At 60.7% G+C, this 112,805-nt stretch carries 108 protein-coding genes, 1 tRNA gene and 1 other RNA gene (2 of these 110 cut by a window edge); 38 read left to right on the forward strand and 72 right to left on the reverse strand.

The window, feature by feature from the left end:
- The 6 genes from KX928_RS16210 to ccoN all read right to left on the reverse strand — a co-directional run.
- Positions 1 to 338, reverse strand: the 5' portion of a protein-coding gene (locus KX928_RS16210) for a FixH family protein (RefSeq protein WP_219504720.1). 133 nt of this gene lie to the left of the window's left edge; 338 of the gene's 471 nt are visible here — the first part of the coding sequence; it begins with the start codon at positions 336 to 338; its stop codon lies beyond the left edge, outside the window.
- Entirely contained in the window at positions 335 to 1,768 is a 1,434-nt protein-coding gene (ccoG, locus tag KX928_RS16215; RefSeq protein WP_219504721.1) for a cytochrome c oxidase accessory protein CcoG, read from the reverse strand. Before ccoG ends, KX928_RS16210 begins: the two co-directional genes overlap by 4 nt.
- A gap of 82 nt (positions 1,769 to 1,850) precedes the next feature.
- The gene (gene ccoP, locus KX928_RS16220; RefSeq protein WP_219504723.1) at positions 1,851 to 2,714 is read right to left on the reverse strand and encodes a cytochrome-c oxidase, cbb3-type subunit III; all 864 of its coding nucleotides are present in this window, start codon (positions 2,712 to 2,714) and stop codon (positions 1,851 to 1,853) included.
- Positions 2,711 to 2,896 (reverse strand): cbb3-type cytochrome c oxidase subunit 3, encoded by a 186-nt coding sequence (locus tag KX928_RS16225; protein ID WP_219504725.1) that lies wholly within the window; start codon positions 2,894 to 2,896, stop codon positions 2,711 to 2,713. Before KX928_RS16225 ends, ccoP begins: the two co-directional genes overlap by 4 nt.
- 11 nt (positions 2,897 to 2,907) lie before the next feature.
- Positions 2,908 to 3,633, reverse strand: coding sequence for a cytochrome-c oxidase, cbb3-type subunit II (ccoO, locus tag KX928_RS16230; protein ID WP_219504727.1), 726 nt, complete (start codon positions 3,631 to 3,633; stop codon positions 2,908 to 2,910).
- A gap of 11 nt (positions 3,634 to 3,644) precedes the next feature.
- On the reverse strand, positions 3,645 to 5,258 hold the full coding sequence (ccoN, locus tag KX928_RS16235) for a cytochrome-c oxidase, cbb3-type subunit I (protein ID WP_219504728.1): 1,614 nt from the start codon (positions 5,256 to 5,258) through the stop codon (positions 3,645 to 3,647).
- A gap of 196 nt (positions 5,259 to 5,454) precedes the next feature.
- On the opposite strand from ccoN, the gene KX928_RS16240 reads away from it, so the two are divergent.
- Positions 5,455 to 6,291: a universal stress protein gene (locus tag KX928_RS16240; RefSeq protein WP_219504730.1), complete on the forward strand. Its 837-nt coding sequence runs from the start codon at positions 5,455 to 5,457 to the stop codon at positions 6,289 to 6,291.
- A gap of 39 nt (positions 6,292 to 6,330) precedes the next feature.
- On the opposite strand, the gene fnrL is transcribed toward KX928_RS16240, so the two are convergent.
- The gene (fnrL, locus tag KX928_RS16245; protein ID WP_219504732.1) at positions 6,331 to 7,074 is read right to left on the reverse strand and encodes a transcriptional regulator FnrL; all 744 of its coding nucleotides are present in this window, start codon (positions 7,072 to 7,074) and stop codon (positions 6,331 to 6,333) included.
- A gap of 65 nt (positions 7,075 to 7,139) precedes the next feature.
- Here fnrL and hemN point away from each other — a divergent pair, with 65 nt between their 5' ends.
- Positions 7,140 to 8,495: an oxygen-independent coproporphyrinogen III oxidase gene (gene hemN, locus KX928_RS16250; RefSeq protein ID WP_219504734.1), complete on the forward strand. Its 1,356-nt coding sequence runs from the start codon at positions 7,140 to 7,142 to the stop codon at positions 8,493 to 8,495.
- Positions 8,496 to 8,504: 9 nt separating this feature from the next.
- Here the strand turns inward: hemN and KX928_RS16255 are convergent, their stop codons facing one another.
- From KX928_RS16255 to KX928_RS16275, 5 genes are all read right to left on the reverse strand, one after another.
- A complete protein-coding gene (locus KX928_RS16255; protein WP_219504736.1) occupies positions 8,505 to 10,085 on the reverse strand; it encodes an ABC transporter ATP-binding protein in 1,581 nt (526 codons plus the stop codon).
- Positions 10,082 to 11,188: an ABC transporter permease gene (locus KX928_RS16260; protein ID WP_219504738.1), complete on the reverse strand. Its 1,107-nt coding sequence runs from the start codon at positions 11,186 to 11,188 to the stop codon at positions 10,082 to 10,084. Before KX928_RS16260 ends, KX928_RS16255 begins: the two co-directional genes overlap by 4 nt.
- Positions 11,188 to 12,276: a microcin C ABC transporter permease YejB gene (locus tag KX928_RS16265; protein WP_219504740.1), complete on the reverse strand. Its 1,089-nt coding sequence runs from the start codon at positions 12,274 to 12,276 to the stop codon at positions 11,188 to 11,190. Before KX928_RS16265 ends, KX928_RS16260 begins: the two co-directional genes overlap by 1 nt.
- A gap of 9 nt (positions 12,277 to 12,285) precedes the next feature.
- The gene (locus KX928_RS16270; RefSeq protein WP_373274804.1) at positions 12,286 to 14,217 is read right to left on the reverse strand and encodes an extracellular solute-binding protein; all 1,932 of its coding nucleotides are present in this window, start codon (positions 14,215 to 14,217) and stop codon (positions 12,286 to 12,288) included.
- Positions 14,218 to 14,403: 186 nt separating this feature from the next.
- Positions 14,404 to 14,907, reverse strand: a complete 504-nt coding sequence (locus KX928_RS16275) for a c-type cytochrome (RefSeq protein WP_219504742.1) — start codon at positions 14,905 to 14,907, stop codon at positions 14,404 to 14,406.
- Between the two features lie 118 nt (positions 14,908 to 15,025).
- Here KX928_RS16275 and KX928_RS16280 point away from each other — a divergent pair, with 118 nt between their 5' ends.
- The gene (locus tag KX928_RS16280) at positions 15,026 to 15,871 is read left to right on the forward strand and encodes a prephenate dehydratase (protein ID WP_219504744.1); all 846 of its coding nucleotides are present in this window, start codon (positions 15,026 to 15,028) and stop codon (positions 15,869 to 15,871) included.
- 15 nt (positions 15,872 to 15,886) lie between these two features.
- Here the strand turns inward: KX928_RS16280 and KX928_RS16285 are convergent, their stop codons facing one another.
- The 3 genes from KX928_RS16285 to nudC all read right to left on the reverse strand — a co-directional run bounded on the left by KX928_RS16285 (position 15,887) and on the right by nudC (position 18,312).
- Positions 15,887 to 16,756, reverse strand: coding sequence for a hypothetical protein (locus KX928_RS16285; RefSeq protein WP_219504745.1), 870 nt, complete (start codon positions 16,754 to 16,756; stop codon positions 15,887 to 15,889).
- Between the two features lie 76 nt (positions 16,757 to 16,832).
- Positions 16,833 to 17,306, reverse strand: a complete 474-nt coding sequence (locus tag KX928_RS16290) for an SRPBCC family protein (RefSeq protein WP_219504747.1) — start codon at positions 17,304 to 17,306, stop codon at positions 16,833 to 16,835.
- A gap of 37 nt (positions 17,307 to 17,343) precedes the next feature.
- On the reverse strand, positions 17,344 to 18,312 hold the full coding sequence (gene nudC, locus KX928_RS16295; RefSeq protein WP_219504749.1) for an NAD(+) diphosphatase: 969 nt from the start codon (positions 18,310 to 18,312) through the stop codon (positions 17,344 to 17,346).
- A gap of 220 nt (positions 18,313 to 18,532) precedes the next feature.
- Here nudC and KX928_RS16300 point away from each other — a divergent pair, with 220 nt between their 5' ends.
- Both KX928_RS16300 and ffs read left to right on the forward strand, forming a co-directional pair.
- Complete coding sequence (locus KX928_RS16300) at positions 18,533 to 20,347, forward strand: 5'-nucleotidase C-terminal domain-containing protein (protein ID WP_257883850.1); 1,815 nt, start codon at positions 18,533 to 18,535, stop codon at positions 20,345 to 20,347.
- A gap of 43 nt (positions 20,348 to 20,390) precedes the next feature.
- Positions 20,391 to 20,489, forward strand: an RNA gene (ffs, locus tag KX928_RS16305) — signal recognition particle sRNA small type.
- Positions 20,490 to 20,519: 30 nt separating this feature from the next.
- On the opposite strand, the gene ypfJ is transcribed toward ffs, so the two are convergent.
- Positions 20,520 to 21,356, reverse strand: coding sequence for a KPN_02809 family neutral zinc metallopeptidase (ypfJ, locus tag KX928_RS16310; RefSeq protein ID WP_219504752.1), 837 nt, complete (start codon positions 21,354 to 21,356; stop codon positions 20,520 to 20,522).
- An 80-nt stretch (positions 21,357 to 21,436) separates the two neighbouring features.
- On the opposite strand from ypfJ, the gene KX928_RS16315 reads away from it, so the two are divergent.
- From KX928_RS16315 to recR, 4 genes are all read left to right on the forward strand, one after another.
- Positions 21,437 to 21,781 (forward strand): YidH family protein, encoded by a 345-nt coding sequence (locus KX928_RS16315; RefSeq protein WP_257883851.1) that lies wholly within the window; start codon positions 21,437 to 21,439, stop codon positions 21,779 to 21,781.
- 68 nt (positions 21,782 to 21,849) lie between these two features.
- The gene (locus tag KX928_RS16320) at positions 21,850 to 23,613 is read left to right on the forward strand and encodes a DNA polymerase III subunit gamma/tau (RefSeq protein WP_219504756.1); all 1,764 of its coding nucleotides are present in this window, start codon (positions 21,850 to 21,852) and stop codon (positions 23,611 to 23,613) included.
- Between the two features lie 144 nt (positions 23,614 to 23,757).
- Positions 23,758 to 24,102 carry a YbaB/EbfC family nucleoid-associated protein gene (locus KX928_RS16325; protein WP_219504758.1) on the forward strand — a complete coding sequence of 115 codons (345 nt, stop codon included), beginning with the start codon at positions 23,758 to 23,760 and terminating at the stop codon, positions 24,100 to 24,102.
- A gap of 82 nt (positions 24,103 to 24,184) precedes the next feature.
- A complete protein-coding gene (gene recR, locus KX928_RS16330; RefSeq protein ID WP_219504760.1) occupies positions 24,185 to 24,778 on the forward strand; it encodes a recombination mediator RecR in 594 nt (197 codons plus the stop codon).
- Between the two features lie 6 nt (positions 24,779 to 24,784).
- Here the strand turns inward: recR and KX928_RS16335 are convergent, their stop codons facing one another.
- The 4 genes from KX928_RS16335 to KX928_RS16350 form a co-directional block, all read right to left on the reverse strand.
- Entirely contained in the window at positions 24,785 to 25,126 is a 342-nt protein-coding gene (locus KX928_RS16335) for a RidA family protein (protein WP_219504762.1), read from the reverse strand.
- A gap of 161 nt (positions 25,127 to 25,287) precedes the next feature.
- Positions 25,288 to 26,466 (reverse strand): type III PLP-dependent enzyme, encoded by a 1,179-nt coding sequence (locus tag KX928_RS16340; protein ID WP_219504764.1) that lies wholly within the window; start codon positions 26,464 to 26,466, stop codon positions 25,288 to 25,290.
- 250 nt (positions 26,467 to 26,716) lie between these two features.
- On the reverse strand, positions 26,717 to 27,820 hold the full coding sequence (locus KX928_RS16345) for an endonuclease/exonuclease/phosphatase family protein (protein WP_219504766.1): 1,104 nt from the start codon (positions 27,818 to 27,820) through the stop codon (positions 26,717 to 26,719).
- 125 nt (positions 27,821 to 27,945) lie between these two features.
- Complete coding sequence (locus KX928_RS16350) at positions 27,946 to 28,719, reverse strand: DUF1013 domain-containing protein (protein WP_219504768.1); 774 nt, start codon at positions 28,717 to 28,719, stop codon at positions 27,946 to 27,948.
- A 138-nt stretch (positions 28,720 to 28,857) separates the two neighbouring features.
- Between KX928_RS16350 and KX928_RS16355 the strand changes: the two genes are divergently transcribed.
- Positions 28,858 to 29,487: a ribonuclease T2 family protein gene (locus KX928_RS16355; protein ID WP_219504770.1), complete on the forward strand. Its 630-nt coding sequence runs from the start codon at positions 28,858 to 28,860 to the stop codon at positions 29,485 to 29,487.
- A gap of 6 nt (positions 29,488 to 29,493) precedes the next feature.
- On the opposite strand, the gene KX928_RS16360 is transcribed toward KX928_RS16355, so the two are convergent.
- The 3 genes from KX928_RS16360 to KX928_RS16370 form a co-directional block, all read right to left on the reverse strand.
- Entirely contained in the window at positions 29,494 to 30,468 is a 975-nt protein-coding gene (locus KX928_RS16360; protein WP_219504772.1) for a quinone oxidoreductase family protein, read from the reverse strand.
- A gap of 67 nt (positions 30,469 to 30,535) precedes the next feature.
- Positions 30,536 to 31,519: an NAD(P)H-quinone oxidoreductase gene (locus tag KX928_RS16365; protein ID WP_219504774.1), complete on the reverse strand. Its 984-nt coding sequence runs from the start codon at positions 31,517 to 31,519 to the stop codon at positions 30,536 to 30,538.
- A gap of 75 nt (positions 31,520 to 31,594) precedes the next feature.
- Positions 31,595 to 32,293 (reverse strand): COQ9 family protein, encoded by a 699-nt coding sequence (locus KX928_RS16370; protein ID WP_219504776.1) that lies wholly within the window; start codon positions 32,291 to 32,293, stop codon positions 31,595 to 31,597.
- 113 nt (positions 32,294 to 32,406) lie between these two features.
- Between KX928_RS16370 and rpsU the strand changes: the two genes are divergently transcribed.
- Complete coding sequence (gene rpsU / locus KX928_RS16375) at positions 32,407 to 32,613, forward strand: 30S ribosomal protein S21 (RefSeq protein WP_008207378.1); 207 nt, start codon at positions 32,407 to 32,409, stop codon at positions 32,611 to 32,613.
- Between the two features lie 198 nt (positions 32,614 to 32,811).
- On the forward strand, positions 32,812 to 34,788 hold the full coding sequence (locus tag KX928_RS16380) for a putative bifunctional diguanylate cyclase/phosphodiesterase (protein ID WP_219504777.1): 1,977 nt from the start codon (positions 32,812 to 32,814) through the stop codon (positions 34,786 to 34,788).
- Positions 34,789 to 34,887: 99 nt separating this feature from the next.
- Here the strand turns inward: KX928_RS16380 and KX928_RS16385 are convergent, their stop codons facing one another.
- Positions 34,888 to 35,346, reverse strand: a complete 459-nt coding sequence (locus KX928_RS16385) for an Lrp/AsnC family transcriptional regulator (protein ID WP_219504779.1) — start codon at positions 35,344 to 35,346, stop codon at positions 34,888 to 34,890.
- Between the two features lie 140 nt (positions 35,347 to 35,486).
- Between KX928_RS16385 and ald the strand changes: the two genes are divergently transcribed.
- Complete coding sequence (gene ald / locus KX928_RS16390) at positions 35,487 to 36,605, forward strand: alanine dehydrogenase (protein WP_219504781.1); 1,119 nt, start codon at positions 35,487 to 35,489, stop codon at positions 36,603 to 36,605.
- On the opposite strand, the gene KX928_RS16395 is transcribed toward ald, so the two are convergent.
- Positions 36,595 to 37,491 (reverse strand): LysR family transcriptional regulator, encoded by an 897-nt coding sequence (locus KX928_RS16395; protein ID WP_219504783.1) that lies wholly within the window; start codon positions 37,489 to 37,491, stop codon positions 36,595 to 36,597. The two genes, ald and KX928_RS16395, sit on opposite strands and share 11 nt — an antisense overlap.
- Positions 37,492 to 37,590: 99 nt before the next feature.
- Between KX928_RS16395 and KX928_RS16400 the strand changes: the two genes are divergently transcribed.
- A complete protein-coding gene (locus tag KX928_RS16400; RefSeq protein ID WP_219504800.1) occupies positions 37,591 to 37,872 on the forward strand; it encodes a DUF1330 domain-containing protein in 282 nt (93 codons plus the stop codon).
- Between the two features lie 58 nt (positions 37,873 to 37,930).
- Here the strand turns inward: KX928_RS16400 and mscL are convergent, their stop codons facing one another.
- Positions 37,931 to 38,356: a large conductance mechanosensitive channel protein MscL gene (mscL, locus tag KX928_RS16405; protein ID WP_219504802.1), complete on the reverse strand. Its 426-nt coding sequence runs from the start codon at positions 38,354 to 38,356 to the stop codon at positions 37,931 to 37,933.
- 149 nt (positions 38,357 to 38,505) lie between these two features.
- On the opposite strand from mscL, the gene KX928_RS16410 reads away from it, so the two are divergent.
- Both KX928_RS16410 and KX928_RS16415 read left to right on the forward strand, forming a co-directional pair.
- Entirely contained in the window at positions 38,506 to 39,210 is a 705-nt protein-coding gene (locus KX928_RS16410; protein WP_219504805.1) for a glutathione S-transferase family protein, read from the forward strand.
- Positions 39,211 to 39,406: 196 nt separating this feature from the next.
- Positions 39,407 to 39,865: a YtoQ family protein gene (locus KX928_RS16415; protein ID WP_219504806.1), complete on the forward strand. Its 459-nt coding sequence runs from the start codon at positions 39,407 to 39,409 to the stop codon at positions 39,863 to 39,865.
- A gap of 242 nt (positions 39,866 to 40,107) precedes the next feature.
- On the opposite strand, the gene pheT is transcribed toward KX928_RS16415, so the two are convergent.
- The 12 genes from pheT to pyk form a co-directional block, all read right to left on the reverse strand.
- Positions 40,108 to 42,507 carry a phenylalanine--tRNA ligase subunit beta gene (pheT, locus tag KX928_RS16420; RefSeq protein ID WP_219504808.1) on the reverse strand — a complete coding sequence of 800 codons (2,400 nt, stop codon included), beginning with the start codon at positions 42,505 to 42,507 and terminating at the stop codon, positions 40,108 to 40,110.
- Between the two features lie 75 nt (positions 42,508 to 42,582).
- Positions 42,583 to 43,335 (reverse strand): CE1 family esterase, encoded by a 753-nt coding sequence (locus KX928_RS16425; RefSeq protein WP_257883852.1) that lies wholly within the window; start codon positions 43,333 to 43,335, stop codon positions 42,583 to 42,585.
- A 122-nt stretch (positions 43,336 to 43,457) separates the two neighbouring features.
- Positions 43,458 to 44,531 (reverse strand): phenylalanine--tRNA ligase subunit alpha, encoded by a 1,074-nt coding sequence (gene pheS, locus KX928_RS16430; RefSeq protein WP_219504811.1) that lies wholly within the window; start codon positions 44,529 to 44,531, stop codon positions 43,458 to 43,460.
- 141 nt (positions 44,532 to 44,672) lie between these two features.
- Positions 44,673 to 49,154, reverse strand: a complete 4,482-nt coding sequence (locus KX928_RS16435; RefSeq protein ID WP_219504813.1) for a chemotaxis protein CheB — start codon at positions 49,152 to 49,154, stop codon at positions 44,673 to 44,675.
- Positions 49,155 to 49,499: 345 nt separating this feature from the next.
- Entirely contained in the window at positions 49,500 to 50,237 is a 738-nt protein-coding gene (locus tag KX928_RS16440; protein ID WP_219504815.1) for an amino acid ABC transporter ATP-binding protein, read from the reverse strand.
- Positions 50,224 to 51,033 carry an amino acid ABC transporter permease gene (locus KX928_RS16445; protein ID WP_219504817.1) on the reverse strand — a complete coding sequence of 270 codons (810 nt, stop codon included), beginning with the start codon at positions 51,031 to 51,033 and terminating at the stop codon, positions 50,224 to 50,226. The genes KX928_RS16440 and KX928_RS16445 overlap by 14 nt, the downstream gene beginning before the upstream one ends.
- Before the next feature lie 7 nt (positions 51,034 to 51,040).
- Complete coding sequence (locus KX928_RS16450; RefSeq protein WP_219504819.1) at positions 51,041 to 51,850, reverse strand: ABC transporter substrate-binding protein; 810 nt, start codon at positions 51,848 to 51,850, stop codon at positions 51,041 to 51,043.
- Positions 51,851 to 51,942: 92 nt separating this feature from the next.
- Entirely contained in the window at positions 51,943 to 52,842 is a 900-nt protein-coding gene (locus tag KX928_RS16455) for a lysophospholipid acyltransferase family protein (protein WP_219504821.1), read from the reverse strand.
- Positions 52,843 to 53,200: 358 nt separating this feature from the next.
- The gene (gene rplT / locus KX928_RS16460; protein ID WP_219504822.1) at positions 53,201 to 53,566 is read right to left on the reverse strand and encodes a 50S ribosomal protein L20; all 366 of its coding nucleotides are present in this window, start codon (positions 53,564 to 53,566) and stop codon (positions 53,201 to 53,203) included.
- An 18-nt stretch (positions 53,567 to 53,584) separates the two neighbouring features.
- A complete protein-coding gene (rpmI, locus tag KX928_RS16465; protein WP_219504824.1) occupies positions 53,585 to 53,785 on the reverse strand; it encodes a 50S ribosomal protein L35 in 201 nt (66 codons plus the stop codon).
- 129 nt (positions 53,786 to 53,914) lie between these two features.
- The gene (locus KX928_RS16470) at positions 53,915 to 54,139 is read right to left on the reverse strand and encodes a hypothetical protein (protein ID WP_219504826.1); all 225 of its coding nucleotides are present in this window, start codon (positions 54,137 to 54,139) and stop codon (positions 53,915 to 53,917) included.
- 33 nt (positions 54,140 to 54,172) lie between these two features.
- Positions 54,173 to 55,621, reverse strand: a complete 1,449-nt coding sequence (pyk, locus tag KX928_RS16475; RefSeq protein ID WP_219504828.1) for a pyruvate kinase — start codon at positions 55,619 to 55,621, stop codon at positions 54,173 to 54,175.
- A 209-nt stretch (positions 55,622 to 55,830) separates the two neighbouring features.
- On the opposite strand from pyk, the gene KX928_RS16480 reads away from it, so the two are divergent.
- Complete coding sequence (locus KX928_RS16480; RefSeq protein WP_219504830.1) at positions 55,831 to 56,142, forward strand: DUF1244 domain-containing protein; 312 nt, start codon at positions 55,831 to 55,833, stop codon at positions 56,140 to 56,142.
- A 51-nt stretch (positions 56,143 to 56,193) separates the two neighbouring features.
- Here KX928_RS16480 and KX928_RS16485 read toward each other — a convergent pair whose 3' ends face one another.
- From KX928_RS16485 to dgcN, 6 genes are all read right to left on the reverse strand, one after another.
- A complete protein-coding gene (locus KX928_RS16485; RefSeq protein ID WP_308342363.1) occupies positions 56,194 to 56,955 on the reverse strand; it encodes an isocitrate lyase/PEP mutase family protein in 762 nt (253 codons plus the stop codon).
- The gene (locus KX928_RS16490) at positions 56,952 to 58,025 is read right to left on the reverse strand and encodes a bifunctional transcriptional activator/DNA repair enzyme AdaA (protein WP_219505095.1); all 1,074 of its coding nucleotides are present in this window, start codon (positions 58,023 to 58,025) and stop codon (positions 56,952 to 56,954) included. The genes KX928_RS16485 and KX928_RS16490 overlap by 4 nt, the downstream gene beginning before the upstream one ends.
- A 559-nt stretch (positions 58,026 to 58,584) precedes the next feature.
- Complete coding sequence (locus KX928_RS16495; RefSeq protein WP_308342364.1) at positions 58,585 to 59,049, reverse strand: MaoC family dehydratase; 465 nt, start codon at positions 59,047 to 59,049, stop codon at positions 58,585 to 58,587.
- Positions 59,050 to 59,058: 9 nt separating this feature from the next.
- Positions 59,059 to 59,919, reverse strand: a complete 861-nt coding sequence (locus KX928_RS16500) for a D-amino-acid transaminase (RefSeq protein ID WP_219504832.1) — start codon at positions 59,917 to 59,919, stop codon at positions 59,059 to 59,061.
- 4 nt (positions 59,920 to 59,923) lie between these two features.
- Complete coding sequence (dgcA, locus tag KX928_RS16505; protein WP_219504834.1) at positions 59,924 to 60,889, reverse strand: N-acetyl-D-Glu racemase DgcA; 966 nt, start codon at positions 60,887 to 60,889, stop codon at positions 59,924 to 59,926.
- A gap of 65 nt (positions 60,890 to 60,954) precedes the next feature.
- Complete coding sequence (dgcN, locus tag KX928_RS16510) at positions 60,955 to 61,956, reverse strand: N-acetyltransferase DgcN (RefSeq protein WP_219504836.1); 1,002 nt, start codon at positions 61,954 to 61,956, stop codon at positions 60,955 to 60,957.
- 255 nt (positions 61,957 to 62,211) lie between these two features.
- Between dgcN and KX928_RS16515 the strand changes: the two genes are divergently transcribed.
- Entirely contained in the window at positions 62,212 to 63,168 is a 957-nt protein-coding gene (locus KX928_RS16515) for an L-malyl-CoA/beta-methylmalyl-CoA lyase (RefSeq protein WP_219504838.1), read from the forward strand.
- Between the two features lie 69 nt (positions 63,169 to 63,237).
- Positions 63,238 to 63,708: a DUF302 domain-containing protein gene (locus tag KX928_RS16520; RefSeq protein ID WP_219504840.1), complete on the forward strand. Its 471-nt coding sequence runs from the start codon at positions 63,238 to 63,240 to the stop codon at positions 63,706 to 63,708.
- Positions 63,709 to 63,714: 6 nt separating this feature from the next.
- Here KX928_RS16520 and KX928_RS16525 read toward each other — a convergent pair whose 3' ends face one another.
- Positions 63,715 to 64,167, reverse strand: a complete 453-nt coding sequence (locus KX928_RS16525) for an Lrp/AsnC family transcriptional regulator (RefSeq protein ID WP_219504842.1) — start codon at positions 64,165 to 64,167, stop codon at positions 63,715 to 63,717.
- Between the two features lie 72 nt (positions 64,168 to 64,239).
- Between KX928_RS16525 and KX928_RS16530 the strand changes: the two genes are divergently transcribed.
- Complete coding sequence (locus KX928_RS16530) at positions 64,240 to 64,836, forward strand: LysE family translocator (RefSeq protein WP_219504844.1); 597 nt, start codon at positions 64,240 to 64,242, stop codon at positions 64,834 to 64,836.
- Between the two features lie 63 nt (positions 64,837 to 64,899).
- Entirely contained in the window at positions 64,900 to 65,862 is a 963-nt protein-coding gene (locus tag KX928_RS16535; RefSeq protein ID WP_219504846.1) for an acetyl-CoA carboxylase carboxyltransferase subunit alpha, read from the forward strand.
- Here the strand turns inward: KX928_RS16535 and KX928_RS16540 are convergent.
- The 3 genes from KX928_RS16540 to KX928_RS16550 form a co-directional block, all read right to left on the reverse strand.
- Positions 65,859 to 66,302 carry a GNAT family N-acetyltransferase gene (locus KX928_RS16540; protein WP_219504849.1) on the reverse strand — a complete coding sequence of 148 codons (444 nt, stop codon included), beginning with the start codon at positions 66,300 to 66,302 and terminating at the stop codon, positions 65,859 to 65,861. The genes KX928_RS16535 and KX928_RS16540 overlap by 4 nt on opposite strands.
- 189 nt (positions 66,303 to 66,491) lie before the next feature.
- The gene (locus KX928_RS16545; protein ID WP_257883853.1) at positions 66,492 to 67,142 is read right to left on the reverse strand and encodes a GntR family transcriptional regulator; all 651 of its coding nucleotides are present in this window, start codon (positions 67,140 to 67,142) and stop codon (positions 66,492 to 66,494) included.
- Positions 67,143 to 67,190: 48 nt separating this feature from the next.
- The gene (locus tag KX928_RS16550) at positions 67,191 to 67,883 is read right to left on the reverse strand and encodes a M48 family metallopeptidase (protein ID WP_219504850.1); all 693 of its coding nucleotides are present in this window, start codon (positions 67,881 to 67,883) and stop codon (positions 67,191 to 67,193) included.
- 112 nt (positions 67,884 to 67,995) lie between these two features.
- On the opposite strand from KX928_RS16550, the gene KX928_RS16555 reads away from it, so the two are divergent.
- Positions 67,996 to 68,328, forward strand: coding sequence for a TIGR02300 family protein (locus KX928_RS16555; protein ID WP_219504853.1), 333 nt, complete (start codon positions 67,996 to 67,998; stop codon positions 68,326 to 68,328).
- Between the two features lie 120 nt (positions 68,329 to 68,448).
- A tRNA-Ala gene (locus KX928_RS16560) sits at positions 68,449 to 68,524 on the forward strand.
- Between the two features lie 351 nt (positions 68,525 to 68,875).
- Here KX928_RS16560 and KX928_RS16565 read toward each other — a convergent pair.
- The 5 genes from KX928_RS16565 to ugpB all read right to left on the reverse strand — a co-directional run bounded on the left by KX928_RS16565 (position 68,876) and on the right by ugpB (position 76,090).
- Positions 68,876 to 71,824, reverse strand: coding sequence for a sensor domain-containing protein (locus KX928_RS16565; RefSeq protein WP_219504855.1), 2,949 nt, complete (start codon positions 71,822 to 71,824; stop codon positions 68,876 to 68,878).
- A 148-nt stretch (positions 71,825 to 71,972) separates the two neighbouring features.
- Positions 71,973 to 72,995, reverse strand: coding sequence for a sn-glycerol-3-phosphate ABC transporter ATP-binding protein UgpC (gene ugpC / locus KX928_RS16570; RefSeq protein ID WP_219504857.1), 1,023 nt, complete (start codon positions 72,993 to 72,995; stop codon positions 71,973 to 71,975).
- 3 nt (positions 72,996 to 72,998) lie between these two features.
- Positions 72,999 to 73,835 (reverse strand): sn-glycerol-3-phosphate ABC transporter permease UgpE, encoded by an 837-nt coding sequence (ugpE, locus tag KX928_RS16575; protein WP_219505101.1) that lies wholly within the window; start codon positions 73,833 to 73,835, stop codon positions 72,999 to 73,001.
- 17 nt (positions 73,836 to 73,852) lie between these two features.
- Entirely contained in the window at positions 73,853 to 74,734 is an 882-nt protein-coding gene (gene ugpA / locus KX928_RS16580) for a sn-glycerol-3-phosphate ABC transporter permease UgpA (RefSeq protein ID WP_219504859.1), read from the reverse strand.
- Positions 74,735 to 74,779: 45 nt separating this feature from the next.
- A complete protein-coding gene (gene ugpB / locus KX928_RS16585) occupies positions 74,780 to 76,090 on the reverse strand; it encodes a sn-glycerol-3-phosphate ABC transporter substrate-binding protein UgpB (protein ID WP_219504861.1) in 1,311 nt (436 codons plus the stop codon).
- A gap of 283 nt (positions 76,091 to 76,373) precedes the next feature.
- On the opposite strand from ugpB, the gene KX928_RS16590 reads away from it, so the two are divergent.
- The gene (locus tag KX928_RS16590; RefSeq protein ID WP_219504863.1) at positions 76,374 to 78,476 is read left to right on the forward strand and encodes a DEAD/DEAH box helicase; all 2,103 of its coding nucleotides are present in this window, start codon (positions 76,374 to 76,376) and stop codon (positions 78,474 to 78,476) included.
- On the opposite strand, the gene KX928_RS16595 is transcribed toward KX928_RS16590, so the two are convergent.
- From KX928_RS16595 to KX928_RS16615, 5 genes are all read right to left on the reverse strand, one after another.
- Positions 78,473 to 79,111, reverse strand: a complete 639-nt coding sequence (locus tag KX928_RS16595; RefSeq protein WP_219504865.1) for a hypothetical protein — start codon at positions 79,109 to 79,111, stop codon at positions 78,473 to 78,475. The genes KX928_RS16590 and KX928_RS16595 overlap by 4 nt on opposite strands.
- 188 nt (positions 79,112 to 79,299) lie before the next feature.
- A complete protein-coding gene (locus KX928_RS16600) occupies positions 79,300 to 80,352 on the reverse strand; it encodes a fatty acid desaturase (RefSeq protein ID WP_219504867.1) in 1,053 nt (350 codons plus the stop codon).
- Between the two features lie 203 nt (positions 80,353 to 80,555).
- Positions 80,556 to 81,824: an ABC transporter permease gene (locus KX928_RS16605; RefSeq protein WP_219504869.1), complete on the reverse strand. Its 1,269-nt coding sequence runs from the start codon at positions 81,822 to 81,824 to the stop codon at positions 80,556 to 80,558.
- Positions 81,821 to 82,627 carry a taurine ABC transporter ATP-binding protein gene (locus KX928_RS16610; protein ID WP_219504871.1) on the reverse strand — a complete coding sequence of 269 codons (807 nt, stop codon included), beginning with the start codon at positions 82,625 to 82,627 and terminating at the stop codon, positions 81,821 to 81,823. The genes KX928_RS16605 and KX928_RS16610 overlap by 4 nt, the downstream gene beginning before the upstream one ends.
- A gap of 114 nt (positions 82,628 to 82,741) precedes the next feature.
- The gene (locus tag KX928_RS16615; protein ID WP_219504872.1) at positions 82,742 to 83,743 is read right to left on the reverse strand and encodes a taurine ABC transporter substrate-binding protein; all 1,002 of its coding nucleotides are present in this window, start codon (positions 83,741 to 83,743) and stop codon (positions 82,742 to 82,744) included.
- 902 nt (positions 83,744 to 84,645) lie between these two features.
- Between KX928_RS16615 and KX928_RS16620 the strand changes: the two genes are divergently transcribed.
- A complete protein-coding gene (locus KX928_RS16620) occupies positions 84,646 to 86,040 on the forward strand; it encodes an aminotransferase family protein (RefSeq protein WP_219504874.1) in 1,395 nt (464 codons plus the stop codon).
- 74 nt (positions 86,041 to 86,114) lie between these two features.
- Here the strand turns inward: KX928_RS16620 and KX928_RS16625 are convergent, their stop codons facing one another.
- From KX928_RS16625 to KX928_RS16635, 3 genes are all read right to left on the reverse strand, one after another.
- Complete coding sequence (locus KX928_RS16625; protein WP_219504876.1) at positions 86,115 to 86,435, reverse strand: DUF3775 domain-containing protein; 321 nt, start codon at positions 86,433 to 86,435, stop codon at positions 86,115 to 86,117.
- Between the two features lie 134 nt (positions 86,436 to 86,569).
- A complete protein-coding gene (locus tag KX928_RS16630) occupies positions 86,570 to 87,145 on the reverse strand; it encodes a chemotaxis protein CheB (RefSeq protein ID WP_219504878.1) in 576 nt (191 codons plus the stop codon).
- Between the two features lie 128 nt (positions 87,146 to 87,273).
- Entirely contained in the window at positions 87,274 to 87,642 is a 369-nt protein-coding gene (locus KX928_RS16635) for a BrnA antitoxin family protein (protein ID WP_219504880.1), read from the reverse strand.
- A 282-nt stretch (positions 87,643 to 87,924) separates the two neighbouring features.
- Here KX928_RS16635 and pdxR point away from each other — a divergent pair, with 282 nt between their 5' ends.
- From pdxR to KX928_RS16665, 6 genes are all read left to right on the forward strand, one after another.
- Positions 87,925 to 89,421 (forward strand): MocR-like pyridoxine biosynthesis transcription factor PdxR, encoded by a 1,497-nt coding sequence (pdxR, locus tag KX928_RS16640; protein ID WP_219504882.1) that lies wholly within the window; start codon positions 87,925 to 87,927, stop codon positions 89,419 to 89,421.
- 70 nt (positions 89,422 to 89,491) lie between these two features.
- Positions 89,492 to 91,270, forward strand: a complete 1,779-nt coding sequence (gene xsc / locus KX928_RS16645) for a sulfoacetaldehyde acetyltransferase (protein ID WP_219504884.1) — start codon at positions 89,492 to 89,494, stop codon at positions 91,268 to 91,270.
- Positions 91,271 to 91,314: 44 nt separating this feature from the next.
- Entirely contained in the window at positions 91,315 to 92,313 is a 999-nt protein-coding gene (gene pta / locus KX928_RS16650) for a phosphate acetyltransferase (protein ID WP_219504885.1), read from the forward strand.
- Positions 92,314 to 92,329: 16 nt separating this feature from the next.
- Positions 92,330 to 95,143, forward strand: coding sequence for a molybdopterin oxidoreductase family protein (locus KX928_RS16655; RefSeq protein ID WP_219504887.1), 2,814 nt, complete (start codon positions 92,330 to 92,332; stop codon positions 95,141 to 95,143).
- Complete coding sequence (locus KX928_RS16660) at positions 95,140 to 95,886, forward strand: 4Fe-4S dicluster domain-containing protein (protein ID WP_219504889.1); 747 nt, start codon at positions 95,140 to 95,142, stop codon at positions 95,884 to 95,886. Before KX928_RS16655 ends, KX928_RS16660 begins: the two co-directional genes overlap by 4 nt.
- Entirely contained in the window at positions 95,886 to 96,758 is an 873-nt protein-coding gene (locus KX928_RS16665) for a dimethyl sulfoxide reductase anchor subunit family protein (RefSeq protein ID WP_219504891.1), read from the forward strand. Before KX928_RS16660 ends, KX928_RS16665 begins: the two co-directional genes overlap by 1 nt.
- Here KX928_RS16665 and KX928_RS16670 read toward each other — a convergent pair.
- Complete coding sequence (locus KX928_RS16670) at positions 96,755 to 97,918, reverse strand: M20 aminoacylase family protein (RefSeq protein ID WP_219504892.1); 1,164 nt, start codon at positions 97,916 to 97,918, stop codon at positions 96,755 to 96,757. The two genes, KX928_RS16665 and KX928_RS16670, sit on opposite strands and share 4 nt — an antisense overlap.
- Before the next feature lie 104 nt (positions 97,919 to 98,022).
- A complete protein-coding gene (dapA, locus tag KX928_RS16675) occupies positions 98,023 to 98,898 on the reverse strand; it encodes a 4-hydroxy-tetrahydrodipicolinate synthase (protein ID WP_219504894.1) in 876 nt (291 codons plus the stop codon).
- Between the two features lie 83 nt (positions 98,899 to 98,981).
- Here dapA and KX928_RS16680 point away from each other — a divergent pair, with 83 nt between their 5' ends.
- Positions 98,982 to 101,000: a lytic transglycosylase domain-containing protein gene (locus KX928_RS16680; protein WP_219504896.1), complete on the forward strand. Its 2,019-nt coding sequence runs from the start codon at positions 98,982 to 98,984 to the stop codon at positions 100,998 to 101,000.
- Here KX928_RS16680 and KX928_RS16685 read toward each other — a convergent pair.
- The gene (locus KX928_RS16685; protein WP_219504898.1) at positions 100,965 to 101,834 is read right to left on the reverse strand and encodes a DMT family transporter; all 870 of its coding nucleotides are present in this window, start codon (positions 101,832 to 101,834) and stop codon (positions 100,965 to 100,967) included. The two genes, KX928_RS16680 and KX928_RS16685, sit on opposite strands and share 36 nt — an antisense overlap.
- Positions 101,831 to 102,496: a tRNA (5-methylaminomethyl-2-thiouridine)(34)-methyltransferase MnmC2 gene (mnmC2, locus tag KX928_RS16690; protein WP_219504901.1), complete on the reverse strand. Its 666-nt coding sequence runs from the start codon at positions 102,494 to 102,496 to the stop codon at positions 101,831 to 101,833. Before mnmC2 ends, KX928_RS16685 begins: the two co-directional genes overlap by 4 nt.
- 76 nt (positions 102,497 to 102,572) lie before the next feature.
- Between mnmC2 and KX928_RS16695 the strand changes: the two genes are divergently transcribed.
- On the forward strand, positions 102,573 to 103,604 hold the full coding sequence (locus KX928_RS16695) for an NAD(P)/FAD-dependent oxidoreductase (protein ID WP_219504904.1): 1,032 nt from the start codon (positions 102,573 to 102,575) through the stop codon (positions 103,602 to 103,604).
- On the opposite strand, the gene KX928_RS16700 is transcribed toward KX928_RS16695, so the two are convergent.
- Complete coding sequence (locus tag KX928_RS16700; protein ID WP_257883854.1) at positions 103,601 to 104,395, reverse strand: HTD2 family dehydratase; 795 nt, start codon at positions 104,393 to 104,395, stop codon at positions 103,601 to 103,603. The genes KX928_RS16695 and KX928_RS16700 overlap by 4 nt on opposite strands.
- Positions 104,396 to 104,435: 40 nt before the next feature.
- Here KX928_RS16700 and KX928_RS16705 point away from each other — a divergent pair, with 40 nt between their 5' ends.
- Complete coding sequence (locus KX928_RS16705; RefSeq protein WP_219504913.1) at positions 104,436 to 104,852, forward strand: VOC family protein; 417 nt, start codon at positions 104,436 to 104,438, stop codon at positions 104,850 to 104,852.
- On the opposite strand, the gene KX928_RS16710 is transcribed toward KX928_RS16705, so the two are convergent.
- From KX928_RS16710 to KX928_RS16725, 4 genes are all read right to left on the reverse strand, one after another.
- Entirely contained in the window at positions 104,846 to 105,391 is a 546-nt protein-coding gene (locus tag KX928_RS16710; RefSeq protein WP_219504915.1) for an NADPH-dependent FMN reductase, read from the reverse strand. The two genes, KX928_RS16705 and KX928_RS16710, sit on opposite strands and share 7 nt — an antisense overlap.
- A gap of 113 nt (positions 105,392 to 105,504) precedes the next feature.
- Complete coding sequence (locus KX928_RS16715; protein WP_219504917.1) at positions 105,505 to 106,170, reverse strand: YiaD family glycine zipper/OmpA-like lipoprotein; 666 nt, start codon at positions 106,168 to 106,170, stop codon at positions 105,505 to 105,507.
- 135 nt (positions 106,171 to 106,305) lie between these two features.
- Entirely contained in the window at positions 106,306 to 107,172 is an 867-nt protein-coding gene (locus KX928_RS16720) for a bifunctional helix-turn-helix domain-containing protein/methylated-DNA--[protein]-cysteine S-methyltransferase (protein WP_219504918.1), read from the reverse strand.
- A 50-nt stretch (positions 107,173 to 107,222) separates the two neighbouring features.
- Positions 107,223 to 108,308, reverse strand: a complete 1,086-nt coding sequence (locus KX928_RS16725) for a Hint domain-containing protein (protein ID WP_219504920.1) — start codon at positions 108,306 to 108,308, stop codon at positions 107,223 to 107,225.
- 147 nt (positions 108,309 to 108,455) lie between these two features.
- On the opposite strand from KX928_RS16725, the gene nth reads away from it, so the two are divergent.
- From nth to KX928_RS16740, 3 genes are read left to right on the forward strand one after another with little or no spacing between them, the layout of a single operon-like run.
- Positions 108,456 to 109,100 carry an endonuclease III gene (nth, locus tag KX928_RS16730; protein ID WP_219504922.1) on the forward strand — a complete coding sequence of 215 codons (645 nt, stop codon included), beginning with the start codon at positions 108,456 to 108,458 and terminating at the stop codon, positions 109,098 to 109,100.
- The gene (locus KX928_RS16735) at positions 109,097 to 110,083 is read left to right on the forward strand and encodes an adenosine kinase (protein WP_219504925.1); all 987 of its coding nucleotides are present in this window, start codon (positions 109,097 to 109,099) and stop codon (positions 110,081 to 110,083) included. The genes nth and KX928_RS16735 overlap by 4 nt, the downstream gene beginning before the upstream one ends.
- A 2-nt stretch (positions 110,084 to 110,085) precedes the next feature.
- Positions 110,086 to 110,682, forward strand: coding sequence for a GNAT family N-acetyltransferase (locus KX928_RS16740; protein ID WP_219504926.1), 597 nt, complete (start codon positions 110,086 to 110,088; stop codon positions 110,680 to 110,682).
- Here KX928_RS16740 and KX928_RS16745 read toward each other — a convergent pair.
- Both KX928_RS16745 and KX928_RS16750 read right to left on the reverse strand, forming a co-directional pair.
- Positions 110,679 to 111,161, reverse strand: coding sequence for an RNA pyrophosphohydrolase (locus KX928_RS16745; protein WP_219504927.1), 483 nt, complete (start codon positions 111,159 to 111,161; stop codon positions 110,679 to 110,681). The genes KX928_RS16740 and KX928_RS16745 overlap by 4 nt on opposite strands.
- Entirely contained in the window at positions 111,158 to 111,616 is a 459-nt protein-coding gene (locus tag KX928_RS16750; protein WP_219504929.1) for a GNAT family N-acetyltransferase, read from the reverse strand. Before KX928_RS16750 ends, KX928_RS16745 begins: the two co-directional genes overlap by 4 nt.
- Positions 111,617 to 111,724: 108 nt before the next feature.
- Between KX928_RS16750 and KX928_RS16755 the strand changes: the two genes are divergently transcribed.
- Positions 111,725 to 112,805 carry the 5' portion of an NADPH-dependent 2,4-dienoyl-CoA reductase gene (locus KX928_RS16755; RefSeq protein ID WP_219504931.1) on the forward strand. Its footprint extends 947 nt past the window's final position, so 1,081 of the gene's 2,028 nt are visible here — the first part of the coding sequence; it begins with the start codon at positions 111,725 to 111,727; its stop codon lies beyond the right edge, outside the window.

A 112,805-nucleotide genomic window follows, 5' to 3' on the forward strand; every position in this document is an offset into this window, starting at 1 on the left:
AATACAAACTCCGGGCTCTGGTCATCGCGAACATGTGTTGCGCGCCCCAACGTCGCCTCCAGCGAGGCGACATCGACCGGGTCGCCGTTTTTATCCGTGATCGACAGGATTACCTCGCCACCGCGCGCCTGCGCGGAAACCGACCAGCCTAAACCGGTCTGGGCTTCGCGATCCCGGTCGAAGTGCTGGCTGGCGACATAGGAGTTCTTCACCTCCAGCCCGGGGAACGTTTTCACGGCGCTGTAGGCCAGCAGCAGATTGACCCCGATGATGACCGTGAAGGCCGAGACAAACATGATGGCGACATGCCGACCTGTAAGTTGTCGTGCTGGGGTCATTGGGCATCTCCTTTTCCGGTAAAGCTGCTGTCACGGTAGGCGCGATCCCCGGTCGTCAGGTCCTCGACCCAGAAACGAACCTGCGTGCGCGCCGCATCGGCAGGGTCCGAGCCCGGAGGAGCAATGACATAGACCCGTTGCAGGTGTGACGTATCGGCCTCCACAGGCACCGAAGCGTAGGGTGTGCCCTCCAGCTGGATGCGCAGCGCCGGATCACCCTTGGCAAAAATCCGGAACAGGCGTTCGTCGTTATTCTTGTTGCGCAGGCGAATATCATAGGTATTGCGGATCGACCCGTCCGAGAGGGTTACGAAGGTCGGATTGCGAACCGGTGCCACCGTCATTTCGATGTCCGCCCGGATGAACAAGGCGACGATCAGCGCGACCCCAACCCCGCCCCACAGGGCGGTATAGAGCAAGGTGCGCGGGCGAAACACATGCCGCCATGTCGGGCGGGGCGGATTGCCGTCGCGCTCCAGCGATTCATCCGAAAGCGCGATGTAGTCAATCAGCCCACGCGGTTTGCCGATCCGCTCCATCACATCGTCACAGGCATCAATGCACAGCGCACAGGTAATGCATTCCATCTGCTGACCGTCGCGGATGTCGATGCCCATCGGGCATACGTTGACGCAGGCCATGCAGTCGATGCAGTCGCCCATCGGTTGGGTTTTGGCCTCCTGGCTGTGTTTGCGCGGCTCGCCGCGCCAGTCTCGATACGCCACAGTCAGGGTGTCTTCGTCCATCATGGCGGCCTGGATGCGCGGCCACGGGCAGGCGTAAATGCAGATCTGCTCGCGCATGAAGCCGCCGAAAACGAATGTCGTCGCGGTCAGGATAGCGACCGTGATATAGGCCACCGCATGCGCCTGACCTGTAAAGAGATCGACCATCAGTGTCGGGGCATCCGCAAAGTAGAACACCCAGGCACCGCCGGTGGCCACGGCAATAAGCAACCACAATACCCATTTCGTCAGCCGCAAACGCAGCTTGCGCGCGTCCATTTTCTGCTGACGGTGCAACCGCAGACGGGCGTTGCGATCACCTTCCACCCAGCGTTCAACCAGAATGAACAGGTCCGTCCAGACGGTTTGAGGACAGGCATACCCACACCAGACACGGCCAAGCGCAGAGGTAAACAGGAAAAGACCCAGACCCGCCATGATCAGCAGACCGGCCACGAAATAGAACTCGTGGCTCCAGATCTCGATCCAGAAGAAGTAGAAGCGCCGGTTGGCCAGGTCGAGCAACACAGCCTGGTCCGGCAGGTTCGGCCCCCTGTCCCATCTGATCCATGGGATCAGGTAGTAAATACCCAGTGTGACCGCGAGGATCACCCATTTCAGGTTGCGAAACGGGCCGGTGACGCGGCGCGGGAAAATTGGTTCGCGGGCAGCGTAGAGGCTGGGTGGCGGAGCTTGATCGGTCACGGCGGTCCTTGCGGTTTGGGTCTGGTGCTGTCGTGTCCATTCCGACGACAGCACCCTACCACACATGATGGAGCCAGCGGAGTTACTCGCCTCCGCCCAACTGGTGCACATAGAGCGCTACTGCCCTGATCTGTGCCTCCGACAATCGCTGTGTCCAAGGTGGCATAACGCCAAAGCGACTATAGGTCACAGTTTCGGTCAGCGCTTCGACGTCACCGCCATAAAGCCAGATCGCATCCGCAAGGTTCGGGGCACCCTGCTCGCGATCACCCATGCCGTTTTCACCGTGGCACGCAGAACAATTATCGGCGAAAACCTCCGCACCCGGTCCGGCCAGCGCGGGGTCGGCCTCGCTTCCGGACAGTTCGAGAACGTAGTTCACAACCTGCTCAATTTCCTCGTTTTCCAAAATCTCGCCAAAGGCGGGCATTTCGGAATAGCGCGCGTCATCGTCTTCTTCATTGCGGATACCGTGGGAAATCGTGGCATGTATTGCTTCGATATCCCCACCCCAGAGCCAGTCGTCATCCAGCAGGTTCGGATAGCCGGGAAAACCAGCCGCACCAGACCCGTGGCACTGCGCGCACCATGTGCGGAAAACCGCCGCCCCGGCTGAGACCGCGTAGCCGTTCAACTCGGCATTGGCGGAAATCTCGGTCAGTTCGGCAGAGGCCAGCTGCGCGTTGATGCCCGCGTTGGCCTCCTCGGCAGCGGCGATCTCCTCGGCAACCTCGGCACGGGTGGAGTAGCCCAGCAAGCCCGCCGTCGCGGAGGACACAAGCGGCCATGCAGGGTAGGCGATAGTGTAGGCGACCCCCCAGACGATGGTCGCGTAGAATGTCCACAACCACCAGCGTGGCATCGGGTTGTCAAATTCTTCGATCCCGTCCCAGCTGTGGCCGGTGGTGTTTGGATCGCCCTCTTGCTTCGGGGGTATCTTGCTCATTTCGGTGCCTCCTGATCTGGGGCTGGTCTGTCTTCGTGTCGGAAAGGAATATTGGCCGTATCGCTATGGATCTTGCGGCTGCCGGGGCGAAAGACCCAGATCATCATGCCGATAAAGATGAGGAACAGCACCAACAGCATCCAGCTATCCGCGAATTCGCGCAGGAGAGAATATGTTTCCATCGTCGCCTCCTCTAACGGTTTGCATCTGGGGTGAAGGTCGAGAAATCAACCAATGTGCCCAGCATTTGCAGGTAGGCGATCAGCGCATCCGCCTCTGATGTGCCGGGCTGACCGTCAAAGTTGCGCACCTGCGCCCCGGGATAACGCTCAAGCATGTCGTCGTAATCGCTGTCGGGATCGGCCTGCGCCCGGAAATCCGCAGAGGCCGCCTGGATCATCTCGTCGGTGTAGGGAACACCAACCAGCGCGTGCGTTTTCAGCAGGTCGGCCACATGGTCGCTGTCCACAAGCTTGCGCTCCAGAAACCCGTATTTCGGCATGATCGATTCCGGCACAACCGACTGTGGATCGCGCAAATGGTCGAGGTGCCAGTCATCGGAATACCGCCCGCCGACCCGCGCCAGATCCGGCCCGGTCCGCTTGGACCCCCATTGGAACGGGTGATCATACATGGATTCCGCGGCCAGAGAGTAGTGACCGTAGCGTTCCACCTCGTCACGCATCGGGCGGATCATCTGGCTGTGGCACACGTAACAGCCTTCGCGGATGTAGATGTCCCTACCCGTGAGCTCCAGGGGTGAGTATGGGCGCATGCCTTCCACCTTCTCGATCGTGTTCTCGAGATAGAAGAGCGGCACGATCTGCACCAGCCCGCCAATCGAGACAACCAGAAAGCTGAGGATCAACAGCAGAGAGGCATTGGTTTCGATGAACTTGTGTTTCTTGAGGATCGACATCGCGGGCCCCCTTATTCAGCGGGGACGGCTGTGCCGAGGGACGCCTTGGCAGGCGCCGCACGGACAGTCATCCACAGGTTGTAGCACATGATGGCGGCACCAGCGAGGAACATGACCCCGCCCAGACCCCGGACCACATACATCGGGAACTTCGCGCTGACGGTGTCGGCAAAGCTGTTCACGAGGAAACCATTGGCGTCGACTTCACGCCACATCAGGCCCTCCATGATACCAGTCACCCACATCGAGGCGGCGTAAAGCACGATACCAATGGTGGCGAGCCAGAAGTGCCAGCTGACGAGGCTCAGGCTGTAGAGCCGCTCGCGTTTCCACAGCACCGGCACGAGGTAGTAGAGCGCGCCGAAGGTCACCAGACCGTTCCAGCCAAGAGCACCGGAGTGCACGTGCCCGATTGTCCAGTCAGTATAATGCGACAGGGAGTTGACCGCGCGGATGGACATCATCGGCCCCTCGAAGGTGGACATGCCGTAGAATGCCAGCGACGTGACCATCATCCGCAACACCGGGTCGGTGCGCAGCTTGTCCCAGGCGCCTTGCAGCGTCATCAGGCCGTTGATCATACCGCCCCAGCTGGGCATCCACAGGATGATCGAGAAGACCATGCCGAGCGTCGATGCCCAGTCGGGGAGAGCGGTGTAATGCAGGTGGTGCGGACCGGCCCAGATATAGAGGAAGATCAGGGCCCAGAAGTGAATGATGCTGAGCTTGTAGCTGAACACGGGGCGTTCGGCCTGCTTCGGCACGAAGTAATACATCATGCCCAGAAAACCCGCTGTCAGGAAGAAGCCCACGGCATTGTGGCCATACCACCATTGTACCATCGCATCCTGCACGCCGGAAAAGACCTGAACCGATTTGCTGCCCCAGATGGACACCGGTATCGAGATGTTATTGACGATATGCAGCATCGCCACGGTCACGATGAAGGCAAGGTAGAACCAGTTGGCCACGTAGATATGCGGCTCTTTACGCTTCACGATCGTGCCCAGGAAGACGGCCAGGTAAGCGACCCAGACAATGGTCAGCCAGATGTCGACATACCATTCGGGCTCCGCGTATTCCTTGGACTGGGTGCCGCCCAGCAAATAGCCGGTCGCGGCAAGCACGATAAAGAGCTGATAGCCCCAGAACACGAACCACCCAAGATTGCCCCCCCAGAGCCGTGCCGCTGATGTACGCTGCACGACATAGAAGGAGGTAGCGATCAAGGCATTGCCACCGAAGGCAAAAATCACCGCTGACGTATGCAGCGGCCGCAACCTGCCGAAGTTGGCGTAGCCCTCGGCCCATTCGAAGTTAAGAACGGGAAAGGCCAGCTGGAACGCGATGACCACGCCCACGAGAAAACCGACAACGCCCCAGAACGCAGTGGCGATGACGCCCGCGCGCACGACGCTGTCAAAATACTCGTTGCTCGGTGTCGGCACAGTTGGCTCATCTATTGCGCGCAGGGTTGTCAGAAACAACCCCGCCGCCACGATCATGAAGATGACCATATGGACCTGGTACGCAACGTCGCGCGCATAGCTTGCGGCGATCATTGCCATCAATGTCGCAAGCGCCAGGACCACCAGCTTTACGTAATTTAGTGTTCCGGTATTCATCACTCCGGTTTCCCTTCCGGTTGTCCGCACGCGAGGCGCACGGATGTTCGTGGTATTGCCGGGTTTTGCCCTGCAACACAGCACCGCGCTTTGATCTGCATCAAGCAACGCGGGCAATTTGGCTGACACCGATCAAAGCCGGTGCACGCAGGGCGAGTATGATACCGAACAGACTGATTTGGAAAGGATTAGGATCATGCCCTACAAAACGATTTTCACCGCCATGACCTCCTTCGCCTCCAATAAAGCCGCTCTCGAACAGGCGGCCTCTCTCGCTGAAGTGCACGACGCGCATCTTGAAGTGATGTGTCTGGGTATCGACCGGTCCCGGAGCAACTATTACGAAGTGGGTGCCAATGCGGTCATCATGCAGGCCGCCATCGAAGAAGCGTACACCAAGGCCGAGGTCGTCAAAGACGATGTTTCGTCATGGCTGGAGAGTTCAAAACTGCGCTGGAACGCCTCGAATGCCGTGGCAACACTTGCAGACGTGGGGCGCCCGCTGGCCCGGGGTGCACGATTCGCCGACCTATGCGTTGTTGCGCTGCCCTACCGCGATGAAAGCTGCGCAGAAGACACCATGATTCTGGAAACTATGCTGTTTGATGCGGCCTGCCCGACGGTGGTTGTGCCGGATGCGGCCGTGCAGGCACGGCCCGAAAGCGTGGTGATCGGCTGGAACGAAAGCGCCGAAGCCCTGCGGGCCGTGCGCGCGGCGATGCCCATTCTCGCTGCCGCGACAGAGGTGCATATCGCCATCATCGATCCACCCGAGCATGCAGCAGATCGTTCCGACCCCGGAGGGGCGCTTGCGGTCATGCTGTCCCGTCACGGGGTGCATTGTGACATTCAGGTCATGTCCCGTGGCGGAGCAAAGATCAGCGAAAGGCTGCAGCGCCACGTCACCGAAACCAATTCGCAGATGCTGGTAATGGGGGGATATGGTCATTCCCGGTTCCGCGAGGCGGTCCTGGGTGGTGCCACCCGGGAAATGCTGGAACATTCAAAAGTTCCGGTGTTCATGGCCCACTGAAGGGCCGTGGCGGGCGATGGCGGATCAGGGGACTTCCCGTTAAGTCAGGAAGCCGCCATCGCTATCGTCACCTGCTTCGAACAGCAGTTTGTCCATGTCCGGCACGCTAATGCGCCGTTTCCCCGACAGGGCAATCACGCCATCGCGCTTGAGCGCTGACATCTGGCGACTGACCGTTTCCAGCGTCAGGCCCAGATAGTCGGCCATTGCCTCGCGTGTCAGCGGCAGTTCGAAGGTCAGCGCTTTTCCGGGGTTGGATGTGCTAAAGGCAGCGTCCCGACGCGCGATGATAGAGAGCAGGCTGGCAATTTTCTCGCGTGCCGTTTTGCGCCCCAGTACCAGCATCCATTCCCGCGCCGCATCGAGTTCGTCCAATGTCATTTCCAACAGCCGCTGCGCCACGTGCGGCGTGGTGTCCATCATCTGCTCAAAGGGCTTTCGCCGAAAACAGCACATCATCAGGTCCGACGTCGCGGTAACCGTGTAGGTGGCAACGCTGCGGCCCGGGCGACCCACGAAGTCGGACGGCAGCAACAGTCCGACCATCTGGGTACGGCCGTCTTCCATGGTCTGCGTAAGTGACGCAACACCGGACACGACAGAGGCCACAAAGTCCATGTGATCTCCTGCCCACAACACGGGCTGACCGGCACTGAAGCTCCTGTAATACTTGATGTCCTCCAGCAACGCCAATTCGTCACTGTCGCACTTGGCGCAAACCGCACGATGCCGGATCGGGCAGTCCGAACAGTTTTTGAAGGCTGGCGATGCCATGTGCTGCATAGATGCGGTCCTCTTTTTTGATCTGTGTCAAAGCGGTCTGTCTGCCCGCTCTTTATGCCAACACTATGCCTATAACATCCAGATTAGCAAAGCTGGGGCTATTTGACGCGATGGTCCCGCGATATACAAGCTACCCGACCGCCCCTCAGTTCAGTGCTGACGTCGGTTCCGGACAGATGCAGGAATGGATCGGCGCCGTTCCACCGGGCAGCCAGGTATCGCTTTATCTGCATATCCCGTTTTGCAGACGCCTGTGCTGGTTTTGCGCTTGTCGCACACAAGGCACTAAAACCCTCTCACCGGTCCGCGGTTATCTGGACAGGCTTAAAACCGAAGTCGCGATGCTCGGCCGCGCCCTGCCATCCGATGTCACACTGAGCCGGATACACTGGGGCGGCGGGACACCCACGCTTCTGTCTCCTGAAATGATGGCGGAGCTGGCGGAGGCTGTGCGCGTTGTCGCGCCCCTGGCAGACGGTGCCGAGTTTTCGGTTGAGATCGATCCCAATGAGATTGACGCGGCCCGCCTCGACGCGCTCGCCGCGGCAGGGATGACCCGCGCCTCAATTGGCGTGCAGGATTTCGACCCCGAGGTGCAAACCACGATCGGCCGGATTCAGAGTTTCGAAGTCACCCGGGACGCCGTTGAAATGCTGAGACAGGTCGGGGTTACCTCCCTGAACGCGGATATCCTGTTTGGCCTGCCCCATCAGGACGAGACGCGTATTTCAGATTCCGTCCAGAAGCTGCTGACGCTGAACCCTGACCGTGTGGCGCTTTACGGCTATGCGCATGTGCCCTGGATGGCGCGCCGGCAATCCCTGATACCCAGCGATGCGCTGCCCGCGCCGGAAAAGCGTTTGCGGCTGTTCGAAACCGCCCGCCAGCTGTTTGAGTGGGATGGATACCGGCAAATCGGAATCGACCACTTTGCAACGCCCGAAGACCGTCTGGCCATCGCCGCCGAGACCGGCAGGTTACGGCGCAATTTCCAGGGCTATACGGATGACCCTGCGGAGGTGCTGATTGGTTTGGGAGCCTCCGCGATCTCGCGGTTTCCGCAGGGGTACACCCAGAACGCGCCCGCGACCTCCGCCTATGCGAAGGCTATCGGAGAGGGCAGGTTTGCCACGGCCCGCGGGCATGTATTTGCCGGTCAGGACATTCTGCGGGCCCGGATCATCGAAGCCATCATGTGCGATTTCGAAGTGCGCGCGACCGATCTTGCCGATCGGTTCCCGGGCTGCGAACATCAGGTGGCGCAGATGATGGAAACCGCGGCCGACCGTTTTGGCGACATTGTCCAGCTTACAGATGCGGGTCTGCGCATCCGTCCCGAAGGCCATACCCTCGCCCGGATCATCGCGCGCCATTTCGACGCCTACGATATGTCAGGCGCCGGGCATGCGTCGGCAATCTAACCCGTGGGGTCAGGTTGCGGCCTGCAGCAGCGTGCGTGTGTAGTCGTGTGATGGGGCGTCAAAGATCGTGTCAACGTCGCCCAGTTCAACAACGTCTCCGCGTTTCATGACGATCACCTGGTGCGACATCGCCCGCACCACGTTCAGATCGTGACTGATGAAGATATAGGCCAGCCCGTATTTTTCCTGAAGATTTCGCAACAGGTCCACGATCTGAACCTGCACCGTCATGTCCAGCGCCGAGGTCGGTTCATCCAGCACCAGCAGCCTTGGTCGCAACACCATGGCGCGCGCGATGGCGATCCGCTGGCGTTGGCCGCCGGAGAATTCGTGCGGATAACGGTCCATTGTCGCCGGATCAAGGCCGACCTCGACCATCACCTCCCGCACCAGATCGCGCGGATCCCGGTCTGCATCAACCTTGTGAATGCCCAAACCCTCGGAGATGATCTGGGCACAGGTCATGCGCGGGCTGAGGCTGCCAAACGGATCCTGAAACACGATCTGCATGTCTTTGCGCAAACCGCGCAGCTGTCGCGTTGACCATTTGCGGACGTCCTGCCCCATGAACACGATCTGACCTTCCGAAGAGATCAGCCGCATCAGCGCCAGCGCCAGGGTCGTTTTGCCGGAACCGCTTTCCCCCACGATGCCGATCGTTTCACCGGCCCGCACCGAGAAGCTGGCATCGTTCACAGCCTTCACATGCCCCACCGTGCGACGCAGCAAACCGGCCTGGATCGGGAACCAGATCTTGAGGTTATCCGCTTGTGCGATCACCTCGGCCTTATCCGGTACCGGTGCCGGCGCGCCAGACGGTTCCGCACTCAAGAGCTTGACGGTATAGGGGTGTTTCGGGGCGTCGAAGATTTGCCGCGTCGGCCCGGTTTCGACAATTATCCCATGCTGCATCACGCAGACCCGATCCGCGATGCGGCGGACGATCCCAAGATCGTGCGTGATGAACAACAAACCCATGCCCATACGGTCCTTGAGTTCTTTCAGCAGGTCGAGAATTTGCGCCTGAATGGTCACGTCGAGCGCGGTTGTCGGCTCGTCCGCGATCAGCACGTCGGGTTTGTTGGCCAGCGCCATGGCGATCATGACGCGCTGCCGCTGCCCCCCCGACAACTGATGCGGATAGCTGGAAATGCGGCTTTCCGCGTCCTGAATGCCTACGTGTTCCAGCAGTTCCAGAATACGCGCCCGGGCTTCTGCACCGGCAAGGCCCTGGTGCAGGGCGAGACTTTCACCCAGTTGCTTTTCAATGGTGTGAAGCGGATTGAGCGAGGTCATCGGCTCCTGGAAAATGAAGCTGATGTCATTGCCGCGCACCTTGCGCAGCAGCGCCTCGCTGGCACCGATCATTTGCTGTCCGTCGTAGGTCACGGATCCGGACACCTCCGCGCTGTCGCCCAGCAACGACACAGTGGACAAGGCCGAGACAGATTTGCCGGAGCCGGATTCGCCCACCAGTGCCACCGTCTCGCCGCGTTCGACCGCAAAACTGACCCCCTTGACAGCTTCCGTTACCGCACCGTCTTGGCGGAAACTGACACGCAGGTCCTTGACGTCCAAAAGTGCAGTCATGTGAAAGTCTTCCGCGGGTCGAAGGCGTCGCGGATACCTTCGAAGATGAAGACAAGCAGCGACAGCATGATGGCAAAGGTGAAAAAAGCGGTGAAGGCGAGCCAAGGCGCTTGCAGATTCTGCTTGGCCTGCAGGGTCAGCTCCCCGAGCGAGGGGGCGGATGAGGGAAGACCAAACCCAAGGAAGTCCAGAATCGCCAGCGTGGAAATCGTACCGGTGATGATAAACGGCAACATCGTCAGCATGGCCACCATCGCGTTCGGCAACATATGGCGGAACATGATCGTGACGTTGCTGACCCCGAGCGCGCGTGCGGCGCGTACATATTCCAGGTTTCGGGCCCGCAGGAACTCCGCACGGACCACACCGACAAGCGACGTCCAGCTAAAGAGTACCAGCAAGAAGACCAGCAGCCAGAAACTGCGCCCCAGAATGGCGAACATGATAATGATTACATAAAGCGACGGCGTTGATGCCCAGATCTCGATCACCCGCTGGAAGATCAGGTCGGTCTTGCCACCGAAAAAGCCCTGCACGGCCCCGGCGATGATGCCGATGAGGCTGGAGGCGCCGGTGACCAGTAACGTGAAGAAAATCGACAGTCGAAACCCATGGATCACGCGTGCCAGCACGTCGCGTTTGGTGCCATCGGTGCCCAGCAGGTTCTCGCCGTTGGGCGGCAGCGGCGCCGCGCCCGGGCGATCCACCGCGGTGTCGAAGGAATAGGGGATCAGCGGCCAGATCGCCCAGCCTTTTTCAATCGACTCCCCTTCGACAATACCGTCTTCTGCATCTTCGATATAACCTTCAGGATCGTCGAAACACAAATCAAGCCCACCCGTGGCGATCAGGCATTTGACCTCCGGGTCGCGATAGACAGCTTCTGTCTGGAAATCGCCGCCGAATTCCGTCTCCGGATAGAAATTCCAGATCGGCGTGTAATAGCTGCCGCGGTATTGCACCAGAATGGGTTTGTCGTAAGCAATGAACTCGGCAATCAGCGACAGGCCGAAGAGCACCGCGAAAATCCACAGCGACCAATAGGCCCGCTTGTTACGCTTGAAGTTTCGCCAGCGCCTCTGGTTGAGCGGGGAGAGTGCCATCAGCCTTCCCTCCGTTCAAAGTCGATGCGCGGGTCAACGAACACATACATCAGGTCCGAGATGATACCGACCACCAGCCCGATCAGGCCGAAGATGAACAGCGTGCCAAAGACGATCGGATAATCCCTTGCGACGGCGGCCTCAAAGCCCAGACGCCCGAGACCGTCGAGGCTGAAAATCGTCTCGATAATCAGGGAGCCGCCGAAGAACACGCCGATGAAAACCGCCGGGAATCCGGCGATCACGATCAGCATCGCATTCCGGAACACGTGGCCGTAAAGCACCCGGCGTTCCGACAGACCCTTGGCACGGGCGGTGATCACATATTGCTTTTTGATTTCGTCGAGAAAGCTGTTTTTGGTCAGCAGGGTCAGCGTCGCGAAGGCCGAGATCGTTGAGGCCAGCACCGGCAGGGCGATGTGCCAGAAATAGTCGGCCACCTTTCCCAATGGGCTCAGTTGATCGAAGTTGTCCGATGTCAGGCCGCGCAGCGGGAAAATCTGCCAGTACGACCCGCCGGCAAACAGCACCAGCAACAGAATCGCAAAGAGAAAGCCGGGGATGGCGTAGGCCGCAATGATGGCCCCCGAGGTCCATGTATCGAAGCTGGTGCCATCCTTCACCGCCTTGCGAATGCCCAGCGGGATCGACACCAGATAGGCGATCAGCGTGGACCAGAGGCCCAGCGTGATCGACACGGGGAGTTTTTCTTTGATCAGTTCAATGACGGAGATCGAGCGGAAATAGCTCTCGCCGAAATCAAACCGCATGTAGTTCCAGATCATGGTCAGGAAGCGTTCCACCGGCGGTTTGTCAAAACCGAATTCCCGTTCCAGCTCCGCGATGAATTCGGGTGGCAGTCCACGTGCGCCCACGTATTGGCTATCGTTGGTGGGCAGTTCCGCATTACCCGCATCATTGCCCGCGCCTGCGAAGCCGCCAAAGACATCACCCTCCCCCTGGGCGCGCGCGATGGCCTGCTCAACCGGGCCGCCGGGCACGAATTGCACCAGTGCAAAGTTGATCAGCATGATCCCCAGAAGCGTCGGGATGATCAGCAATAGCCTTCTGACAATATAGGCGCCCATAGTCGGCTGCTACCTCAGTGCACCGGCAGCGCGCAAGGCGTCCGCCTTGTCCTGATTGTACCACCAGAAATCCAGCTGACCCAACGCGAACGGCGGGATTTCCTCGGGGTGTTCATACTGATCGTAATAGGCCACCCAGAAGCTGTCGTTATACCACGTCGGCACCATAAAGAATTCATACCGCAGCGCGCGGTCCAGCGCCATCAGGGTCACATCCGTGTCTTCCTTGGTCTCCATGCGCTGGGATGCCTCGATGATTTCATCAACCAAGGGGCTGGCCAGACCGGCGGGGTTGAAAACGGAATAGGCGGCGGCTTCAGAGCCGAAGAACTGCTGCAAACCACCCCCGGTGCTGAGGAAGGGGATGTATTGATCGTAGACCAGATCATAATCCCGGTCGCGCTCGCGGTTGGTGTATTGCGCGGCATCCACCGCCTCCAGCACGGTTTCGATGCCCATCGCCTCGACATTGGACAGGAAGTTTTCGACCACGGCGCGTAGGGTCGAAGAGCCTGCGGAGTTGAGCAGGAAGGTAACCTTCAAAGGTGCGCCCGCGGCATTCCTGCGCTTGCCATCGGCACCCACGGACCATCCGGCGTCATCCAGAAGCTTCATCGCGCGGCGCAGGTTGCGGCGATCCAGCAGCCTGTTCGCGCCCGACGTATGCGGCATACGCGCCTCGGAGGTCAGCATGTCCTCTGGCACCAGATCACCCAGAGACTGCAGGAATGCAAGCTCCTCGCCCTCCGGCGCACCAACCGCCATCAGATCCGTATCCTGGTTGAAAGACGCGCGCGGTTTGAAGAGCCCGAACTGCAGGGACTCGTTTGTCCATTCGAAATTGAACCCAAGCGCAATCGCCTCGCGGACGCGCCGGTCCTGCAAAACCTCCCGCCCAAGATTGAAAACGAAACCGGTTGGCGTCGGCGGGGAGCCATCGGGCAATTCCTTCTTGACGATCTGGCCATCGTTCACCTTGGGAAAGTCATAAGCCGTGGCCCATTGCCGCGAATTGCCCTCGGTGCGGAAGGTATACTCACCGGCTTTGAACGCCTCGAAGGCCGCGTTCTCGTCGCCAAAATATTCCACGCGAATCGTGTCAAAGTTGTTCCGGCCCACATTGAAGGGCAGATCATTACCCCAGTAATCGGGATTCCTCTTGTAGATGATCCGGCGATTCACATCGATTGTATCGACCATATACGGACCCGAGCCGGGCGAGATATCGAGACGGCTTTCGTCAAGCCGCGCACCGGTTTTCTCGTACCATGCCTTGGACCAGATCGACATGCCGCCGACCACCTCGACGAGGCTGCGGCGTGAAATGCCGGGGGTGAAGGAATACTTGATCGTGTGGTCGTCAATGACCTCGATGTCGGTGATGCGTTTGCTGACTGCATCCGCATAGGATTTCAGCCCCTGCTCCAGAATGAGTTGCTGGCTGAACGCGACATCATGGGCGGTAAGGGGGGTGCCATCGGAAAAGCGCGCCTCGGGCCGCATATAGAAAATAACCCAGTTCTTCCCTTCATCGTATTCCAGCCGCTCGGCCACAAGGCCGTAATATTCGGCGAAGACATCTGCGGGCGCGGTCGTGCCGCCTGTTCCCTCCCCCAGCAGGCTTTCGTACATGATGGTGCTAAGCGCACCGCCACGGCCCTTGCGCGTATAGGGGTTCATCGAGTCGAAAGTGCCGAGGGCGGAAAAGGAGATTTCACCCCCCTTGGGCGCGTCCGGATTCACATAATTGAAATGCGTGTAGTCTTCCGGATAGGAGAGATTGCCGTAGAACGAGTATCCATGGCTCACAATCGTCTTTTCTTCTGCCCGTGCTGTGTCGGACCAGATCATTGCCAGCAAAAGCATCAGAAGACACAAACTCAGCTTGAGCGCATGGATGACGGGGTTTCGCATCGTCGTGGTCGCCTGTCGGGCTGTCATCTGGCATATCCTCCGGTCCTGCGCCGTATGCTCGGGCGTCTTGGTCGTTAACCATGTAAGCTAACGGGACGCAGCGCCAAGTTACAAGTTGCGAAAATGTGATCCGAGGTGCAATTTGCGCCTGCAGATACAAAAAAGCCGCTCGCATCCCAGCAAGCGGCTTTTTTGGTTAATGTCGGGTTAAGATCAGTTGGTGAGGCTGTCGAGATAGGCGATCACGTTGGCGCGGTCCTCGACCTTCTTCAGACCGGAGAAGCTCATCGACGTGCCCGCGGCATATGACGACGGCTTTTCGAGGAACCCGCTCAGGTTTTCAGGTGTCCAGTCGCCTTCCATCGACGCCAGCGTATCCGAGTAGTTGAACCCGGAGACGGACCCCTTGTCGCGGCCGACAATGCCGTAGAGATGCGGCCCGGTGCCGTTCTCGCCGTCAACCAGCTTGTGGCAGGCCGAACACTTGCGGAACACATTGGCCCCTTTTTCCACATCGGCGGAGGCCAGAACGGTTGCGAAATCGACTTCTTCCACCTCGGCGACTTCTTCGCCGCCTTCCACTTCGATCACGTAGGCCGCTTCACCATGGCTTTCCATGTGGTACAGCTCTTCAGCTGCCCACTTACCCAGAAGGAACACCAGCAGGGCGCCGCAGATACCGCCGGCCGCTTTCGTAAAGGTCATTGTGTCGAACATGCTTGTCAGTCCATTGCTATGGGTTTGGGGCTATCTATTGCTTCACCTTGGCTGTGGCAAGGTGTACTTACCGCGACCAATCGACCCCTACTAGTAGAAAAAACCCAAGGACCGCTTAATGACAACCTTATCCTCTGCCAGTATCGCGTTTCAGGGCGAACTTGGCGCCTACAGCCATGAAGCCTGTCGCGTGGCGCGCCCGGATATGACGCCGGTCCCCTGCGCGACCTTCGAGGACGCGATCGAGGCGGTGCGGTCCAGTCGTGCGGAACTGGCGATGCTGCCGGTGGAGAATTCGACCTACGGGCGGGTCGCGGACATTCATTCGCTGCTGCCGAAATCGGGCCTGCACATCATCGAGGAAGCATTTGTGCGGGTGCACATCAACCTGCTGGCGCTGCCGGGCACCCAGCTGAAGGAAGTCAAATCCGCAATGAGCCATACGGTTCTGCTGGGGCAGTGCAAGGATTTTCTGGCACAGCACGGCATCTCGCGGGTTACCGGCGCAGATACGGCCGGTTCGGCCAAGGACGTCGCTGCGGGCGGGGATCCGACGATGGCGGCGTTGGCCAGTGAACTGGCGGGCGAGATTTACGGGTTGGATCTGCTGGCAAGACACATCGAGGATGAGGGCAATAACACGACCCGGTTCCTGCTGATGTCACCTGATGCCGACCGGTCGCGGCGCGGCGACCATGGCATGATCACCAGCTTCGTCTTCGAAGTCCGCAATATCCCCGCAGCCCTGTACAAGGCCATGGGCGGATTCGCCACGAACGGGATCAACATGACGAAACTGGAAAGCTACATGGTCGGAGGATCGTTTACCGCAACGCAATTTTATGCGGATATCGAAGGCCATCCGGAAGACCCGGGCGTCAGGCGCGCATTGGAGGAGCTTGATTACTTTACCAACATGGTCGAAATTCTGGGCGTGTATCCGGCTGATCCGGGCCGCCACTGATCCGGCCCCCGGTCTTCAGCTCAACGCGTGGACCTCGCGTCGCAACTTGCCCAGCAGTGTCAGGTCTCTCGTGCCGTTCAGCACCGCACGGGCCGAAGCGCTGACCTGTGCCCCGAGATTGTCAAACCACATCAGCAAGGCTTCTCCAACCGCGAGCTTTTCGTTGATTTCCCTGATGTCCACACGGGTGCCCTGCGTGCCGAGGTCAGTAAGCGAGATCACGCAGGAACCCCGGTTGAACATTCTGTTGCGGTCGCTTGTTTCGGTGTGGAACCGGTATGCATAGCGCTTGTTCGGAATCCGTTCCGTCACATCGATTTGCAGTTCCAGAACCGCGCTGCCTCCCAATCCGAGCTTTTGGATGTACCGTCCCGGGATCTCCGGGACCGGGTGGTATGCTCTTAACGTTTTCGAATAATATGCTCCGGGATCATGCTCGTTCGGCACCAGTTGCGCCCATGTTTCGGCAGGAGTGAGCTTGGTGTCGAAGCGCGAATGCAAACGCACTGACAAGCCCAGCCCGGATTTCTGCCACCAGGTGCCGTAAACAACCTGATGCATGATTGCAAACATGATAAAAAATGCGCAGGAGGCCAGCCATTCCGGCAGGTGGTCGGCGTTATGCGCCAAACCGCTGTGTTGAAACACGGCCGAGGCAAAGAAAACCAAGCCACCAAGCTCCATGACGATGCGGAAACTGGGAAAAGCGGCAACACCGACAAACCCGAGCACCGCGATGATCATCATGAAAACAAGCGTGGTCACCAGGTTGATCAGCAAGGAGGCGTCGTTTGGCGGGCCGGAGAACATCAGGAAAGCGGCCAGACCGTAGAATAGTGCGCCGATCATGACACGGCGATAATGCAATTGGAGCAAGGTTTTCATGCACACCTGAAAGCATCCGAAAATGGTGACCGCACGACGTTAGTCGGGCGAATTCATGTCCGCCGGCAATGACGCCTCAGGTCTGCGCGCTCGCCTGATACCGTTCTTCCATTTCTTTGACGTATTCACCGATCCGCGCTTTGTATTGCTTGGTGAGAACGGATTTAGTGAGCTTGAGCGATTGCAGCATCAAACGGGCGGGCAGCGTTTGCGGGCGTAATTCGACACTGATCATTATGCGGGTACGGCTGCGCGACAAGGCCATCAGTTCAAACCGCGTCTCGCCTTTTACTCCTTGCGACAACACGTCCAGAACCATTTCGTTCGGAGGTTCGTAAGATGCCATTGTCAGATCAACCTCGCGGGCCCGGCCGCGCATGTTGAATCGCGTCGCCCAGGTCATCCCCACACCCGGGGCTTTCAGGACATCTGTGCGCTGGACTTCCGCACCGCGGCGCATCGCCGCGCGTTCATAGTACTCAAAGGACGACAACATATCGAATACCGAGGAGATCGGCGCTTCAATGTCCTCATTCGTCGAGAATTTCATTCAGCAGCTCACGTTAACCTTTATGAACACTGTCGGGTCAATCCAGCCGGTCCGCAAGCCAATTCTCCAGCAAAAAATGTGCAATTGCCCCTTTGCGCGCAGGCAACATGGTCGGGTGATCTCCCGAGAAAGCCAGCATCATCTCTTCACGGCTGATCCACAATGCATCTTCGATCTCGACCGGGTCGATGATGATTTCTTCACTCAGGGCTTGCCCCGAACACCCGAACATCAGGGAGGCCGGAAAGGGCCATGGCTGGCTGGCAAGATAGCCGACCGCGCCGACCTGCACACCCGCCTCTTCGAGAACCTCGCGCCGAACCGCGGCCTCAAGGGTCTCGCCGGGCTCGACAAATCCGGCGAGCAGCGAATACATCCCCTCCGGCCATCCCGGAGACCGCCCCATCAGAACCCTGTTACCGTGGGTAATCAGCATGATGACAACAGGATCGGTGCGTGGGAAATGCGATGCGCCGCAATCGGGACACCGGCGCTGCCATCCTGCCTGGCTGATCTGTGACTTAGCGCCGCACTTGGAGCAGAACTTATGTGTTTCATGCCAGCCGAATACTGCCTTGCCGGTTGCTGCAAGTTCGGCATCCCGGGGTGACAGCCACGTCATTACCCGTCGCAATTCCGCAAAGACCATCGTAGCCGGCAGGGCCGGATGGCTTTGTTCGGAAGGATCCAGAAAACCGCCCAGCATCTCGGTATCCAGATCGGGTGGCTCCCACGCAGACAGATCCACGGCAAATCGCGCGGCACCGTCTTCGCGACCCAGAAAAATCTGCTCCGGCGTGACTTCCGCAAGGATGGCGTGATCCATGGGCAGACGCACCAGTTCCGCCGTGTCGCCCGATGTGATCAAGGGCTTGCCACGCCAAAATACGATTGCCCGGGTATCAGCCGATGTCCGGGCCGCCTCGATCGAGGCGCTGTCATCTCGCAGTTCACCTGCCCGGTCGAGACCAGACCCCCCGAAGGTGACTGTTTCCGCGTGCCTCATACCCTGCCTCTTTTGCACTATTTTTGACGACTGGCACGCGCACCGGCTGCTTGCAAGATCAAAGGATGGGTTCTGACATCACAGGTCTTGCCAACTTCTGCGCGATCTGGTCGATACTGTTTCTTGTGTAAGTTGATAAACCTTCGATTTTTTTCGGGAGATTTCAAAGATTCCCCCAGATCCCACATCTGACGTAACACGCCGGGACATCCGTGTTCGATTGCTGGCGACAAGCGATCTGCACATGCAGCTGATCGCCTATGATTACGTGCAGGATCATCCCACGAAAAACGGCAGCCTTGCCAAATTGGCGACGTTGATCCGTACCGCGCGGCAGGAGGCGGAAGACACCGGCGCGACCTGTGTCTTGCTGGACAACGGCGACACCCTTCAGGGCACGCCGGTCAGTGATTTTCTGGCGCAGCACAAGGATGTGGATGCACATCCGATGGTCGAGGCCATGAACAGCCTGGGCTTTGACGCGATCGGTCTGGGCAACCACGATCTCGACTACGGCGTCGCGCAACTGACGAGATGGCTGAACCAGTTCGCTGTCCCGGTGCTGTCGAGCAACCTGCGTTGCGCAGCGCTGAACGGGCTGGTCTCGCACACCGTCTTGCACCGCGCTGGCGTGACAGACGACGGACAGACCAGATCGTTGCGCATCGGCGTCGTTTCCGCGATGCCGCAACAGACCGCGGCCTGGAACCGGCACCAGCTGGATGGCGAGGCTGACGTCTCCGCCCCTGCGCCCGCGTTGGAAACCGCAATTTCACAGGCATGCTCGGCCGGGGCGGATGTCGTGGTGGCGTTGGCCCATATGGGCATCGCGACGATTGACGAAGGCGAAGACGCGCAAAATCAGGTCATCGACATCGCGCATATGGCGGGCGTTCACGCCGTCGTTGGTGGTCACACACACCTGCGGTTCCCGGGGCCGGATCACCGGGGTGTTGCCGGTATCGATTGCCGTGCCGGGTTGATTGGCGGGGTGCCCGTTGTCATGCCGGGCAGCAGCGGTTCCGATCTTGGTGTCATTGACCTGCGGCTGAGCCCTTCCGACCAAGGGAGTGCCTGGAACGTGACCGCGTGCACATCCGAACTGCGCAGCGCATGTGGTGAGATACCCGAAGACCCCGGCATCGTCAGCATCGGTGCCGCGGCGCATGAGAAAACACGCGCATATCTTGCGCAGCCCGTTGCCCGGCTGGCGGCCCCGATGCACAGCTTTTTCGCGCTGGCCCAGCCAAGCCATGTGCCGTCGCTGATGGCCGCCGCGAAACGCCATGCCATAGCAAGAGCCATTGCGGGCACCGATCTGAGTTCTTTGCCCCTGCTCGCCGCTGCGGCCACACCGGCAACCGGCGGCTTTGACGGGCCTGATAACTTTGTCTTCCTGCCGGAGGGAGAGTTGAAACGGCGGCATGTTGCAGGGTTGCTTCCCTACGCCAATCAGGTTTGGGCCGTGCGGGCAAATGGGGCGCGCATCGCCGGGTGGCTGGAGCGCTCGGCTTTATTGTACAACGTCCTTCACCCCGGAAACGACGCGCAAATGCTGGTCGATCCGCAAGTGCCGGGGTTCAGGTATGACGCGCTCTACGGGTTGAGCTATGCCATCGACCCGACCCGTGCACCCCGCTTTGACGCTGCGGGGCGCGCCGTCTCGGATGAACATGGCCGTGTGTCTGATATCAGATGGCAGGGCAAGCTGATTGAGCCGGACCAGGAGTTCCTGGTTGCGGTGACAGATCACCGCGCGGGTGGCGGCGGTGTTTTCCGCCCCTTCAGCGATGACGAGATCGTGGTCAGAGAAGCTGCGCCGCTTGACGAGGCGCTGATGGATTATCTTGAAAAACCCGATTGCCAGGCGGTCCGCTCTGCTGCGCCCTGGCGTTTTGTGCCGCACCTGGGTGTACGCGCCATTTTGCACACGGCACCTGAAGCCCTTGAGCATCTGTCGGATATTGCCAGCCTGAACCCAAAACCATGCGGCGTCACGGCAGAAGGGTTTTTGCGCCTCCGCCTGCAGCTTTGAGCACAGGGTTGCGTCCGTGCCCCGCCTTGCCTATATGACGCATTGAGAGGTTGGCGCGGGCGAGCGCCTCGCCAACCCGGTCAGGTCCGGAAGGAAGCAGCCGTAACGAGCCCCGCTTGGGTCGTTGTCCAGCCTCTCACCTTTCCATTCAGGCAACGAAGCGACAGACCGGTCAAAGCTGGCGTGCGCCAAAGGTGTCGCAGGCATTGACCTGCCCACTGTCATACCCGCGCTCGAACCAGCGCGCGCGCTGTGCTGATGTACCATGGGTGAATGTATGCGGTTGAGGCACCCGTCCGGCCTGCCGTTGCAGATGGTCGTCCCCGATCCTGCGCGCGGCATTGAGGGCTTCGTCCAGATCGCCGCGCTCCATCAGACCCTGCACCGATCTTGCCCAAACCCCGGAAAGACAATCCGCCTGCAATTCAAGACGAACGGTCAGCGCATTCGCATCCGCCTGGCTTGACTGTCGCCGCAATGCGTCAACCTCTGGCAGAATTCCCAGTTGGTTCTGCACATGATGCGCCACTTCATGTGCGATGACATATGCCGCCGCGAAATCACCACCCGCCCCCAACTGACGCTCAAGCTGCACGAAAAACCGGGTGTCCAGATAGGCGCTCTGATCCGCCGGGCAGTAAAACGGGCCGGTGGCACCGGAGGCACCGCCACAGGCACTCTGGGTGACGCCTGAAAAAATGATCAGTTGCGGTGGCCGGTAGCTGCGATCCAGCTGCGTGGCAAACACGCGGGACCATACCTCTTCGGTCGTGGTCAGCACCCTTGCGGAAAACTGGACCGCGGCCTCTTCCTCGGCGGTTGCCGGTCGGGAGTGTTCGGTCGGTGCGCCGGTGCCCTGCAACAGTGGCGACACATCGATGCCTGTAAAATACCCGATCGCAAGCACCGCAAGTACGCCAAACAACCCCAGACCGCCGACACGCCCCCGGCGCCCACCGCCGCGTCGGACGGTCACGTTTCGGCTCGACCTAATTCCTCTGAGACGCATGAAAACCCTCCCGAAACCCAAACGCATCTTGCAACCAAACGCCGCAGCCCCACAATAGGTTCATGGCAAGCAGCAACGAAATGGCCGAGGATCGTACCGATTGGGCCGAAGACCGCACCGTTCTGGCGAATGAACGCACCTTTGCAGGCTGGATGCGTACCGGCATGGCTTGCGTGGCGCTGGCCATCGGTCTGAAAGCCGTGTTCGCCCCGTTCGAGCCCACGTGGATTCCCAAATCGGTTGCCTCCCTCTTTATCCTGTCTGCCGTGTTCATTTTCTGGGCTGCGCGCAGACAAGCCTGCGCCACGCTCGCGCGGCTCAACCAGAATACCGCACAGGCACAACCCGTTCGTTACATCACCGCCCTCACCATTGGCCTCAGCATCGCGTCGCTGACGACCGGCGCTATTCTTTGGTGGCTCTAGTTTACGTCCCCCGCCACTGCGCCTACCCTAGGGGCTGAGTTGCGAATCTCTATCCAACAAGGCGCTTCATGACCGAGACTGCGAAATCCGAATACCAGGTGCTGGCGCGCAAATACCGACCGGAAACATTTGCCGATCTGGTGGGGCAGGACGCCATGGTCCGCACCCTCAAGAATGCCTTTGACGCCGACAGGATCGCGCAGGCCTTCGTGATGACCGGTATCCGCGGGACCGGCAAGACCACGACCGCGCGGATCATCGCCAAAGGCATGAATTGCATCGGCACAGACGGCACCGGCGGACCCACCACCGAGCCCTGCGGCACCTGCGAACACTGCACGGCAATCATGGAAGGTCGCCACGTCGATGTGATGGAAATGGACGCGGCCTCGAACACCGGCGTCGCCAATATTCGCGAAATCATCGATTCGGTGCATTACCGTGCCGCCTCCGCCCGGTACAAGGTCTACATCATCGACGAGGTGCACATGCTGTCGACCGGCGCTTTCAACGCACTGCTCAAGACGCTCGAAGAACCACCGGCGCATGTGAAATTCATTTTCGCGACAACGGAAATCCGCAAGGTACCGGTGACGGTCCTGTCGCGCTGCCAGCGTTTTGACCTGCGTCGGATCGAACCAGAGGTGATGATAGCTCTGATGCGCCGGATCGCGGCAGCGGAAGGTGCTGAAATCGAGGAGGACGCGCTGGCGCTGATTGCAAGAGCCGCCGAAGGCTCCGCGCGGGATGCAACGTCGCTGCTGGACCAGGCGATCAGCCATGGGGCCGGTGAAACCACCGCCCTGCAGGTGCGCGCGATGCTGGGTTTGGCCGATCGCGGTCGGGTGCTCGATCTGTTCGACATGGTCCTCAAGGGTGATGCCGCTGGTGCACTGACGGAATTGTCGGCGCAATATGCCGAAGGCGCGGACCCCATGGCCGTCTTGCGCGATCTGGCGGAGATCACGCATTGGGTGTCGGTCGTCAAGATTACGCCGGAAGCGGCAGAAGACCCGACGGTATCGCCGGATGAACGCAGCCGGGGTCTTGCCATGGCAGACGCGCTGCCCATGCGCGTTCTCACCCGTTTATGGCAAATGCTGCTGAAGGCGCTGGACGAAGTCGCAAATGCACCGAATGCCATGATGGCGGCGGAAATGGCCATTATCCGGCTGACCCATGTCGCCGATTTGCCGAGCCCCGAGGAGTTGCTGCGCAAGCTGCAGGGGGCCACACCGCCCCCGGCACCTGCGCCAAGTGACGGCCGGGGCCCTGCGCAGGGCGCAGGTACGCGTGCCGCGGGCGGGGGGGCCTCGGCTATCGCCTCGGCCCGCACAAGCTCCGGCACAGGCGCAGGGCCGGCAACGGCGCAGGCTGTGGATCTTGACGCGGCATTGGCCCGGTTTCCCACCTTTGACCATGTCGTGCAACTGATCCGCGCCAATCGGGACGGCAAGCTGCTGGCTGATGTGGAAACGGACCTGAGGCTCGCGTCCTACCAGCCCGGGCGCATCGAGTTTGAACCGACCGACCGCGCACCCCGCGATCTGGCGCAACGTCTGGGCCAGCGCCTGCAGATGTGGACCGGCAACCGCTGGGCTGTGACCGTTGTGAATGACGGCGGCGGCAAAACCATCGACGAGGCGCGCAATGCCAAGAAATACGCCCTTGAGGCTGAGGCGAAGAAACACCCTTTGATGCAGGCCGTTTTCGCGCAGTTCCCGGGAGCAAAGATCAAGGATATCCGCACACCGGACCAGATCGCAGCGGAAGCGGTTCAGGAAGCGCTTCCGGAGGTCGAGGACGAGTGGGACCCCTTCGAGGACAGCTGAGCCTGCAGGGCGCCACCGGTTGGGCGTGCAGCGGGATGCTCGCAAAATCAGACTTGGTCGGGACCATCTTCGCCTGCCTCCCCTTGCCCCGGTGCGCTGCAACCCGCATATATCGTGCAACGAACCCTCATGAAGGACGACACAATGTTCAAAGGACTAGGTGGTCTCGGCGATATGGCCGGGATGATGAAGAAAGCGCAGGAAATGCAGGGCAAGATGGCCCAGTTGCAGGACGAAATGCACAGTATCATGGTCGAAGGCTCTTCTGGTGCCGGCCTTGTCAAGGCGACATGTTCGGCCAAGGGTGAGCTCAAGACGCTGGATATCGACCCCTCCATTTTCAATGGCGACGACAAGGAAGTTGTCGAAGACCTGATCCTGGCCGCCATCAAGGATGCGCAGTCCAAGGCCAGCGACCGCGCCCAGGAGGAAATGGCGAAACTGACCGAAGGGCTTGGCCTGCCCGCGGACATGAAACTGCCGTTCTGAGGCCCGTGGCGCGCAGAAATCCAGGCTGCTGTCATCGACAGTTGTTGCGCAAGCGATGGCCGGCCGTGGCAGAGCATCCAGAATGAGCAGCACCAAGGACATCGACGCGCTGATCGAGCTGATGGCGAAGCTGCCGGGCCTCGGTCCACGCTCCGCACGGCGCGCCGTGCTGCATTTGATCCGCAAGCGCAGCCTGTTGCTGACGCCGCTGGCTGACGTGATGCAAACGGTCGCAGCCACTGCGCGGGAGTGTCTGAACTGCGGGAATGTCGGGACGCTGGACATTTGTGACATCTGCACATCGGAAAAACGTGCCAACGGCGAACTCTGCGTGGTTGAAGATGTGGCCGATCTCTGGGCTATGGAACGCTCGGGCGTTTTCAAGGGGCGCTATCATGTGCTGGGCGGCACCCTGTCGGCCCTCGACGCGGTTGGCCCCGAAGAGCTGCGCATCCCCCGGCTGCTAGACAGGATTCCATCTGAAAATGTCACGGAGGTCATTCTGGCCCTGAACGCCACCATAGATGGCCAAACCACCGCGCACTACATCGCCGACCAGTTGGAAGGCGAGGTGCGCCTGACGTCACTGGCGCAGGGCGTACCGATTGGCGGAGAACTGGACTACCTCGACGACGGGACAATCACCGCTGCGATGCGCGCGCGCAAGACGCTCTAGCGGAGCTTACTCGTAAGCCGCATCCACGATGATCTCGACTTTCAACTCGGGGCGCGCCAGTTTTGCTTCGCCGCACGCCCGCGCCGGTGCATGACCCTCCGGGACCCAGACGTTCCAAACTTCGTTGAGCCCGGCAAAATCGCTCATGTCGGCAAGCCAGATCGTTGCGCGCAGCATCTGCTTGCGCGACGATCCCGCCTGAACGAGCAGGCCATCCAGCCGACGCAGACATTCTTCGGTTTGCGCCTGAATTGTCTCACCTTCGCCCACCTGTCCGGTGATATAGGCCACCCCGTTATGTTTGACGATTTTCGAAGATCTGACCCCGGTATCGATACGTTCGATCATGTTGCGCCCCTTTGTTCAGCAATAGCGTGTTGCGCCTTGCATGACGCCATTGTGATCGCACTGCAAGGAGGCAATCGACCGCCGGTGACGGGATCGGAAACTGAAAAGCCGCCCACCCCTCCCAGGTGGACGGCTTGCTCCCGCAGCGACGTGCGCCGTTCCTACAGAACGACGACATCCAGCGGCGGAAATCCATTAAACCCGACAGATGCGTAACTGGACGTGTAGGCCCCGCAGTTGCGGATGACGATCCGGTCACCGTCCCGCAGGGCCAGTGGCAATTGCACCGGGCGTTTTTCATACAGGATGTCAGCGCTGTCGCACGACGGGCCGGCCAGAACGCACGGGCCGGTGTCGCCGCCATCGTGGCGGGTGACGAACTGGTAGCGGATCGCCTCCCCTTCCGTCTCTGCCAGACCGGAAAACCGGCCGATATCCAGATACACCCATCGATGCAGATCATCCTGTGACTTCTTCGACACAAGCATGACTTCTGCAACGATATGTCCGGCTTCGGCAACCATGCCGCGACCGGGCTCAGCCATCACGTTTGCCACGTCACCGAAACGGGCTTTGACCGCTGACATGACAGCAGCGGCATAGGCGCGGGGTGCCTGAACCGTTTGCCCGTAGAACGCCGGGAAGCCGCCGCCGATGTTCAGTAGCTGCAGGTCATGACCGGCAGCGCGTGCCGCGTGCCAGAGCGGGGCGACCTGATCCAGCACCGGTGTCCAGAATGCAGCATCGCGCGTTTGCGATCCGACGTGAAACGACAGGCCATAGGGCGTCAGGCCCAAAGCCGCCGCCTGATCAAGAAGGTCCGGCAGTTGCGACGGCGCACAGCCAAATTTGCGGCTCAGGGGCCAGTCGGCCAGGGAGTTTTCAACGATGAGGCGCAGATAGACACGCGCGCCCGGAGCATGTGCGGCGATCTTGTTCAGTTCAGCTTCACTATCGGCCGCGAAGAGCGTCACACCGGCACTATGCGCAAAAGCGATATCCGAGGCGCGTTTGATGGTGTTTCCGAAGGAAATGTTCTGCGGGCGCGCTCCCTGGCTCAGACACAGCTCAATTTCCTGGCGCGACGCGGCGTCGAAACCGGACCCTTTCTTGACCAGCATACGGATCAGTTCAGGTGCCGGGTTGGCCTTGACCGCATAGTGGATATGCGCGGGGCCCAAACCGGCCTTCAGCGCGTCATACTGCGTGGCAACCCGGTCCCTGCTGATCACCAGCGTCGGTTTGTCAAACGTATTCGCCGCGATGAACGCAGCCGCGGCATCCACAATAACAGGAGAGGCGGCGCGCAATGCGCCGGGGGCTGTAGCATTCATGGTCATCTCCAAAGAGCAGGTGGGGGAGATCCCCCAAGAGTCGTTTCAAGAGACGTTACCGTCGCTACATAAACGCGGGTCAGTCAGGCCCGAACTTGGGAAACCGACCGGCCAGAGGCGCGTGCGTTGGCGTCTGATGGCAGCCATTTACGCTCATTGTGGATTCGCGCAAGATAAAAAATGCAACGATGGTAAAAGTGTCTTCCCAAGGGCCTCGATGTGCTTTCAGAGATACAGCGCGGCAGGGCCGCGGCGCTCAGTCTTTCTCCCAATCCTCACCAATCGGCATCCGGTCACGGTTCTGCTCCGACCGGATCATGTCCCTGGCATCGGCTTTCTCTTCCACCGTCGCGGGGTCAAGTTGCTCCGCACCGCGCGGTTTCGGCGCCAAAGCCAGCCGGAAGAAAATCGGAAAATGGTCCGATCCGATGTGCGGAACACGCTCCAAGGTAATCAGGCGAAAGCGCGCGTCGTGAAACAAGTGATCCAGCGGCCAGCGGAAAGCGGCGAAATCTGCGTGGAATGTGTTGTAGAGGCCCCGCCCCACCCGGGGGTCGAGAAGCTGGGAAAGCCGCTGAAACTTCCGCGTCGTCGTGGACCACGCGACATCGTTCAGATCCCCTGCGACAATCACCGGCAAGTTCGCGCTTTGCGCTTCCAGTCCCACGAGGGCGATTTCGCTGTCGCGCCCCTTGGTATCGTGGTCGATGACCGGAGGCTCCGGGTGCAGCAGGTTCAGCTGAATGGCGTCTCCCGATTGCAGCGCAATCTCCGTCCGGATCGACGGGACGTTGCGCGTGACAAGCGTTCGGACTTCGCTGTTTGCAAGGCTCAGTCGCGAGATAAGGCAGAGACCGTAGCCGTTGTCCTGTGGCACCGTGACCCAATGTGCATAACGCGCCTTCAAGGCTTTTTGCAGGGCCGCGACCCAGGCATCGTCGACTTCGATCGCCATGATGACATCGGGATCATAGGCCGTGATTTGCGTCAGCAACCGGTCATAGGCCCGGTTGGACATTTTGACATTTGCCGACATCAGGGCGATCTGCCGGTCGGTGTCCCGTCTCAGGTCTGCCTCGGCCCCGTGCGATTGCTTCGGCCAGACCGGCGTGAACTTGACGATATAGCCTGCCTGCACCCCGGCAACAACGAGCAGAACAAGCGTTACCCAGCCAGAGGTGACCAGCGGCAGCACGACACTCAGCAGCGCGAGCAGCACGGCAAGGCAAGCAATTTGCAGACGTGGAAAAGCGAGACCACGAACGGCGCCAAGAGGCGATTTTGTCAGCGGCAGCACCGTTGCAAGGACAAGCGCCGCAGCCAGCACCCAAAAAAGGCCATTCGCAAGACTGTCGAGCATTCGTTGTCACATCCTTCCTGGGGTCAACAGACACGAGCAGCGTTGGTTCCGACCCGGAGTTCTGAAAAACAAAACCCCCGATGGCGGTGCGCCCCGGGGGTTTTCCTTTTGGTGTCATCCGCGCCTCACTTGCGCGGATCGCTGTCCTCCGCCTCGTCGTCCGAGGCCTCCTCAGGCAAGTTGAAGAAGCTATCGGCGTCAGAGAAGTCGCCTGCTTCTTCTTCCTTGGTCTCTTCCTCTGCATCACCCGACAGCGTGAATGTTTCCAACCCTTCGATGGCCGTTGGGATCTTGGGTTCCGCGTCCATTCCGAGACTTTGCTCGGTGCTGACCAGCTTGCGGCGTTCGTCGTCGCTCATCACCGGCGCGTCGGCCGCTTTCTTGGCTGCTGCTTTTTGCACCGCGGCATCCAACTCGGACTGCTTGCACAGCCCCAAAGCGACCGGATCGATGGGTTGGATATTCGAGATATTCCAATGCGTCCGCTCGCGGATCGCCTGAATGGTGGGTTTGGTGGTCCCGACCAGCTTGCTGATCTGGCCGTCGCTCAGCTCAGGATGGAACTTGACCAGCCACAGGATCGACGCCGGGCGGTCCTGACGCTTGGACAAGGGTGTATAACGTGGGCCACGGCGCTTTTCTTCACCTTGGGCCGCTGCATTGAATTTCAATTGCAGCTTATGCTGCGGGTTTTCCTGCGCGGCATCGATTTCGTCCTGGGTCAGCTGGTTATTGGCAATCGGATCAAATCCTTTGACACCCTGCGCCACGTCGCCATCTGCAATGCCCTGAACTTCCAGTTCATGCATGCCGACGAAATCGGCGATCTGTTTGAAACTGATTGTCGTGTTGTCTACCAGCCAGACCGCGGTGGCTTTCGCCATGATCGGTTTTGCCATTTTTATACTCCTGTCTACATCTCGGAACCCACAACTCTCCCGTCGCCTGAAAGGGCTGTCCCGGAGGGTCGGAACGGTTTCCATTGTGGGGGAACTTGTGGCTTATATAAGCAGACAAACCGAATAAGGAAAGACCCAATGCGCTGGCTGCTCGCCTGGATGTTTTTCGCGATACCTGTCGCGGCGCAGGAAGATGTTGCCGGCAATTTCGATTATTATGTCCTCTCTCTCAGTTGGTCACCCAACTGGTGCGCCATCGAAGGCGATGCGCGACAGTCGCCGCAATGCGATGCTGGCAGGAACCACGGGTGGATACTGCATGGGCTTTGGCCACAATATGATCGTGGCTACCCGTCATACTGCAACTCGTCGCACCGAAACCCTTCCCGCCGCATGACATCTGAGATGTCCGACATCATGGGCACCTCGGGTCTCGCGTGGCACCAGTGGAAAAAACACGGGCGTTGCACCGGGCTGGATGCGCCGGACTACTACGCCCTGTCCCGCGAGGCATACGGGCGCATCACCCGTCCGCAGGTTTTTCGCAAGCTGGAGGAAACAGTCCGCCTGCCCGCTGCAGTGGTCGAGGAAGCATTTTTGCAGGAAAATCCGGCATTGTCGGCGGATATGATCACCATCACCTGCAAGAACGGGCATGTTCAGGAGGCACGCATCTGCCTTGACCGCGGCCTCGCACCGCGCCGCTGCGCCCCGGATGTATTGCACGACTGCACCGCGACCGACGCCCTCTTCGCCCCCCTGCGGTAGCTGCAATCACAGGGTCAGTATCGTACTTCCAGTCGTTTTCCGGGCTTCCAGCGCTTCATGCGCCGCACGGACGTCGCTCAGGGCAAAACGCTGATCAATTCGGATTTTCACCTCGCCAGCCACTACTTTTTCAAACAGGTGCCGCGCCATCTCCTGACAGGTTTCGCGATCGCCCGTATGTGCAAAAAGCGTCGGGCGGGTGATTTTCAATGACCCTTTCTGTGCCAGAACCGCAAGGTTGAAAGGTGGCACAGGGCCCGAGGCATTGCCGAACGAGATCATCATGCCCAACGGTTTCAGGCTGTCCAGCGATCCTTCGAACGTATCAGCGCCAACTGAATCCATCACCACGTCAACGCCGGCGCGGTTTGTCAGCTCCTGCACCCGCGCTGGCCAATCCTCTGTCCGGTAGTTGATGCAATGCGCAGCACCGTGCTCAAGGGCCAGAGCACACTTCTCATCCGTTCCGGCCGTCCCGATCAGCGTGATGCCTTCGGACCGCGCCCATTGGCAGGCGATCAATCCAACGCCACCCGCCGCTGCATGAAAGAGCACTGTGTCGCCACGCGCCACCGGATGAGTACGGTGAAACAGATACTCGACAGTCATGCCCTTCAGCATCATGGCAGCGGCTTCGTCGAGAGAGATACCCTCCGGTAAGGGGCACACCTGGGCCGCCGGCATCACCCGCGCTTCGGCATAGGCCCCCGCGGGGGTTGCGGCATATGCGGCGCGATCTCCGACCTTCAGGTGCGTCACACCATCACCCACCGCTTCGATGATCCCCGCAGCCTCCATTCCCAGCGCGTGAGGCAAGTCCAGCGGGTACAGTCCCGAGCGCTGGTAAACGTCGATGAAATTCAGGCCACACGCCGCATGAGCAATGCGCACCTCGCCCGGCCCGGGTGAACCGACCTCCCGGTCAACCAGTGTCATGACCTCGGGCCCACCGGTGCGCTCTATGATAACGGTCTGTGCCATCTTGCCCTCCTTCGCCTGTAGCTGGCCAGGGTCCGACGCTTCCCACCGCGCATCGGGCTGCCGCAGCTCAGCTGACTTTCAAAACAATTTTACCAATATGGCCGGAGCTTTCCATCCGTGCATGCGCCTCACCTGCCTTTTCCAGGTCGAACTGCTGGTCCATGATCGGCGCCACCTGCCGTGAGGCCAGCAACGGCCAGACCGCTTCGCGCAGATCCTGTGCAATCCGGGCTTTCGCCAAGTCGCTTTGCGGTCGCAGGGTGCTGCCTGTCATGGTCAGACGCCGCGTCATCAGCGGTGTGAAATTGACTTCAACCTTGGGCCCGCTGAGAAAGGCGATCTGCACGAGGCGTCCATCGTCCGCCAATGTCTTAAGGTTGCGCGGAATGTAGTCGCCGCCAACCATGTCAAGGATCAGATCGGCCCCACCCTCGGCCCTCACGACCTCGACAAAATCCTGCTCGCGGTAGTTGATAGCGATCTCCGCACCCAGTTCGTTGCAAGCGTCGCATTTGTCTGCTGACCCGGCCGTGGTGAACACGCGCGCACCGAAGGCGCGCGCCAGCTGGATGGCAGTTGTCCCGATGCCGGATGATCCGCCATGGACCAAAAACCGCTCTCCGGCCTGCAAACCACCCCGGGTGAAGACATTTGACCAGACCGTGAAATAAGTCTCCGGCAGGCAGGCGGCTTCTTTCAGCCCCATGTCTTCGGGAACCGGCAGGCAATGCGCGGCAGGCGTCGCGACATAGTCGGCGTACCCTCCTCCAGGCAACAAAGCGCAGACCTGATCCCCCACCTGGAGGGACGTCACGCCATCCCCCAGGGCCACGACCTCTCCAGAGGCCTCCAAGCCCGGCAGATCGCTGGCAGTGGGCGGCGGCGCATAGAGACCTGCCCGTTGCAGGGCGTCGGGCCTGTTCACGCCCGCCCAGGCGACCTTGATCACAACCTGCCCATGCGCTGGTTCGGGCACTGGCCGCTCCGTCAGTTTCAGAACATCCGGCCCGCCGGGTTCGGTTATTTCGACAGCGCGCATCATCTTGGTCATGATCTTGGTCCTTTCTGCTGGCCCCTGCCTAGCAGCACCGTTCGGAATGGCCAACCAAAGTCACTCACCCGCGGGTCACTCGCGCGGTGCCGTCCAGCTGCCCGGCAATTCCATGTTTGGCATGCGCGTAGGTGCTTTGATATGGCTCATCAGCCAATTGGGCCCGGTCATCAGACGGCTGAGCGTTGGGCTTTGGCGCACCCGCGCCTTCAGTTTCTCGATCTGCATCACATCTTCAATGCGACGATCCAGAAACTCCCACGTGGACATATGATCGGGGCTGTCATCGCCCAGCCAGTAAAGGACAGTGGCCGAATACACCCCCCCCAGTGTTGCGCGCTTAGTGTACCAATTTACATCGTCCGACGTATCGCCGAGGGCATCCCATATCCGATCCGCCGTGCCCCAGATCAGCTTGGCGCCATCTGCCGCGTGCATCGGCAAGGCAAAGAGCGTCGTGCCGCGTCTCACCGCTTCCTTGTCCGTGACAGCTTCGAGCCGGAACCGCACGGCTGCTGCAATTTTGTCCCGGAATTTCAGATCCGCCATGTTTTCCGTCTTGAGGCGTGCGACCATCGCATCATCCCCACGGTGGTGAAAGGCGATCGCCAGATCAACGGCGCCACGCGGACAGACCGCCCGCGCCACGGCTGGCGCAATATCCGCATCGCGGATGGCCGCCTTGAACGTTGCCGGGGACCACCCGTCAAAGGCGACGTGGGTGAGCGCCGCGTCCAAAAGCAGTGATTTTGTGGTCTCATAAGGGACGGTCATGGCATTTCTCCGGGTTCAGACGGTCGATACACTGGACAAGATAGTGTGTCCTTGCTATATGCCCACTTCCTGCAATTCCTTGCAACTCAACTTAGAAAGGTGGTGAAAACCACATGCAGGTTAGTGTTCGCGACAACAACGTCGATCAGGCGCTTCGTGCCCTGAAGAAAAAGCTACAGCGTGAAGGTGTCTTCCGTGAAATGAAGCTCAAGCAGCATTTCGAGAAGCCGTCCGAGAAAAAAGCACGCGAGAAAGCTGAAGCGATCCGCCGCGCCCGTAAACTGGCGCGCAAAAAGGCCCAACGCGAAGGGATGCTCTGAGCAAACCCGGCCGCGAGGCTTTCGAAAAAGCACCCTTGTACGTGAAAACGTGCAAGGGTTTTTTGTTCCGCCCGACCGCGATGTATCCAAAATCGTTAAACTGCTGGTAAAAATGACGGTTTTTTGCGCGCTCAGACCCACCGGTTGTTAAGGCACCTGCGGCACAACAGGTTCAGTGTCGAATGACGGAGCCGGATTGTGGACAGCAAACCCTTGGTCACCAAGCGTGAAAAAGGCTTGGCCATGCGCAAATGTGCGATCTCGCTGGCCGTTCTGGCAACCTTCACCGGTCTGATCACCCTCGGTGTCCATCTGCTAGTTGATTGGGCCATTACGGAGACGATCAAGAAACACGCTGAAATGTCCGCGGTAAAATGGGCGGAGGAATTCAATGAAAATCTTCCGGCATCGGGTGATCTTCTGGCAGGCCAGTCCCTGACGGCTGGTCAACAATCCGTCATTGAATCGGCGATGAACTACGGCCACGTCTACGCCTTCATCGTGTATAATACGGATGGTCGTGCCGTTTATTCATCCGACTACGGAGTGTCTTCGTCAGTGGCCGACCAGCCGGTGAACAAGACAGCGCTTGCCGTTGTTGCCTCGAAAAACTCGAGCATTGACGTGGTTCAGAAAGTCAGCCCGACGGGCAGTCAGAGCGTGTTTGTCGACGCCCTTGTGCCCGCGAAAGACGAAACCGGCACTGTGATTGGCGCGGTACAGCTGTATCTGGACGAGTCGGAACCTGCAGCGTTTTATACCAGTTTCCTGGATTGGATCGCCCTTCTGCTGCCGATCCTATGCGCCATTATCTACATCGTGCCGGCATTTGCCTTCATCCTGAAGCGCGAACAAGCATTTGCACGCACAAAGTGGGTCCATCATCTGTCGCGTTTCGATACGCTCACCGGCGCCCTGAACCGGCACACCATGAGTACCGAGTGCAAGGAAAGGTTCGCGGACCGTGCCACCAACAGGAAAATCGGTGTGTTCTTCATGGACGTCGATAAATTCAAGACCATCAACGATACGAACGGCCACGAGTTTGGTGACGCATATCTGAAACACATCGCGTCCATCCTGATCAGCAGCGTCCGGGACATCGACCTTGTGGGTCGTATGGGCGGGGATGAGTTTGTCATTGCCTTCCCCGACGCCACGCATGAGCTTTTGGACACTGTGGGGGAACGCATTCTTCAGGAGGCGCGCAAACCCTTCGAATACAAGGGAAAGACGATCCAGGGCAGCATCAGTATCGGATCGCACCTCGCCGACCTTGACGAAGATGGCCCCGGCGCGCTCCATGCTGCGGATCTTGCGCTCTATCATGCCAAGACGCAGGGGCGGAACACGTTGCAGTGGTATTTCCGCGAGCTCGATACCGCGATGATCCGGCGATGCGCCGTGGAAGCTCGCATACGCGATGCGTTGCGGGACGACGCGTTCGAGACGCATTTTCAGCCTCTGACAGATGCCGCGAATGGATCCATTGTCGGATTTGAGGCGTTGCTGCGTCTCAACGACGCCGATGGTCACCCGATATCGCCCGCAGAATTCGTTCCGATTGCCGAAGAGACCTGCATGATCCAGGAAATTGGCATGAAGGCGCTGCGGCAGGCCATCGAGGCCGCCAAATCGTGGCCGGAGCACATCTTCCTGTCGGTCAATTTGTCTCCCGCGCAATTCGCTTCCGGGGATCTTGTAGACGACGTTCAGGCCCTTCTCGACGCGCTTGATTTTCCCGCCGGCCGGCTTGAGCTTGAGGTCACTGAAAGCCTTCTGATGGCTGATGAAGACCGCGTCTCGGCCCAGTTGCATGGGCTGAAACGCATGGGGATTGCCATCGCCATGGATGACTTCGGTACCGGCTACTCCAGCCTTGGCTACTTGTGGAAATACGACTTCGACAAGCTGAAAATCGACCGGGTGTTCCTGGAAGGGTTTGACTTCGATCCCGTACGGTATCGCGAGATCATCGAAACCATTGTTACCCTGGGCCACAAGATGGGCATGCAAGTCACCATCGAAGGTGTGGAGACCGAACTGCAGACGGACATGCTCAAGGACTTTGCCTGCGACCAGTATCAGGGGTTTCTGTTTGGCAAACCAATGCCAGCCGATCAGGCGCTGGCTGCGGTTTCTGTCAACTCACTGGGCGATACGTCGGCCGCCTAGCAGCTGACCCCCTTGCATGCGGCCTGAAACATGCACCCGGTACCATCGGGCCCGCCCGTCCAATCGGATACACCGCCGCCAGATGCGCGACCTCCGCGATCATACGGGCAGAGCAGTTGTCTTGAAAACCGTGCGAAGCGCAAAACTCGACTGCATCTGGCCCACGCCCGGCAGTCGCGCAAGATGCTGCCGGTGAATGCGGGCGAAATCCTCTGTGTTTTCTGCAACGACCTTGAGCAGGTAGTCAGCGGTGCCCGCCATCAGATGACACTCCAGCACATCGGGAATGCGGCTTACCGCTTTTTCAAAGGCCTCCAGCACCTCATCAGCCTGCCCCTGCAACGTGATTTCCACGAAAACCGTGGTCGGCACCCCCATTTTGCGGGCGTCCAGAAGCGCCACATAGTCGCGGATATAGCCGTCCTTCTCCAGACGCTGCACCCGCCTGTGACACGCGGAGGGCGACAGGTTCACCGCTTCGCTCAGCTCAGCATTGGGCATGCGCCCCTTTTGCTGCAACGATTTGAGAATCCGTCGATCTGTTGCATCCAGGTTCATTTGCGCAAGGTTCTCCCAAAATCTCTGTCTGTTGTGCAACTATATCCGAAGAACACCGCGAATGACGAGGTGAAATCGGTGCGACATTGCACGTGGATTGCCCTAGTCTCCGCGCAAACACTTTGGTGGAGGAGACACCTATGATCATCGGCTGCCCGACAGAAATCAAACCTCAGGAGTTTCGCGTGGGTGTCACCCCCAATGCGGCACAGGAAGCGGTGAACCACGGTCACGAGGTTCTGATACAAGCCGGAGCCGGTGCCGGAGCAGGCTTCGAAGACGAAGCTTATGTTGCTGCGGGCGCGCGGATCATCGAGACTGCAACGGAAATCTTCGGCACTGCCGACATGATCGTCAAGGTCAAGGAACCGCAGGCGGGTGAACGAAAGATGCTGCGCGACGGCCAGTTGCTGTTTACCTATCTTCACCTTGCGCCCGACCCTGACCAGACACATGATCTTCTGGCTTCAGGCGCCACCTGTATTGCATATGAAACCGTGACCGACGATCGCGGCGGCCTGCCACTTCTTGCGCCGATGTCGGAGGTGGCCGGACGTCTCGCCCCGCAGGTTGGTGCATGGACATTGCAGAAAGCCAACGGCGGTCGCGGTGTGCTGATGGGCGGCGTGCCCGGTGTCGGCCCCGCGCGCGTCGTGGTGATCGGGGGCGGTGTGGTTGGCACCCATGCTGCCAAGATCGCCGCTGGCATGGGCGCGGACGTGACCGTGCTCGACCGGTCGCTGACACGCCTGCGCTATCTCGACGACGTCTTTGGCGGTACATTCAAGACCAGCTATTCTTCGGCAGGCAACACCCTCGACCTTGCGCGCGAGGCCGACATGATCATCGGGGCGGTGCTGATCCCCGGTGCGGCGGCGCCCAAACTGATAAGCCGCGCACAGTTGGGCGAGCTCAAGCCCGGCGCGGCCCTCGTTGATGTCGCGATTGACCAGGGCGGCTGCTTTGAGACATCCAAAGCAACGACGCATCAGGACCCGGTGTACGAGGTAGACGGGATCATGCACTACTGTGTCGCCAATATGCCCGGTGCCGTGGCCCGCACCTCCACCATCGCGTTGGGCAATGCGACAATGCCCTTCATGTTGGCGTTGGCCGACAAGGGCTGGCGCAAGGCCTGCACCGACGACCCGCACCTGATGAATGGCCTGAATGTGCACGCTGGTCAGCTGACCTATTACGCGGTTGGCAAAGCGCTCGGGATCGATGTGATTTCACCAAGCGTTGCCGTCAAAGGCTAAGCGCCAGTGACGGATTGCGCCCCTCAAAGAGCGGGCGCAACCCGTTGATCCGAGTGGCTGCGAACTCCGTGAAAGTCGTCACCTTGCGCGTGTTGCGCAGATCGGCATGGGTCAATACCCAGATGGGCCGGTAAGGCAGCAGTGGAACCCGCGCCAGCCGTTCCATATCCGGCTCACTGTCACCCAGGAAACACGGGATTCGGGTGGCGCCCATATTGGCCCGCACCGCGGCCAGGGCTGCGTACATATCATCGACAGTCAGGGTGATTCGCCGATCGGGCCAGGCTTCTTTCAGCACTTCCGGCGGCCCCGGCCAATGCGCAAAGCGAATCCAATCCAGCGGCAGCTTTGGGTCGGCGCGCAGCCGCGCCGCCTGCTCCTTGCCCACATAGACACCGGCGGATTGTTCTGTCACGCGTCGACCCACCAGCGTGTCGCCCGGTGTGTCAGAAATCCGAAAGGCGACGTCCGCTTCATGCGCGGCGAGATTGAGTTGACGGTTCGCCGCGATCATCTTGAGCTCTATCGCCGGGTACTGCTGCTTGAAGTCGCGCAGAATGGGCGCCAAAACCCGCTCCACGATCAATTGCGGCGCAGTGATCGTCAGCGCGCCGCTTAGTTGCTGGTCTCTCGCGCTCAGGCTCCGGCTCAGATCGTGACTGACCGATTCCATGCGCTCGGCCGCGCGCGCCGCCTCGAGGCCAGCATCTGTGGGCCTGTACCCGCCGGGCGCACGGTCGAACAGCCGTGCCCCCATGGCTCTTTCGGCTGCCGCGATGCGCCGGGAAACAGTTGCATGGTTCACCTTCAATGCCCGTGCTGCGCCGCTCAGGCCAGCGTGCCGCACCGTCTCCAGCACGTACCTCAAGTCGTCCCAATCCGCCATGCCGATCATTATCGCACATCATATCTGCAAAGTTGAAGTATTTTCGCACAGCACAGCGCAATTTACTTTTCGGAACATCCACCAAGCAAAGGACAGATCATGACCGCTCATGCCGTAGCAACGTTGAAGATGAAAAACCCGGAAGCCCTTGCCGCGTATCGCGAGAAGGCGAGTGCGGCGCTGGCACGACATGGCGGTGCCGTTCTGCAGGCGTCCACGGAACTCACCAGACTTGAAGGGGATCAGCCCTTGCCCGACGGGGTTGCCATTCTGACGTTTCCGGATCGTCAGGCGGCACAGGCATGGATAGATGACCCGTCGCTGGCCGATACGCACGCGCTGCGCACGAAAGGCGCCGAGACCCTGATAGCCCTCCTGTAATACAAAAAAGCCCGCATTCTGAGGATGCGGGCTTTCCAAAGCTGCAAGCTGAAGCGGCTCAGCCCTTTTTCAGCGAATCGCGGATTTCCAGGAGAACATCCAGTTCCGACGGGCCCTTGGGCTCTTCCGGTGCGGCCTCTTGCTCTTTTTCCGCGCTCTCCTTGATCCGGTTGACCATCTTGACCAGCAGGAAGACGACAAATGCGATAATCAGAAAGTTGATGATCGCCATCACGAACTTGCCCACGGCGAATACCGGCACCCCGGCTTCAGTCGCGGCTTCGATCGAGGGGAAGCTTTCGTCACCCATCACATAGAACCAGCCGGAAAAGTCGATACCGCCCGTAAAGAGCGCGATGATCGGGTTGATCAGGTCCCCTACCAGCGATGTAACAATCGCGGTGAATGCCGCCCCGATGATGATACCAACGGCCATGTCCATGACATTGCCCTTGGCGATAAAGTCCTTGAATTCGTTGATCATTGTTGTCCCTCACACTGTCCATTTCGGGCTTTTTTCTACACCGTTTTGCCCGATGTGCGTTTGTTAACACATTGCTGCGCGCAGACGAGCCTGTTTTTACGGGGAATTCCGCCTATGTGTTTCCCCTAACCCAGCAAAGGAGATGCCTGATGGCCGACCTGTCAACCTTCAAGATCAACGACAAATGGCCTGCGAAGGATCCAAGTGTTCTGCAATTGTATTCCTTCCCGACACCGAACGGGGTGAAAGTCTCCATCGCACTGGAAGAAATGGGAATCCCCTACGAGGCGCATACGGTCACCCTCGCGGACGCCGACGTGAAGAGCCCCGAGTTTCTGTCGGTGAACCCGAACAACAAGATCCCTGCGATCATTGATCCAAACGGGCCGGACGGTGCGCCACTTGCCCTGTTTGAAAGCGGGGCGATCCTGATGTATCTGGCTGAAAAATCAGGCAAGCTCATTGGAACCACGGCAGCCGACAAGGCGCAGATCCTGCAATGGCTGATGTTTCAGATGGGCGGGCTTGGTCCGATGTTCGGACAATTGGGGTTCTTTTACAAATTTGCAGGCTCGCAGTGGGAAGACAAGCGGCCCCAGCAGCGCTACATCGACGAGGCGAAACGCCTGCTGAATGTGCTGAACGGCGCGTTGGATGGAAAAACCTGGATCGCGGGCGACTTCTCGGTCGCGGATATCGCGATCGGCCCCTGGCTGCGTGGATTGGATTTTTACGGCGCGAAAGAGGCGGTTGGCTTTGCCGATCACACAAATGTCGCGGCTTATCTGGACCGTTTCCTCGACCGTCCTGCGGTCATCAAGGGGTTGCAGATCCCCCCGCGCGAACCTGCATAAGCAATGCTGCCGGGCCGTTCAGGCCCGGCGCTGATTTCAGCTGTCATCCACTGGCCGCCCATGCACGCAAGTGACGGGCTGTGTCACTGACGGATCGCGAGGCCAATAGCAGTTGGTTGGTGAAGAAAGTGATTTGCTTGCCCGCCGTGGGAGGCTATCTGCTTCAGTCAGATGCAAAACGAAGCGAGGTATCCACGTGGCATTGAACGTATACTTATCCGGTGAAATCCACACCAACTGGCGCGAAGAGATCATTGCCGGATGCGATGCTCTTGGCCTCGACGTTGCATTTGCATCTGCGGTTACCGATCACGCGGCCTCGGATGATTGCGGCGTTGCAATCCTCGGCAGCGAGGAAAGTAAGTTCTGGCATGATCACAAAGGCGCTAAACTGAACGCGATCCGGACACGCAAGGGTCTGCAGGAGGCAGATGTCGTGGTTGTCCGCTTCGGCGAGCAGTACAAGCAATGGAACGCCGCCTTCGATGCGGGCATGGCCGCGGCATTGGGCAAGTCACTGATTGTCATGCATGGGGACGATCACCAGCATGCACTCAAGGAAGTTGATGCCGCTGCCCTGGCCGTGACGCAAACACCGCAACAGGTCGTCGAAATCCTGCGTTACGTGGAAACCGGGAAGCTTCCGGACCAGTAGCGGGCGTCACCGGCCACACGCCGGGTTGCACAGTTACCGCAGCCTGTCGAGCAGGTGCGATGACGCGGTGTGAGCCCTGCGCTTGCCCGGAGGTTGAACGAGGCGGCGCTCTTGACGACCATTTTCGGCGGACCTGTACACCAGGTGTAGCATGGCGAGAGGGTCGCACGTTGGCACAGCGCTTAAGAGCGCCCCGGCATCTTCCGAAAACGCCGGAGCGTGGGCAACACGGGCCGAACGCCTTATCCGCGCAAGACACCGCCGGTTGCTTTTGTGACCTTCTCGACGACTTTCGCGCTGACCGCCTCGATATCCTTGTCTTTCAGGGTCTCAGTCACCGGTTGCATCCGCACTGTCAGGGCAAGCGATTTCTTCCCCTCGCCAAGGCTGCCGCCAATGAATTCATCAAAGACGTGCACGTCTTCGATCAGCGCTTTATCGGCACCCATTGCCGCGTTCACAAGTGTCAGCGCATCAACGTCGGCGTCCACGACAAAAGCAAAGTCGCGTTCAACGGCTTGCAGGTCACTGATATGCAGCGCACCGCGGCTGGCACCGGTTTTGCGCGGCATGGGCACTTCGGCTGGCCACAGGGTAAACGCCATGGCCGGGCCTTTCACGTCCATAGCCGCCAGAACCCGCGGGTGTACCTCGCCGAAGATACCGAGCACTTTCTTTGGGCCAAGACAGATCATGCCATGACGCCCGGGATGCCACCACTCCGCCGCACCGCGCAATATCTGCACCTTGGCAGGGGCACCGATCGCGGCCAGAACGGCCTCGGCATCCGCCTTCACATCGTAGACATCGACGGCGCGTGACGCACCGTGCACGTCCTTCGGGCCGGTGCGTCCGACCAGCAGGCCGCTGACCAGCAGGTGCTGCTCACCGGGTTCCCCGCCATGGAAGGCCGGACCCACTTCGAAAAGCGCGATGTCCAGAAAACCCCGCGCCTGATTGCGCGCCGCCGCTTGTAGCAATCCCGGCAAGAGAGCGGGCCGCATATGGCTCATGTCACTGCTGATCGGATTCTCAAGCCGGGTTGTGTCATCCCCGCCGCCGAACAGCTGAGCCGAGGCCTGGTCAATGAAACTATAGCTGACGCATTCGTTGTAACCCAAAGCAGCGCAGGTCCGACGGGCGAGCGCCTCACGGCGTTGCAAGGGCGACAGGATTGGCTTGGGCACGCCGTCGGTCAGCCGCGGCAACGGTTTGCCCTTGAGCTTCGTCAGCGAGGCGATGCGCGCCACTTCCTCTACCAGATCCGCTTCGCCCTGAACGTCCGGCCGCCAGCTTGGTACTCGCGCCATGTTGCCCTCAAGGATGAAGCCGAGCGAGGTCAGCGTCTGGCGCTGTTCGCTTTCGGGAATATCCATGCCCACGAGCGAGCGTACCCGCGCCGCATCCAGCTTATAGGCGCGGTCGGTATCCGGGATCTTGCCCGCCACGATCACCTCCGACGCTTCGCCCCCCGCGTGGTCAAGGATCATGCGGGTCGCATGTTCGATGCCGTAGGGTGTCCATGCCGGGTCAATGCCCCGCTCGAAGCGGTAGCGCGCGTCCGAGTTGATCTTGAGCGCGCGGCCGGTATAGGCGGTGCGGATCGGGTCGAAATACGCCGCCTCGAGGAATACATTCGTGGTCTGCGCCGTGCAGCCCGACCCGAGCCCGCCCATCACACCACCGATGCTTTCCACACCCTCTGCGTCCGAAATCAGGGTCATGCCCTCCTCGAAGGTATATTCCTTTTCGTCCAGACCCATCAGGGTTTCACCGCCCGAGGCGCGGTGTACGCGCAGGCTGTCTCCGGCAATCTTGTCGGCGTCGAAAACATGCAGCGGGCGGTTACGGTCGTAGGTGAAGAAGTTGGTCACATCCACCAGAAAGGAGATCGGGCGCAAGCCGATGGCCCGCAGACGGTCCTGCAACCATGCCGGAGACGGCCCGTTCGTCACGCCGCGGATCACCCGGCCATAAAACACCGGGCACTGGTCCAGCGTGTCGCCCTCGATGGTGACGGTGACCGGGCAGGGAAAGGCGCCTTCCACCGCGTCCACATCGCGTTTCTTCAGCTTGCCAAGGCCGCGCGCCGCCAGATCACGGGCAATGCCCCGCACCCCCAGCGCATCGGGCCGGTTCGGCGTGATCGCGATTTCGATCACCGGATCGACCTTTGCGGGGTCGTTCTGCGCCAGCCAGTCGACAAAGGATTGCCCGACCTCACCAGAGGGCAGTTCGATGATCCCGTCATGTTCTTCGCTGAGTTCCATCTCGCGCTCCGACGCCATCATGCCCAAGCTTTCGATGCCACGGATCTTGCCCACCCCGATTGTCGTATCGATGCCCGGCACGTAGACACCCGGCTTTGCCACCACCACGGTGATGCCCTCGCGCGCGTTAGGTGCGCCACAGATGATCTGTTTCACCCCCTCGTCTGTCTCCACCTGGCACACGCGCAAACGGTCGGCATCGGGGTGTTTCTCGGCGGATTTCACATAGCCGATGGTAAAATCGCGCAGTTTCGCACCCCGATCCTCCACGCCTTCGACCTCGAGCCCAAGGTCGGTCAGCGAATAGAGGATCTCGTCCAGAGTTGCGGTCGTGTCCAGATGGTCTTTCAACCAGGAGAGCGTGAATTTCATGGGATATCACCGGCGTCAATTCTATGTCGCGCCCTGATAGCCCAAAGCGATCAGAGGGGGAAGCCACCTCTGCGCTCAGGGGTAAGAGTTCGGCAGGTCCAAGAGTTCATCAAGCTGGCGCGCGATCCAGCCATGCGGGATGAAATGCCCGCCGGGATGGATATCGAGGCTGACGCGCCCGCTGTCGCAGCTGTCCCAGACGACGCGCTGAAATGTCAGAAAGTCGCGCGCATTCCACGGCCCCTGCGCCACACCCGCGTCACAGCCGAATTTCTTGCGCCAGAGGTACACGGGGTAGTCGTCTTCACCATTTGGGCCATAAGGATAGCCCAGCACCTGATCGTTCAGCCCGTAGACTTGCCGCACCTCGCGTGGTGCCGTTGCGCAGTCCTCGGTCTGGCGCAGGGTGCCGGAGATCGCCAGCAGCGCCGCGATATCGGCCCCGTCCTCGCAGACGAAGCGCCAGGCCATGTTACTGCCCCAGGAATAACCAGAAACGAAAACCTGATCGTCGCTGACCGGGTAGTGCTTCTTGACGTCCTCCAGAACGGCGCGGGCGAAATCCACATCCTGCGTACCCGCCTGCCAGAAATCCCAGCTGCGCCCCAACCCGTTTGGCGCCACCAGCAAGACACCCCGGCGGCGCGTCGCGCCAGAAATCCGCTGGTGCTGTACGATCAGGGTGCCCTGCCGCTGCCAGCCGTGAAAATGCAGCATGACGGGCAGCGGCGAGGTTCCGTCCCACCCATCCGGCGGCCTGACGTGATAACTGCGATCCCCCAGAACGCAGGGGGTCTGGCCAATGCAATCTTGCTTCCAGGGACCCATCGCCTGGGCAGCGTGAGAGAAAAGGAGCAGGCAAGCGGTTAGAAACAGGCGACAAATCATGACCGCACTTTACGCACGCCGCGCCTGCTGTCACATCACATCCGCGTAAGCGCCGGGCGCTGTCAGCGGCTGAGCCCGCCATGCAGCGTCGGCTGATCCAAAGCGGCGAACCCGTAATGGCGCAGCCAGCGCAGATCGGAATCAAAGAAGGCCCGCAGGTCAGGCACGCCGTATTTCAGCATCGCGATCCGGTCGATCCCCATGCCGAAGGCAAAACCCTGCCAGGCCTCGGGGTCGATCCCCCCGGCCTTCAGCACGTTGGGATGCACCATGCCGGAGCCGAGAATTTCCAGCCAGTCGTCGCCTTCACCCACCTTGAGCGTGCCGCCTTCCCAGGAACAGCGGATATCGACCTCGGCTGAGGGTTCGGTGAAGGGGAAATGCGAGGCGCGGAAGCGCAGGTCGACGCCATCCACCTCGAAATAGGCTTTGACGAATTCCTCCAGCACCCATTTCAGGTGCGCCATGGAGATATCCTTGTCGATCGCCAGCCCCTCGACCTGATGGAACATCGGCGTGTGGGTCTGGTCGTAATCAGCGCGGTAGACGCCGCCGGGGCAGATGATGCGCAGCGGCGCGCCCATCGTTTCCATCGACCGGATCTGGACCGGGCTGGTGTGCGTGCGCAACACATGCGGCGGACGGTTATCTCCCTCCGCCCGGTGCATGTAGAAGGTGTCCATCTCCGCCCGCGCCGGATGGTGGCCGGGAATGTTCAGCGCATCGAAGTTGTACCAGTCGGTGTCGATCCGCGGCCCTTCCGCCACGGAGAAGCCCATCTCCGCGAAAATGGCCGTGACCTCTTCGCTGACCTGCGACACCGGGTGGATGGTGCCTTGCGACCGGCTGCGGGCAGGCAATGTCACATCCAGCCATTCGTCGCGCAACCGCGCATCCAGCGCGGCATCGGCCAGCCCCGCCTTTTTCGCGGACAGCGCCGAGTTGATCTCGTCTTTCAGAGCATTCAGCGCCGGGCCTGCGACTTGCCGCTCTTCCGGTGTCATCTTGCCGAGTTCGCGCATTTTCAGCGCCACTTCGCCCTTTTTGCCAACCGCTGCCACGCGGATGGTTTCCAGGGCCGCTTCATCCGCCGCATTCGCGATCTGACCCAGATACTTTTGCTTGAGATCGTCCATCTCTGCCTCGCATAATCGTCTTGCGCCGGTGCTAGCAGAAAGCCCGCCGATTGCAAGCAAGAGCCGGCCAGCCGGTCATGCTCCTCTGCGTTATGACGCCCGGTCTGACTGACGCCGCTGCATGATCAACCCCGGCTGCCATCAGTCCAGAAGACTGCGCAGCGCCTTGGACAAATTCATCAGACTGTAGGGTTTTCGCAGTATCATGTGTTTCTGGTCGCTGCCGTTACCATTTCCGGTTTCAACGCCTTTCGCATAGCCTGTGGCCAGAAGTATCTTGAGGCCCGGATTGACGGAAAGGGCCTGATCGGCCACGTCGAAACCGGTCATGCCGCCGGGCATGACGATGTCAGACAGCACCAGGTCGATCTTGTCATTCTCCTTCAACGTCCTGATCGCCTCCGGCCCGTCGGAAGCTGTAAGCACCTTATAGCCCAACTGGTCGAGACGGGTCGCCGTCAGCCGGCGCACCATGGGCTCATCTTCGACAACAAGGATCGTTTCCTCCTTTGCAGCAAGGAGCTCTTCCTGCCGGGCATTCTGTGCGCCGTCCGGGCTTTGCCGCACAGATGGCAGGAACAAATTGACCGTCGTGCCACGCCCGACCTCGCTGTATATCGCTACGTGGCCACCGGACTGCTTGGCAAAACCATAGATCATGCTCAGACCCAGACCCGACCCGCGGCCCGGCTCCTTTGTCGAAAAGAAGGGCTCGAAAACCTTGTCGAGAACCTCTGCGTCCATGCCGTTTCCAGTGTCTGTCACGGACAGGGCAACATAAGGGCCGGACGTCACATCGATCTGCGTTGCGGCGTAATCCTCATCCAGAAAGATATTGCGGGTTTCGAGTGACAGTGTGCCGCCGTCGGGCATCGCATCGCGGGCATTGATCGCCATGTTCAGGATCGCGCTTTCCACCTGCCCGGGGTCCGCCAGCGTCTGGTCCAGATCCTTACTCAGCCGTGTTTGGATGGCGATGTTCTCGCTCAACGTCAGCTTCAGAAGCGGGCGCATGGTGTCGACCAGCGTGTTCAGGGCGACGGACTCGGGGGCAAGCGACTGGCTTTTGGCGAAGCTGAGAAGCTTGCCGGTCAGGGACGCACCCAGGCTCGACGCCTCAAGCGCCTCGTTCAGCAACTGCTTGTGGTCCTCATCCTTGATCCGCATGTCCAGCAGTTCGAGATTGCCAATCACCACGGTCAGAAGATTGTTGAAATCGTGGGCCAGACCACCGGTCAACTGGCCGACCGCTTCCATCTTTTGCGCCCGCTGCAGCTGGTCGCGGTGTTTCTTGTCGTCCGTCAGGTCATGCAGGATGCCGAGAAAATGCCGCTCCCCCTCAAGACGCAGCTCTGACACCAGCAACCGGATCGGCACGATGGTCCCGTCTTTGCGCAGCGCATTCATTTCCCTGCCCTTGCCAATAATCCGTTTCTCGCCGGTCTTGAGGTAGCGGGTCATATAGCTGTCATGGTTGCTGCGGTCCGGTTCGGGCATCAGCACATTGACGTTCTGACCAATGATTTCCGCGGCAGGGTAGCCAAAGATCGTTTCGGCGGCGGGACTGAAACTGCCGATAGTCCCTTGTTCATCAATGGTTATGATCGCTTCGGGGGCGGCCTCCAGAATGGCTCTCAGGCGCGCTTCGCGGTCGACCACCTCCTGCGCGGCCTTCGTGACGTCGCTGATGTCTTCAATCGCCAGCAGGATCAGGTTGTCGCCATCCGTATCCCCTTCGACCTTGCGCGCATTCAGCACCATGTGTCGCGGTCCGGCCTCCTCATGATCGGCGGTGACTTCAAAGGCCTCGACGGTCGTCTGGTCCGGCAGAATACGTTCAAGCAACTGGCGCAGATCGGGAATGTTCCAGCGCCCGTCCTGCACTCTGAACAGGTTTTCACCGACAACCCCCGCATCAGATGTTCCAAAGATCCGGTGAAATGATTTGCTTACCGAGACGACGCGCAGGCCGGAATCGAGAACCAGCAAGGGTTCACGCACCGTATTGACCACACGTTCCGCAAACCGCCGTGCCATCTGAATTGCATGCTGCAGGGTCTTGAGATCGGAGACGTCGGAGAAGGTGATCACGACACCGTCGATCTTGCCGTCCTGGGTTCGGTAAGGCAGGATCCGCCGCAGGAACCAGCTACCGGCTTCGCCCTGCACTTCTGTCTCTCCGGGCTTGAGCGTATCCAGCACGGATCGTGCATCGCTCAGCAGGTCCGGGTCGTCTACCTTGCCGGTGATGTCGCCAAAGTGTCGCCCCACATCGTTGCTGATGACATTGAACAGCTCGCGCGTTGCGGGTGTGAAGCGCATGATCTTGAGCTCGCGGTCCAGAAACAGCGTCGCCACACCTGAACTGGACAGCAGGTTGTTCAGGTCATCCGCCATCCGGCGTTCGTCGTCGACTTTTTGCTGCAATTGGGTATTCAACGTCGTCAGCTCTTCGTTCAGCGACTGAAGTTCCTCTTTCGAGGTTTCGAGCTCCTCGTTTGTCGACTGGAATTCCTCGTTCATCGACATGGCTTCTTCGTTGGCCGCCTTCAGTTCTTCGGTCGAGCGTTCGAAATCCCGGATCGTGTTCTGAAGATCGAGGCGCGTGGCTTCCAGTTCCTGTTCGATCTGCTTGCGGGCCGATGCCGAAGTGTTGGTTTCCTCCTTGGCTGTCTCCGGTGTCACTGGCGTCTGGTCGGCAAAGGTCACCAAAAGCAGGTTCGCGTCATCCTCGGGGGCCGGGTGAGCCGTGATCGTCACCGGCGTGCGCCGTCCGTCGCGCGTCACATTGCCCGCCGCTGTGGTGTCCTTGCCGGTCTGCTGCGCTGTTCGGATGGTCGCGGCCAGCTTGGCCCGCAGACCCTGACGCGCCATGGCCAGCACGCTTTGGCTGGCTTCTCCCGGCGGGACCTTAAGAAACTGATCCGCCGGTCCCTCTACGTAGAGCACTTCGAACTTTGCGTTTATCAGAACGGCGGCCGGCGCATATCGCTGAACCAGCATCCGCTGGCTCAGATCGGCCAACCGGGTCGTCTCTGCCACGGTGCCCGTCCGGGGGCGCGCCGTCCCGGCCCCCGCCGACCTCTGGGCAGCAATTGGAAAGTCGATGGGGCGGTGACGGCCCTTGCCCAGCCTGCTGTAAACATGGTGACGCCGCGACAGCGGCTGGAACAGCGCGTCATGGCCACCCACCGTTTCCGATGAGCCGAGAAGCAGGAACCCGCCATCGTTCAGCGCGAAGTGGAACATTGAAATGACCCGGTCCTGCGCGTCGGGCGTCAGGTAAATCAGCAGGTTCCGGCACGAGATCAGATCGAGCCGGGAGAAGGGCGCATCCGCGAGAATATTCTGGTTCGCGAAAACCACGCAGTCGCGCAGCTCGGACGTGACACGGTAGCTGTGATCTTCCTTGACAAAGAACCGGTCCAGCCGCGCCGCCGTAACATCGGCCTCGATCGTTTCGGAGTAGACACCGGCGCGCGCGACCGACAATGAACGCTCGTCCACATCCGAGGCGAAGACCTGCAGTTTCACGTTTTTGCGCAGGGCTGAAATGTGCTCGACCGTTGCCATTGCCAGCGAATAGGCTTCTTCCCCGGTTGCACAGGCAGGCACCCAGATGCGCAGGGGCTGGCTTGCATCGTGGGCACGCACAAGGTCATAAAGGACGGTCTTAGCGAGGTATTTGAACGCCTCCGGATCCCTGAAAAACCGGGTCACGTTGATCAGCAGATCATTGCAGAGCTTCTCGGCCTCTTCGGGCGAATCCTTCAGGAGGGCAAGGTAATCGACGGCATTGACCATGTGGCGCAAGACCATCCGCCGTTCGATCCGGCGCAACAAAGTGCCTTCCTTGTAGAGTGTAAAATCGATCGGGGAATGCGCTTTCAGGACACTGATGATGTCAGGCAGCGATCCGCCTGCCCGATCCCCAAGGGTGTCGGCGGCCGGGTCTTGCTGGACGTAGGGGTGCCGGCGGTAATTCAGCAGAAAGCTCGGCATCTCAGCCACCGGCAGAATATGGTCAACCGCATCCGCGGCAATCGCGCCGCGTGGCATTCCGTCTTGCATCGCGTCTTTTGGATCCTGCATGAGAACAATGCCGCCCTTTTCCTTGATCTCGGCCAGCGCAGCCGCGCCGTCGCTTCCGGTGCCGGACAAAATGATCGCCACGGCACTTTGCCCATGGCTTTGCGCCAGCGTCCTCAGAAAATGACTGATGGGCAGGCGCAGACCCCGCGGCGCCATCGGCTCTGACAGGCGCAGGGTGCCATCGTCGATGCCGAGAAACCGATTTGGCGGGATGATATAGACGTGATTTGGCGCGACCTGCGCACCATCAACGGCCAGCGCCACGGGCATGTCGGTGTGTTTCGCCAGCAGCTCCGCCATCAGGCTTTCGTGGTCGGGGTCCACGTGATGGATCAGGACGAACGCCATGCCGCTGTCACCTGGCATGGCGGCAAAGAAGTCGGAATATGCCTCTAGGCCACCCGCCGACGCCCCCAGTCCGACAATAGGGAAGGGCTGGGACCCAACAGCCCCGGCAGCGGAATTATCCGTAACCGTTTTCCGCGAAGCTTTAGTGCGGGCCGGGCCTGACCCCTTTTGCTTTTTTGCCATCAGTATTCCCCCCGGGCGCGGTTCGAAGTGAGCAGGCAGATCCCAGAAAGGAACCGGAACGTCGATCGGATCATAGCGGGTCCAAAAAAAGCGTTTCCGTCTCGATTGGTAAAGAGTGCCACCCACGGAACTCAGGAAAGTCAGCTACGAGGCCAATGCAGGCGACACCCGGTGCACAGGATGCAATGCGGCCGGATGACATCGATTGACATCCATCAACCCCGGTACCCGAGCTTTGCCGAAGGCAGGAAGCGGCGTTCCGGGGGCTGATCCGGCGTCACGTAAACGCCACAAGCCGCCGGTGAGCGCCCTGCCGCGGGCCTTGGGCCAACCTCGTTCGCAGGTCTAGCGCAGCACTGTCCGCAGAAAAGCCTGCGTTCGCGCCACCTTGGGGTCAGAGAAAATCTGCCCGGGAGGACCTTCTTCGACGATCACACCGCCGTCCATGAAACACACGCGGTCCGCAAGCTCCCGGGCGAAGCCCATTTCATGCGTTGCCAGCAACATGGTCATCCCCTCCGCACGCAGCTGGCGCAAGACGTTGAGAACTTCACCCACCAGTTCCGGGTCCAGTGCGGCGGTAATTTCATCAAACAGCATGATCTCTGGCCGCATCGCAAGCGCCCGGATCACCGCGACGCGCTGTTGCTGTCCGCCCGACAGCTGGTCGGGGTACTTTCGCATATGCTGCGCAAGGCCAAACCTGTCAAACAGCGCTTCCGCCCTGGCATTCAGTGCATCACCGTCCTCCTGCAGCACACGGCGCGGTGCCAACACCACGTTTTCGAGCGCCGACATGTGCGGAAAAAGATTGTAGGACTGGAAAACAATCCCGATGCGGCGGCGCACCGGGCCAAGGTCCAGTCCGGGTTCCGAAATATCCTGACCGTCCAGCCACACGGACCCGTCATCAATCGGTTCAAGCTGGTTGATACAGCGCAGCAACGTGGATTTACCTGATCCGGATGCGCCGATCAAACAAATCATTTCACCGGTTGCCACGTCCATATCGATCCCGCGCAGCACGTGATTGCCGCCAAAGGACTTGTGAACAGAGCGCAGGGAAAGCTTAGCTTCTGGCATCGCGATCCCGGTTCAGAAGATGATCGGCATAACGGGTGGCGGGCACCGTCACGATCAGGAAAATCACCGCTGCAACGACATAGGGGGTGAAGTTTGCCAGCAGGCTCTTGTAGATGCCCGCTTGACGCAGAATTTCCACGGGGCCGATGAAACTGAGCAAGGCCACATCCTTTTGCAAGGCCACCAGCATGTTCATGTTTGCCGGAACCACCCGGCGCACCGCCTGCGGCAGGATCACATAACGCATGGTGTCACGCTCGCTGAGCCCCAGGCAGATGGCGGCATTGCGCTGGCTGGCGTGGATGCTTTCAATACCGGACCGCAGAACCTCGGCGATGTAGGCGGAATAGGTCAGCACCAATGCAACCGTCCCCCAGATGTAGGGAGAGTTCCACGGGCGCGGCAAGCCCAGCCCGGGCACGCCAAAGCCGATCAGATAGATCGTCAGAACAACCGGGACGCCACGAAAGACATCAACATAGACCGCACCGAATATCCGCAAGGGAAAGAGCGCCGGCGCGCGCGCGCCCCGGGCCAGCGCAATCGCCAGCCCGAGGGTGAGGATCAGCGGAACAGACCATGCGAAGATCATCACGTCGATCAGAAACGCTCTGAGCAGCGTCGGAAAAGTTTGCGCGAAGACGCCGCCGTCAAAGAAACTCGCCCTCACCTGTGGCCAGCCCGGTGTCAACGGGACCAGAAGGATGATCGCCGCCAGAACCGCCGCCGTGCTGATGCCCGCAACGGTCAGCGACCGCCGTCGCTGGGCCGTCTCATATGCCTGCCTGCGGTTCACGGCGCGCTTATTTGATCAGCGGCACGCCCGTGGCTTCCTGCAACCATTTCGCTTCGATCCCGGCCAGCACGCCGTTTTCCTTGAGCGTGGCAAGGGCGGCATCGACACATGTCTTCAACGGGTTGCCTTCTGTCATCAACATGCCGAAATGATCGGGGTCAGCGGTAGCATCCGGCGCAAACTGTCCCAGGACCTGCCCGCCCTCCAGGACGACAGCAGACAGGTAAAGCGCGGTCGGCAGGTCAAAAAGCGCGGCATCCACTTGCCCGGCCTTCATCGCTTCGACGACGTTCGCATTGTCGTCATAGACCAGCGGGCTGGAGGAGGGCACAATCGTGTTCATCACCACCGGCAGGGCGGTGGTGGATGCCACGACACCCCATTTCATCTCTTTCATCGCGTCGAGCGTGGGCGCCAATCCATCGCCAGCCCTCACCAACACCGCCATCGGCGCCGTGTAGTATGGTTCAGAGAAATCGACGACCTTGTCGCGGTCGGCGGTGATGGAAAACTGCTGCATGTTGATGTCGAAGTCTTTCGCCCCGGGCTGAATTGCCTGGTCAAAGGAGGTGCGCGTCCAGACGACATCCTCCTTTGCAAAACCCATGGCGTCTGCCAGCGCATAGGCGACAGCCGCCTCATACCCCTGCCCGCTTTCAGGCGCGTCATCTATCACCCACGGGTAATAGGCCGGGTTGCCTGTGGCGATGGTCAGTTTGCCATCGACCAGTGTCTTGCCGTCCGAACAGCTTTGGGCCAACGCAGCCCCGCTCATCAGAGCAGTGCTCAACACGGCGGTTGTCAGGTACTTCCACATGGTGATCTCTCCCCGAAATCTTGGTTTGCTGGGTATGGTTATCCCCGCAGACAGGCGGGTGTGCAAGCCTTCTGAGCGATCGGGAAAAGGCGTTATTGCGCCTTCCAGCGCCGATGCACCCACAGCCATTGGCTCATATTCGCGCGCACCTGCGCTTCGAGGCTGTCGTTGAGAGCCTGCGTCATCTCTTCCGGCGTGGTGTGCGGGATAGGGGGTTCGACGATCATCTCGAAGCTCATGCCGTCGGGCTGGCGTATCGCGTAGCAGGGCACCAGCAAGGCGTCGTATCGCAAGGCCAACTCGGCAGCCGACAACGCCGTATAGGCGGTGTGGCCGAAGAATTTCAACGGTGCCCCTGCCGACATATGCTGGTCAATCAGCAGGGCGATCGCATTCCCCGCCTTGAGGAACTTGACCATCTCCCCCATCCCGCGACGTCCCCGCAGAAACAGCGGTGTGCCGACCTGCGAAATCCGCGACACGTAGAAATCGTTGAAGCCCTTGTAATTCATGCTGCGGTAAAGTCCGCCAACCTTGTGCCCGCGCTGGATCAGTTTGGATCGGGCGATATCGTAATTGCCGATATGGCCCGACACCAGAATAAGCGGCCGACCCGCGTCTCGCGCCGCATCCACCGCCGCGATACCCTTGCCCGTGATGGGCGTATTGCGCGCCGTCTCAACAAGGTTCTTGGGGGAAAACAACTCGCACAGCGTGCGGCCGATCTGATCCGGTACATCGCGCGCCATCTGCTCTACTTGATCTTCCGGCATGTCCGGGAAAATGAAATGCATGTTGTCGCGGATACGGCCACGATAGCCGATAAGAGGGGCGACGAGACGCGAAATCACCCACCCGCCCACCGGCACGCGAACCCTGTAGGGCAAGAGCGTCAGCGACCGTATGATCCCGATGATGACCGCACTGACGATCCGATCTCGCAGATCGACCTCTTCATCACTGTTCTCGATTGGGGTAACGGGCTTTGCCATTGAAACTTCGCGTTTGTTACGGTGCCGCGGTTGTAGCATTTAACAGCGTATGCTCAAGGGCACAGTCGGCGCAGTTGCCGGGGCCAAAACGATATGCCTGACAACCAGCCGGCATCGGGATCCTGTTGCAGGAGTTCGACGACCAATATCGGCGCCAAGACCAGCACCACAGGTTCCGCCGATACCGCCCGAAACATGGCGTTCAGGGTCCCGCGACGCCTTCCACTTGCCTTGAATAAAAGCCGCGATCGGGCAGATCGTGCACTTGCATCGCGCTGTCGGTGTTTTTGCGCCTGCAGACAAAGAAAAACCGCCCCGTTTCCGGAGCGGCCTTGGTCATTCCGGGCAGTCTGCCGGCTTAAGCGGCCAGCGCGTCCTGCGCCTGTTTGACGATGGCACCAAACGCATCCGGTTCATGCACGGCCAGATCGGCCAGCACCTTGCGATCCACTTCGATCCCGGCAAGGTTGAGACCATTGATGAAGCGGCTGTACGTCAGCGCTTCGTCGTGGCTGCGTACGGCAGCGTTGATCCGCTGAATCCACAGCGCGCGGAAATTGCGCTTGCGGTTCTTGCGGTCGCGGGTTGCGTATTGGTTGGCCTTATCGACGGCCTGGCGGGCAACCTTGAAGGTGCTCTTGCGGCGTCCGTAATAGCCTTTTGCGGCCTTGATGACCTTCTTGTGACGGGCGTGGGTGACTGTTCCACCTTTGACTCGGGACATATCAGCTCTCCTTCAGGCTTAGCGGTCGTAGGGCATGAAGCCCTTGACGATTTTGGCGTCTGGTGCGGACAACTCGGTTGTTCCACGCGCGTTACGGATGAATTTGCGCGAACGCTTGATCATGCCGTGACGTTTGCCAGCCTGACCGCCGATGACCTTCCCGGTCGCGGTCACTTTGAAGCGCTTTTTTGCGCTCGATTTCGTCTTCATCTTGGGCATTTCCGTCTCCTGTCTTTCAGATCGGTGTCAAGCGCGACTCGGCATGCCACATGGGCCGGTCCCGCGGTAAGAAGCTGCGCTATAAGCGGTTGCGCCCAGCATGGCAAGTCCAGAATGACCACTGCGCCGTCAGGGCAGATATTTCACGAACACCTGGACAAACGTCTTGGGCAGCGATGCTGCCGTGTAGCCGACGGGCGTCGTTTTGGCCGCGTAAAAAATCAGGCCTGTCGCCAACAGGATGGTCAGAGCAGACGCCCGCGGCGCGCGGCGATCGACCAGCGCAGAAAAAATCGAAATGATCGAAAACCCACCGATAATGACACCCAGCACCAGTGCCGTGTCCGGATCCATGGCCTCACCCTTCCCGTTGCCTCGGGCCCGAGTTTACTCTGGATCGGTGTTGAAAATCAAACGCTCGTCGCAGGGTGCAACCCGCAGGATATTGGTGCTCCCGGGGACGTTGAAAGGTACCCCGGCAGTGACCACGATCTGATCGTTCTCCTTGGCGTAGCCCTGCCGCAAGGCCGCCCGCGCCGAGGCCACAACCGCAAGTTTAAAGCGGTCGAGCTTGTCGGTGATAACGCAGTTAGTGCCCCAGGTAAGCGTCAGCCGCCGGGCTGTCCGCACCAGCGGGGTCATCGCCAGGATCGGCACCCGTGGCCGCTCCCGCGCGACAAGCAACGCCGTGGTTCCGCTTTGGCTGAAACAACAGATCGCCTGGATGTCCGTGGTCTCCGCGATCTCGCGCGCCGCCGACACGATGCCATCGGCGATGGTCGCGCCCTTGCTTTCCCGCGAGGCTTCGATGATTTGTGTGTAGGTCGGGTCCTGTTCGACCTCGGTGGCAACGTTGTTCATCGTTGTGACCGCCTCGACAGGATAAGCGCCCGCTGCCGATTCCGCCGACAGCATGACGGCATCCGCGCCCTCGTAGATCGCCGTGGCCACGTCAGAAACCTCAGCGCGGGTCGGCATCGGGCTTTCGATCATGCTTTCCATCATCTGGGTTGCCACGATCACCGGTTTTGCCGCCCGGCGGCACTGCCGCACGAGCCGCTTCTGAATGGGGGGCACGTTCTGCACCGGCAGTTCGACGCCCAGATCGCCCCGCGCCACCATGATTCCGTCGCTCACTTTCAGGATGTCATCGAAATTCTGTACCGCAGCGGGTTTTTCGATCTTCGACAGAATGGCCGCGCGGCCGTTTGCCAGATCAGAGGCTTCCAACACGTCCTCCGGACGTTGCACAAAGCTCAGCGCCAGCCAGTCCACGCCCAGTTCACACACGAATTCCAGATCCTTGCGGTCCTTGTCCGACAGCGCGGCCAGTGGCAGAACCACATCCGGCACATTCACGCCCTTGCGATTAGAGATCACCCCGCCGGCAACCACGGTGCAATTGGCAAAGTCCGGGCCGCAGTCGTCGACCTTGAGACGGATTTTCCCATCATTGACCAACAGGCTCGCACCCGGCTCAAGTGCCGCGAAAATCTCAGGGTGCGGCAGGCAGACACGTGTCGCATCCCCCTCTGCCTTGTCCAGGTCCATGCGGAACTTGGCACCTTCCTCCAGCATTTCGCCGTCTTCATTTGCAAACACACCCACGCGCAGTTTGGGCCCCTGCAAATCGGCCAGAATGCAGATGCTTCCGCCGGTGTCTTCTTCGAGCTGGCGGATGATCCGGTGCTTTTCGCGAATTTCGTCATGGCTGCCATGGCTCATATTCAATCGAAACACATCCGCACCCGCGATATGCAGATCGCGGATCATCTCATAGGTGTCGGAGGCCGGGCCCAACGTGGCCACGATTTTGACGTTGCGCGTGCGTCTCATCTTCGATGTCGTCCTTCTTTAGCTTGTTACCGCTAACGGTTCGCGCATCTTATGTCGCATGATGGACCGCAGAGCAACTCCTGACACTTACCGTTTGCTCATTAAACAATTGATGACACGTACCGGCAGCAGGGTGCAAGCATGCAAAGCCCGGTTGACAGCAGCGTGTACCGACCCAATCTGACAGAGACAGCACGAAGGATAACCAGATGCCGACCCAAGAAGAAATCGAACTCCAGGCCGCAGCCTTTCGACGGCTGCAGAAGCACCTGATGGAAGACCGCACGGACGTTCAGAATATCGACATGATGAACCTTGCCGGATTTTGCCGGAACTGCCTGAGCCGCTGGTACGCCGAGGCCGCCGCCGAAAAGGGCATCGAGATCGGCAAGGAGGAAGCGCGAGAGCTGTTTTACGGCATGACCATGGCGGAGTGGAAAGCCAAATATCAGACCGATGCCAGCGGCGCACAGCAGGAGGCCTTTGCCAAGGCCTTCGAAGAAAACGTCGGCAAGGACTGATGACGGATCCCGGGTTGCAGCGCTGAGGCGGGCCCCGTCGAAAGGCAACGGTCAGTGCAGGGATCGGAACCTGTCCGCGAGATCGGACATCGATTGCACATAGGGGCCGGGGCCGAAACTTGCACGTGACACGCCCACCTCCGCAACACTTGCAACCGTTTCGAGGGCGCCGCGCATCATGACGTTCACCGGCAGCGCCACCGACTCCACGATGTCTGCAATAAGCGGAAGCTGTGTCAGCCCCGGAATGAAGAAGCCATCCGCCCCGGCGTCGGCATAGGCCTGCGCCCGGGTCAGCGCATCCGCGACCAGCATGCCGTGCTTGTCTGAATCCGAGGCAAGAAACAGATCCGTTCTTGCATTGATGAACAACGGAACACCCTCGCGATCTGCCGCCGCTCTTGCCGCTTTGATACGGTCCACCTGCGCCGGAATGGCATAGAGGCCCTGGCCACGCACCACCCGGTCCTCCAGATTGATCCCGATAGCGCCAGCCTTGATCACCTTTTGCACATTCTCGGTGATGCCGGCGGGCTGCTCAGCATAGCCCCCTTCGAAATCAACGGTCAGCGGGAGGTCGACCGTGCCCGCAATGCGTTCCACGATCTGAAGCGCAAACCCGAGCGGGATGGCTTCGCCGTCGTCAAACCCATGTGCGGCGGCAACCGACCAACTGCCCGTGGCGTTCGCCTTGGCACCGGCATCGGCCAAGGCTCTGGCACCCCCCGCGTCCCAGATGTTGTACAGCACGAGAGGATCGCCCTTCTTGTGCAGTGATTTGAAAAGATTTGCTTTTTCGACCTGATTCATCATTTCGTACTTTCCACGGCTGTCATTCTGTAGTGTCGTTCGATTTCAAGAAGCTTCTGCTTTCGCCACAATCCACCGCCATAACCGGTCAGTGACCCGTCGGCCCCGAGCACGCGGTGACAGGGGACAATCAAAGCAATCTGATTTGCGCCATTCGCCCGCGCAACGGCGCGGGTGGATGCGGGTCGACCGATGCGTTTTGCCACCTCAGAGTAGCTGCGCGTGACACCCGGCGGAATGCGCCTGAGTTCAGACCAGACGTCCTTGGCAAACTCCGAGCCAAGGAAGGCAAGCGGCGTTGCAAAATGCGCGTTGCGGCCCTCGAAAAACCGGTCCAGCTCTTCCCTGACCTGCTGGCCTGGGTCGGTCCTGCCAACCCCCAGCCTTCCCTTAGCATGCCGGGCCAGTCTGCCGACCTCGGACCTCAGAGCGATGCGGTCGACGAATTCCAGCAGGTGAAGGTGCGTCCGGCTGCTGATTGAGATCATGTCGCCCAGCGGCGTCGCGATCCAATCCGCGAAAAGCACCGGGTCGGAGGCAAGCTTGCCGGGCGCCCGACCGATCAACTGTGCAAATGACGCCCGGAACGCGCTGGCGGACTCGAAGCGGGCGTCCACCTGAGCCTCGATGACCCTCCCGCCACCCGCAATCGTGACGAACCCGTCACGCAGCCGTCTTTGGCGCGCCATCTCAAGGAAAGTCATACCAAACTGGCGTTTGAAACTTCTGCGCACCGTCGACAGATCGAACCCCATCCGCAGGATGTCCTCTTCCGACCAGCGGTAGGCGGGCCGTGCCTCAAGTGCGGCCAGAAGTGCGGCAATCGCCGGGTCAGCGGCAGCCATGGGCGCAAGCGGGTGGCAGCGCTTGCAGGCACGGTACCCGGCCCCGATACATTCCCCGACGGAGCCGTAAAACGTGCAGTTTTCCGACTTCGGTTTGCGCGCGGGACAGGTGAGCCGACAAAAGACACCCGTGGTGGCCACCGCAACATAGGCCTGTCCGTCATACCCGGCATCGCGGTTGAGCAGCGCCGCATAAAGCGTGTCGTGATTGGGCAGGTCAAAGATCATGGTCCGAGGGTAGCACGCCATTTCACGGATGCCGCCGGAAATCAGGCGTGTCTTCAATTTTCCGGGGGACGCTTGCGCGCAACATCTTCGTGCATGTGATTTTCTGGCACTGAAACCGGCCGGAATGGTCGAAACCCTCCGCCCCGCCGTGCCCAAGTGTCTCCACCAACGCCCCTTTATCGCCCGTTGCTCCAAGTCGCGGCATGACGGTCTGCTGCAAAACCAGCCGGGCAGATCAGTTATCATCACCTCGACAGCCAACTACCCCCGGAACCCACCCAACCGGAGCGCAGATTACTTCTGGCCACAACAATCAGCGTTGGAACCGGTGCTCTCTGCGGTGTTTACAGAAGGCCCTTGCCGGCGCTCACCAAGACCGAAATGTCCGGCGCGTGGGGTATGTTGGCACTCACCGTCGCCGGGGTTGTTCTGCTCGTGTCACGCGGGACTGTCAGGGCATACCGGTGCTTTGCGCAGGCGTCTGGAGGTCTGGCCAATCCGCAACGGCAAAGCCCGGGCAGGCTGTGCATTCGCCTGGCACCTCGCTGATTCCGGCGGTTCAAAAGAGATACAGCACCCGCCAGTCCGCGATCAGCGCCGGTTTCTCCTTTCCCCTGATCTCCACCTCGACGTCGTATCGCAGTATCACTGACCCGTCCGGTCGCCGCGTCGCTTCCGCCAATTGAAAATGCGCCCTGATGTCCGAGCCGGAGCGCACCGGCGCCACGAACCGGACCTTGTCAAAACCATAGTTCACCGAAGCGCTTTGCCCCGCCAAGCGCGGCAGCGCGTTGTAGGCCATCGATGACAGCATCGAAAGGGTCAGAAATCCATGCGCGACGGTCCCGCCAAAGCCGGTTTCGGCGGCGGCCCCGGCGTCCAGGTGAATGAACTGGCGGTCGTCGGTCGCCTCGGCAAAGGCGTCGATCCGCGCCTGGGTAACCGACACCCAGTCAGAGCATCCGATATCGGTTCCGACCAGCGCGGGCAGAGTCTCGGGGTTTATCGACGCGACCGGGGCCACGGGGCACCGTCAGATCGCAGCCTTGCGGCTTTCCTCAAGATAGATTTCGCGCAGCCGCGGCGCGACCCGTCCCGGAACGCCCTCACCCAGGGACACGCCGTCGATTTCGACAACCGGCATCACGAAGGTGCTGGCTGAAGTGACAAATGCCTCATCCGCGTCCTTGGCTTCTTCGATGGTGAAATTGCGCTCTTCCACTTCCATCTGAGCCTCCTGCGCGAACCGCAACACCGCCGCACGGGTGATCCCATGCAGAATGTCATTGCTCAGCCCGCGCGTGATGATCCTGTTGCCCTTGACGATATAGGCATTGTTGCTGGTGCCTTCGGTGACGAAACCGTCCTCGGTCATCCAAGCATCATCAGCTCCGGCCTTCTTGGCCATCATCTTGCCCATCGACGGGTAGAGCAGTTGCACGGTCTTGATGTCGCGCCGTCCCCAGCGAATATCCTCGATGCTGATGACCTTCATGCCCTTCAGCGCCGCGGGGTTGTCGGCCAGGCCCGGTTTTGACTGCGTGAACAGCACAATTGTCGGCGTGGTCGTTTCGGGGTCGGGGAAGACGAAATCGCGGTCGCCGGGCGCGCCGCGGGTGATCTGCAAATAGATCATGCCCTCGTCGATCTCATTCACCCGCACCAACTCGCGGTGGACCTCCAACAGGTCTTCCTTGCTGATCGGGCTGCGCATGTCCAGCTCATCCAGCGATCTCTGCAACCGAACCGCATGGCCGTCAAAATCGATCAGCTTGCCGCCCAGAACCGAGGTAACTTCATACACGCCGTCGGCCATCAGGAACCCGCGATCAAAGATCGAAACGGAAGCCTCGTTTTCGGGCAGGTATTCGCCGTTCAGATATACAGTGCGCATGTGGTCATCCCCATAATCCAGCAACAGGCGGGTGAACGCCTTTTTCGTCGAAAACCAAAGCGCTGTCACGGTCTTCGGCCAGCAATAGCGGCCCATCCAGATCGGTGATCAGCGCGCCCTGCGCCAGCAATGTCGCCGGTGCCATGGCGAGGCTCGACCCGACCATGCATCCCACCATCACATCGTAGCCCAATGCCAGACCTTCGCTACGCAAGGCCAGCGCTTCGGTCAAGCCGCCGGTTTTATCGAGCTTCACATTAATCACGTCGTATTTGCCCTTGAGCTTGGGCAGACTGGCGCGATCATGGCAGCTTTCATCCGCGCACACCGGCACCGGGCGGTCGATGCCGATCAGGGCGTCATCGTCTGCCGCAGGCAGGGGCTGCTCCACCAGTTGCACACCAAGCCGAACCAGATGCGGGGCCAGATCCGCGTAAACCTCGGCGCTCCAACCTTCGTTTGCATCGACGATGATCCTGGCATCGGGTGCACCGGCCCGGACAGCTTCGAGCCGTGGCATATCGTCGGGCGTGCCCAGCTTGATCTTTAACAGCGGGCGATGTGCATTTTCGGCAGCCTGCGCCTGCATCTTTTCCGGTGTATCCAGCGACAGCGTATAGGCTGTGATCTCAGGCCCCGGCACGGGCAGACCGGCAAGGTCCCAGACACGCTTGCCCGCGCGCTTCGCCTCCAGATCCCACAAGGCGCAGTCCACCGCGTTGCGGGCCGCACCTGCGGGCAGTAAATCGTAAAGCCCCGCGCGGGTGATATCGGGCGGCAGGCCCTCGATCTGCGCGGTCACGCTCTCCAATGTCTCGTCGTAGCGGGCATAGGGTACGCATTCCCCCCATCCGCTGTGGCCACCGTCCTTGAGACGCACGGTCAGCACATTGGCTTCGGTGCGCGATCCCCGGCTGATGGTAAAAACCTGCGCGAGACGGAAAACATCGTGACTGACGGTAATGTCCATCCTCACCCTTTCATTTGGCCAAAAACAGCCCCGCCGGACGCGCCGACGGGGATGCCGGGAAAACCCTAGATGTTTTCAAGCGCCTCTGCCAGACGGTCGGCCCCATGGCGGAACGGATCAATCGTCGGCAGCCCAAGGCGTGCCTCGACCTCGGCGCAATAGGCGGTGGCCTCTGCATCGGAAAGGTGCTGGGTATTGATCGAGACGCCCGCAACCTGGCAGGCCGGGTTAGCCACCCGCGCAAATTGCAGGGAGGTGTCGCGCACCGCCTCAATGCTTGGCAGCTTGTATCCCGGCAGGCCCCGCATGTGCTGCCGCGTTGGCTCATGGCAGATGATCAGCGCGTCCGGTTGCCCGCCGTGGATCAACGCCAGCGTGACGCCGGAGTAGGACACGTGGAACAGGCTGCCCTGCCCCTCGATGATGTCCCAGTGATCCGCCGCGTTGTCGGGCGTCAGGTATTCCACCGCGCCCGCCATGAAATCCGCGATCACCGCATCCAGCGGCACGCCGTGCCCGGTGATCAGAATACCGGTCTGACCCGTGGCCCGGAAGGTGCTCTTCATGCCACGTTCGCGCATCGACGCATCCAGCGCCAGGGCCGTGTACATCTTGCCCGCAGAACAGTCGGTGCCGACGGCCAGAACGCGTTTGCCGGTCCGCTTCACCCCGTTTGCAATCGGATAGGCGTCGGTGGGCACACGCACGTCATGCAGCGTGCCCCCATGCACCTGCGCCGCGGCCATCAGCTCGGATTCGTCGCGCAGCAGGTTATGCAGGCCGCTGGCCAGATCAAACCCGGCCTCAAGCGCTTCGACAAGAACCTTGCGCCATTCCTTGCTGATATAGCCGCCCCGGTTGGCGACCCCGATCACCAGCGTTCTGGCCCCGGCGGCTTTGGCCTCCTGAAGGGTCATGTCCTGCAAGCCGACATCCGCCTTGCAGCCTGCCATGCGGAACTGCCCAACTGCGTTTTCGGGACGCCAGTCCTTGATGCCCTGCGCCACCTTGGCCGCCAGTTGGTCAGGCGCATCGCCTAAAAACAGAAGATAGGGTGTTTCGATCATGGTTTTGGCTCCCGGTCGCGGTTTCGCGTCAATTTCACCTATGTCCGGCGCAAACACATCTTGGAATTGGCCGACCTGGCCAAAATATTGCACGAAAATTCTATCGATGTGTTCATTTGCACAAGATCGAAGCGCTGAGTAGCACGATTCGTGCAATCTGAAATGCTGCACCTGCAAAATCCCCCTTGCGGGCCGATGCGCAATTTAATACCAGCTTGAGCAACCCGATCGCAATTATATTACCCAGAGGTCCCCATGAGTTTTCGTATCCAGCCCGCCGCCCCCGCGCGACCAAACCGCTGCCAGCTCTTTGGTCCGGGCTCCCGCCCGGCGATTTTCGAGAAAATGGCAGCCTCGGCCTCGGATGTGATCAACCTCGACCTTGAGGACAGCGTGGCACCCTCTGACAAGGACAGCGCCCGGGCGAACATCATCGCCGCAATCGCAGATGTCGACTGGGGAAACAAAACGCTGTCCGTGCGGATCAATGGTCTGGACACGCCTTATTGGTACCGTGACGTGGTCGATCTTCTGGAGCAGGCAGGCGACCGGTTGGATCAGATCATGATCCCCAAGGTGGGCTGCGCAGGCGACATCTATGCCGTGGACGCGCTGGTCACCGCTGTCGAGGCTGCGAAGGGGCGCCGCAAGAAAATCAGTTTCGAGGTGATCATCGAATCCGCCGCGGGCATCGCCCATGTGGAGGAAATCGCTGCCAGTTCGCCACGTCTGCAGGCAATGAGCCTTGGGGCTGCGGATTTCGCCGCGTCGATGGGCATGCAAACCACCGGGATCGGCGGCACCCAGGAAAACTACTACATGCACCGGGAGGGGCAGAAATACTGGTCCGATCCATGGCATTGGGCACAAGCGGCGATCGTTGCCGCCTGCCGCACACACGGTGTCCTGCCGGTTGATGGTCCCTTTGGCGATTTTTCCGACGATGAGGGGTTCCGCGCGCAGGCCCGCCGCTCTGCAACACTGGGGATGGTCGGCAAATGGGCCATTCACCCCAAGCAGGTGGCCATCGCCAACGACGTCTTCACCCCCTCTGAGGAGGCCGTTTCCGAGGCGCGCGAGATACTTGCGGCCATGGAAGAGGCCAAGGCAAAGGGCGAAGGCGCGACCGTTTACAAGGGGCGGCTCGTCGATATCGCCTCGATCAAACAGGCCGAGGTCATTGTGCGCCAATCCGAAATGATCAACGGTTAACGTAACTTTGATTTGGCATTTCGGCGCCCGCGTGGCTCTCTCAAGGGCGATATGTCCCGGGAGAACACGATGCCTCGCCTGATTGCCGCGGTTCTGGCCGCCCTGCTCGCCACCGCGAGCCATGCTCAATCCATCGCGCCCCGCGAGGGCTGGGTCGTGATTGCGACCGAAAAAACCCACGCCGACCTGTTGGGTGATCTCAAGAAGGCGATCAAGGCGCATAAAATGGGCGTGGTCACGCAGGCAGGGCCAACGGGCGCGGCGCGCAATCGCGGCATCACGATCCCGGAGAACCGGGTTGTCGGTGTTTTCAACAACGATTTCGCGGTCAAGGTACTGGCCACATCAACAGCAGCGATGATCGAAGCGCCCATCCGGTTTTACGTGACCGAGGAAACCGACGGGACAGCGACCCTGTCTTACAAAACGCCGGGCTATGTCTTTGCGCCCTACTATGGCGAAGGGGGCGAAACACTGGAAACCCTTGCCGGGCAACTGGACGAACGCTTCAGCGCCATCGCGACGGCGGCGACAGAGTAGCAGGCCCTACGCCCGCGCGTCCTTGGGCGACCCCATGACGACGTAAGAGGTGATGGACGTCACCTGCGGCAGCGCCCCCAGCATGTCGGTATGAAACCGTTTGTAGCTCGGCAGGTCGGCGCATTCGACACGCAGCATATATTCGATCGTGCCCGTGATGTTGTGACATTCCACCACCTCCGGCGCGCCAGAGATCGCGCGTTCGAATGCTTCCTGCGACGCTTTGGAATGATCCCCCAGTCCCACCCCGATGTAAGCCACGAACCCGATGCCCATCGCCGCGGGGTCGAGCACCGCCCTGTAGCCTTTTATCACGCCTGACCGCTCCAACTCCTGAACGCGCCGCAGCGATGCGGAGGGCGACAGTCCCACCCGGTCCGCCAGCTCAAGATTGCTGATCCGCCCGTGTCGGGACAGTTCGCGCAATATCTGCTCTGATTTTGCGTCAAGGGTACTCATAAGTTGCGAAAATATATCCATTTACGCGCAGAACGCAATTTCATACGGAGAGTTCCGCGCAATCCTTGCATCATGACTCTAGAACTCCTGTCCGCCCTGACCGTCTTTGCCTTTGTCGGCTCTGCGACGCCGGGGCCCAACAACCTGATGCTCATGGCATCCGGCGCGAATTACGGCTTCACCCGCTCCATTCCCCACATGCTCGGAATATCCATCGGGTTCTCGGTCATGATCATCCTGGTGGGCGCGGGCCTTGCGCGCATTTTTGACGCCTATCCCGCCAGCTACATCGTGCTGAAAGTCGTATCGGTCCTCTACCTGACCTTCCTGGCGTGGAAGATTGCAACGGCAGCGCCCATTCGAAAAGCGGGTGAGAACGGCAAACCGATGACATTCCTGCAGGCGGCGGCGTTTCAATGGGTGAACCCGAAGGCCTGGGCGATGGCGCTCACTGCCCTCTCGGTCTACGCACCGGGTCAGACGCTGATGGCCTTTGCCGTGGTCGCGGCGGTATTCGGCATCGTGAACCTTCCCTCCATCACTCTGTGGACGGTTTTGGGCCAGCAGATGGCGCGGGTGCTGACGAACCCAAAGCGCCTGCACATCTTCAACTGGACCATGGCGACTTTGCTGATGGCCTCCCTCTATCCGGTCCTTGCGCCTGCCTGAGAGCCGTTGCATTGCCTGTAAATGCCCGCCATATAAAGCAGAGCAATTACTTAAAGGTCCGTCATGACCCACTATATGGATTTCGAAAAACCGCTGGCCGAGATTGAAGGCAAGGCGGAGGAGCTGCGCGCACTGGCCCGCTCGAATGAAGACATGGACGTGACCGAGGAAGCTGCCGCGCTGGACGTCAAAGCCGGCGCGATGCTCAAAGAATTGTACAAGTCGCTGACCCCCTGGCGCAAATGCCAGGTTGCACGCCATCCGGAGCGGCCGCATTGCCAAGCCTATATCGACGCGCTGTTTTCGGATTACACGCCTCTTGCGGGTGATCGGAACTTTGCAGACGATCACGCGGTCATGGGCGGGCTGGCGCGGTTAAACGACAAGCCGGTGATGGTGATCGGCCACGAGAAGGGCGATGACACGAAATCCCGCATTGAACGCAATTTCGGCATGGCGCGCCCGGAAGGGTACCGCAAGGCCATCCGGCTGATGGACATCGCGCATCGCTTCGGCTTGCCGGTCATCACCCTGGTGGACACGCCCGGCGCTTACCCCGGCAAGGGCGCAGAGGAGCGCGGCCAGTCGGAGGCCATCGCGCGCGCAACCGAGAAATGCCTGCAGATCGGCGTCCCTCTTGTGTCGGTGGTGATCGGCGAAGGCGGCTCTGGCGGTGCGGTTGCCTTTGCAACTGCCAACCGTGTGGCGATGCTGGAGCATTCGGTTTATTCGGTGATCAGCCCGGAAGGTTGTGCCTCGATCCTCTGGAAGGACGCCGAAAAGATGCGCGAAGCCGCAGAAGCGCTGCGCCTGACCGCGCAGGACCTCAAGCAGCTTGGCGTGATCGACCGCATCATCCCGGAGCCTACCGGCGGCGCGCACCGCGACGCGAATGCAGCCATTGCCGCCGTGGGGCGTGCCCTCGAAGGGATGCTTTCCGATCTGGAAGGCAAGGTGCCCGCGGCGCTGGTTCAGGACCGCCGGTCCAAATTCCTCAACATCGGGTCGAAAGGACTCGCAGCCTAGCCTGCCGTGGTGTCCAGCGCGATGCGGAACCGCGGGCCGGGAGGATCCAGCCTGTCGAACCCCATGGCCGGGTAAATGTCATGCACAAGGGTGTTTTCCGGGTGTGTGCCAACGGACAGATAGGTGCATCCTTCCGCACGCGCCTGTTTCTGGCTGGCCCGGATCAGGGCTTTGCCCGCCCCCATGCGCCGGGCGCGGGCTTCGACGAAAAGATGCTGCAGATCCATTCCCCGCGCCCCGAATTGCATCTGGGCCACGGGGCATAAAGCCGCATAGCCTACGACATCGCCCTGCTGTTCGGCGATCAGAATGCGCACCCATGGGTTTGCTCCCAGCACATCGCGCGCCAGTTCCTCGACGGTCACGGTCGCAATGTCGCCGTGATGTTCAGCCAGTTTTTCGACCATTTCCTGCACACGGGGCAGGTCCTCTTCGGTCACGGGGCGGACCACACCTGGAAAAAAATTACTATTTGAAGTCATTTCAATATCTTACAAAACTTATGACACCCCCGCTCCCCAGATTAGGTGCCTCTATCAAAGCCGGAAACTATGGCTCTGCCGGGGCCGAACTTTGTTAAAATTCTACAAATAGTAGAATTTTTCAAGTCCACACGTTACGTAAATTGATTAGCTCGCCAACATCCGCAAACCCTGCGTGACATCAGACCGCACAGCCAGCCGCAGCCCCGGCTCGTCCCCGGCCCGCAGCGCGGCGATGATCAGGCGGTGGAACTGCGGCGGTTCGGTTTTGCGCAGCCGACCGTAGAGCGCGCGCATTGTCGGCCCCATCTGCAACCAGACGGTCTCGGCCATGGCGAGCATCGCGGGGGCCTGCGCCCTGAGGTAGAGGGTCCGGTGGAACTCCAGATTGGTTCGGATGTAGCTAACAGCATCGCGATGGGCGACAGCTTCCGCCACGGCGGTGTTGATGGTCTGCAAGCGTTCTATCAGCGCCATGTGGGCGCGCGGCAGCGCCCGGCTGGCAAGCTCCACTTCGATCAGGGCGCGCAGGGCCGCCAGTTCCTCGATCCGCTCGTTGCTGAGTTCGGGGGTGGAGACCCGCCCCGACGACGACATCGTCAGCGCGCCCTCGGCGACCAGCCGGCGCACGGCTTCCCGCGCGGGCGTCATCGACACATCGTAATCCCGCCCGATGCCGCGCAACGTCATCGCAGCCCCGGGGGGCAAATCCCCCTGCATGATGCGGCTGCGCAGCGCGCGATAAACCCGGTCGTGGGCGACCGGCGTGGCATCCAGGGGGCGTGGGTTCAGGATCATACGGATTTTGTGATCACAAAACGCGCGCAGGTCAAGGCCAAGGCGGTCTCAGGCCTCAAATCTGTACCGGTGCAAATCGCCGCCTTCGCGCCTCAGCCAGGCGCGCGGCTCCTCATAGTCGCCATGGATGCGCTGCACCTGCTGCCAGAAAGCCTGCGAATGGTTCATCTCGGCCAGATGGGCCACCTCATGCGCGGCGACGTAGTCAAGCACGTCGGGCGGCGCGAGAATCAGCCGCCATGAATACATCAGCCGCCCTTCCGCCGTGCAGGAACCCCAGCGGGACCGCGTGTCGCGCAGCGTAATCGCCGAATAGGGTTTGCCGAGCTTCGCGGCATAGTGATCAGACGCTTCTGCCAGACGCGCCCGGGCCAGTGTCTTGAGATGCCCGGCAAGGCGTCGGGCAACCCTCTCGGGGGCGCCGGGCACGGCCACATGGCCATCATCGAACGCAATCTGTCGGCCGGTCCCCGGCACAACCTCGTGCATCAGCCCCCCGACCGGCAGGAAAGCCCCGACAGCGATGTCGATATCTGCGCCGCGCGCTGCAAGATGTTTGCGAATCCACCCCTCCTTTTCCCGCGCGAACTCCATCGCCTCATGCGCGGCGACGCGTTTGGGCAATGTCAGCGTCACCCGCCCGTCCAACTGTGAAATACGCAGGGAAATGCGGCGCGCCCGCGCCGAACGACGCAAGATCAGAGGAATAGGCGGCTTACCGGGTAATATCGTGTCGGACATATCGGTCTCTCAAAGGTCGCCTTGCGCGCGGCAGGTCTTTACAGCCCTCGCCTCATATGGCACTTGGCCGGAATCATCTACACCTGAACCGCAATTGCAAAGGGGGTTTTTCATGCCCAAGGAAGAATGGGGAACGAAGCGCCTCTGCCCCACGACCGGCAAACGTTTCTACGATCTGAACAAGAACCCGATCGTCAGCCCGTATACCGGCGAAGTGGTCGAGATCGACCTCAGCAAGTCACGCATGATCGCTGCTGACGCCGAGGACGCCGCATCGGCAAAAGCCAAGGCCAACACGGACGACGACGAAGTTGTATTGGAAGATGACGACAGCGATGTCGATGTTGATCTGGGCGATGACATCCTTGATGACGACGAAGACGACAGCGATAACGTCCCGCTGGAAGAAATCGCGGACGTGGCCGCCAACGACGACGACAACTGATTTCATCAATTCGCGTGGCGGGTGTCCTTTTTTGACTTGATCCCGCCCCGCGTTGCGCCTATTCAGCGGCGCGACCCGGATTTAACGATCCATCCCTTCGGACCAGGATGGTCCGGATATGGGGCCTTAGCTCAGCTGGGAGAGCGCCTGCATGGCATGCAGGAGGTCAGCGGTTCGATCCCGCTAGGCTCCACCATTCCGCCCCGGGCGGTGCACCCCTCGAAAACCTGCGGCAAACTGCTCTGCGTGGCCAGTCAGGCTCTGCTTTCGCCGCGTGATGCACCGTGATGCGTCAGCGGTGTCGTGATCGCTGCGCGCCTGTCCGGTCTGCGCACGATGGCGGATGTTTTCCCCCGCGCCACAGTCGGGGCAACGTCAATACGTGATCGGCGACAGGCAAATCATCAAGGATCAGCAGCGCGCGCCAGATTGGATCGCGGGCTGTCCAGCCGCCCTCGGTGTCAGAAAGGGCAATTGCCCGCTGCGAGAGCAAGAGCCCCGGCGCGCCGCGGCGTCGGACACCAACGCGCCGACACAGCCAGCGCGGTTACGCCAGGCGCAGGCTTGACCGATTGCGCTTTAAATACGTCATCAGCTGTTCCAGACACAGGGGTTTGGAGAAGTAGTAACCCTGCAGCCGCTGTGCCCCGAGATCCGCAAGAATGCGGGCCTGTTCTGCCGTTTCAACGCCCTCGGCGGTCACCCCGATGTCCAGGGCATGGCCGATGTCGATAATGGATTGCACCAGCCGCGCGGCATTGTTGCCTGTCTCAATCGGCGTGATCAGGCGCCTGTCAATCTTGAGCTGGTCAGGCGCAATCCGCTGCAAGGCGACGACGGAAGCGCGACCGCTGCCAAAATCATCCACTTCCAGCGAGATTCCAAGCTCCCGCAGGTGATCGAGCTGCATGAGAAATGCATCACTTTCCTCCTCCAGGAAAATCGTCTCCAACAGCTCGAATGCCACGTCGCCGGAATAGCCCGCGGCAATCTGGCCAATTTTCTCGATCTCCTCGAACTGGATGCGATTGGCGCTGACATTGAACGACAGGCTCGGCAAGCTGTCCAACCCCTTGAACGACGCCTCGCATTCGATAATCGCCTTTTCGAAAATCATCCGGTCGATATCCGCGACCACGTTCAGATCCCCGGCGACGGACAAAAACCTCTCCGGGGCCAGAACGCCCTCGACCGGGTGGTGCCACCTGGCCAGAGCCTCGATACCAACCACGAGGCCGGTCCGCGCATCAACCTGGGGCTGGTAGTGGGGCAGAAACTCGCGATCTTCAAGCCCGCGCAGGATGTCGTCCGCCAGTTGTTTGGTCTGGCGCATTTCATCGATATCGGTGCGGTCGAATATAGCCACCTGGCCACGCCCGGCGCGTTTTGCCTTGTAAAGCGCCACATCGGAGTTTGTCAGCAGGTCGCCCTCTTCCGCCAGCGGCGTGCGGGCGACCCCGATGGAGGCCCCGAAACGGCACTCTCGCCCCTCGAAACAGGAAGGCTTGGAGAGATCGCGCAACAGCGCACCCGCCAGCGCCTCGGGCCGCGACGTGCCCTCCGGCACCCAAAGCAGGATGACGAATTCGTCACCGCCAATCCGCGCGATCACATCGCCGTCACGCACATTGGACCGGATGCGGTTGGCCACGTCGATCAGCACGTGATCGCCCGCGGCGTGGCCAATCGTATCGTTGATCTGTTTGAAACGGTCGAGGTCGATGTGCAGGGCGGCCAGTTCACCGCCTTCGGTCTGCCGACGCGCAGACAGCTGCTGGAACTTCTCGGACAGGTACCGGCGGTTGCCCAAACCGGTCAGCTGATCGTGCAGCGCCTTATGCGTGATCTCGTGGTTCGCCGCTTCCAGCCGGTTTGCATATTGCTCCAACGCGCGGCGCTGTCGCACGGCCTCTGTGATGTTCAATCTCAGAACCAGCAGTTCGCCGTTTTCCGCCCGAGACCGCATGATGCGATAATGATTGTCGTTATCGAATTCGAATTCCTCGACCCCGTCAATGGCCAGATGCGGCGTCGTGTATTCCCGCAGCCAGTCCTCCTCCCGCCCCCTCGCGGCGGGGACGTGGCCGTTGTAGACCGCAAGCCGCAACACCTCCGTGACATGCATGCCTCTGCAGATATCGTCAGGGTTATCGGTCAGCGACGCAACGAAGGCCGGGTTCCAAGTCATAAGGTTCAGGTCTTTGTCATATATCGCGAAGGGGTCGGGGAAGGCGTTGATCGCGGATATCAGGCGCTCCTGCGACTGCTGAAGCGCACGGCGTTGGCGGACCAGCTCGGTGGTATCGAGGCGCAGGATGACCAGATCGCCATTGGTCGACCGCGACCGCATGACCCGGTGATGGATATCCCCCGCCAGTTCGATATCCTCGACCGGGGTGGCCATTTCGTTGGAGGTCTGGATTTCTTTCAGCCACTCCTCCTCGCGCCCGATGGCCGCGGCATAGCGCCGGTTGCGTACACCAACCTGCAAGGCCGCCTGCAACGACATGCCGCGATATATTTCCGCCGGGTCATCCGTCAGGAACTCCGCGTAGCTCTGGTTCCATGCCACCAGTTCCGAATTGCCGTCGTAAATGCAAAAGGGGGCCGGGTATGCCCCGATGGCGGCCAGCAGCCGCGCCTGCAACTCCTCGGCGTTGCGGCGTTGTCGCACCAGTTCGGTGATGTCCAGCCGGATGATCACCCAGTCGCCATTCTCCGCCTTGCTGCGCAGCATCCGGTGGTGAATATCATCCGCCAGTTCAACGTCTTCGGATTTCTTGGCAACGCGCGATGCGCTCAGCAGGTCGTCGAGGAATGCCTCACGCCCTTGCTCGGGCACCGGGATGAGCCCGCAATCGATTGCTTCGATCAATACGTCGCGAATATGCATGCCCGGGGTGATCACCTCCGGAGTCGTTGACATCGACTTCTGGTAGGCCGTGTTACTCAGCACCAACCGCATGTCCTTGTCATATATGACAAAAGGGTCCGGGTAGGCGTTCATCGCCGACAGCATGCGTTTCTGGGTCGAAAGCAGCTCCCGATACATGCGGTCCTGTTCAGCCAGCACCCTGTCGCGGTCTTCAAGGGCTTTCGCGGCTTCGGCTTCCCGCTTTTTCAGGCCGGAGATATCGCGAAAAGTGGCGCAGGTGTAAAACCCGCCAGACCCCGTATCCTCGATCAGGAAAACGAGGATGCTGGCCCAGAACCTCGTGCCATCGGCCCGGACACATCGCAGTTCGGTGTTGACCTGTTTTTCGCCCGACCGGAATTTGGCAATCACGTTGGCGTTGTAATCGCGCCACGAGTCCTTTCCATGCGCTATGCTCGCCGGTCCGCCGACAACGTCGTCGGCCGCGTAACCGAACAGGCGGGTATAGGATTCGTTGATGTACATCAGCGTCGCCTCGGGCGAGTCAGCCCCGCGGTATGCGACGGCAATCGCATCCTGTGTCAGCGACACATAATCCTTCAGAAAATCCGCCAGTTGCATGCACGCGCCTTCGACTCGATACCGCGAACATAGGCAGGATTGGTTACCTGAACTGTAACCTTAGACTTTTAACTATCGGCCCACACGGGCAGCGCTGCGATGCTGTGCCGTGACCCTGAACGGGCTTTTTCAGACAGGCTGACGGGGATCATGCTGCGGGCTGGTCGCACCGCCGCCCCTCAGCGTCAAACAGCATCTGCTCGGATGCATCCCAGGTTAACCCCGCAGATGTGCCCTCTGCCGGCAGCGGTTCCGTCGCCCCCTGCCGCACGGTGACAAGGCTCGCGTCCGGCAACCTCAGATGCACCAGCGTCTCGGCCCCCAGCGCTTCGGAATAAAGAACCGTGCCGGCAACCGGGCTTGGCTCGGAGGTCAACAGCAGATGTTCCGGACGGATGCCCAGGGTGACCGCGCCGGGGATTGTCACCTCTGCCGATTGCGCCTTGAGGAAATTCGTCGGCGGAGAGCCGATGAACCCCGCCACGAACTCGGTAGCCGGATTGGCATAGACCTCCAGCGGCGCGCCGATCTGATCCGCAATCCCGCCGTTCATGACGATCATGCGATCCGCCAGCGTCATTGCCTCCACCTGATCATGGGTCACGTAAAGCGAGGTGACGCCGAGGCGCCGTTGCAGCTGCTTGATCTCCAGCCGCATCTGCACGCGCAGCTTCGCGTCCAGATTTGACAGCGGTTCGTCGAACAGGAAAACAGAAGGTTTGCGCACGATCGCCCGCCCCATCGCCACCCGCTGTCGCTGCCCGCCGGAAAGTTCGCGCGGACGGCGTTTGAGATAGTCCTCCAGTTGCAACAGCCGCGCGGCACTGTCGACACGCTCCACGATTTCATCCTTGGCGGTACCGGCGATTTTCAGACCGTAGGCCATGTTGTCGAAAACCGTCATATGCGGGTAGAGCGCGTAATTCTGGAACACCATCGCGATGTCGCGGTCCATCGGTTCGAGGTCATTGACCCGGTTGCCGCCGATGCACACCTCTCCCGACGTCACCGTTTCCAGGCCCGCCACCATACGCAGCAGGGTGGATTTGCCACAGCCCGACGGGCCAACGATCACGATGAACTCGCCATCCTCGATGTCGATGTCCACACCGTGGATCACATCCGTGGACCCGAAGGATTTCCTGATTGCCTCTAGGCTGACTGTCGCCATGTCTTATTTCTCGCTGTCTACTAGTCCGCGGATGAAAAGGCGTTGCATGCCGACAACCACGATCACCGGCGGGATCATCGCCAGGATGGAGGTCGCCATGATCACCGGCCAGTCCGCGATGTCATCGCCTGACGGGAACATCTGCTTGATCCCCATGACGATGGTGTTCATCGACGGATCCGTGGTGATCAGCAGCGGCCAGAGGTATTGGTTCCAGCCGTAGATGAAGAGGATCACGAAAAGCGCCGCGATATTCGTGCGGCTCATCGGCAGCAGGATGTCCCAGAAAAACCGCATCGGTCGCGCGCCGTCCACGCGGGCGGCCTCGGCCAGTTCGTCCGGCACGGTCATGAAGAACTGCCGAAAGAGAAACGTCGCCGTGGCACTGGCGATCAGCGGAAAGATCAGGCCGGAATAGCTGTTGAGCATCCCGAAGTTCGCAACCACCTCGTAGGTCGGCACGATGCGCACCTCGACCGGCAGCATCAGCGTCAGGAAAATCAGCCAGAAGAAGGTCTTGCGCCCCGGAAAGCGGAAATAGACGATGGCAAAGGCCGAGAGCAGCGAGATGATGATCTTGCCGATCGCGATGCCCAGCGCCATGAAGAGGGAATTCAGCATCATCCAGGCCACGGGCGCGTTGATGCCGGACACCAGCGCCTTGCGGTAGTTCTCGAAAAACTGGTCCCCCGGCAGCAGCGGCATCGGCGGCTGCACGATCTCGGGCTGCGACACGGTCGAGGCGACGAAGGCCAGCCAGATCGGGAAAAAGATGAACAGCAGCCCGATGATCAGCCCCAGATGGGTCAGCCACAGCCCGGCGCCGCGTTTTTCAACCATGCCCGTCCGGTCCGCCATCAGTAATGCACCCGTCGTTCGATGTATTTGAACTGCACGATGGTCAGCAACCCGACGATCACCAGCAGGATGACCGACTGCGCGGCGGAAGAGCCAAGATCCTGCCCCACGAAACCATCCGAAAAGACCTTGTAGACGAGGATCGTCGTGGATTGCTGCGGCCCGCCGGAGGTGATGGTGTGAATGACCCCGAAGGTCTCAAAGAAGGCGTAAACGATGTTGACCACCAGCAGGAAGAACGTCGTCGGCGACAACAGCGGGAAGACGATGGTGCGGAACCGTGTCCAGAAATGTGCGCCATCGATCGCGGCCGCCTCGATCACCGATTTCGGGATCGACTGCAACCCGGCGAGAAAGAACAGGAAGTTGTAGCTGATACGCCCCCAGGCCGAGGCGACAACCACCAGCCCCATCGCCTCGCCGCCGTTCAGCACGTGGTTCCAGTCATAGCCCAGCACGCCCAGATACCACGTCACCACGCCGACGCGGGTGTTGAACATGAACAGCCACAGCACCCCGGCCACGGCGGGGGCCACCGCATAGGGCCAGATCAACAGCGTCCGGTAGACCCCCGAGCCCTTGATCAGCCGGTCCGCCAGAACCGCAAGGTAAAGGGCAATGCCCATCGACACCACGGTCACGAGGATCGAAAACACCGCCGTCGTCACGAAAGACGCGCGGTAATAGGAGTTCCCCAGAAGGTACTCGAAATTCCCCAGCCCCACGTATTGCATCGACAGACCAAAGGGGTCCGGAATGAACAGCGACTGCCAGATTGCCTGCCCTGCGGGGTAGAAGAAGAAAACGGCCGTGATCACGATCTGCGGCAGGACCAGCAGAAGCGGCAACCAGAGCCCTTTGAAGGTGACACGCTTTTCCATCAGTGAATCGCGCGCCCCGGAACCGGCCCGGGGCGCGCGGGTCTCTTAGCGGTTGGCTTGCTCGAAACGGCGCAGCAGCTCGTCGCCGCGTGCGGCGGCACTGTCGAGCGCGGATTGCGCGTCCTTGTCGCCGGACCAGACGGCCTCCAGCTCTTCGTCGATGATGCCGCGGATCTGGTCAAACGAGCCCAGACGCAGCCCTTTGGAATTCGACGTCGGCGCCTTTGCCGTCATCTGGATCACCGCCACGTCGGTGCCGGGGTTCGCATCGTAGAAACCCTGCTCCTTGGTCAGCTCAGCCGCCGCCGTGGTGATCGGCAGATAGCCGGTGTCCTGATGCCACTTGGCCTGGATTTCAGGCGAGCTGAGGAAGTTCAGGAAGGCCGCGACGCCCTTGTATTCCTCATCCGTCTGACCCTCCATCACCCAGAGCGACGCGCCCCCGATGATGGTGTTCTGCGGCTCATCGGCGAGGGCTTCCCAATAAGGCAGCGGGCGCACTTCGAAATCGAAGGTGGCTTCGGCCTTGATCCCCGCATAGCCCGCCGAGCTTTCGGTAAAGAGCGCGCATTCGCCCGCGCGGAAATTGGCGCCACCCTCGTTGCGGCGACCGGCATAGATGAACTTGCCATCCTGTGCCCATTCACCCATCGCCGACACATGCGCCACCTGCGCGGGGCTGTTCAGCGCCAGCTTGGTGTCCACGCCCTCGAACCCGTTTGCCTTGGTCGCAAAAGGCGTGTCGTGATAGGCGGAGAAATTCTCCAGATGAATCCAGCTTTGCCAGGCCGTTGTCATCGGGCAGTCGTGACCCGCAGCCTTGAGCTGGTCGAGCACCTCGCCCACCTGCTCCCATGTCGACATATCCACATTCGGGTCGATGCCCGCCCCGCTCAGCGCGTCGCGGTTGACCCAGAGCACCGGCGTCGAAGAGTTGAAGGGCAGCGACAACATCTGCCCGTCGTTTGAGGTGTAATAGCCTTTGACCGACCCGATATAGGCCTCGGAGTTGAAATCGGCACCGGCGTCCGCCATCACTTCGTAAACCGGCTTGATAGCACCCTTGGCGGCCATCATCGTTGCGGTGCCCACTTCGAACACCATCAGGATGTCTGGCTGTTCACCGGCGCGGAAGGCCGCGATCCCGGCGTTCAGTGTTTCGGAGTAATTGCCCTTGTGTGTCGCGCTCACCACGTAGTCCGATTGCGAGGCGTTGAAGGTCTCTACCTGTTCTGCAACCAGTTCGCCCAGCCGACCTGTGAACGCATGCCAGAATTCGATTTCTGTTTGCGCCATTGCAGGGACTGCCATGACCATCGACAGCGCCGATGCCGACAACATATATTTCATTTTCATTTGTACGATCTCCCAGTTCTGACTCAGACACCAACTGTGCAATTGAATCCATCAATTAGCAATCGCCACGATTGCACCTGGCCGCTTTGTTCACGCAGATCGTGTAAGTTCTGTGACAAGGTCTTTATCTTTAAGAATTTTTTGACAGCTCTGCGCGGGGCGACGACCAGCGTTGCGCATATTTCCATCGACTCTCGACGCTCAAGCGCATAACGACCGCCCAACCCCGGTCGCTGCTGCGACCTTGCAGCCTGCGCTGTTCCCAAAAAACAGGACCCATCCCGTGATCCAGACCCTCTCCGACGCCTTGGCCCAACAAGGCTATGACACACTTACCCCGGTACAGGAGGCCGTGACCGACCCGGCGCTGTCCGGGGCGGACCTGCTGGTTTCCGCACAGACCGGGTCGGGCAAAACCGTGGGCTTCGGCCTTGCCATCGCGCCGACACTGCTGGGCGAGGCTGCGCATTTCGGCCCGGCGGGCGCGCCGCTGGGTCTGATCATCGCGCCGACGCGCGAGCTGGCGATGCAGGTCAGCCGTGAAGTGTCGTGGCTTTACGGACAGGCGGGCGCTGTCGTGACTTCCTGCGTCGGCGGCATGGACAGCCGCACGGAACGACGCGCGCTGGAGCGCGGGGCCCATGTGGTGGTGGCCACGCCCGGCCGGCTCTGCGACCACATCAAGCGCGGCAACATCGACCTTTCGGCGATCCGTGCCGTGGTGCTGGACGAGGCCGACGAGATGCTGGACCTTGGGTTTCGCGAGGAGCTGGAATTCATCCTCTCCGAAGCGCCCGAGGACCGCCGCACGCTGCTGTTTTCCGCCACCGTTCCGGCGGCCATCGCCAAGCTGGCGCAAAGCTACCAGAAAGACGCGCAGCGGATCTCCACCGCCGGCGAGGCGCGCCAGCACGCGGATATCGAATACCGGGCGCTGAACACCCACCCGCGCGACATCGACAACGCCATCATCAACGTGCTGCGGTTCTACGAGGCGAAAAATGCCATCGTCTTCTGCAACACACGGGCGGCGGTGGCGCGGATGACCTCGCGGCTGACGAACCGCAATTTCTCGGTTGTGGCGCTGTCGGGCGAGTTGACGCAATCCGAACGCACCAATGCCTTGCAGGCCCTGCGCGACGGGCGGGCGCGGGTCTGCGTGGCCACGGATGTGGCAGCGCGCGGCATCGACCTGCCCAATCTCGAACTGGTGATCCATGCCGATCTGCCGTCCAATTCCGACACGCTGCTGCACCGCTCCGGCCGGACCGGCCGCGCCGGGCGCAAAGGCGTATCCGCCCTGATCGTCCCTCCGAAACTGCGCTCCAAGGCCAATCGCCTGATCGGCTGGGCCAAGCTGAAAGTGGAATGGGCCGAGCCGCCCTCCGCCGCTGATGTCATGGCCGAAGACGAGGCCCGTCTCTTTGCCGATCCGTCTTGGACCGATCCGGTCCCCGAGGACGCGCAGGCGCTTGTCGCACGTCTGGTGTCGGCGTTTTCCGCCGAGCAGCTGGCCGCTGCTTACGTCAACATCGCGCGCGCGCGCCGGTCGGCCCCGGAAGAGCTGTCCGACCCGGCGGCGAAAGACGACCGCCCGCGCAAAAGCTTCGGCCCCTCGGTGTGGTTCTCGGTCTCGATGGGGCAGAAGGACGGCGCGGAACCGCGTGTCTTGCTGCCGATGGTCTGCAAACGCGGCAACCTGACCAAGGACGATGTGGGCGCGATCCGCGTGCAGCAAAGCCATAGCTTCGTCGAAATCCTTGCCAGCAGCGCGGATGCCTTCGTCGCGGCGGTGGGGGCCGACATGGTGCTGGAGGATGGCGCGAAACTGACCCGTCTCGACAGCGCCCCCGATCTCGACCGGGGCCCGCGACCGGAGCGCAAACCGCGCGGCCCGAAACCGGAGTTCAGCAAGCCACGCCGCGACAAGCCTGCCTTCGATCCGCTCGACGCGGACCCCAGGCCCAAATCCCGCACGCCCCGCGAAACGCCCCGGACGGAATCGGCACCGAAGCCTCACAAACCGGCGGCGGCCCCCAAGGGCAAGAAACCCCCCAAATCACACAAGACCGACCGGTCGCCGATGAAGCCGGGCGCCAAACCCAAGGCAAAATCCGGGGCGGGCGCGGATGCGCCGCGCGCGGCGCGGGCCAAACCCGTCTGGACACAGGAAAACCGGCAGGTGGCCAAGGCCGAACGCGCCGCGCGCAACACGGAAAACGCGCGCCACGGGGCGGCGCGCGATGCCGAGACGACTGGCGGGAAGCGCGACAACAGCGCCTCGAAGAAACGTGCGGCTGACACCTCCAAGCGGTTCGTGCCGCCGCACAAACGCGGCAAGCCCACGGCCAAGGGGCCGAACGCACGGCCGCGGCGCAAGCCCTAGGGCTGATATCCCATCATGAACACCGTCAGCGGGATCGGGGCCACGGCAATCATCAGGGTGACGACAAAGCCCAGGGGGCTGAACAGGCGGCTCATCCCCGCGATCAGGGCCAACCCACCACCGCCGCCCAGAACGGTGTTGCCGGGCACATTGATCGCAACCGCCAGCGCGATGTGACGGTAGCTCAGCAGCGCCAGCAGAAAGCGGTTGTCGATCAGATCGCGCACCCGCGCTTCGCAGGCGGCGGGCGACAGGGTGGCGGTGTCCTCCACCAGTCCCGCGGCCTTGTGAAACTTCAGGTACCGGAACATCCGCGACAACCACGCCGCGGGCACAAGCCGCCCCGCGATGAACGACAGGCTGAGCGCGCAGATCATGCAGACGTAGACCAGCAGGGCCACGCGCGCGCCAAACACCGCGATCAGGGCCAGGCCAATCTCCGCCCCCGGCACGAAGGGAATAGCCGAGGCAAGCATATACACCATGCACACCAGCGCCATCACCCAGATCATGCCGGATGCGCTGTCGCCGGGTGCCTTCATGTCGATGGCGTCCGAGATCAGGCCGCTGATACCCCAGCCGATGGCCATCAGCGCCCCGTAAAAGAACAGCAACAGGATCCAGCGCCTGCTCACCGCGCGCCCCCGGTCCCGCGCGACAGCCACCCGGAAGGAGCAGGCAGGCACGCGGTCGGGCAAGTGTGAAAGAACATGGCGGGGACCCGTGGCTCTTGGGTCTCAGGCCCAATGGCAAAACTGTTAGCGCGCTTTCGGATTCGAATCCACTCTGCGCAGATTACGATACGTTTACCGCCGCGTGAGGATCAGATGGTGCCGTAAGCGGCCCGCATCTGACGGAAGGACAGCAGGCGGCGCTGCTTTTCATCCCACAGATGCAGGCGCGCGCAGGCGAGGCTCTCGCCGATGCTGAGCCGTTGTGCCTGCGCAAGCTCCGCATGATCGCGCAGCACCTCTGTCAAGCGGTAGAACGGAATGCGGCTATAGAGGTGATGCACGTGGTGAATGCCGATATTGGCGGTAAACCATTGCAGCACCCGCGGCATCACGTAATGCGAGGAGCCGTGCAGGGCCGCCTCGTGCAGGGCCCAGTCTTCGGGCTGGTCCCAATGGGTCTCCTCGAACTGGTGCTGCACGTAGAACAGCCAGACCCCGAGCGACGCCGCAATCAGGGTTGTCGGCACAAACACCAGAAGCAGCGGCATCAGCCCGCCGAAATACACGATCAGCCCGATGCTGACCGCCACACCGACATTCGTGCCGATGGAACTGACCCAGATGCGCCAGCCATCTCCCATCAGGCCGAACGGCAGGCGGTTCTCAAGATAAAACAGGTAGGCCGGTCCAAGCACGAACAGAACCAGCGGGTGGCGATAGGCCCGGTACCGCAGGCGGCCCAGCCAGTTGCGCGCACGGTACTCCGCCACGGTCAGCGTCACGACATCACCCATGCCGCGCTTTTCAAGGTTGCCCGCGCCGGCGTGGTGAATCGAATGCGACCGGCGCCAGACATCATAGGGCGTCAGCGTCAGGACACCAAGCGCGCGCCCGGTCCAGTCGCTGACCCTGCGGTTCGAGAAAAATGCGCCATGGCCGCAATCGTGCTGGATGCAGAAGATCCGGACGAGGAACAGCCCGTTGACGCAGGCCAGCACAAAGGCCGCGATATAGCTGACGGACAAGAGCCACCATGCCACCGCCCAGATCGCCAGAAAGGGGATCAGGCTGACCGCGATTTCGAAAAGCGAGCGCGCGGCATTTGGCTCGCGGTACTGCGACAGCACCTTTACCCAGCTTGCAGCAGGCCTTGACGCGGGATCCACCGGGAGCGCGCCCTCGAACGGGGTTTCGGATGTCATGAAGGCCTGCCTTTTTGTACGCTCGTTTCCTCAGGAATACTCGTGATCGACAATTACACAAGCTTATTGAGCAATCCTGAACGATTTTTGGGAATTCTGACGCAGTTGTGTGTCAGCCGTGATGGGTGCGCCCGGGGTGATCCGTCAGAAAACGGGAAAGGCCCCACGCGGGGCCCTTCCACGAGGTCTGGCGCCCGGCGGGGTCAGCCCTTGCCTTTCCACGGGACAAGAATGCGCTCGGCCCACCGCATCAGCATGTCGATACCAAAGCCGATCACGCCGATCAGGATGATGCCCATGATCACGATATCGGTGTTCTGGAACTTCGACGCGGTCATGATCATCATGCCAGCCCCCTGCTCCGCCGCGACAAGTTCCGCCGCAACCACGGTGCCCCAGCAGACCCCCATCGCCACCCGCGCGCCGGTGAAGATTTCCGGCAGGCTGTTGGGGATGATCACGTGGCGCATGATCTGCCACTTGCTGGCGCCCAGCGAATAGGCCGCATGCACCTTGGAGATCTTCACGCCCGACACGCCCGAGCGCGCCGCGATCGCCATGATCCACAAGGCGGCGAGGAACAGCAGGATGATCTTGCCCGCCTCGCCGATGCCCGCCCAGATGATCACCAGCGGGATGAGCGCCAGCGGCGGCACCGGCCGCATGAATTCGACAATCGGGTCGAACCAGCCGCGGAACCAGTCGCTCAGCCCCATCGCATAGCCCAGCGGGATGCCGACCAGAGCCCCCAGCAGGAAGCCCAGCACAACCCGGAAGAGCGAGTAGCCCAGGTGCTCCAGCAGGGTGAAGTTGCGAAAGCCGCTGCTCACGATTTCAAGCGACCGGGTCCACACCGCTTCGGGGGCGGGAAGATACAGTGGCTCCATCTGCCAGCCCTTGGTCGGTTCGAAATTGGGCGTGCCCTTATCCGACAGGGTCACGGTGCCGCCATCGACCTTCACGGTCTCCCCCGGGGCGATCTTCTGCCCGTTAATCGCGATGACCTGCGCGCCGTCCTTCTTGGTGATATCGTCGTTGCGGCTCACGTTGATCAGCCCGGTCCGCCACTGCGCAATCGCCGCGGAATCGTTCTTGGCAAACCCATCGCCCGGATCGACCTGCGGTGCCTCGGTGGCTTGCTCGCGCGGATGCACCACCACGGTGACGGTCGCATCATCGGGTGACTGGCCATCGGCCTGCGCCGTGTAGGTGAAGGTTGTCGTGCCCTCAAACGGCCCCGGCGCGTGCAAAAAGCCCGGCAACAGGCTGGAGCCGGTGAAAATCCCCCACATCAGGAAGATGGTCAGGATCGAGATGATGCCCGCCGCCCGGTTTGGCCGCACCGCACTTTCATCCCCGAAGGTCACCGTTTTCAGCGAGGTGTAATCGTGCAGACCAGCGCCCTGCACCACCTTGGTCACGATAAAGAACGCGGCCACGAAGATGACGATATACATCAGCAGAGGGATCATGCCGCGTCCTCCTTACCGCCCATAATTTCTTCTTCCATATCCCAGATCATATTCAGGATTTCCTCGCGGCGCGGCCCGAACTCGGGGTGTTTCTTCACTTCCCGCAGGTCCGCATCAACGCCCAGATCGGCAAAGGGCAGCCGGTATTCCTTGTGAATCCGCCCCGGACGCGGCGCCATCACGATCAGCCGCTCGCCCAGCAGCAGGGCTTCCTCCACCGAGTGGGTGATCAGGATGATCGTCTTGCCGGTCTCTTTCCAGAGCTTCAGCACAAGGCTCTGCATCTTCTCGCGGGTCAGCGCATCCAGCGCGCCCAGCGGTTCATCCATCAGGATCACATCCGGGTCATTCGCCAGACAACGCGCCAGCGCCACGCGCTGCTGCATGCCGCCCGACAGCTCGTAAACCGCCTTTTCCTTGAAATCCTGCAACCCCACCACATCCAGCAGGTGATTGACCGTCTCGTCCTTGTCGCGCTTGGGCGTGCCCTTCATCGACGGGCCGAAACCCACGTTTTCCCGCACCGACATCCACTCAAAGAGCGCGCCCTGCTGGAACACCATGCCGCGCTCCGCATCCGGCCCGGTGACCTTGTGACCGTTCAGGATCAACTCGCCCGCCGTGGGCGCCAGAAATCCCGCGACAATGTTCAGCAGCGTGGTCTTGCCACAGCCCGAGGGTCCCAGAACGCTCAGCAACTCGCCTGCCTTCAAATCAAGCGACACATCCTGCAAAGCCTGCACATGGTCGCCGTTCGGCAATTCGAAACGCATGGATAGATTTTTTATAGATAGTCCGGTCATGAGGTCCCCACCTGTTGCCCCGGGTCGGGGCGGCTTGCCGGGGCAGGGTTGGCCCCGCCTCTGGTCCTTAAAGAGCGGCGGCGCGAGGCATACCCCGCGCCGCCGCATGTCGTCTTACATGCCCTTGGCGGCTGTCAGCGGGCCGGTGTTGACCGCATCCTCGTAGCTTTCAAGCGCGCTGTCGATGGACCCCGCTTCCACGAAGACATCCGCCACGCCCTTCATGAATTCCGCAGCATTGCCACCCAGCCATGCTTCGGACAGCTGCTCCTCCACAGAGGGGAACTCGAAGGTCGCCATCGAGCTGCGCGCCGCCTCGACATCCATACCGGACTGTTCGGCGATCACGGCCAGCATGTCATCGCTCTGGTTGGCTTTCCACTCAGCGTTTGCCGCCGCGGTGACAGCTGCAAACTTCGCAACGACATCGCCGTTCTCAGCAACATAGGACGCGGGCGCAGAGGTGACGTCGAACACCAGAATGCCCAGTTCCTGCTTTTCCGCGCCGGTCAGCAACACGTTGCCATATTCCTTCATGCGCGCAAGGCCACCGCCCCACCCGCAGGCAAAGTCAACCGCGCCCTGGCTCAGGGCAGCAGCCCCTTCCGGCGGTGCCATGTCGACAACCTGCAAAGAGGCGACGTCAACACCGAAGTGATCCATCTGGCGCAGGAAGCCGTAATGCGCAGCCGTGCCCAGCGGTACCGCCACTTTCTTGCCGGCCAGCTCGCTGGCGCTGTCCTTGTCGATCTCCAGAGCTTCGGCAACCACGCAGTTGTCGTTCTCCGAATAGGACACGGCGACGTCGATCGTCTGAATGTCCTGGCCGCCGGATGTCGCAACCACGAAAGGTGGCACACCCTGAGATACGGAAATCTGCACGTCGCCCGATGCCATCGCGGCACTCATCGCCGTCCCGGTTTCGAACGACACCCAGTTCACCTTCATGCCCAGCGCTTCGTCATAGGCACCGGAGGCTTTGGCCGCGAGGAAGGGCATTGGCCATTCAAGGAAATATCCTACCGTGATTTCACCGTGGCCGTCTGCCAGGGCAGCCTGACCGGTCATCGCCATTACCGCGCCCGCTACAAAGGCGCATGTCGTCTTCTTGATCATTGTGTTCTCCCGTTGATCACATCCCGTTCCGTTGGTGGTTCGGGTTTGGTTTCGTCTTTGCGGGGTATCCCGCCTGTTGGTTGACAAGATGATAGGCACGAAAATAGCCAGATATCTCTTGATTTTTGCTCCGTCACACTGGCTCGTTCAAAGTCATTGCGCAATCACTAAGGTCACTAATGTGATCCGCTGCGTTGTCCGGGGCTTTCAAAATGCTGGATTTCGCGCCTGTCTTGCCAAATTTTAGTGCTGCATACTGAGGGTCGGGCGGAGCTTGAGCAAACGTCCACTTTTACCCCCTGCATGAGTCCAGTTTGGCCTTACGTGTCGCTTTTCCCTTCTGACTGGTCGCGCCAGCGCCGCACCGCCGGAACCAACCCCGGTGTCCGGCATCTTTCGCGTCTGGCATCTGGCAGAGGGGGGGGGCGTGACCGGCGAAAGGCGCCTCCGGCAGGATTGCACCCGGCGCAGGCCGCCGCAGCCACCAGCCGGTCGCGACGCCACCCGGGCCATTGCATACACCGGCGCGTGAAAAACAGCCTGCCCGGCCCCGTCATCGCCCGATGCGCCTGCGCCCGGATCAGGGCATCACGGGGGCACCCCGTCGCGCCGCTATGGCATTTGGCAGGGTAAGCGCTTTCACCCATCCGCAAATACATCGATGCCCGGTAATTGCCTGTCAGCAGGGCCGCGCAGGGACACAGCCCTGCCTCACCTGATTTCCCCGGAAATTCAGGCAAATAGCCCAGAATTTACTTGAGGTAACGCCCTGTCTGGTCATACCTTTGGGGATCATCTGGCCCTACTGCCAGCCTCGGAAAAACAGTCTGGTCGGCTAAATCCGGAACGCTATGCCCTCCGATTTCACCCGATTCTTCCAGCCTCATGAAAGGTTTGACCCAATGGACGGCAATTTCAATGAAAACGACCTCAGCCGCGTTGTCGAAGCCGACCGCGCAAATGTCTGGCACCATCTGATCCAGCACCAGCCCTTCTTTACCGGCGCTGATCCCAAGATCATCATCGAAGGCAAGGGCCTGCGGGTTTGGGATCAGAAGGGCGTTGAGCATATCGACGCCGTGTCCGGCGGTGTCTGGACAGTCAACGTGGGCTATGGCCGCGAAACCATGGGCGATGCGGTGCGCGATGCCATCGTGAAGATGAACTTTTTCGGCGGCACCGTGGGGTCCGTGCCCGGCGCGCTTTTTGCCGAGAAGCTGCTCACCAAGATGCCCGGGCTTGACCGCATCTACTATGCCAACTCCGGCTCCGAGGCGAATGAGAAAGCCTTCAAGATGGTCCGCCAGATCGCGCACAAGCGCTATGGCGGCAAGAAGCACAAGATCCTCTACCGCGACCGCGACTACCACGGCACCACCATCGCCTGCCTCTCGGCGGGCGGTCAGGATGAGCGCAACGCGCAATATGGCCCCTATACCCCCGGGTTCGTGCGCGTGCCGCACTGCCTGGAATACCGCAAGCACGAGCAGGAAGGCGCGCCCGATCAGAACTACGGTGAATGGGCCGCCAACCAGATCGAGGAGATCATCCTGCGCGAAGGCCCCGACACCGTGGGCGCGCTCTGCCTTGAACCCGTGACCGCGGGTGGCGGCGTGATCGAAGCGCCCGACGGTTACTGGCCGCGCGTTGCCGAGATCTGCAAAAAATACGACATCCTGCTGCACATCGACGAGGTGGTCTGCGGTGTCGGCCGCACCGGCACGTGGTTCGGCTACCAGCACTACGGCATCCAGCCCGACATGGTGACGATGGCGAAAGGCGTGGCCTCCGGTTACGCGGCGATCTCCTGTCTGGCCACCACCAACGCCGTCTTCGACATGTTCAAGGACGACGCCTCCGATCACATGAACTACTTCCGGGACATCTCCACCTTCGGAGGCTGCACGGCCGGCCCCGCGGCGGCGCTGGAAAACATGCGCATCATCGAGGATGAGAACCTGCTCGAAAACACCGTGGCGATGGGCGACTATATGCTCGACCAACTCGCGGCGCTGAAAGACAGGCACGCGGTGATCGGCGATGTACGCGGCAAAGGCCTCTTCCTCGGCGCGGAGCTGGTGTCTGACCGCGACACCCGCGAACCGGCGGCAGAAAAGATGGTGCAGGCCGTGGTGGGCGATTGCATGAAACAGGCGGTGATCATCGGGGCCACCAACCGCTCCCTGCCCGGCAAGAACAACACGCTCTGCTTCTCGCCCGCGCTGATCGCCACCAAGGACGACATCGACCACATCTGCGCAGCGGTTGACGGGGCGCTCACCCGCGTCTTCGGCTGATCACACCCCGCAGCGTCCGCAACACAAGGCCCCGGGCAGCACCGGGGCTTTGTGGCCTCACCCGGCGGCGCACACTACAACAGGGATTGCTCCGCGTCCGAGACGGAAATGCCCAGCAACTCCAGCCCGGTCTCCAGATGGTCGGCAAAATGCGGCGTGCCGATCAGGTAATCCGCGGTGGGCGTGACCGCCTCGCGCCGCGCGGTCTCCAGAGCCTCGGCATATTCATCCGGGCCGAAGCTGTCCCGTCCGACCCACATGATCGCGATCAGACTATAGCATTCTTCCTCGTTCAGCGTCTCAAGGAACCCGCGCAGTTCCCGCTCGGCCCGATCAATCTCATGCCCGTATAAAATGATCTGAGCCACCTTCGTCACGGCAATATCTATTGTCATCGGCCGATCCTCTCTTTGGAAATTGCTCCACATGCATCTCAGGTTCACCGCCACGCGTATATGATCTAGATCAACGCCGCGCGCCCTCCCGGACCCCGCCACCGACCGCCCCGTGCCACCGCAGGCCGGTTGCGTCACGACTGACCGATCAGCTCGCCCAGCCAGACACCCAGTTCCCGGGCCGCAAGGATCTGCCGGGGATGATCGGCATTGATCACCATGCGCGGCATGCTCTGAAACGACGCCGTCTCCGGATCCTGCACAATCGTCTGACCGCCCATGTCGTAGATGATCTGCGCACCCCGCATGCCGTCGTTCATGGTGCCAGACAGAACCACGCCCACGGCCTTGTCCCCGTATTCGGAGGCCAGCGTCATGAACAACGCGTCGATGGAGGGGCGAAAACCTGAATCCTCCACCAGTTCCGACAGTCTGATCTGCTTGTCCTTGAACAGCGCATGGGTGGCCCCCGGCACCACGTAAATCCAGCCCGGTTGCAGCGTTTCGCCATCCGTGACCTTGCGAACCGGCAGCGGGCAGAGGGCCTGCAGAATTTCCGACAGCTGAGACGTGGAATCGCCGTGAATGGCCACCACGATCGGGGCGTCGAGGTCGCGCGGCAGCCCGTCGATCAACTCCCGTACCGCGTCAAGCGCGCCGGCCGAGCCGCCAATCGCCACCACGTATCCAGATTCACCCTGACGGGGCATGGCGTACTCCTGTCCAGCCGGAACAAAAGGGGTAGACCATTTCCCGCGCTGACGCAACCAATGGTGGTAGGCGCGCGGTGCCGGGCGCACCACCGCGACGCCCCCGGCAGCCGTTCCCGCCCCTGCCGTCACATCCGGCCGCGGTCAGCCGCGATTTCTTCCTGCACCCGCCGCGCCTCGGCCAGAAGGCGCGGCACGGTGTTGTCTTCCGGATACCCCTTGATGTGACCCGACAGCAGCGCCATCCAGTAGATCCGCAGCACCCGGTTGATCCGCGCCTGATAGCCCGGCCCCAGCTTGCGGAACCAGCGGACCATGTCGCTGTCCAGCCGCAGGGTGATGCGGGTCTTCGGGCGGCCAACCGGCGCATCCCATTCCAGCCCGGTCCAGTCGCGCGGCAGGCTTTGATCCAGCCATGCGGCGGATAAATCCTGCTGCAGCCGTTCCAGCTCGTGCATCATTTCAGTCTCGGCGGCGCGCTGTCCTTTTGTACTCACATCCGGTCTCCTGTTCCTGTGTGACGGGGCGCAGAGTGCTCCGGGCCGGGTAAACAGGCGTTAAGGCGGACGTACGGTGCACAGGCTGTGTACGTGTGTCATACGATCTGTGACAGGGATATGCCGGAATACCTTGCCAATTGTGACGATTAATGATACCAGAAGTTTCAATAATACGATATTTGGTCAAATCTGACTGCATGCATGGGGGGATAAATCGGGCTTTTGGGGCGCGATTAATACCAGATTGAAGGCAGTCTATATCCAGTATAGGCTCCCTGCATGGCGCTGCCCGTCGAAACCTTCTTTCTGCATCCCGATGCTCAGGGAACTCTGCAGTCGCAGATACAGCAGATGATTGCGCAGGGCATATTGTCGGGCCGGTTTCAGCGGGGGGAAAAGCTGCCATCGACCCGCAAGCTGGCGCTGCATCTGGGCGTGAGCCGCATCACCGTGACAATCGCCTATACCGAACTTCTGGCCAACGACTACCTGACGTCGAAGGGTCGCTCGGGCTATTACGTTTCCGACAACGCCCCCGTGCCGCCCGCCTTCACCCCCAGCCAGGTCGGCCCCGACGCCGTCGACTGGACGCGGGCCATCGGCCAGCGGTTTTCTGGCGGTGACATGCCGCGCAAGCCCGCTGACTGGGGTGGATACCGGTATCCGTTCATCTATGGGCAGGCGGATCCGGAGCTTTTCGATCATGCCAACTGGCGGCTGTGCGCCCTCAAGGCGCTGGGTCAGAAGGATTTCACCGCGCTGACCACCGATTACTACGATCAGGACGACCCGCAACTGATCGAATTCATCGCCCGTCACACGCTGTCACGCCGCGGGATAACGGCCCGGCCGGAGCAGATCCTGATCACGCTGGGCGCGCAGAACGCGCTCTGGCTGACGACGCAGGTCCTGCTGACGCAAAGGCGCCGTGCCGCGCTGGAAGACCCTTGTTATCATGCACTTCGTGACATTCTGTCCCAAAGCCGCTGCCACGTGACGCCGGTCCGGGTGGATGCCGATGGCATGCCGCCGGACGCCATTCCGCCAAATACGGACGTGATCTTTACCACGCCCAGTCATCAGTGCCCGACGACGAACACGATGCCGATGCACCGGCGCCACGAGTTGCTGGAGCGCGCCGCCGAAATGGACGCGCTGATCGTGGAAGATGACTATGAATTCGAGATGTCCTTTCTCAAAAGCCCGTCTCCGGCGCTCAAAAGCCTCGATACCGACGGGCGGGTGATCTATGTCGGCAGCTTCTCCAAGTCGCTGTTTCCCGGGTTGCGTCTGGGCTATCTGGTGGGCTCAGAACCCTTCATCCGCGAAGCGCGCGCGTTGCGGGCCTCGGTGCTGCGGCATCCGCCCGGGCACGTGCAGCGCACGGCGGCCTATTTTCTGTCCCTTGGGCACCACGATGCGCTGATACGCCGGATGGGCAGCGCCCTGCACGACCGCCGCGAGGTCATGAGCGCTGCCATCGCCGCACACGGCCTGCAGATCGCGGGTCAGGGTGCTTACGGCGGCTCGTCGTTCTGGATGCGCGCGGCGGATGGGGTGGACACGCAGGAACTGGCGCGCAGATTGCAGGCGCGCGGCGTCCTGATCGAGCCCGGGCACGCGTTTTTTTCCGGCCCGTCACGCTCCCGCAACTACTACAGACTGGCCTATTCCTCGATCCCGGCAGGGCGGATCGCAGACGGCGTCGCCCTGATCGCCGAAGAAATGCGCGCCTTGAGTGATCTGGGATTAAACGCAGTAGGCAACTGGCCCTAACCCCAACCCGTCGAACACCCTAATTTCCCCGCAACCGAGATTCGCAACTCTTTATCCAAGGACACCCGCCATGAAAATGACCACCGAAGAAGCCTTTGTAAAAACACTCCAGATGCATGGTATCGACAATGCGTTTGGGATCATCGGCTCGGCTATGATGCCCATCTCCGACATCTTCCCGGATGCGGGCATCAAATTCTGGGACTGCGCCCATGAAACATCCGGCGGCATGATGGCGGACGGCTTCACCCGCGCCACCGGCAAGATGTGCATGATGATTGCGCAGAACGGCCCCGGTATCACCAACTTCGTGACGGCTGTGAAAACCGCCTACTGGAACCACACGCCGGTTCTGCTGGTCACACCGCAGGCGGCCAACAAGACCATCGGTCAGGGCGGCTTCCAGGAAATGGAACAGATGAACCTTTTCGCCGATTGTGTGGCCTATCAGGAAGAAGTGCGTGACCCGTCGCGCATCGCGGAAACCCTTAACCGCGTGATCATGCAGGCCAAGCGCGCTTCCGCGCCCGCGCAGATCAACATCCCGCGTGACTTCTGGACGCAGGTGGTCGATATCGAACTGCCGGCAATCGTGGACTTCGAATTGCCACAGGGCGGCGATGCCGCTGTTGCAAGTGCGGCCGAGCTGCTGAGCAACGCGAAGTTCCCCGTCATCCTGAACGGGGCAGGCGCTGTGCTGTCCAAGGGCGGGATCGAGGCCTCCAAAGTACTGGCTGAGCGTCTCGACGCACCGGTCTGCGTCGGTTACCAGCACAACGACGCCTTCCCCGGCAATCACCCGCTTTTTGCAGGCCCGCTGGGATACAACGGCTCCAAGGCCGGGATGCAGCTGATCTCCAAGGCAGACGTGGTTCTTTGCCTCGGTACCCGCCTCAACCCTTTCTCCACCCTGCCGGGCTACGGCATCGATTACTGGCCGACGGATGCCAAGATCATCCAGGTGGACATCAACCCCGACCGCATCGGCCTGACCAAGAAAGTGACCGTGGGCATCGTGGGCGATGCGGCAAAGGTGGCCAAGGGCATCACCGCACAGCTCTCCGACGACGCGGGCGATACCAACCGCGACGAGCGCAAGAACACCATCGCCAAGACCAAATCGGCATGGGCGCAGGAACTGACCTCCCTGAACGAAGAGCAGGACGACCCCGGCACCGACTGGAACGTGCGGGCACGTGCCGCCAAGCCGGACTGGATGAGCCCGCGCATGGCATGGCGCGCCATCCAGGCCGCCCTGCCGGTCGAGGCGATCATCTCGTCTGACATCGGCAACAACTGCGCGATCGGCAACGCCTATCCGTCGTTCAACGAGAGCCGCAAGTATCTCGCCCCCGGCCTCTTTGGCCCCTGCGGCTACGGCCTGCCCTCCATCGTCGGTGCCAAAATCGGCCAGCCGAACACGCCGGTTGTGGGTTTCGCCGGTGATGGCGCCTTCGGGATCTCCGTCAATGAACTGACAGCGATCGGCCGCGGCGACTGGCCGGCGATCACCCAGATCGTTTTCCGCAACTACCAGTGGGGCGCTGAAAAGCGGAATTCGACCCTTTGGTTCGACGACAACTTCGTCGGCACCGAGCTGGACGAGGATGTCTCTTACGCCGGTATCGCGACTGCCTGCGGCCTCAAGGGTGTCGTTGCCCGCACGCAGGAAGAGCTGACTGCCGCGCTCGATCAGGCGATCAAGGATCAGATGGAAAACGGAGTGACCACCCTGATCGAGGCGATGATCAACCAGGAACTCGGCGATCCGTTCCGCCGCGATGCGATGAAGAAACCGGTTCAGGTTGCAGGCATCAGCAAGGACGACATGCGCGCGCAAGTCGTATAACAGGGGGTGCACAACCGCATCTTCATAAACCAAGGGATCAGGCCATGAGCGTATTGCGCGAACTCTCGAAACGCGCCAGCGCCCGGCCTGCTCACATCGTAATGAGCGAAGGCGGCGATCCCCGGATCGTCGCCGGCGCCCTTGCCGCCGTGACCGCAGGTACCGCCCGCATCACGCTGGTTGGCGCACAAGACGATGTCGCGGCGGCGCTTGTGGCGGCGGGCACATCCAGCCATCCCAACATTGACATTCAGGACCCGGCGACATCGCCGCTGACGGCGGAATTTGCCGAGGCTTACGTCGCGCTGCGCAAGCACAAGGGCGTCACGCATGAGATCGCCGAAACACAGGCGCGCGACCCCCTGGTCTTTGCCGCGATGATGGTGCGTCTGGGCCACGCCGATGGTACTGTTGGCGGCGCTGTGCATACCACCTCCGACACAGTGCGTGCCGCCTTGCAGATTATCGGTAAGGCCAAGGATGCGCCGCTGGTTTCCAGTTTCTTCCTGATGGCGCTGCCGGAAGGCCATCCCTCCGGTCGCGACGCGATGATCTTTGGGGACTGCGGTCTGGTTATTGAGCCGACCGCCGAGGAACTCGCCGCCATCGCCGTGGCCTCCGCCGCCTCCTGCAAGCAACTGCTGGGCGTGGAGCCGAAGGTTGCGCTGCTGTCCTTCTCCACCATGGGATCGGCCAGGCATGCCGCTGTGACCAAGGTGACCGAGGCGGCCGCTCTGCTGAAAGCCAACCACCCGGACCTCAAAGCGGATGGAGAGCTTCAGTTCGACGCCGCCTTCGTGCCCGAGGTTGCCGCGTCCAAGGCCAGGGGTTCAGCCGTTGCGGGTCATGCCAACGTGATGATCTTCCCCAACCTCGACGCTGGCAACATCGGCTACAAGATCGCTCAGCGTATCGGTGGCGCGGATGCCATTGGCCCGACCCTTCAGGGTCTTGCCAAACCTGCCAACGACCTGTCTCGTGGCTGCACCGCGCAGGACGTGACAAACATGATCGCCGTGACCACCCTTCAGGTCGCCCGCTAACTTCAGGAGCTTTTGCATGAACCAGCCCGTTATCGATCTGAGCCCGAAAGTCTCCGACGAGGTTCGCAAAACAACCTGTTACATGTGCGCCTGCCGATGCGGCATCAATGTGCATATGAAAGAAGGCAAGGTCGCCTACATAGAAGGCAACAAGGATCACCCGGTCAATCAGGGCGTTCTCTGCGCCAAGGGCTCGGCGGGCATCATGCAGGTCAACGCCCCTTCACGGCTGCGCGCACCACTGAAACGTGTGGGCCCGCGCGGGTCGGGTGAGTTCGAAGAGATCAGCTGGGACGAAGCGCTGCAGATTGCTACTGACTGGCTGGAACCTGTGCGCCGCGACAATCCCGAAAAGCTCGCGTTTTTCACCGGGCGCGACCAGTCGCAGAGCTTTACGAGCTTCTGGGCGCAAGGGTTCGGCACCCCGAACTACGCGGCACACGGCGGCTTTTGTTCCGTCAACATGGCGGCGGCAGGCATTTACACGATGGGCGGCGCGTTCTGGGAATTCGGCCAGCCCGACTGGGACCACACCAAGCTTTTCATGCTCTTTGGCGTGGCCGAAGATCACGACAGCAACCCGATCAAGATGGGGATCGGCAAGATCAAGGCGCGTGGCGCCCGCGTGATCGGCGTCAACCCGATCCGCACCGGCTACAACGCGGTGGCCGACGATTGGGTCGGCATCACGCCGGGCACCGACGGGTTGTTCATTCTGGCAATGGTCCACTGCCTGATGAAAGCCGGCAAGATCGACCTGCATTACCTCGCGCAATACACCAACGCGCCGGTGCTGGTGATCAACAACCCCGGTCAGGCGGACCACGGGCTGCTGATGCGCGATGAGCACGGCAAGGAACTTGTCGTCGACCGCGCCACCGGCAAGCTCACCCGCTTCGACCAGCCCGGCGTAAAGCCGGATCTCGCTGCCACCTACGAAAAAGACGGCCGGACCCATCGTCCCGTTTTTCACCAGATGGCCGAGATGTATCTGGACGATCAGTATACCCCCGAAGCCGTTGCCGAGCGCTGCGGCATTCCAGCCAAGCGCATTCGCGCGATTGCCGCTGAACTTGCCCGCGTCGCCTTCGAGGAAGCCTTCGAACTCGACCAGAGTTGGACGGATTTCCGGGGCGAAAAACATGATAAGATGATCGGACGCCCGGTCTCCTTCCATTCCATGCGCGGGATCTCGGCCCATGCCAACGGGTTCCAGACATGCCGGGCCCTGCACATGCTGCAGATCATCCTCGGCACGGTGGAGGTGCCGGGCGGCTTCCGCTTCAAACCGCCCTACCCGAAGCCCGCCACGGCACATCCCAAGCCGCATGTTGGCGTCACTCCCGGCGCAGCGCTGAACGGCCCGCACCTGGGTTTCGTACAGGGGCCGGACGATCTGGCCCTGAAGGACGACGGGACGCCTGCACGTATCGACAAGGCGTTTACCTGGGAAAATCCGATGTCCAGCCACGGGCTGATGCATATGGTCATTTCCAATGCCTATGCGGGCGATCCCTACAAGATCGATGTTCTGTTCATGTATATGGCCAACATGTCGTGGAACTCGTCCATGAACACCCGCGGCGTGATCGACATGCTCACCGACAAGGACGACAGCGGAAACTACGTGATCCCCAAGATCATCTATTCGGATGCATACAGTTCCGAGATGGTCGCCTATGCCGACCTGATCCTGCCGGATACCACCTATCTGGAGCGGCACGATTGCATTTCCCTGCTCGATCGTCCGATCTGCGAGGCAGATGCTGCGGCAGATGCCATCCGCTGGCCGGTCATCGAACCTGACCGCGATGTCAAAGGGTTCCAGTCCGCGCTCTGCGATCTCGGTGCAAAACTCAACCTGCCCGGGTTTGTGAACGAGGACGGCAGCCAGAAATACGCCGATTACGGCGATTATATCGTCAATCACGAACGCCGCCCGGGCATTGGGCCGCTTGCGGGTTGGCGGGGGGGCGACGGCACGTCCGTAGGACGTGGCGAGGTCAACCCCAACCAGCTCGAAAAATACATCGAGAACGGCGGGTTCTTTGTCGAACACATCCCCGCCGGGTCAAACTACTATAAACCGTGGAATGCAGCCTATCAGGACTGGGCGGTGGGTATGGGCCTCTATGACAAACCGATGCCCTATCTCTTCTCGCTCTATGTCGAGCCGATGCGGAGATTCCAGCTGGCGGCAGAGGGTCACGGCGACCGGCAACCACCTGACCACCTGCGCGCGCGGATCAGTGAGAAAATGTCGCCCCTGCCGATCTGGTACTCGTCGGAAGAAGAGAACAAGGCGGAAGAGTTTCCCATCACAGCCCTGACGCAACGTCCGATGGCAATGTACCATTCATGGGGATCGCAAAACGCATGGCTGCGGCAACTGCACGGGCACAACCCGCTCTATCTCCCCACCAGACTGATGCGCGAAAATGGCCTTTCGGATGGCGATTGGGCGCGCGTCACCTCACCGCACGGAGAGATCACGGTGCCGGTGCTGGAAATGGCGGCGCTCAATGAAAACACGATCTGGACCTGGAACGCCATCGGCAAGCGCAAAGGCGCCTGGGCGCTGGAGGAAAACGCGCCGGAGGCTACGCGCGGCTTCTTGCTGAACCATCTGATACATGAATTGCTGCCGCCCAAGGGCGACGGCCTCCGCTGGGCCAACTCCGACCCGATCACCGGGCAGGCAGCATGGTTCGACCTCAAGGTCAGAATTGAAAAGGCCGCCCCGGCGACGGAATCGCAACCGGGGTTCGCGCCCATCAAGTCGCCGGTCGGTCACGGCCCCAAAGATCTGACATGGAAGGTCGGCAAATGACAACGCTCCCGGCACAGACCGAAAAGAAACTCGGCCTCGTAATTGATCTCGATACCTGTGTGGGATGCCACGCCTGCGTGATCTCCTGCAAAGGCTGGAACACTGAAAACTACGGCGCACCGCTGTCTGATCAGAACGCCTATGGTGCCGACAATTCCGGCACCTTCCTGAACCGGGTGCACAGCTTCGAGGTGCAGCCGGATGACGGGGCAGCACAGCTTATTCACTTCCCCAAATCCTGCCTGCACTGCGAGGACGCCCCCTGCGTGACCGTCTGCCCCACCGGGGCCAGTTACAAGAGGGTGGAGGATGGCATTGTTCTGGTCAACGAATCCAATTGCATCGGCTGCGGTCTCTGCGCCTGGGCCTGTCCCTACGGCGCACGTGAACTCGATCAGGCCGAAGGCGTGATGAAGAAATGCACGCTCTGTGTTGATCGCATTTACAACGAAAACCTGCCGGAGGAAGACCGCCAGCCCGCCTGCGTGCGTACCTGCCCCGCCGGTGCCCGCCATTTCGGCGATCTTGGCGACGCGACCAGCGACGTCAGCAAGCTTGTCGCCGAACGCGGCGGCATGGACCTGATGCCAGAACAGGGCACCAAGCCCGTGAACCAGTACCTGCCGCCCCGGCCCAAGGACGATATGCCAGAATTCGATGTTCTGGCCCCTTTCCTCGCACCCGTCGCAGAAGAGCCGAAGGGCTTCCTCAGCTGGCTTGACAAGACCCTGGAGAAACTCTGATGCACCCGGCACCTTCCGTTATTTTCTTCACCACCTTCAGCGGCCTGGGCTTCGGGCTCCTGTTCTTTCTGGGCCTTGGATTTCCCGCCGTGACCGGGTGGATGGCATTTGCCTTCTTCGCCATCGCCTACGCCATGGCCGTCGGTGGCCTGCTGGCGTCAACCTTTCACCTCGGGCGCCCCGAACGTGCAATCAAGGCGTTTACGCAATGGCGGTCCAGCTGGCTGAGCCGTGAGGCATGGTGTGCCGTGGGCGCACTTGTCCTCATGGGTCTTTACGCCGCCGGTCTGGTGTTCTTTCAGACCCGGATCGCGTTTCTGGGCGTCTTGGGTGCGGTACTGTCGCTGGCCACGGTCTTCACCACCTCGATGATCTATACCCAGCTCAAGACCATTCCGCGGTGGCACATGACCATCACGCCGGTAAAATTTCTCTCGCTGTCGCTGGCGGGGGGCGCGTTGTTTGCCGGTCAGGTCTCTGTCGCGCTGGTGTTACTGGTTGTCGCGGGTCTGGTGCAGATCTTCACTTGGGTCGAGGGCGACAAGGCGCTTGCGAATTCCGGCACCGATATGGCGACCGCTACGGGACTGGGAACCATCGGCAGCGTGCGGGCCTTTGAACCCCCGCACACGGGAACGAACTATCTCCTGCGTGAATTCGTACATGAGATCGGGCGCAAGCACAGCCAGAAGCTGCGCGCGATTTCATTGCTCCTGATGGTGGTGGTGCCGTTCGTGCTTCTGGTTCTGCCATTTTCACATATCCTGGTTTTGCTGGCGGTAGTCAGCCATGTAGCCGGGGTTTTGACCGCCCGCTGGCTGTTCTTCGCGGAAGCCGAGCACGTGGTTGGCATCTATTACGGCAAACGCTAAAGCGGCAGACGCCTTTCAACGATACGCGCCATGATGGATGCGCCGATCGGCAGGATTTCCTCGCCCAGCACGAAACGCGGGTTATGCAGCGGCACTGTGCCGCTGTGCCCGAGGTCGCAATAAGCGCCCGGCACGACCTTCAACATGTCTGCGAAGTCCTCCGATCCGGTCTCGGGTGAATTTGCCGTCGACGTATTGCCCTTGCCCACGATGTCCGCTGCCGCTTCCATATAGGCCTCCGACAGGTCCGCATCATTGACCAGAACGTCGAACACGTTCCGCAGGTCCAGTTCGACCTGCACCTCATGTGCCTGTGCAAACCCCGCGCAGATGTCCCGCATGCGCGCCGCGGCGATTGCATAGATATCCTCCTTGAAGTAGCGGATGGTGCCTGCAAGATGCGCCTTTTCCGGCACCACGTTATAGGCATTCCCGGCGTGGATCTGGGTCACCGACAGAACACAGGTTTCCAGTGGATCGATATTGCGGCTGAGGATCGTGTTCAACTGATTGGCAAGCGTCGTTGCGACCATCAGGGCATCACGCCCCTCGTGCGGCATGGCCGCATGGCTGCCAAGACCCTGAATGTGAATATCGAAAAACGCGGCACCCGCCAAAGCCGGGCCTTTGCAAATACCCACGGTGCCCGGGCGACCGGTCGGGTAGTTGTGCATGCCGTAGATTTCATCGCAGGGGAAGCGCTCGAACAGGCCGTCCGCGATCATCCTTCTGGCACCGCCGAGACCTTCTTCGGCGGGCTGAAAGATCAAAGCCGCCGTTCCGTCGAAATCGCGCGTGGCCGCCAGATGTTTGGCCGCGCCCAGCAACATCGTTGTGTGTCCATCGTGCCCGCAGGCGTGCATCACGCCGACGTTTTGGGATCGGTGGTCCAAGCCGCTGTTCTCAACGATGGGCAGCGCATCCATATCCGCGCGCAGGCCGACGCGGCGGTTGCCCTGCCCCCTGCCACGGATCAGCGCCACGACACCGGTTTCGGCGAGGCCCGAATGAAGCTCATCCACGCCATACCGTGCCAGCAATTCGGCCACGATACGGCTCGTCCGCTGTTCTTGAAATCCGATCTCGGGATGCGCATGAAAGTCACGAAAGATCGATTCCAGCTCGCCGGTGCTGTCTGCAATGATCGGTAGAATGTTCATAATCGCTCCCTTACAACGCAAAACCGTGTCTGCGGCCATGGGCTGTCATGACGTCCTCGCGTGCAATTGAAAGGGCGGGCGGAGATCCCCTCCGCCCGATCCGGTCAATTTGTCAGGCCGGCATGGCGCAGGCCATCATCGACAAGGCCACGTGTCGCATCGGAGAGGCTGGTCAGCGGCAGCCGCACTTCATCCGAGCACAGATCGAGGCGCGACATCGCGTATTTCACGCCGACCAAACCCGGTTCGGTAAAGATCGCCTTGTGCAGGGGCATCAGACGGTCCTGAATGCTCAGTGCCTTGGCGTAATCACCAGCAAGGCAGGCGGCCTGCATCTCGCTCAGCAGTTTCGGGGCCACGTTGGCGGTCACCGAAATACAGCCGACACCACCTTGCGCATTGAACCCATGGGCCGTCGCGTCCTCGCCCGAGAGCTGAACGAAATCGGGCCCGCAAGTCAGCCGCTGGTCACTCACCCGCGCCAAATCGCCCGTGGCATCCTTGACACCGACAATCCGCGGCAGTTTCGCCAGTTCGCCCATCGTCGCCGGTGACATGTCCACGACAGACCTGCCGGGAATATTGTAGATGATGATGGGAAGCGCACAGCAGTCATGCAAAGCGGTGAAATGCGCGATCAATCCGGTTTGCGTTGGCTTATTGTAATAGGGCGTTACAACAAGTACGGCGTCGGCACCCACCTTCTCCGCGTGGCGGGCAAGGCGCATGGCTTCGATCGTGTTGTTGGAACCCGCGCCCGCGATTACAGGCAGTCGCCCGGCTGCAGCCTTGACAACCTCTTCCACCACCGTTTCGTGTTCCCGGTGGGTCAGTGTCGGGCTTTCCCCGGTGGTACCGACCGGTACCAGACCGTTGCTCCCTTCGCCGATATGCCACTCGACCAGCTTCTTAAGTGTCTCAAGATCCAGCTCGCCGTTCCTGAACGGCGTGACGAGGGCAGGCATTGAGCCTTTGAACATGTGCACGCTCCTTTTTCCATTTTGGCCGGCAAATGGCCTGAGATTAACCACATTTCAGCAGGATCGTGATTTGATACGCGACCATGAAGCTGTATGTAACAGAGGCTCTAGCCCTCAAACGCTGGGAATTGCAAGTGATCAGACGCTGGCTGACGATACTGATTGTGATTTTTGGGACCGCCACGCCAGCACTGGCAGAGCGACCCCGCCCGCTCGCATGGGCGATGGATGCCATGCGCGATGGCGATTGGCAAACGGCGGCCAAGATTGCCGCGCGTGATGGTGATGTCGCCGCCGATGTGATCGAATGGTCCCGCCTGCGCGCCGGGAAGGGGTCGTACGAGGAAGTCATCTCTTTCCTGCAACGGCGCCCGGACTGGCCCGGCGAACGGTATCTGCGCAAGCAGTCCGAACGGGTGGTGATCGCTCAAAACGATTCCGCCGTGCTGGCGTTTTTCGCCGATACACCCGCGCAGACACCCGAAGGCGTCTTGCGGCATGCCGTGGCGCTCTCCCGCAGCGGCGCGGAGGATCGGGCCGAAGCAACCGTACTTGCTGCGTGGAAATCAATGCCGATGGGCGCAACCGCCCAGGCCTTGTTTCTGGCAAATCACCAAGAGCTGCTGAAAGACCATCATGCCGAACGTCTGGACGCGATGCTGTGGGCGGGGGCCTTTGAGAATGCGCGTCGCCTCTATGATCTCGTGCCTGCCGCGGATGTGGCCGTGGCCAAGGCGCGCATTGCTCTGCGGGGCCGCGCGAAAGGTGTCGACACACTGATCGCCCTCGTGCCCAAAAGCCATGCGAACGCGCCCGGCCTGCAATACGAAAGGTTCGTCTGGCGCGCGCGCAAAGGCCGCGCGGAGGATGCGATGAGCTTGCTGCAGGCAACCTCGACGAGTGCGGCGGCGCTGGGTAATCCCGAAGCCTGGGCAAACCGCCGCCGTGCCATCGCCCGCCAGGAGATGCGCGAGGGCAACGCCGAACGCGCTTACGAAATCGCGTCACGGCATTTTCTGACGTCGGGGTCGAACTATGCAGATCTTGAGTGGCTGTCGGGGTATATAGCGCTTCGCAAGCTGAAAGAGCCCGAAACCGCCCTTCAGCACTTCCGGAACCATGGTGCGGCGGTGCGGTCTCCCATATCCAAAGGGCGTTCCGGTTACTGGCAGGGGCGCGCCCTGGAAGCGATGGGCGATGTCGCGGCAGCCGATCAGGCCTATGCAGACGCCGCTCAATATCCAACGTCCTTTTACGGGCTTCTGGCCGCAGACCGTGCAGACCTGCCGTTTGATGAGGCCCAGATCACCCGCTCCGTCGACGTGGATTGGCGGGACGCTCCCTTGTCCAAAAAACCGGTTTTCGTCGCAGGCCTGCTCTTGCAAGCATCAGGCGAGCTGGATCTGGCTGAACGCTTCTGGACCCATCTCGCAGAGAGCTTGGATTACGAGGAGGCGGCCCTTCTGGCCGAGGCGGCCCTTGATACCGATCAGCCGCATTTGGCCGTCATGATCGGGAAACGCACGGCCAGGCGTGCCGTAGTGGTTCCGCGCGGTTACTATGCGCTGCATCCGGTTGCTGAGCAAAACCTGCCCATGGCGGCTGAAATGGTTCTGGCCATCGCGCGCCGTGAAAGCGAATTCGACCCGGGTGTACAAAGCGGCGTCGGCGCGCGCGGTCTGATGCAGATCATGCCGGCAACTGGGCGGGAGGTCGCGGCGCTTCTCGGGCGGAAGGGTGAACACAGTACGGAGCGTCTCATTTCCGATCCCGAATACAATGCGCAACTGGGCGCGGCCTATCTGTCGAGACTGGCCTCGCGCTTTCGCGGTAACGTCGTGATGATGTCTGCAGGCTATAACGCGGGGCCAAGCCGCCCTGATCGGTGGATGCTGAAATACGGTGACCCGCGCAAAGGCGAAGTGGACATGGTCGACTGGATCGAACACATTCCGTTCCGCGAAACGCGCAACTACGTGATGCGCGTTGCCGAAAGCCTGCCCGTCTACCGCGCCAGATTGGGTAAACCGGCCATGCCGGTGCCATTTATCGACGAGCTGACGGGGTCAACCTTGCTGGCGTTCGCGCCAAAGGGTGAATAGGCCCGCCGCCACGATAATCGCCACGCCAAGGGCCACATTCGGCCGGATCGTCTCTCCGAAAAGCGCGATGCCGATCGCTGCCGCGAACACCAGTTGAAAATATGCGAAGGGCTGCACTGCGCTGGCTTCGGCGGCCTCGTAACAGCGGATCAGCAACCAGTGGCCGGTGACCCCGGTCACACAAAGCGTTGCCATCCACATCCAATCCACGCCGGTCATCGGTTCCCAGTACCAAATGCCGATCACGGTCATCATGATGGCACCGGCAACACCGGTCCAGAAAAAGCTGGTTGCGGTATTGTCCTGGCGCGCAACGTAGCGTGTGAGCAAGGCATAGAGCGCGAACATCATGGCAGCGATCAAGGGCACAGTGGCGAAAGGATCGAAGACTGACATGCCGGGCTGCAGGATGATGATAACCCCAACCAACCCGACCGCAATCGCGGCCCACCTGCGCCACCCCACGCTCTCGCCCAGAACCGGCCCTGAAAGCGCTGCCACCAGCAGCGGATAACAGGCGAAGACAGCATGGCTTTCAACCAGTCCCAATAGCGTGAACCCCGTCACCATCACGCAGACTTCAAGTGCCAGCAACACACCCCGAAACGCCTGCAGCACGGGTTGTCTCGTATGTGCGGCAGCACGGATGCTGCCCGCATTGCGCTGCGCGATGACGATGACAAATGCAGCAAAAAACCAATAACGCACCATCACAACCAGATAGACATTGTACTCCGCCGCCAGATGCCGCGAGATGCCATCCTGCAGCGCAAAGACAATAGTCGTCAGCAACATCAGGATGACGCCCAGACGCACATTATTCGATTGTGTCATCCTTGCAGAACTCCAACCGACATATGCCTCTTGCGGCCGAAACCCTTGACCCGCTCGACGCTGAATCCGGCGTCCGACAGGCTGCGCCGCACGAACCCCGCGGCGGTATATGTTGCGAACGTCCCGCATTCGACGGTGTGAATCGCTACCTCGCGCATCAGATCGGCGGACCAAAGCTCGGGGTTTTTGGCGGGCGAAAAGCCGTCAAGGTACCAGGCGTCGGCGCGGCCAGCCCAGTCAGGCAAGGTAACACGGGCATCGCCTGTTATGACCTCGAGCACAACGTCATCAGACAGCTCGAAACGACCCCCACCCGGCCGCCAGAGACGCGTCAGTGTGGCGGCACCATCAGCCAGCTGTTCAAAAGGCGCCAGCGCCCTGCCGATCTCCGCCGCCGACATCGGGTAGGCCTCGAAGCTGGTGAACCGGAACCGACCCGGCACATCTGCATCCCTCCACGCGCTCCAGGTCGCCAGAAAGTTCAGCCCGGTGCCGAACCCGAGCTCTGCCACATGAAAGCCGTCGCGGAACCGGTCAGGCAGGTTGTTGCCCTGCAAGAATACGTGACGCGTTTCATCCAGACCGTTCTCAAGGCTGAAATAGGGATCATCAAAACGATCAGAAACCGGGACGCCGTTCTTGCCCCACGTCACGTCTGCCATCTGGTTCTGCACGGCCTGGCCTTGTAAGGGTAGCTGGAATTCATCGCGACACTGGTGGACAGCACGAGGATTGGCAATGGCAGATGTGACCGTTCGCGGTGCAGGAATTTTCGGGCTGTCCATTGCCTGGGTTTGCGTACAGCGCGGTGCGCGGGTGCAGCTGATTGACCCTTGTGGCCCCGCTGCAGGCAGCAGCGGTGGCATCGTCGGCGCTTTGGCCCCACATGTTCCCGAAAACTGGAATGCAAAAAAGGCTTTTCAACTGGACAGCCTTTTGATGGCGGGCGCTTTTTGGCGGGATGTCGAAGCAGCAGGTGGCAAACGCACCGGTTATACGCGGTCTGGCAGACTACAGCCCATAGCGGATGAACCGGCCCTTTCGCTGGCGCACCGCCGGGCGGAGACGGCCACCGAACTGTGGCAAGACAAGGCAAGCTGGGTGGTGGAGCCGGTCTCCGGTCATTCCTGGGTGCCGCATTCACCCACCGGCTGGATCGTGCGCGACACGCTGAGCGCGCATCTGCACCCACGAAACGCCTGCATGGCCCTCGTGGCCGCATTGGACGCCCATGGCGTCACGGTCCAGTCACATGGCGAAAGCCGTGGGCCCGTTGTATGGGCAACAGGCGTGTCCGGTCTGACCGATTTGAATGCGGTGCGCAGCCGCAGCGTCGGCACTGGGGTCAAAGGACAGGCAGCATTGCTGCAATATGACGCGCGGCACGCTCCGCAATTGTTCGCAGATACAGTGCATGTGATCCCGCATCTGGACGGCACCGTGGCCATAGGGTCAACTTCCGAACGGGAGTATGACAGCCCGCATGAAACGGACACACAGCTGGACATCATCATCGCGAAAGCACGGGACGCTGTCCCCGTGTTGCGCGATGCGAAGGTCGTGCAGCGGTGGGCCGGGGTGCGCCCACGCGCACGCAGCCGCGCCCCGATGTTAGGCGCATGGCCGGACCGCCCGGGACATTTCATTGCCAACGGCGGGTTTAAGATTGGCTTTGGCATGGCGCCGAAAGTCGCGGAAGTCATGGCCGACCTGCTCTTGGAAGGTCGCAATCACATTCCGGCCGGATTTGACGTCGAAGCATCGCTCTAAAGCGGCGTCGCGGTCGCGGTCATACACTGTCGCCCGTCAGGCGCACGGACCCACAGCGCGTGCCCTCGCTGACACAACTCTGCGGTCTCCCAGTGCATCAGGGGTGCCGTCGCACGGAATTCGAACGCCTTGAGCCTGCCAAGCAGGCGTTGCGCCATCAACATCAGATATTGCGCGAGCAACGGGCCATGAACCACCAGCCCTGAATACCCCTCGACGTTTCGGGCATAGTCCTCGTCGTAATGGATCCGGTGACCATTGAAGGTAAGCGCCGAATAGCGAAACAGCAGCGTTGTATCAAAGGCGGTTTTCTGCAGGTTATCCTCGTCGGTGCGCGCGATGGCAGGCTGAGGTGCCGGCGCGTTGGGATCAGAGTCTTCACGGTAAATGAGGTCCTGAAATTCGGTCAGACAAAGCGTTGCATCCTGATAGATATCGTGGCGCAGCGTCACCAAACCCAGAGCACCGGAGCGCCCCGATTTTTCCTCCGACGCGGTGCAAACGGACCGCCTATCCGCGCTGAAACCCAGGCGCAACGGCTGATGAAACAGCATGCGCCCGCCTGCCCACATGCGCCGTGGCAAACCCATATCAGGGATCAATCCCCCGGTTTTCGGATGGCCATCACGGCCCAGATGATCGGGAGGATGCGGGGTCCAGAAATAGAGCTGATGAAAAAACGGCGGCAACTCATCGCCCACTGCCAAATCGGCAGATGCGCCCAATGTTGCCTGCAAGGCCTGCGCGCGGGCGGGATCCAACGGATCGCTTTGACTAAATGGCGTGGGCATTGCATCTTTCATCATTGAAAAGCTAGCAAGGAAAAACGACGTGCACCAATCGGAAATTCAATGCCGCGTGCGCGCCCTGGATCATTTGGTCCTGACGGTTGCAAGCATCCCCGAAACGGTTCGCTTTTACACGCAGGTTCTGGGCATGCGTGGTGAGCAGTTCGAGGCGACTGACGGCACGCGCAGGTGGTCGCTGCTTTTCGGCCAAAGCAAGATCAACCTGCATCAGAAGGGACGGGAATTTGATCCGAAAGCCGCCCACGCTCATCCCGGCACCGCAGATATCTGCCTGCTGACCGACGCGCCTCTGGAGGCGTGGATTGTGCATCTCACAACCCACCAGGTGGAGATCGAGGAGGGCCCGGTACAGCGGACCGGCGCCAGGGGGCCGATTACATCACTATACCTGCGGGATCCGGACAAGAACCTGATCGAAGTCTCCGTACCGGCCTACTGACGCTCAATTTCCGTGCGCAGCGCCTGCATAAGCGCCGCGAGCTCACGCAGGTAGACCTCGCCGGTCAAGTGCCCGGCATCGTCAAACTGATTGTTGCAATCGGCAAGGTGGATTTCCGGGCCCTGCAGGACGCGCGGTCGGAAGGGCACCATGAAACCGCGCAGCACCATTTGCGCTCGCTCGCCACCTGCACGGCCTGCAGCAGCGGACATTACGGCCACGGGCTTGCCGTTCCACGGATTGTTTTTCACGCGGCTGACCCAGTCGAGGGCGTTTTTCAGGACCCCGGACGGCCCCTTGTTGTATTCGGGTGTCGATATCATCACGGCATCTGCGGTTTCGATCATCTCTGCTAGTGTCTGAACCACATCGGGCACGCCGGTTTCCGCCTCGTCATCACCATCGTAAAGGGGCAGGTTCAGATCACCGAGATCAAAGTCACAGTCTCCGAACAACCGCGCAGCTTCGCGCAACAGCTGCATGTTTGCAGACGCTCGGCGCAGGGACCCGGACAAACCGAGGAGTGTGTAGTTAGCCATTATTCCAGTTCTTTCCTAGCTGTGTCCGCATTTATCCTGATGCTGCCGCGCCAAAAAACAAGAGCCCCGGAAAGTTTCCGGGGCTTTGCGATCGATCAACCGATGTACTGCGATCACGCGTTGGGCAGGATGACGATTTCAACGCGCCGGTTCTGGGCCTTGCCCTGAGCGCTCAGGTTGCTGGCCACCGGCTGGTTTTCACCGCGGCCAAAGGTACGGATGCGGGCGCTTGAAACACCGGCGTTACGCAGGACGTTGCCAACGGCGTTGGCACGGCGTTCAGACAATTGCTGGTTATACGCTGCATCGCCATCGCTGTCGGTGTGACCCACAACCTGAATCGTGGACTCGGGGTATTGCTGCAGGTTGCCCGCCACCGTGTAGAGGTCGTTTTGCAAGTCCGGGCGCACGGCAAAGCTGTCGGTGGCGAACAGGATGTCCTGCGGCAGGCTGACGATCAGGCGATCGCCGGTATTGGTTATCGTGACGTCATCGTTGCCGAGCTGGTTGCGCAGGTCCGCTTCCTGCCGGTCCAGCGAATAGCCGATGCCCGCACCAATGGCGCTGCCGACAAGTGCGCCGACAATGGCCCCGTCGCCCCGGTTGCCGTCGCCCTTGGACAACGCGCCGAGGGCCGCACCGGCACCAGCGCCGATCAAAGCGCCCCGTTGTGCTTTGGGATTGCTTGAATTTGCGCCGATTTGGCTTGGGTCGGTGCAGGCCGAAAGAACCAGCGCGCCCGACAGCGCGAGAATAATCGGAGTTTTAACGAATGTCATAGTGTACTGCCTTCGATGGTTACGGCCCCGTTCGGGCGAGGCGTCTTTGTGTGAACGCGTTATATATGGCGTGCGTTCCACCACAAACCAAGGGGAAATATCCATCGGCGACAACCTGCCGGCCACACAATATGATCAACTTTCCGCGCGCACGGCCTCATAGGCAAGCATCGCACGTTTCATTGGCAGGCCCCAATGGTACCCTCCCAAACCGCCCGACTTGCGCAGGGCACGGTGACAGGGGATGAGCCAACTGATCGGATTGCGGCCCACCGCGGTGCCCACCGCACGCACCGCGCGCGGCGCTCCAATGGCCTGCGCGATCTCGGAATAGGTAGTGACCTGACCGGAGGGAATGCTCAACAGGGCCTCCCAGACCTTGATCTGGAAGGGCGCGCCGATCAGGAACAGCGGGGCTTTGTCCAGCGACCCGTCGCCCGCACCGAATGCCTGCAAGACCCAAGGCCGCAACATCATCGGATCCTCGACAAATTCAGCATCGGGCCAGCGGCTCAGAAGATCCTGCAGAGTGGCCTCTTCGCCCATTTCCGCGGCGAAGCCGATGCCGCAAATCCCCTTGTCCGTGCCCATGACGACCGCCGGACCGAAGGGGCTTTCGAACCAGCCCCAAAAAATCTTGAGGCCCTTGCCACCGCGGGCGAACTCACCGGGGCTCATGGCTTCCCACCGCACAAAGAGATCATGTAAACGGCCACTTCCCGACAGACCCAGAGCATGCGACGCCTCCAAGGTCGTGAATCTGTCCCGCAGCAGGGTTTTAGCGTGACCAAGTGTCAGATACTGCTGATACCGTTTCGGCGAGACACCGACCCAGCGCGAAAAAACCCGCTGGAAATGCGCGGTACTCATGCCCATTTCCGCGGCGATATGGTCGAGCGACAAAGGATCTTGCGCCTCGTCAATGAGATCGATCGCGCGGCGCACCACGCGGTAGTGATACGCGGTTTCAGTGTCATCGGGGAGGGTCTGATGCTGTGTCATGCCGACAATTTAGGAAATCATCAGGCATAGTGCGACCCGGAACCTGCGGATTAGGCGTGACGTCTGGTCTTAAGGTAGGCGACGGGTAAGGATCTCTTGCGGATGGGTTCGATCAGCAGACCGGCCTCCTTTCGTGATACGCACTGGCGCGCGGTTCGCATGCCGGAGAAGGTCTCGCCCAGGGCGTCCTGCAGGCGGGTCGCATCTTCGGCGCTCAACCGGCGCAGACATTCGCGTCCGGGAAACAGGGTCTCGACCCATGCCCCCTGCGCGAGAATGATCTGATGCTGCGCGCAGGCGATGTGGGTCACGGAATAAACAGATGCAGGATCGATCTGTCGGGCATGACCTGAATCCAACCAGGCCTTCGCCGGCGCCAGCACCTCGTTTGAGAAAAACAGCGCCTCCGCCTTGGCCGAGGCAATCAGCACGCGGTGATCGCCGGTCACATGCAGGTCATGCGCGGGGCCTTTTGCGCCCAGCGACCCCGCCGGGATGCATAGCGGTCGGGCATCCGGGTTTTGTCTGAAATACCCCGGGGGCAGCTTCGTGCGGCCGATCCACCGGATCGGTTGGTACCCGTGATCCCGGGTCAACACCATATCCGATGTCTCCAGCCATTCGACGGGCATTTCGCCGTTCTCGGTCTGAATCATGGTGCCCGGACCAAAACACGGCACGCTGTTTGCTTCGTACTGGCTGTAGGACAGACGCGTATCGTCACCGTCGGGTCCCCCCAGCGCATTATCGATGTCGCGCCCGCCAGCATAGCTGTAGGTGACGCCGGGCTGCAACGGTTCAGAGGGAACGTAGCCGACGTTCTGACCACCGATTTCTATGCGGTCGATCGTGACGTACGATCCGTCGGGCGCCCGCAAAATGGCAAATTGCTCACCATAGATCAAACCGGACGAAATTGGCGCGCCATCAGGGGCGGTTACAACGCCCGTTTGATTGGAGTCTTCACCGACTTCATTGTTTTTCTCGTCACCATCCAGAAAGTTATCGTCATCGGTCACTTCAAAGCGCACCCTGTCGGTCCCGAAATTGTAGTCCGGGTCCAGCATGAAAGTGCCTGTGCCGGGGTCATACACAAGGGCGTTCGGCGAATAGCCGTAAAACACGCTCGTCGGCATTGAAGTCTCCTCACGTCATAAAACGCGCTCTTGCTCTCATAAAGATGTGAAGATTCACCTTAAAAACCCGATGAATTACCACCCAGTTCTCGATGATTGCCCCGGCAGGCTCTTGCCCCCTGACGGGAATTCTCCCATACCGGGGAGATGGCAAAACAGCTCGGTTATCACACGATCCGCGAGATCTTCACGCGCTTTCACGAAGCAGATCCCGAACCCAAGGGGGAGCTTGAGCACGTGAATGCCTATACGCTTGTCGTCGCGGTTGCGCTGAGTGCGCAGGCAACGGACGCAGGCGTCAACAAGGCAACCCGCAAGCTGTTCCAAATCGCCGATACGCCGCAGAAAATGCTCGATCTGGGTATCGACAGCCTGACAGAGCACATCAAGACAATCGGGCTGTTTCGCCAGAAGGGCAAAAACGTCATCAAGCTGAGCGAAATTCTGGTTCGGGACTATGCTGGCGAAGTGCCCAACAGTCGCGCCGCTTTGCAGGGCCTGCCCGGCGTGGGCCGCAAAACGGCAAATGTTGTGCTGAACATGTGGTGGCGGCATCCGGCACAGGCCGTGGACACGCATATTTTCCGCCTCGGCAACCGCACCGGCATCGCGCCGGGAAAAACTGTGGACGCCGTCGAGCGCGCCATTGAAGACAATGTACCGGCTGATTTTCAGCTGCATGCGCATCACTGGATGATCCTGCACGGACGCTATCATTGCAAAGCCCGCAAGCCGATGTGTCCGACCTGTATCATCCGGGATCTCTGCCCATTTGAGGACAAAACTGTATGAACACCTACGAAGTTGTTGGCATCGGAAACGCCGTTGTCGATGTGATCACCCATGCCGATGACAGCTTTCTGGGTCACATGGGCATTGAGAAAGGCATCATGCAACTCGTGGATCAGGATCGGTCCGAGGTGCTGTTTGCCTCAATGAACGACAGGCTTCAGACGCCGGGAGGCGCCGTGGCCAATACCGTTGCTGGCGTGGGGTCGCTGGGTTTGCAAACGGCGTTCATTGGCCGCGTGCGCGATGACGCCCTGGGCCAGTTCTACGCAAGCGCAATGACCGACAATGGCATTGATTTTGTAAACCCCCCGGTGGTTGACGGCGATGTCCCGACGTCGCGCTGTATGATCTTCGTGACACCGGACGGCGAGCGCTCGCTCAATACCTACCTGGGCATTTCAACAGGCCTGACATCGGATGACGTCCCCCAGGAAGTGTCCGGTAACGCCAAAATCATGTTTCTCGAAGGGTATCTCTTTGACCATGATGCCGGCAAAACCGCCTTTCGCGAAGCGGCGCGTGCGACCAAGGCAGGCAACGGCATCGCGGGTATCGCCATTTCCGACCCGTTCTGCGTGGAACGGCACCGGGCGGACTTCCTGTCGCTGATTGAACATGATCTGGACTATGTCATTGGCAACCAGCACGAAATCGAATCCCTGTTTGAAACGGACCTCGAAACCTCTCTGGCCAAAACGGCTGAGATTTGCGGGCTTGTGGTCTGCACCCGCTCCGGCGACGGGGTGACCGTGATCTCGGATGGCAAACGCATCGATGTGCCGGTTCACAAGGTCACGCCGGTCGATGCAACCGGTGCGGGCGACCAGTTTGCCGCCGGGTTCCTTTACGGTCTTGCCACAGGGCGCGATCTGGAAGCCTGCGCTCGCATGGGCAACTTATGTGCCGCCGAGGTCATCAGTCACGTCGGCCCGCGCCCGCAGATCGACATGATGGAGGTATTCCGCGAGCAGGGCCTCGTCTGACGATGCTCAGCAACGGGTTCCACGACATTCCTCCCGGCAAGGTCGCGATGATCGTGACCTATCTGGAAATGACATCCAAAGCGGTAACAATGGACATCACCTTGCCGGACGGCGTGTCTTTCAGGCGCGTGACGCCTGACCTCGCTTGGTATCGCAACATCTTCACCCGCGTCGGGGCGCTCGACTGGCTCTGGTACGGGCGGTTGATGCTGAACGACGTCGAACTGGGGAGCATCCTGAACGACCCAAAGGTGGAAGTATTCACGCTGAGCCGCGATGGCCAGGACGAAGCCCTGCTGGAACTGGATTTTCGCTCAGAAGGCAGTTGTGAGCTGGCCTACTTCGGCGTGACCGGCAGCCTGATCGGCACGGGCTCAGGGCGTTACCTGATGAACGAAGCCATTACCCGGGCCTGGGCGCAGCCAATCTCGCGCTTTCATGTGCACACCTGCACCATCGACAGCCCGCAAGCACTGAACTTTTATCGGCGCAGCGGTTTCACCCCGGTCAGGCAGGCGGTCGAGATTGACGAGGATCCAAGGGTCATCGACATTCTGCCGGAACACGCCGGGCCGAATGTGCCTATTCTGCGGCCCTAAATTAGGTCACCGAATTCACGCATCACAGCGGCATAGACCGCTCGTTTGAACGGAACGATGTGCTCGACCAGCTGCACGGCCGGCAACCAGCGCCATTCAGAGAATTCCGGGTGATCCGTCGCGATATTGACTTGGCTGTCGTCGCCATGGAACCGCATCAGGAACCACTTTTGCTTTTGACCGCGGTACCGCCCCTTCCAGAGCTTCGGGACGAGATCATGCGGCAGCTCATACGGCAGCCACTGATTGCTTTCCGCCAGAATGGTAACGAGGTCCGCCGTAACGCCCGTCTCTTCCCACAGCTCTCTCAACGCGGCGCTCTCGGCGGTCTCCCCCTTGTCGATCCCCCCCTGCGGCATCTGCCATGCCGCCAGGTTGTTGTCGCGCCTTTGCCCAACGAAAACACATCCGCTTGCATTGACCAGCATGACACCCACGCAGGGACGGTAGGGCAGTTGTGCAATCTCTTCGGGCGTCATGTCAGGATTTTCTCCATTTTTGCGCGGGTCAGTTTCTGGCCGTCGCGCTCGACCGTCTCGTGATGGATAACCAAAAAGCCCTTTGCCCGAAAGGCCGGTTGCGCCATGAGGCTGGCATGGGTCCATAAACGAGGTTCGCTGTGATTTCTGGCCCAGCTTTCAATCTTCTGGAAGATCTGCCCGAACAGGCCGGTGCCCTGATGCTCCGGCCTGATGAAGGCAAGGTCGATATAGCCCCCGGCCTCGACGGAGATGAAACCGGCAATGACCCCGTCGCGTTCGGCAACCGCAACATGTTTGGCCTCCAGACGCTCTGCCCATGCGCGGCCACCCGGGGATGCGGGCAGCCAGGCTTTCCGTTGTGCGTCGGAATAGGGGCTGGCCCCTTCGCGCACCGCTGCAAAAAAGACCTGCGCCAGTTCAGGCGTGTCCCCCGGCGAGGCCCATCTCAGCATCTTGGCATCCTTTGTGACGGTCGGCTGAATTTGTGACGCCGCGTTCGACGTGACAGCAGTTACGTGAAAATGTGATCTCGTGACAACCAAAACCGGGGAGGGTTTCACATGGCCGACTATCCACATCTTCTGGCGCCGCTCGATCTGGGCTTCACGACGTTGAAAAACCGCGTTCTGATGGGTTCGATGCACACGGGACTGGAAGAGACGAAGGACTGGAACCGCGTCGCAGAATTTTACGCGGCGCGCGCCCGGGGGCAGGTTGGATTGATGGTCACCGGCGGCATCGGACCGAACCTTGAAGGGTCGGTTTTGCCCGGTGCCGCGATGATGGTTAGTCAGCAGGATGTGGACAATCACAGTATCATCACAAAACGCGTCCATGACGCGGGCGGCAAGATCGCCATGCAGATTCTGCATGCGGGTCGCTATGCCTACGGACCGAAATGCGTCGCTCCCTCCGCCGTGAAGTCTCCGATCTCGCCCTTTCCACCTGCGGCGCTTGACGCGGAGGGGATCGAAAAACAGATTGGCGATATCGTGGCATGCGCGGAACACGCGCAACAGGCCGGATACGATGGCGTGGAGATTATGGGGTCGGAAGGCTATTTTCTCAATCAGTTCCTTGTGACTCATACCAACAAGCGCGACGATGAATGGGGCGGTTCCTACGAAAATCGCATGCGTTTGCCGATCAGTGTCGTACGCCGTGTTCGCGAGGCGGTCGGCACGGATTTCATCATCATTTATCGTCTGTCGATGATCGATCTTGTGCCTAATGGCTCCACCCATGACGAGGTGGTTCAGCTTGCGCAGGAGATTGAGAAGGCAGGCGCGACGATTATCAATACCGGCATCGGCTGGCACGAGGCCCGCATCCCCACCATTGCCACCTCTGTGCCCCGGGCGGCTTTTGCCTGGGTGACCAGGAAACTGATGGGCAAGGTGACTATTCCGGTGATCACGTCGAACCGGATCAACACGCCGGACGTGGCCGAAAACGTCTTGGCCACCGGATGCGCAGATATGGTGTCCATGGCGCGACCCATGTTGGCAGATGCCGACTTCGTTGCAAAGGCAATGGCCGGCAAGGCAGATCAGATCGCCCCCTGCATCGCCTGCAATCAGGCCTGTCTGGACCACACGTTCAACGGGAAGATATCAAGCTGTCTCGTCAACCCCCGCGCCT

This window comes from Roseobacter insulae (genome assembly GCF_019375555.1).
Classification (GTDB): Bacteria; Pseudomonadota; Alphaproteobacteria; order Rhodobacterales; family Rhodobacteraceae; genus Roseobacter; species Roseobacter insulae.

What these genes read in the sequence shown, in the direction of transcription:
- ccoP (WP_219504723.1), bottom strand. Translation starts at nt 2,714, where the DNA reads ATGAGCAAGATACCCCCGAAGCAAGAGGGCGATCCAAACACCACCGGC.
- KX928_RS16225 (WP_219504725.1), bottom strand. Translation starts at nt 2,896, where the DNA reads ATGGAAACATATTCTCTCCTGCGCGAATTCGCGGATAGCTGGATGCTG.
- ccoO (WP_219504727.1), bottom strand. Translation starts at nt 3,633, where the DNA reads ATGTCGATCCTCAAGAAACACAAGTTCATCGAAACCAATGCCTCTCTG.
- ccoN (WP_219504728.1), bottom strand. Translation starts at nt 5,258, where the DNA reads ATGAATACCGGAACACTAAATTACGTAAAGCTGGTGGTCCTGGCGCTT.
- KX928_RS16240 (WP_219504730.1), top strand. Translation starts at nt 5,455, where the DNA reads ATGCCCTACAAAACGATTTTCACCGCCATGACCTCCTTCGCCTCCAAT.
- fnrL (WP_219504732.1), bottom strand. Translation starts at nt 7,074, where the DNA reads ATGCAGCACATGGCATCGCCAGCCTTCAAAAACTGTTCGGACTGCCCG.
- hemN (WP_219504734.1), top strand. Translation starts at nt 7,140, where the DNA reads ATGCCTATAACATCCAGATTAGCAAAGCTGGGGCTATTTGACGCGATG.
- KX928_RS16255 (WP_219504736.1), bottom strand. Translation starts at nt 10,085, where the DNA reads ATGACTGCACTTTTGGACGTCAAGGACCTGCGTGTCAGTTTCCGCCAA.
- KX928_RS16260 (WP_219504738.1), bottom strand. Translation starts at nt 11,188, where the DNA reads ATGGCACTCTCCCCGCTCAACCAGAGGCGCTGGCGAAACTTCAAGCGT.
- KX928_RS16265 (WP_219504740.1), bottom strand. Translation starts at nt 12,276, where the DNA reads ATGGGCGCCTATATTGTCAGAAGGCTATTGCTGATCATCCCGACGCTT.
- KX928_RS16270 (WP_373274804.1), bottom strand. Translation starts at nt 14,217, where the DNA reads ATGACAGCCCGACAGGCGACCACGACGATGCGAAACCCCGTCATCCAT.
- KX928_RS16275 (WP_219504742.1), bottom strand. Translation starts at nt 14,907, where the DNA reads ATGTTCGACACAATGACCTTTACGAAAGCGGCCGGCGGTATCTGCGGC.
- KX928_RS16280 (WP_219504744.1), top strand. Translation starts at nt 15,026, where the DNA reads ATGACAACCTTATCCTCTGCCAGTATCGCGTTTCAGGGCGAACTTGGC.
- KX928_RS16285 (WP_219504745.1), bottom strand. Translation starts at nt 16,756, where the DNA reads ATGAAAACCTTGCTCCAATTGCATTATCGCCGTGTCATGATCGGCGCA.
- KX928_RS16290 (WP_219504747.1), bottom strand. Translation starts at nt 17,306, where the DNA reads ATGAAATTCTCGACGAATGAGGACATTGAAGCGCCGATCTCCTCGGTA.
- nudC (WP_219504749.1), bottom strand. Translation starts at nt 18,312, where the DNA reads ATGAGGCACGCGGAAACAGTCACCTTCGGGGGGTCTGGTCTCGACCGG.
- ypfJ (WP_219504752.1), bottom strand. Translation starts at nt 21,356, where the DNA reads ATGCGTCTCAGAGGAATTAGGTCGAGCCGAAACGTGACCGTCCGACGC.
- KX928_RS16315 (WP_257883851.1), top strand. Translation starts at nt 21,437, where the DNA reads ATGGCCGAGGATCGTACCGATTGGGCCGAAGACCGCACCGTTCTGGCG.
- KX928_RS16320 (WP_219504756.1), top strand. Translation starts at nt 21,850, where the DNA reads ATGACCGAGACTGCGAAATCCGAATACCAGGTGCTGGCGCGCAAATAC.
- KX928_RS16325 (WP_219504758.1), top strand. Translation starts at nt 23,758, where the DNA reads ATGTTCAAAGGACTAGGTGGTCTCGGCGATATGGCCGGGATGATGAAG.
- recR (WP_219504760.1), top strand. Translation starts at nt 24,185, where the DNA reads ATGAGCAGCACCAAGGACATCGACGCGCTGATCGAGCTGATGGCGAAG.
- KX928_RS16335 (WP_219504762.1), bottom strand. Translation starts at nt 25,126, where the DNA reads ATGATCGAACGTATCGATACCGGGGTCAGATCTTCGAAAATCGTCAAA.
- KX928_RS16340 (WP_219504764.1), bottom strand. Translation starts at nt 26,466, where the DNA reads ATGACCATGAATGCTACAGCCCCCGGCGCATTGCGCGCCGCCTCTCCT.
- KX928_RS16345 (WP_219504766.1), bottom strand. Translation starts at nt 27,820, where the DNA reads ATGCTCGACAGTCTTGCGAATGGCCTTTTTTGGGTGCTGGCTGCGGCG.
- KX928_RS16350 (WP_219504768.1), bottom strand. Translation starts at nt 28,719, where the DNA reads ATGGCAAAACCGATCATGGCGAAAGCCACCGCGGTCTGGCTGGTAGAC.
- KX928_RS16355 (WP_219504770.1), top strand. Translation starts at nt 28,858, where the DNA reads ATGCGCTGGCTGCTCGCCTGGATGTTTTTCGCGATACCTGTCGCGGCG.
- KX928_RS16360 (WP_219504772.1), bottom strand. Translation starts at nt 30,468, where the DNA reads ATGGCACAGACCGTTATCATAGAGCGCACCGGTGGGCCCGAGGTCATG.
- KX928_RS16365 (WP_219504774.1), bottom strand. Translation starts at nt 31,519, where the DNA reads ATGACCAAGATGATGCGCGCTGTCGAAATAACCGAACCCGGCGGGCCG.
- KX928_RS16370 (WP_219504776.1), bottom strand. Translation starts at nt 32,293, where the DNA reads ATGACCGTCCCTTATGAGACCACAAAATCACTGCTTTTGGACGCGGCG.
- rpsU (WP_008207378.1), top strand. Translation starts at nt 32,407, where the DNA reads ATGCAGGTTAGTGTTCGCGACAACAACGTCGATCAGGCGCTTCGTGCC.
- KX928_RS16385 (WP_219504779.1), bottom strand. Translation starts at nt 35,346, where the DNA reads ATGAACCTGGATGCAACAGATCGACGGATTCTCAAATCGTTGCAGCAA.
- ald (WP_219504781.1), top strand. Translation starts at nt 35,487, where the DNA reads ATGATCATCGGCTGCCCGACAGAAATCAAACCTCAGGAGTTTCGCGTG.
- KX928_RS16395 (WP_219504783.1), bottom strand. Translation starts at nt 37,491, where the DNA reads ATGGCGGATTGGGACGACTTGAGGTACGTGCTGGAGACGGTGCGGCAC.
- KX928_RS16400 (WP_219504800.1), top strand. Translation starts at nt 37,591, where the DNA reads ATGACCGCTCATGCCGTAGCAACGTTGAAGATGAAAAACCCGGAAGCC.
- mscL (WP_219504802.1), bottom strand. Translation starts at nt 38,356, where the DNA reads ATGATCAACGAATTCAAGGACTTTATCGCCAAGGGCAATGTCATGGAC.
- KX928_RS16410 (WP_219504805.1), top strand. Translation starts at nt 38,506, where the DNA reads ATGGCCGACCTGTCAACCTTCAAGATCAACGACAAATGGCCTGCGAAG.
- pheT (WP_219504808.1), bottom strand. Translation starts at nt 42,507, where the DNA reads ATGAAATTCACGCTCTCCTGGTTGAAAGACCATCTGGACACGACCGCA.
- KX928_RS16425 (WP_257883852.1), bottom strand. Translation starts at nt 43,335, where the DNA reads ATGGGTCCCTGGAAGCAAGATTGCATTGGCCAGACCCCCTGCGTTCTG.
- pheS (WP_219504811.1), bottom strand. Translation starts at nt 44,531, where the DNA reads ATGGACGATCTCAAGCAAAAGTATCTGGGTCAGATCGCGAATGCGGCG.
- KX928_RS16435 (WP_219504813.1), bottom strand. Translation starts at nt 49,154, where the DNA reads ATGGCAAAAAAGCAAAAGGGGTCAGGCCCGGCCCGCACTAAAGCTTCG.
- KX928_RS16440 (WP_219504815.1), bottom strand. Translation starts at nt 50,237, where the DNA reads ATGCCAGAAGCTAAGCTTTCCCTGCGCTCTGTTCACAAGTCCTTTGGC.
- KX928_RS16450 (WP_219504819.1), bottom strand. Translation starts at nt 51,850, where the DNA reads ATGTGGAAGTACCTGACAACCGCCGTGTTGAGCACTGCTCTGATGAGC.
- KX928_RS16455 (WP_219504821.1), bottom strand. Translation starts at nt 52,842, where the DNA reads ATGGCAAAGCCCGTTACCCCAATCGAGAACAGTGATGAAGAGGTCGAT.
- rplT (WP_219504822.1), bottom strand. Translation starts at nt 53,566, where the DNA reads ATGTCCCGAGTCAAAGGTGGAACAGTCACCCACGCCCGTCACAAGAAG.
- rpmI (WP_219504824.1), bottom strand. Translation starts at nt 53,785, where the DNA reads ATGCCCAAGATGAAGACGAAATCGAGCGCAAAAAAGCGCTTCAAAGTG.
- KX928_RS16470 (WP_219504826.1), bottom strand. Translation starts at nt 54,139, where the DNA reads ATGGATCCGGACACGGCACTGGTGCTGGGTGTCATTATCGGTGGGTTT.
- pyk (WP_219504828.1), bottom strand. Translation starts at nt 55,621, where the DNA reads ATGAGACGCACGCGCAACGTCAAAATCGTGGCCACGTTGGGCCCGGCC.
- KX928_RS16480 (WP_219504830.1), top strand. Translation starts at nt 55,831, where the DNA reads ATGCCGACCCAAGAAGAAATCGAACTCCAGGCCGCAGCCTTTCGACGG.
- KX928_RS16485 (WP_308342363.1), bottom strand. Translation starts at nt 56,955, where the DNA reads ATGATGAATCAGGTCGAAAAAGCAAATCTTTTCAAATCACTGCACAAG.
- KX928_RS16490 (WP_219505095.1), bottom strand. Translation starts at nt 58,025, where the DNA reads ATGATCTTTGACCTGCCCAATCACGACACGCTTTATGCGGCGCTGCTC.
- KX928_RS16500 (WP_219504832.1), bottom strand. Translation starts at nt 59,919, where the DNA reads ATGCGCACTGTATATCTGAACGGCGAATACCTGCCCGAAAACGAGGCT.
- dgcA (WP_219504834.1), bottom strand. Translation starts at nt 60,889, where the DNA reads ATGGACATTACCGTCAGTCACGATGTTTTCCGTCTCGCGCAGGTTTTT.
- dgcN (WP_219504836.1), bottom strand. Translation starts at nt 61,956, where the DNA reads ATGATCGAAACACCCTATCTTCTGTTTTTAGGCGATGCGCCTGACCAA.
- KX928_RS16515 (WP_219504838.1), top strand. Translation starts at nt 62,212, where the DNA reads ATGAGTTTTCGTATCCAGCCCGCCGCCCCCGCGCGACCAAACCGCTGC.
- KX928_RS16520 (WP_219504840.1), top strand. Translation starts at nt 63,238, where the DNA reads ATGCCTCGCCTGATTGCCGCGGTTCTGGCCGCCCTGCTCGCCACCGCG.
- KX928_RS16525 (WP_219504842.1), bottom strand. Translation starts at nt 64,167, where the DNA reads ATGAGTACCCTTGACGCAAAATCAGAGCAGATATTGCGCGAACTGTCC.
- KX928_RS16530 (WP_219504844.1), top strand. Translation starts at nt 64,240, where the DNA reads ATGACTCTAGAACTCCTGTCCGCCCTGACCGTCTTTGCCTTTGTCGGC.
- KX928_RS16535 (WP_219504846.1), top strand. Translation starts at nt 64,900, where the DNA reads ATGACCCACTATATGGATTTCGAAAAACCGCTGGCCGAGATTGAAGGC.
- KX928_RS16545 (WP_257883853.1), bottom strand. Translation starts at nt 67,142, where the DNA reads ATGATCCTGAACCCACGCCCCCTGGATGCCACGCCGGTCGCCCACGAC.
- KX928_RS16550 (WP_219504850.1), bottom strand. Translation starts at nt 67,883, where the DNA reads ATGTCCGACACGATATTACCCGGTAAGCCGCCTATTCCTCTGATCTTG.
- KX928_RS16555 (WP_219504853.1), top strand. Translation starts at nt 67,996, where the DNA reads ATGCCCAAGGAAGAATGGGGAACGAAGCGCCTCTGCCCCACGACCGGC.
- KX928_RS16565 (WP_219504855.1), bottom strand. Translation starts at nt 71,824, where the DNA reads ATGCAACTGGCGGATTTTCTGAAGGATTATGTGTCGCTGACACAGGAT.
- ugpC (WP_219504857.1), bottom strand. Translation starts at nt 72,995, where the DNA reads ATGGCGACAGTCAGCCTAGAGGCAATCAGGAAATCCTTCGGGTCCACG.
- ugpE (WP_219505101.1), bottom strand. Translation starts at nt 73,835, where the DNA reads ATGGTTGAAAAACGCGGCGCCGGGCTGTGGCTGACCCATCTGGGGCTG.
- ugpA (WP_219504859.1), bottom strand. Translation starts at nt 74,734, where the DNA reads ATGGAAAAGCGTGTCACCTTCAAAGGGCTCTGGTTGCCGCTTCTGCTG.
- ugpB (WP_219504861.1), bottom strand. Translation starts at nt 76,090, where the DNA reads ATGAAAATGAAATATATGTTGTCGGCATCGGCGCTGTCGATGGTCATG.
- KX928_RS16600 (WP_219504867.1), bottom strand. Translation starts at nt 80,352, where the DNA reads ATGACATCCGAAACCCCGTTCGAGGGCGCGCTCCCGGTGGATCCCGCG.
- KX928_RS16605 (WP_219504869.1), bottom strand. Translation starts at nt 81,824, where the DNA reads ATGATCCCTCTGCTGATGTATATCGTCATCTTCGTGGCCGCGTTCTTT.
- KX928_RS16610 (WP_219504871.1), bottom strand. Translation starts at nt 82,627, where the DNA reads ATGACCGGACTATCTATAAAAAATCTATCCATGCGTTTCGAATTGCCG.
- KX928_RS16615 (WP_219504872.1), bottom strand. Translation starts at nt 83,743, where the DNA reads ATGATCAAGAAGACGACATGCGCCTTTGTAGCGGGCGCGGTAATGGCG.
- KX928_RS16620 (WP_219504874.1), top strand. Translation starts at nt 84,646, where the DNA reads ATGGACGGCAATTTCAATGAAAACGACCTCAGCCGCGTTGTCGAAGCC.
- KX928_RS16625 (WP_219504876.1), bottom strand. Translation starts at nt 86,435, where the DNA reads ATGACAATAGATATTGCCGTGACGAAGGTGGCTCAGATCATTTTATAC.
- KX928_RS16630 (WP_219504878.1), bottom strand. Translation starts at nt 87,145, where the DNA reads ATGCCCCGTCAGGGTGAATCTGGATACGTGGTGGCGATTGGCGGCTCG.
- pdxR (WP_219504882.1), top strand. Translation starts at nt 87,925, where the DNA reads ATGGCGCTGCCCGTCGAAACCTTCTTTCTGCATCCCGATGCTCAGGGA.
- xsc (WP_219504884.1), top strand. Translation starts at nt 89,492, where the DNA reads ATGAAAATGACCACCGAAGAAGCCTTTGTAAAAACACTCCAGATGCAT.
- pta (WP_219504885.1), top strand. Translation starts at nt 91,315, where the DNA reads ATGAGCGTATTGCGCGAACTCTCGAAACGCGCCAGCGCCCGGCCTGCT.
- KX928_RS16655 (WP_219504887.1), top strand. Translation starts at nt 92,330, where the DNA reads ATGAACCAGCCCGTTATCGATCTGAGCCCGAAAGTCTCCGACGAGGTT.
- KX928_RS16660 (WP_219504889.1), top strand. Translation starts at nt 95,140, where the DNA reads ATGACAACGCTCCCGGCACAGACCGAAAAGAAACTCGGCCTCGTAATT.
- KX928_RS16665 (WP_219504891.1), top strand. Translation starts at nt 95,886, where the DNA reads ATGCACCCGGCACCTTCCGTTATTTTCTTCACCACCTTCAGCGGCCTG.
- KX928_RS16670 (WP_219504892.1), bottom strand. Translation starts at nt 97,918, where the DNA reads ATGAACATTCTACCGATCATTGCAGACAGCACCGGCGAGCTGGAATCG.
- dapA (WP_219504894.1), bottom strand. Translation starts at nt 98,898, where the DNA reads ATGTTCAAAGGCTCAATGCCTGCCCTCGTCACGCCGTTCAGGAACGGC.
- KX928_RS16680 (WP_219504896.1), top strand. Translation starts at nt 98,982, where the DNA reads ATGAAGCTGTATGTAACAGAGGCTCTAGCCCTCAAACGCTGGGAATTG.
- KX928_RS16685 (WP_219504898.1), bottom strand. Translation starts at nt 101,834, where the DNA reads ATGACACAATCGAATAATGTGCGTCTGGGCGTCATCCTGATGTTGCTG.
- mnmC2 (WP_219504901.1), bottom strand. Translation starts at nt 102,496, where the DNA reads ATGGCAGACGTGACGTGGGGCAAGAACGGCGTCCCGGTTTCTGATCGT.
- KX928_RS16695 (WP_219504904.1), top strand. Translation starts at nt 102,573, where the DNA reads ATGGCAGATGTGACCGTTCGCGGTGCAGGAATTTTCGGGCTGTCCATT.
- KX928_RS16700 (WP_257883854.1), bottom strand. Translation starts at nt 104,395, where the DNA reads ATGCCCACGCCATTTAGTCAAAGCGATCCGTTGGATCCCGCCCGCGCG.
- KX928_RS16710 (WP_219504915.1), bottom strand. Translation starts at nt 105,391, where the DNA reads ATGGCTAACTACACACTCCTCGGTTTGTCCGGGTCCCTGCGCCGAGCG.
- KX928_RS16715 (WP_219504917.1), bottom strand. Translation starts at nt 106,170, where the DNA reads ATGACATTCGTTAAAACTCCGATTATTCTCGCGCTGTCGGGCGCGCTG.
- KX928_RS16720 (WP_219504918.1), bottom strand. Translation starts at nt 107,172, where the DNA reads ATGACACAGCATCAGACCCTCCCCGATGACACTGAAACCGCGTATCAC.
- KX928_RS16725 (WP_219504920.1), bottom strand. Translation starts at nt 108,308, where the DNA reads ATGCCGACGAGCGTGTTTTACGGCTATTCGCCGAACGCCCTTGTGTAT.
- nth (WP_219504922.1), top strand. Translation starts at nt 108,456, where the DNA reads ATGGCAAAACAGCTCGGTTATCACACGATCCGCGAGATCTTCACGCGC.
- KX928_RS16735 (WP_219504925.1), top strand. Translation starts at nt 109,097, where the DNA reads ATGAACACCTACGAAGTTGTTGGCATCGGAAACGCCGTTGTCGATGTG.
- KX928_RS16740 (WP_219504926.1), top strand. Translation starts at nt 110,086, where the DNA reads ATGCTCAGCAACGGGTTCCACGACATTCCTCCCGGCAAGGTCGCGATG.
- KX928_RS16745 (WP_219504927.1), bottom strand. Translation starts at nt 111,161, where the DNA reads ATGACGCCCGAAGAGATTGCACAACTGCCCTACCGTCCCTGCGTGGGT.
- KX928_RS16750 (WP_219504929.1), bottom strand. Translation starts at nt 111,616, where the DNA reads ATGCTGAGATGGGCCTCGCCGGGGGACACGCCTGAACTGGCGCAGGTC.